Here is a 115,343-nt window from a genome sequence, read left to right on the forward strand (position 1 = left end):
GCGCCCTCGGCATCGCCTTCCACAAGCAGGCGGTCTGGAGCGCTGGCGGCGCACCTGTTCACTACGTGCGCGGCGACGACTGGGATGACTGGCAGGCCGCCGGGCTGCCTGATCGGGTGCTCGGACTCGGCGTGCGGTACTGGCCCGGATGGGACGGCCAGGCGCCCCCGGAGGCCGGCTTCTTCGACGACTACTGGCGGCGCTCTCGCTCGGAGTGGATGCATGAGCGGGAGTGGCGCATCGTGCGTCCCCGCGACGACGCCGGGCCAGGCTGGGTCTACCCCAGGGACGCGGTGTCGCACCTCCTACTCGGCCTGCCCCAGGAGCGTGAAGAGATCGCCGCCTGCATCTCGTACTGGGACCGGACAGCTGGAGACCAACTAGCGACCGCTTGGTTCGCAACCCTGCCGGTCTCGTACTACCAGCCCGGCCTCGAGCCGCCGTTCACCCCACCAACGCTGCAGGCTCCTCCGTCGAGCTGAGCGCCCCGCCCTCACGGTCACCGGGTGTCACTTGCGGCGACCGCGCCGCCGCCACGGAAGGTTCTTCAGCGCAGCGACGTACCGCGCCGACTCGTCATCGGACCGCATGGACCGAGCGGTCTAGGCATAGAACGCGACGATGAAGGCGACGGCCACGACCACGACCGCGCCGACGACAACGAGCACCAGGACGACCTCGGCTCCCGGCACCGCAGCGCCCGGTGCTCCGGGCCCGCGAGCGACCTCTGGGCCGGCGGCAGGGGCCGCGGCGCCGACGGGCTGCAGACGGGCTTGCACGTCGGCCGCGGCCGCGCCGACGTGCGCGCGCGACTCGGTCGCACGGCGCAGCTCCCCGGCCGCGCGGTGCGCATCGAAGATCGCACCCGAGAGGGCCGCGAGCTGACGCAGCATGAGCAGCTGAGCGCCGCTCCCCCGGCCGCCGCTCGACGCCTGGGCCAGCAGCAGGGCCGCACCGGTGAACGCCGCAGCAGCGGCGTCCTGGTGCTCACGTCGCGGCGTCGGGCGCCGACGGCTGTGCGCAGACCGGGCGAGAGAGTCCGCGGCCGCGGCCAGCGGTCCGGGGGTCGGCTCGGTGCGCAGCGACCAGGCCGCGAACGTGCCGGCGGCCTGGCGTGCGACGTGCTCCCACGTGTCCCTGTCGTCGACGGGGACGGCCGCCAGCTGCTGGCGCACCGCGGCGAGCTGAGCGCTGTACTGCTCCCACATCGCGGGGTCAGGCTCCATGACCTCCGGGCCGGCCAGGACGGGACGCTGCCCGCGTCGTGCCGCGTTCCACTCGGCCGCGGCGAGGCGCGCGTCCTCGGGCGTGTCCGGCCACGTGCTGCGCAGCTTCGGCAGCGTCAGGTCGTGCGCAAGGTTCCCCCGCCGTACCAGACCGGCGACTCCCCGGCCGTCGGTCGCGCTGCGACCGAGTACCCGGTGACGACGTCGTCGCGACCCGCCGCGTACCGCGGTCGCACGATCAGCCCGGCGCGCCGGGCACGGCGCACGAACTCGTCCTCGGACTGCGCCGCGGTCGCGCACGCACGGACCTTGCGGGCCAGCGCCTGGCGCGGCTCGTCGACGCGCAGCTGCGCGTCGGTCAGTCCGCGGCGCGCGCCCGCGTCCAGCGCGCTCCACGCTGGCGACGACTCGTCGCGGGTCTGCTCGTGCAGCGCGCGTGCACGGCGCCGCGCATCGGCCTCCCGCTCCCCCGGCTTCGCGCCGATCATCGGGCGCGAGGTGTCCAGCTCTTGCAGCCCGTGCGCACGCTCGAGCTCGCGCGCGATCGACTGCGCGCGCGCGAAGTCGCGGTGCACCACGGCCTTCGTCCCGTCCTCTCGGACGAGGTTCACGACCAGGTGCACGTGGTCGTTGCCGGCCTTCGACACCCCGTGTCGAACCGCGGCCCACCGGCACGCGGCCTTCGTGCCCTCCTCGTCGCCGAAGCCCATCCGGTCGATGAAGTCACGAGCGATCGCGGCCCACTGGTCGTCGGTCTTGAGGCCTTCTTCGGCGCGCAGCGACAGCGAGCAGTGCCACACATGAGCGTCCCCGTACCCGACCTTCACGCGCTTGCCGGCGGCCTCGTCCCACTTCCACAGGCCGGCCTCGACCTTCGTGCCGAACACGGTCGACGGCGCGTCCAGGTGCCGCGCGATCGCGAGCGAACAACGCCGGGGGCTTCGCCGGCACGCCCCCGCCGGCCGGCTCGCTGACCGGAGTCGCGGAGCACTGGCGGAGGACGTTCGCCGTCAACGTCGTGGGTGCGGCCCTCGTCGTCGCTGCGCTCGAGGACCGGATCGCCGCCGGAGGCACCGTCGTCAACCTCGGGTCGATCGGAGCGGAGTACGCGGGCAACCCCTACTCCGCCGCGAAGGCCGCGCTCCAGGCGTGGAGCGCCGGTCTCGCGCAACGCCTGGGCCCCCGGGACATCACGGTGAACAGCGTCGCGCCCGGGTTTGTCGAGGGCACCGACCTGTTCGGCGGGCCGTTGTCGGCGGCCCGACGCGACGCGCTGGTCGCGCGCACGGCCGTCGGTCGCGCCGGGCGCCCGCAGGACGTGGCGGGCCTCGTGCAGTTCCTGGCCTCCCCCGACGCCCGGCACGTCACGGGGCAGACGCTGCACGTGAACGGCGGGGCGCACCTCACGCGGTGAGGTCGCCCCGCCGTGCGGCTGCGCCGTCGCGACGACGAGCGTCGCTCAGGACCGCGGGTGGGCCGCGATGCAGCCGTACTGCGCCAGGATCGCGGCGGTGTCGTCCGCGTCGGTGCTGATCCGCAACGTGCCCGTGCCGTCCGGGTTCTCCCCCACCACGGCGACGGCACCGAGGCCCGAGTACGTGGGCTCAGGCGCGATGCCGTTGGCGTCGCGGACGTCCTCGACCACCTGGAAGCCCTCGGCCTCGAGGCAGCCGAGCATCGCGGCGGTCCACGCCGCGCCGGACGCCGGCACGCCGAGCTGTACGTCCGGGAACGTGACGTCCGGGTGCAGCGCACGGAAGCTCGCGAGCGCCTGCTCGGGGTCCGCCTCGTCGACGACCGGCCCGGCCGGTGTCAGGGGACGTGGCTCGTCCGCGCCGGCCTGCGTCCCGACGACGACACCGGCCGCGGCCACCGCCGCGAACCCGCCCAGTGCGACCGCCGACCGCCGACGACGCCGCAGGCGACCCGCCACGACGATCCGCTCGATCTCGCCCTCGTCCAGGGGCATGACGCGCGTCCCGTCGGCGTGCCCCGCCCATGCCGCGAACCACTGCTCGTCCGTGCTGCTCCTGCTCGTCATCGTCCGTTCCTCTCGTCGTCCGTGCTCGGTACGTCCGTGTCGTGCTGTCCCAGGACCGCCCTCAGGCGCGCGAGCCCGCGCGACGCCTGCGTCTTCACCGTGCCGACCGCCACCCCGAGGTCGTCGGCGACCTCGCGCTCGGTCAGTCCCACCAGGTAGCGCAGGACGACCACGCGGCGCTGCCGACCGGGCAGCGTGGCGAGCGCCCGCACCAGCGCGTCGCGCATCACCACGTCGTGAGCGGCGTCGGCGCACGCGGCGTCGGGCAGACGGCCGGGTTCCACCAGCCGCTCGCGCCGCCGACGACGCCAGTGGTCGATGCGCGCGTTCGCCACGACCCGCCGCGCGTATGCCGTGGGGTCGTGGCGAGACGCACGAGGCCATGCCACGTACGTGCGGACCAGGGCGTCCTGCACCAGCTCGGCCGCGAGGTGCTCGTCACCGGTGAGGTACCACGCGGTCCTGAGCAGCGTCGCGGAGGACTCCCGCGCGAACGCGCTGAACTGCGCGTCCCGGCCCGGTGGCGCCCCGACCGGCAGCACGGGCGCCGAGTCGAGCACGGGGCCCGCGGGCTCCGGGGCGGGTTGCGCCGGTGCGGCCTCGCCCGCGCCGTCCGCACGGCCCGGTGGCTGCAGCGTCGTCGTCATGCCCTTCACACGCACGACGCGTCCGGAGGGTTGACACGGCACCCGCACCGCGCGGCACCGGGCCGCCCGCCGCCCCGCGCATCGGTGCGCGCGCGGGGCCGCGGAGCGTGCCCGCGGGCCGTCCAGGTCGCCACCGTCGACATCCTGCCGCGGTGACGACCGGGACGGGCCGGGTGTCACTCGGACGGTGCCACGTCCAGGACCCAGGTGACGCCGAACCGGTCGGTCAGCATGCCGAAGCCCGGGCTCCAGGCCGACGCGGCCAGCGGTTCGATGACCTGCGCGCCGTCCGCAAGGCCGTCCCAGCAGCGCCGCACCTCCGCGAGGTCTGCCCCGCGCACCGACTGGAAGAAGCTCTGGTCGGTCGTCGTCATCCCGTTCTCGCGGCTCGTCCGCCCCGCGGTCACGGTGCCGTCCGCGTCGTCCGCGCCCGGGACGTCGTACGCCATGAGGCGCAGGCCGTCGCCGGCGTCCAGCAGGCCGAACACGACCTTGTCCGCGCCGGGCACGTCCCGCGGCATGCCGACGTCGCCGTACGTGGTCAGCGTGAGCTCGCCGCCGAAGACGCTCCGGTACAGCTCGAGCGCCTGGCGGGCGGTCCCGCGGAAGTTGAGGTGCGTGGTGGAGGTCAGGGTCACGGCGGTCGTCCTCTGCTCGGTGGATCGAATGTGCGGCGGTCTGCCGCACACGACGACCCTGGACCCCGTTGCGGACAGACCGTGTCCGCAACGGACGGCACAATCGGCCACATGACCGGGGCCCCGTCACGCATGCTCGCGCTGCTCTCCCTGCTGCAGGCGCGCCGGGACTGGCCGGGCGCGGTGCTCGCCGAGCGGCTCGGGGTCACGGCCCGCACGGTGCGCAGGGACGTCGACCGGCTCCGCGAGCTCGGCTACCGCGTGGACGCGACCCGCGGACCCGACGGCGGGTACCGGCTCGCCGCCGGGAGCACGCTCCCGCCGCTGCTGTTCGACGACGAGCAGGCGGTCGCGATCGCGGTCGCGCTGCGGGCCGCCGCAGCGGCCGGGGTGGACGTGGACGATGCGGCGGCGCGCGCGCTGACCACCGTCCGGCAGGTCATGCCCGCACGGCTGCGCCACCGGCTCGACGCGATCGAGTTCGAGCAGTCCCCGCCCGGGGCGCGAGTCGAACCAGCCGTGCTCGAGGCCGTGAGCGCCGCCGTCCGGGACCGGCGCACGCTCCGCCTCGACCACGGCGGCGGGCCGCCCCGCCGCGTCGAGCCGCATGCGCTCGTCGCCCGGCGTGGCCGGTGGTACCTGCTCGCCTGGGACCTGGACCGCGCGGACTGGCGGACGTTCCGGCTCGACCGCGCGACGCCGCGCTCCCCCGCCGGTGCGCGGTTCGCGCCCCGTCCGCTGCCGCAGGGCGACCCCGTCGCCTACCTGGACGCGCGCTCCCGGGGCGCGGCCGAGGGCGGCGGATGGCCCTGCACCGGCGAGGCCGTGCTCGCATTGCCGCTCGCCCAGGTGGCCCCGTGGATCGGCGACGGGCACGCCGAGGAGGTCACCGCGACGTCGTCACGCGTGGTGCTCGGGTCCTGGTCGTGGACGGGACTGCTCGCGCATCTGCTGCGCTTCGACGCACCCTTCACGGTCGTCGGCCCGCCCGAGCTGCGCGCCGCGGTGGACGCCCTGTCCGCACGCCTGGCCGCCTCCGCGCAGCCGGGATGAGGGCCGGGCGACGCGGTCAGGGGCGCGGCTCCCACGCGAGGACCTCGTCGCGCAGCTCGTCCGCGGGCCGCGCGCTGTCCAGCCGCAGCACCGGCACGGCCAGCATGGCGAGCCACTCCTCGTGCCGTCGACGGCTGCGCCCGGTGAAGTCGGGATCGTCGTAGCTGCGGGCCCACGCCACGAACGCCGGGTCCGCCGGGCGCCCGTACCGCTCGCGTTCGCGCTGCTCGAGGCGGCGCAGCCGTTCCGCGGGATCGAGCGTGAGGAAGACGACGGCATCGCACCGCGCGACCAGCGCATCGCCCCAGCCGAGCATCGAGCCTGACAGGACCCACGCCTCGCGCGGCGCGAACACCTGCTCCATGAGCGCGACGCGTTCGGCGACGGGACGCACGCGGGCGTACGGCGGGTCGGTGGGCTGCCAGTAATAGTCGTCGGCGTCGGCGTGCGGAACCGACCAGGCGTCCGCGAGGGCGCGTGCGAGCGTCGTCGTCCCCGAGGCGCTCGCCCCCGTCACGTGCAGGCGGGCTCGCCTCATGCCCGGCGCTCCGGCGCGCCGGTCCGGGCCCGGGCACGCCAGACGAGGTCGAGCTCCGCCTGGCCCGCCGGGCTGGGCTCGACGCGCTCCACGACGAAGCCCTCCCGCTCGTAGAACGCACCGGCGCGCCGGTTCGCGGCGACGTGCTCGACGCACAGCCGCGGGGCGGTCGGCGGGAGCCGCTCCTCGATCGCGGCGATCAGCTCCCGCCCGATGCCCGAACCCCGATGCGCGGGGTCCACGTACAGCTTGTAGATGACGTGGTCGTCGCCTGCGAGTCCGTGCTGCGCGACGCCGACCAGCGCATCGCCGACGGTCGCGACGAGCAGGCGCCCGGCCGCGACGGCCCGGGCCAGGTACTCCTCGTCCCACCACCGCGTCACCTGGCCGCGCGCGTGCTCGGCACCGATCAGCGGTGCGTAGTGCGCGTACACGTGCGTCGCGCCGAACCTGCGGACGGCCGGCAGGTCGCCAGGACGGGCGGACCGGACCGTGACGGGGACCGCGGGCATCAGAACGGGAGCGGGCCGTGGTCGGTCGGCACCAGCAGCAGCCCGACCACCTGGCCGTCGTCGGCCACCGCCACGCGGCCGTGGACCTGGCCGGCCTCGCACTCGAGCGTCGTGGCGCCGACGACGGTCCCCACCAGCTCGTCGTCCGACGAGACCGCGCCGCCCCCGGGCAGCTCGACGTGCGTCCCGGCCGCGCCCTGCAGCGTGCCGACCTCGGCCAGCACGCGCCGCCAGGTCTCGGCGATCACGTCGGGCGTGAGCTCGCGGGCGGCCTGCGGGTGCAGCAGCGGCATGAGCGTCTCGTAGTCACCGGCCGCGATGAGCGTGAAGACGCGCTCCGTGAGCCCGACCACGTCGGCGACCGACCGCGGTTCGATCCTGGTCCCGGTGCGCGGGTCCACCGGCCTGCCGAACCTCTTGAACGCCGCCTGCCTGCTCATCCCGAGCTCCTCCCCGATCTGCGCCCAGGTGCTCCCCTGGGCGCGCGCCGCCTGGACCGCCGCGTCGAGCGTGCGGCGTGCCTCCTCGAGCGCCTGCTGCGCCGAGCGGATGTCCTCCATGCGCAGCAGTCAACCAACGGTTGACACAACTGTCAACCGTTGGTTGACGCCCGACGCGCCGGCGACCGGTCAGGCGGGGCGGCCCTGGATGCGGATCATGTTCCCGGACGGGTCCCGCACGGCGCAGTCGCGCACGCCGTAGGGCTGGTCCGTCGGCTCCTGGACCACCTCGACGTCGTGCTGCTGCAGCCGCTCGAACGTGCCGTCCACGTCGGCCGTCGCGAGCACGACGCTCGCGAACGTGCCCTTGGCCATCATCTGCGCGACGACCTCCTGCTCGTCGGCCGTCACACCCGGGGACGCCGCGGGCGGGTAGAGCACGATCGCGGTGTCCTTCTGGTTCGGCGGACCGACCGTGATCCACCGCATGCCGGCGTAGCCGACGTCGTTGCGCACCTCGAACCCGAGGACGTCGCGGTAGAACGCGAGCGCGACGTCCGGCTCGGACTGGGGAAGGAAGCTGGTGTGAATCGTCATGTCCATGCGCGCCACGCTAGGCGCGGCCGGCACGCGCTGCTTCTCGATTCCTGACCGGTCGGGTGACCTGCCGCGCGACGCACGCCGGCATCCCGGCGGTCGCCTCGGCGTGCTCCCGCCGGTACACGCTCGGGGGCACCCCCACCAGCTCCGTGAAGCGCGTGCTGAACGTCCCCAACGACGAGCAGCCGACCGCGAAGCACACGTCGGTGACGCTCAGGTCGCCGCGCCGCAGCAGCGTCATCGCGCGCTCGACCCGTCGGGTCATCAGGTACGAGTAGGGCGGCTCGCCGTAGGCGAGACGGAACTGCCGGCTGAGGTGCCCCGCGGACATGTGCACACCCCGCGCCAACGCCTCGACGTCCAGCGGCTGGGCGTACTCCCGGTCGATCCGGTCCCGCACCTGCCTCAGGAGCGCCAGGTCGCGCAGGTGCTGCTCGCGCTGCGTCTCCCCCACGAGCGTGATGCTGCCACGCCCCACCGGCCCGCGTCTCGTCCCCCGGCGCCGCCCCGACGCCCGATCCGCGGACGGCCCTCGTCGTGCCCCGCGGCCGGTCGCTAGGTTCGGCCGCACACACCACCACGAAGGGGGCGCAATGGACAGGTGGGAGACCGCCGAGCAGGTGCTCGGCGCGCGCAGGGAGCTCGAGACCGCCATCCCCGGGTGGCGCCCGCCCGCAGCGCACGGCGTCGGGCTGGTCCCGTCCGCCGCGCCGGGCCCCGCGCCCGAGCACTTCGCGCTGCTCAACACGTGGGAGCACCGCCTGCCCGGCGTGGTCGTCGCGACGGTCGTGGGCCACGTGGGCGGCACCGCGTCCTACCTGCTCTCGCGCGCCGAGCTCGAGCGCGCGGTCGCGCTGCTCGCCCCCGCCGAGGCCTGCGACAGGTGGGAGCACCCCAACCTGCGCACGTGGCGCGACACGTACCTGCCGACGCTCGACCACGACCCGGATGCGCACGTCGTGGCCGTCTTCGTCGACGACCAGCCCGTGGCGGGCGACGACGCCGCGGTGGACGCGTTCGTCGCCGCGCTGGGCGCGCGCACGGACGCGTAGCCGCAAAGCCCTCGACGTGCGGGAGGCGGGCTTGCTGTCCTGACCCCATGACGCACCGGATGCACGACGACGAGCTCGACCTCGACCCACAGCTCGTGCGTGGGCTCCTGGCGGACCAGGTGCCCCACCTGGCGCACCTGCCGGTCGAGCGTGCGGCCTCGACCGGCACCGATCACGCGATCTTCCGGCTGGGCGACGCGTTCGCGGTGCGGATGCCCAGGATCGCGTGGGCCGCAGGTGTGCCGGAGCAGGAGGCCACGTGGCTGCCGCGCCTGCACGGCCGCCTGCGGGTGACCACTCCCGCGCTCGTGGCGGCGGGCCGGCACGGTCGCGGGTACCCCGTGGTCGTGGACGGTGGTGAAACTACCGGGACCGCAACCCCGCGCTCGCGGCCAACGCCCGGCATGTGATCCGGGAGGTCCTCGCCGAGTTCGCTGCCACCTGACGGAACACCGGCGCATGCGGCACGGTTGGCACGACGAGGACCGACGGAAGGGACGGCGACATGCCGGACTACGGCCACGAGCTCGCCTTCGGGAGCTTCCTGACACCCGCCGCGAGCGACCCCGCACGCGTCGTCGCGCTGGCCCGGGCGTCCGAGGACGCGGGGCTGGACCTGGTGACGTTCCAGGACCACCCGTACCAGCCCGGCTTCCTGGACACGTGGACGCTGCTCACGTGGGTCGCGGCCGCCACGCAGCGCGTGCAGGTGGCCGGGAACGTGCTCAACCTGCCGCTCCGCCCGCCTGCCGTGCTGGCCAAGGCGGTCGCGACGCTCGACCTGCTCTCGGGCGGGCGGGCCGCGCTGGGCATCGGCGCCGGAGCGTTCTGGGACGCGATCGCGGCGATGGGGGCGCCGCGCCTGACGCCGGGCGACGCGGTGACGGCCCTCGGCGAGGCCATCGACGTGATCCGCGGGCTGTGGGACGCCGACGAGCGCGGCGTCCTGCGGGCGGGCGGGGCGTTCCACGCGGTCTCCGGGGCCAAGCGCGGCCCAGCGCCCGCGCACGACGTCCCGATCTGGGTCGGTGCGTACAAGCCGCGGATGCTGGCACTGGTCGGCCGGCAGGCCGACGGCTGGCTGCCGAGCCTCGGGTACCTCGACCTCGCGGACGCCCGGGCCGCGAACGCGCGCATCGACGACGCGGCGCACGAGGCCGGCCGCGACCCCCGGGAGATCCGGCGGCTGCTGAACCTCGGCAGCGGCCGGGTCCAGCCGACCTCCGCGGGATTCCTGCAGGGACCCGTGGAGCAGTGGGTCGACGAGCTGCTCCCCCTGGTGCTCGAGCACGGGTTCGCGACGTTCATCCTCGGCGGCGACGACGAGCGCGCGCTGGCGGCGCTGGGCCGGGAGGTCGCGCCGGCCCTCCGGGAGGCCGTGGCCGCGGAGCGCGGCGCGGCCGGCACGGGCACCGGGCCCGTCCGGACCGCGGCCGCGCTCGCGGCACGGGTCCCGGGCGTCGACTACGACGCCGTGCCCGCCGGGCTGCGTGCCGTGGAGCCCGGCGACCGCGCGTACGCGACGGTACGGTCGACGTACGTCTGGCCCGGCGCGCCCGCTCTCGTGCTCCAGCCCCAGACCAGCGAGCAGGTCGCGCAGGCCGTCCGGTACGCCCGCACGCAGGGCGTGCCCGTCGCGGTGCGGTCCGGCGGTCACGGCATCGCCGGTCGGGCGACCAACGACGGCGGGATCGTCGTCGACGTGGGCCGGCTCGACGCCGTGGAGGTGCTGGACCGCGCCGCACGTCTGGTCCGGGTCGGGGCGGGTGCGCACTGGGGCGACGTCGCGGCCGCACTCGCACCGCACGGCCTGGCCATCAGCTCCGGGGACATGGGCGACGTCGGCGTCGGAGGGCTCGCGACCGCGGGCGGCCAGGGCCTGCTGGGCCGGTGGGCCGGGCTGACCCTGGACCGCGTGCGCGCGGCCGAGGTGGTCCTGGCGGACGGGTCGGTGGTCCGCACGGACGCCGACCACGACCCGGACCTGCTGTGGGCCGTGCGCGGAGCGGGTTCGCACGTCGGCGTCGTCACGTCGCTGGACATCGAGGCGAGCGAGCTCGGCGACGTGGTCCTCGTGGTGCTGACGTACGACGCGAGCGACCCGGCGCGCCTCATCCACGGATGGGCCGAGCTCGTGGACGCCGCACCCCGTGAGCTGACGAGCTTCCTCTCGCTGTGGCCCGGACGCGGCGCGACACCGCCTGCGGGCTACGCGATGACGGTGTGGGCGGGCGACGACAGCGACGCCGCGGTCGCGGCGATCGAGCCCATGCTGGGACTGGCACCCGTGCTGCAGCAGCAGGCGCAGCAGCTGCCGTACGCGGCGGTCCTGCCCGCTCCGCACGCGCGGCACTCGGGCGCGGCCGAGGTCGGCGTGCGGGGTGGGCTGGTGGACCGTGTCACGCCCGACGTCGCCGGGGTGCTCGCGGACGTGCTGCGCGGCTCGCTCGCCGACATGGTGCAGCTGCGGGCGGTCGGCGGTGCGGTCAACGACGTGCCTGCGCAGGCCACCGCGTACGCGCACCGCACGCAGACGTTCTCGCTGCTCGCGACCACCACGGCGGACCGCAGGCCCGCGCTCGACGCGCAGTGGTCGCGGCTCGACGCCGACATCACGGGCGTGTACCGCAGCTTCGACACGCATCCGGACCGGCTCCCGCTCGTGTACCCGCCGGCCACGCTCGAGCGGCTGCGCGCGGTCGTCGCGCGCGTCGACCCGGCCGGCGTGTTCGGGTCCGACCTGCCGCTGGGCTGACCGGCCGACCCCAGCCCGCTCCCGTACCTGCCTGCGCACGGGGCGGGGCGCGGACGGCCGGTCCGCACCCCGCGGACGGGCACCGTGCCCGGATGACGAACGCGCGCGACCTGCCCGGCGACGGCTTGGACGACCACGGTCCCGACGACGACCTCGCCGACGTCGCGCCGCTCCTGCGCGCACCCGTGCGCCGGCCGGCGGACGTGCTGCTCGCTCTCGTCCCGGTCGTGGGCCCCGAGGCCGGCGGGCCGCTGACCGTCTGGTGCCTGGTCCTCGACGCGGACGACGTGCCCCTGCCCTTCGTCGTCGTGATCGACGATCCGCCGGTCGCTGCCGACACCGCGTTCGCCGCGGACCTCGCGACCACGCTGGCCCGGGTGCTCGACGAGAGAGCGCTCGGCGGATCGGTCGTCGTCGCGTTGGTCGGGCGCCTCGGGCAGCGCCCGGACGCGTGCGCGCAGGCGTGGACGGACGTACTGGGGGCCGCCGCGCGCGCCACCGGGGTCCCGCTGCGCGCCGTCGCGGCGATCGGGCCGCGCGGCTCACGCGTGCTCCGCTGGTGGTGACGCGACGCACGCACCCGCGTCGAACCGGGACGAACCCGGGCACCGGCACGCGGGCGTGGCGGACGTCACGTCCCGGAAGGTGAGCCTGCCCTGCGTTCTCCGCGTGCGTTCACGATCCCTTCACGCCACCCTGGAACACTGGAGCGTTCCCCACCGTTGACCCCGGTGGAACTCATTCTCGAAGGCCGCAACCCGGCACGGAGGTCAATCCCATGGCGAACAGGTCCCTGCGCGGCATGCGCATCGGGAGCCAGAGCATGGAGTCCGAGGACGGCGTCGACTTCGCCCCCCGGCTCCAGGCCCACTACGACTGCCCCAACGGGCACACGATCATCCTGCCGTTCTCGGTCGAGGCCGACGTCCCGGTGGTCTGGGAGTGCCGGTGCGGCGCCGAGGCGCTGCTGCGCGACGCGTCGCGCCCCGAGGTGAAGCCCGGCAAGCCGCCGCGCACGCACTGGGACATGCTGCTCGAGCGCCGCACGATCGGTGAGCTCGAGGAGCTGCTCGACGAGCGCCTCGACCTGCTCCGCTCGGGCAAGCTGCGCCGGTCCGCCTGACGCCACGCGGCACCTGAGCCGCGGCCGCGGTCAGACGCCGGTGCGCTCGCGCGCCCGCCCCTTCCGGAACGCTCCCGCCACACGGCGGGAGCGTTCTGCTATGCCCCACTGCGTGACCTTGACGAGCGCCTCGACCACGATGTCGCGGCTCATCTTGGACGCGCCGAGCTCACGCTCGACGAACGTGATCGGTACCTCGACCACGCGCGCGCCCGCGCGCACCGCGCGCCACGCCATGTCCACCTGGAAGCAGTACCCGCGCGAGGCCACGTCGCCCAACGTCATCTGACGCAGCAGGTCGGCGCGGTACGCACGGAAGCCGCCCGTCGCGTCGTGCACCGGGATGCCGAGCATCAGCCGGGTGTACGTGTTCGCGCCGCGGGACAGCCACTCGCGGTTCTTGGGCCAGTTGACGACCTCACCACCCGGCACCCACCGCGAGCCCAGGACCAGATCGGCGTCGGGCACGCGCGCGAGCAGGCGCGGAAGGTCCTGCGCACGGTGCGAACCGTCGGCGTCCATCTCCACGACGACGTCGTACTCGCGCTCGAGCGCCCAGCCGAACCCCGCGACGTACGCGGTGCCGAGCCCGAGCTTGCCGGTGCGGTGCAGCACCGAGACCGTGCGCCCGACGCCCGCGGCCTTCTCGTCGGAGGCGATCTGCTCGACCAGCGCTCCCGTCCCGTCCGGGGACGCGTCGTCGACCACCAGCACGTCCGCGTGCGGGACGTGCTCGAGAAGGCGGCCCAGGGCCACCGGGATGCTCTCGCGCTCGTCGTACGTCGGAACGACCACCAGGACCCGCGTGCTCACGCGGCCTCCCCCCTGTTCGTGCCGCGCAGGCGCGCGGCTCCCACGGCTCCGGCGACGACGGAGCTCAGGGCGAGCGCGTCGACGATCCAGGCCGGCCAGCTGCCGAGGCGCGTCGCCCATGTCTGCGAGGTCCGCAGCGGGAGCGAGGCGACCATCTGGTCCGCGGTGAACAGCTCGGTCCGCTCGGTGACGGCGCCGTTCGGCCGGATCACGGCGCTCACGCCGACCGTCGAGATCTGGACCGTGGCGCGCCCGTGCTCGACCGCACGCACCCGCGACATCGCGAGCTGCTGCAGCGACTCGTCGGACCAGCCGAACGAGGCGTTGTTGGTCTGCACCACGAGCACCTCTCCCCCGGCGCGCACCGCGGAGCGCACCAGGCCGTCGTATGCGACCTCGAAGCAGATCACCGTGCCGAGGCCGACGGTCCGCCCGAGGCGGGGCGACTCCAGGGGCACGTACCCCGGTTCGTCCCCGGGAAGCATGTCACGTGTGACCAGGTCCACGGCTGAGGAGAAGTGCCTGGCGATGCCGCGCATGGGGATGTACTCCGCGAAGGGCGCCGGTCGCTGCTTGGTGTACGTCGCGACCACGCCTTGTCCGGGCTCCCACAAGACTGACGTGTTGTAGCGCCCACCCGACTCGGGATACTGCACGGTGCCCACGAGCATGGGCGCCTGGAGCGCCCGCGCGGCTCCGTCGATCGCCGCCGCAGCCGCCTCGTCCACCTGCGGGTCGATGTCGGTGCCGTTCTCGGGCCACAGCACCACGTCGAGCTCGCCCGGCTCGACCCGGTCCAGCAGCGCGCGCGTGCCCTGCACGTGGTTGGCGAGCACCTGCGCGCGCTCGCCGAACGCGTCGAGACCCTCGCCGGGGACGTCGCCCTGCACGGCACCGACGACCAGCTCGCCGTCCTGCGCGCCCGAGTCGAGCGGCACCAGGAAGCCCGCGAGCACCACGAGGCACGCCGCCAGTCCGGACGCGGCCGCACCCAGCAGGTTCGCGCGGCGCACCGTCACCCCGGCCTGCCCCAGCAGCACCCCGACGACGCAGACCAGCGCGCTCAGCAGCGGGACGCCGCCCCACGAGACGAACGGCAGCAGCGGCGAGTCCGCCTGCGAGAACGCCAGGCGCCCCCACGGGAAGCCGCCGAACGGCCACACCGCCAGCAGCTCCTCGGTGGCGACCCACACCAGCGGGAACACCACGAGCTGCCACCCACGGCTGCGCCGCACGGCCTCGCCGCGCCGCGCCCAGGTCCACGCGGCACCGAACGCCGCGACGAACCCGGCGCAGACCAGCGCCAGCGCGATCCACGGCACGGGGCCCACCGCGACGTCCGCCCACGTGATGAGCCACGGGAAGAACCCGAGCCCCCAGACCAGCCCGACGAGCGCGTTCCACCGTGCGCTGTCCCTGCGCAGCGCGAGGAACAGCAGCGCCATGCCGACGAACGCCAGGGGCCACCAGTCGGTGCCCGGGAAAGCCAGCCTGGTCAGCGCGCCGCCGACCGCCGCGAGCAGGAGGGTCCAGAGTCGGGACGGACCGGCGGGAGGCACCGGCACAGCATAGGTGAGGAACCCGTGCGACCCGGCCGGGACACGTGCGGCTCCGGGCCCCGACCGACCGGCCCGCGTGTCCTTCGTACCGGTGCGCGCACTGCTGTGCACGACCGTTGTCTACTGAACACGCGGGCCCGGCCGGAGTGCGGGGAGATGTCGCGCGAGCGACGTCTCGGGTGACCTCCTGGTGCTGCCCATCCGGCGCGGTGACCTCGTCGTCGATCCCGCGCCGGCTGGGGGTCCTTGGGAAAACTACCGCCTCCGCGAGGGGTGTCAAGGCCGCGTCCTCGCAGGTGACAGGCCTCGGTGCAGGTCAGCCGGACGCGATCGTGACGAGAGTCGCGGCTTCACCCGGCGTGTCGCTCAGCGTGTCGCCCCGAGGTCGCGTGGGAGGCCGTGGGAGGACCGCTCGGACGGCCGTGTGCCGGGCCCGGGTCCGCGTGGCGGTGTGCCGAACTTCACCCGGTCGGCCGCAGGTTCAGGCCAGCGTGTCGAACAGCGACACGCCGGCGCGCACCGTCCGGAGGCACACCGGCGGCGGCTCGTCGGCGCCGAGCAGCGGCAGCAGCGGCGTCCCGGCCTGCGCGTCCGGGCTCCACGCCGAGAGCCTGCCGTCGGGCGCCTGCACCGCGAGGTGCTCGGCACGCCACACCGCGAGATGCGCCGGTGCCCCGACGCGCAGGTCGCCGACGTCGGGCCGGCCCGCCAGGCGCCAGCCGCCCCGGGTCGCGGCGCGGAACGCCGCGCGCGCGGAGATGCGCTGCTCGGCGGCGTGGTGCTCCACCGCGGCGCGCACGCCCGCCCACGGGTCCACGGGCGTCACGGGCGAGTCGGAGCCGAACGCGAGCGGCACGCCCACGCCCGCCAGGTCGGCGAGGGGGTTGAGCGCTGCCGCGCGTGCGCCGCCCAGCCGGCGCGCGTACAGGCCGTCGGCACCGCCCCACGTGGCGTCGAACGCGGGCTGGACGCTCAGCTGCACGCCCAGCAGTGCGAGGGCCGCCAGCGTCGGCGCGTCGATCATCTCGGCGTGCTCGAGCCGGACGCCGGTGCGCGCGAGCGCGGCAGCGCCCTCGACGTCCACGGCCGCGCGCAGCCCGATGAGCAGCTCGTCCATGGCACGGTCGCCGATGACGTGGAACCCCGACTGCACTCCCGCACGCGAGACGGCCGTGAGGTGGTTGCAGATCCGCTCGGCGGTCATCTGCAGCGTCCCGTCGCCGGGCGCGTCCGCGTACGGAGCCCGCAGCGCGGCGGTGTGCGAGCCGATCGAGCCGTCGACGTTGAGGTCGCCGCCGATGCCCGTCAGCCCGGGGATCGCCTCGAGCAGCTCACGTGCGTCGTCGACCGTGACGCACGGCTCGCCGCGGTAGGCCACCAGGTGCGGCAGGCCGTCGTGCGCGTGCGCGGTGAGCCCCAGGAGCTCGACGAGCCCCTCGCGCGTGTCGATGAACGGTGCCGAGTGCTCGTGCACCGAGACCACGCCGCGGCGTGCGGCCTCGCCCAGCGCGCGGCGGTACAGCGCGGTGCGGCGCGGCCCGTCCATCGCCCGCGCCGCCTCGCGCGCCGCGTGGTGCGCGGCGAGCTCGACCCTGCCGTCCGCGCTCCAGCCGTCGAGGCGCTCGAGGCCCGCCTCGGCCGCCAGCGCGCTCGAGACGACCGCCGAGTGGAGGTCCGCACGCGCGAGGTAGACGCGCGCCCCGCCTGCCGCGGCGTCGAGCTCGGCGCTGGTCGGCGGGCGGCGCTCGGGCCAGCGCTGCTCCTCCCAGCCGAAGCCCAGCAGCGGCCCGTCGCCTGCACCGTGCGCCGCCGCCGCGGCCCGCACGGCCGCGAGGGCGTCGCCGAGCGACGTCGCCGCGGACAGGTCCACCGACTCGAGGGCCAGGCCGGTCTCGAGCACGTGCACGTGCGCGTCGACGAACCCGGGCGTCACGAGCGCGCCGTCGAGGTCGACCACCTCGTCGGCCCGTGAGGCGAAGCCGTCGGCCGTGTCGTCGGCCCCGAGCCAGGCGACGGTGCCGTCCTCGACGAGGATCGCCTCGGCGAACGGGTCGGCGGGCGAGTGCACGACGCCGCCGCGGTACAGGGTGGAGGTCACACGCGCACGATAGGGCAGGTCAGACCGACGAGTAGGCGACGACCCCGCGGCGCAGCCCGTCGACCGCACGCGCCGCGGTCGCGCGCAGGCGTTCGTGCGGCGCCGCCTGTGCCAGCTGGTCGAGCACGTCGATCACCTGCTTGCACCACCGGACGAAGTCGCCCGCGGTCAGGTCGCCGCCGCGCAGCACGGCCTCGAGGTTGCGGCCCGCGGCCCAGCGGTGCACCGCCTCGACCAGACCCAGGTCGAGCGGCGCGATGGTCTCCAGGCGGTGCGCGGTCTCGAGGTCCTCGAGCTCCGACCACGCGCGCACGGTGCCCTCGAGCGCCACGCCGAGCCGGCCGTGCGGCCCGCCGGGCACGCGCGGCTGCGCGTCCTCCTCGCGGCGCGAGCGGAACACGACGGTCGACACGGCGGCGGCCAGGCCGGGGGCGTCGAGCTCGTCCCACACACCGCGGCGCAGGCACTCCGCGAGCAGCAGGTCGTTCTCGGCGTACAGCCGGCGCAGCCAGCGACCGTCGGCCGTCACCCGCAGCGCCCCCGCGGGGTCGTCGGGCACGGGCTCGAGGTAGCCGAGCCGCTGCAGCACGTCGCACGTCCGGTCGAAGACCACCGAGATCGAGCCGGTGCGGCCCGCGATGCGTCCCACGAGCGCGTCGTGCTCGGTCTTCAGCCGGGACCAGCGCTCGGCCCACCGCGCGTGCTCCTCCCGGTCCGGGCACCGGTGGCACGGGTGCGCCGCGAGCTCACGCCGCAGCTCGGCGACGCGTGCGTCGTCGTCCGCGCGGACCGGCCGGCGGGGCCGCTCGTGCGTGCTGGGCGCCACGTCGCTCAGCGACGCGCGCAGGCGCGCGGCCAGGTCCCGGCGTGCGGCCGGGACACGCGCGTTGAAGTCGCGTGGCACGCGCACGTGCCCCACCACCCGCACCCCGCGCCCGACGTCCGCCACGGTGAGGCGCTGCACCTGCCGGTCCGTCGTCAGGACGGTGGGGCGCGGCCCGTCGAAGCCCGCCTTGGGTCCGGGGTCGACGACGACCACGTACCCGGCCCGTCGGCCGTGCGGCACCTCCACGACGTCACCTGCCGCCAGGCCCTCGAGCGAGGCCGCGGCCTGTGCGCGGCGTGCCCCCGAGGCCGCCCGCGTCGCGTCCTTCTCCGCCTGGCTGATCCGCCGGCGCAGGTCCGCGTACTGCGCGAAGTCGCCCAGGTGGCACTGCATCGCCTGCGCGTACCCCTCGAGCGCCTCGGTGTGCGCCTGCGCCTGCCGGGCGAGCCCGACGACACCGCGATCGGCCTGGAACTGCGCGAACGACGTCTCCAGCACCTCACGCGCGCGTTCGCGGCCGACCTGGGCCACGAGGTTGACGGCCATGTTGTACGTCGGCCGGAAGCTCGAGCGCAGCGGGTAGAGCCGCTTGGACGCGAGCCCCGCGAGCTGCACCGGGTCCAGGCCCTGGTGCGCGAGCACCACCGCATGCCCCTCGACGTCGATGCCGCGTCGCCCCGCGCGTCCCGTGAGCTGCGTGTACTCCCCCGGTGTCACGTCGACGTGGCGCGAGCCGTCCCACTTGACGAGCTTCTCCAGCACCACCGAACGCGCGGGCATGTTGATGCCGAGCGCGAGCGTCTCGGTCGCGAACACGACCTTGACCAGCCCGCGGGAGAACAGGTCCTCGACCGTCTCCTTGAACAGCGGGAGCATGCCCGCGTGGTGCGACGCGACGCCGCGCGTGAGCGCGTCCGCGAGCTCCCAGTAGCCGAGCACGTCGAGGTCCTCGGGCGGCACCGCCGCGCACCGCTCCTCGACGATCATCCGGATCTCGGCCTGCTCGGCGGGGCTCGTCAGACGGACGCCCGCGGCCAGGCACTGCTGCACCGCGGCCTCGCACCCGGCGCGCGAGAAGATGAACACGATCGCCGGGAGCAGCCCCTCGCGGTCCAGCAGGTCCACGACCGCGAACCGTGGCGTGGTCCGCACGCCCCCACCCGGCGCGCCGCGCGCACCCGCGCCGGGCCGTCGCCCGCCCCCGCCGCGGTAGCCGCGGTCTCCCGGACCGCGCCGCTCGTCCTCGCCGCGCCGCGCGAGCAGGCGGCGCAGGTCCGGGTTGATCGGCGGGTCGACCCCGGGATCGGTGGGGTCCACGTGCCCCGCGTACAGGTCCAGGAGGTCGCCGTTCACCAGGACGTGCTGGCCGAGCGGCACGGGCCGGTGCTCGCTGACCACCACGGTCGTGTCGCCCCGGACCGTGGCCAGCCAGTCGCCGAACTCCTCGGCGTTGGAGACCGTCGCGGACAGCGAGACGAGCTGCACGTCGTCGGGCAGGTGGATGATCACCTCCTCCCACACGGGTCCGCGGAACCGGTCGGCGAGGTAGTGCACCTCGTCCATCACGACGAAGCCGAGCCCCGCGAGCGTGGCCGAGCCGGCGTACAGCATGTTGCGCAGCACCTCGGTGGTCATCACGACCACGGGTGCCTCGGAGTTGACCGTGGTGTCACCCGTCAGCAGGCCGACCTGCGACGAGCCGTACCGCCGCACCAGGTCCGTGTACTTCTGGTTGGACAGCGCCTTGATGGGCGTCGTGTAGAACGCCTTGCGGCCGGCCTGCAGCGCGAGGTGGACCGCGAACTCGCCGACCACCGTCTTGCCCGCACCGGTCGGGGCGGCGACCAGCACGCCGCTGCCGCGCTCGAGCGCGACGCACGCCTCGATCTGGAACGCGTCCAGCCGGAACCCCAGCTGCTCGCGGAACCGCCCGAGCTCGCCCGAGTCCTCCTGCGCGCGGCGCCGGCTCGCGGCGTACCGCTCGGCGGGGCTCGGCTCGTCCGACGCCGCGGGACGCGTCACCGGCGCGCTGTGCTCGGCTCCGGAGGAGTGCGACGACGGGCTGCGGTGGCGGCGGCGGGACGGCACGCCCCCACCCTAGGCACGTCCCGCGGCGAGGACCCGCAGCGCGCCCGGCACCACCTCGACCTGCAGCGGCAGCGGGCCGATCCGCTCGCCGTCGGCGAACGCGGCCGGAGCGGCTGCGCCGAGTGCGGCCATCGGCTCGATGAGGACGTGCCGCGCACGCTCGATGCGCACCTGCGGGTGGTGCACGTGGCGTCCGCGGTAGATGCCCGGGAACACGCGGACGACCTCGGCCCTGCCGAGCGGCCCCGCGACGACCACGTCGAGCAACCCGTCGTCGGGCCGGGCGTCCGGGGCGATCTGCAGCCCGCCGCCGAACCACGGCACGTTCGCCACCGCGACGAGGCTGCCCGCCGACTCCCAGACCACGCCGTCGGACGTCACGCGGTACCCGTAGGGGCGGAAGCGACCCAGCTCGGCGAGCAGCGCACGCACGTAGCGCGCGTTGCCACGCGGCCGGCGCAGCGTGTTGGCGCGTGCGTTGACCGCCGCGTCGAGCCCGCAGGACAGCACGCCGACGAACCACTCCTGCGCCGGACGCCCGGGCGGGCCGACGCGCGCGGCGTCGATGCTGCGCGCCCCGTGCGCGAGGCCGCGCTCGATCCGCGCGACCGCGGCCGCGACGTCGCCGCGCGGCAGGCCCAGGGTCCGGGCGATGTCGTTGCCCGTCCCGGCGGCCACGACGCCGAGCGGCAGGCCCGTGCCCGCGACCACGTTGACGCCGAGGTGCACCATGCCGTCGCCGCCGACCACGACGAGCGCGTCGAGCCCGTCGAGCACCCCTGCGCGGGCCCGGTCGGTCGCGTGCGCGAGCGACGGGCCGGACAGGTCCACCACGTCGTGCCCGCCAGCACGCAGGAGGCCGTGCGCCGCAGCCCCGGCGCGGCCGCCCCGTCCCCGACCGGCCGTCGGGTTGACGACCAGGCCGATCCGCGTCACGCGCGCGCCTGCGGGGGCGGCCCGGGCACGGTCCCGTCGAGCTGCGGCAGCCCCGCGGCGAGCCGGCGCTTGTCGACCCGACGGTCGTGCAGCGTGCACACGCCGAGCGCGACGAAGTAGAGCCCGCAGATGGGCAGCGCCACGATGATCATGGTGAGCGCGTCGGGTGTCGGAGTCATCACCGCCGAGAACGTGAACGCGACCACCACGGCCCAGCGCCAGCCGCGACGCCACGTGTCCGCGCGCCCGATGCCCGCGAAGTTCAGCGCGACCATGAGCACGGGGAGCAGGAACGCGAGCCCGAACGCGAGCAGCAGGCGCATGACGAACGAGAGGTACGTCTGCGCGTCGATGATCCCGGTGGCCCCCTCGGGGATGAACTCCGTGAGCAGCCGGACCGCGTTCGGCAGGGCCCAGAACGCCAGCGCGGCGCCCGCGGCGAACAGCGGGACCGCCGTGGCCAGGAACCCCACCGCGTACCGGCGCTCCTTGCGCGTGAGGCCCGGCGTGACGAACGCCCAGAGCTGGTAGAGCCACCAGGGGCTGGAGACGAACACGCCCAGGAACAGCGACACCTTGATCTTGACGTCGAACGACGTCGCGACGCCCGCGAAGTTCAGCGAGATCACCGCGGCGCGGTCCTCGGCGACGTCGAGCAGCGGCTGCTGGAGCAGCTCGAACACCGGCTCGTACAAGAACCACCCGAGCACCGCGCCCAGCACCAGGCCGACGGCGGCCAGGAACAGGCGCTTGCGCAGCTCGAGCAGGTGTGCCCGCAGCGGCATCCTGCCCCCGGGGTCAGCGCCTCGGCGGCTCTTGACTGCCATGCGCGGTCAGGCGGACGTGCCGGTGCCGCCGTCCGGGCGGTCCTGCGGGGTCTGGTCCGCCGCGCGTGCGGCGGGCTTGTCGTCGTCGCGCAGGTCCTTGACCTCGTTCTTGAAGATCTTCATCGACTGTCCCACGCTGCGAGCGAGATCGGGCAGCCGGTTCGCGCCGAACAGCAGCACGACCACGACGACCAGCACGACGATGTGCCAGAACTGAACTCTCATGTCGGCCTCTTCTCGAAGACGGGTCGCCCGATCCTAGACCGACGCACGCGGCGTCCCGTCATCGGCGCCCCGGCACCCGGGTCACGTCCAGTACCGCCGCCACCCGCGCGCGGTCGACGCGTGCTGCTCGGCCCGCGCGGCGCGCCGCGCGGCAGCCTCCTCCTGCAGGCGTCGCCGCTCGCCGCGCAGGACGTCGCGGTCCGCGAACACGGTGGGACCGACGTCGGGACGCTGCTGCGCGAGCTGGTCCTGCAGCGCGTCGACGCGCTCGCCCAGCTCGGCGAGCACGCCACCGGCGCGCGCGAGCTCACGCCCGAGCGCGAGGCTCGACCGCCAGAGCCGGCGGCCCAGGAAGAACGCCCCGACGAGCGTCCCGACGACGAGCACGGACCAGATCGCGAACCACATCAGGAGTCCTCGGCCGTGCGGGCCGCGAGCGGGCCGTACGCCGCCAGCGCGGCCCGTGCGGTGCGGGCCACGTCCGCCGCGACCGCCGCGGGTCGCACCTCGAGCACGTCGTGCGCCGCCTGGAGCACCAGGTGCCGCAGCCACGCGGGGCTCACGACGCGCAGGTCGACCTCGAACGAGCCGTCGTCGTGGTTGCGCACGGCCTGCACGGGCGTGGACTCCGCGATCCAGCGCGCGCGGCTCGTCAGGTGCAGCGTGACGAGCTCGCCGTCGTCGCCGGGCGCGAACTCCCCCGCCCCCGTGGCGCCGTGCTGCTCGGCGGGCTCGTCGAGCACGTGCGCCGCCAGGATGCGGTCCACGCGGAAGAGGCGCTCGCCACCCACGGCATGGCACCACCCGAGCAGGTACGAGCGATCCGTGTCCGTGACCAGCCGGATCGGGTCCACGTCACGCTCCGAGGCGACGTCGGCCGCGTTGACGTACCTCAGGTGCAGGCGCCGCCCGTCCCGCAGCGCCGCCGCCAGCGCGGCCGCGACCGCCGGCGCCGCGGCCAGCGTGAGCGTCACGTCGACCGTGCCCGCGGCGTCGCCGACGGCCGCCGTGAGCTTGCCGAGCGCCGAGCGGACCACGGCCGCGCGCTCGTCGTCCAGCGCACCCGCGAGCCCGGCGTCCAGCGCGCGCAGCGCCGCGACGAGCGCGACCCCCTCACGTGCGCTCAGCCGCAGGGGTCGCGTCATGTTGCGTGACTCGGTCAGGCGCACCACGCCGCGCTCGTAGGACGAGAAGTCGAAGTCGATGAGGTCGTACGGCAGGTAGCCGGGCGTACCGCTCACCCACAGCGTGTCGATGTCGGCCATGACCTGGTCGCTGGTCACGCCGAACTGCCGCGCGAGCTCCTCGACGGACGCGTCCTCGTGCCGGTCCAGGAACGCGACCATGCCCAGCAGCCGCACCACCCGGTCGCTCGCCCGCTCAGCCACGGCGCTCCCCCCGCTCGTCGTCGGGTGCGAGCGCGACCGCCTGCGTGAGCAGCGCGAGCACGTGGTCGCGCACCTCGGGCGGGTCGAGCACCAGCACCGCGTCGCCGTAGCCCACGAGCTCCTCGGCCAGCTCCCACTCGCTGCGGTAGACGACGTGCACCACGTCGCGGCCCGCGACGAGCGGCCCCGCGACCGGGTCCGACGCCCAGTCCCGGGCGTCCGGTGGCGCCTCGACCGCACGCACGCGCGTCGCCTCCGCGCGTTCGGGCAGGAGCGCGAGCGTCGCGATGCGGGACGGTCCGTCGCGCCACGCGGCCATGGCGCGCTCGACCTGCTCGGGTGCGGGCGGGGGGAACGCGCCCGGCTCGCCGAGCGTGCGCACGCTCCCCTCGATCCGGCTCAGGCGGAACGACCGCGGCGCCGCGCGGTCCTGGTCCCAGCCGATGAGCACCCAGCCGCCGCGCCGCGCGATCAGCTGCCACGGCTCGACCCGGCGCTGGCGGACCTCGCCGGTGTTCGCCGCGCGGTACGTGATCCGCACCACCTGACGCGCCTGCGCGGCGTCGAGCAGCGGCGCGAACACCGTCCCGCCCGACCGCACGCGCGGCGCGAGGCCGGTCACGAGCTCGCTGGCGCCCGGGGCCTGACCCACGGCGCGCAGCTTCGTCAGCGCGCGCGCGGTGTCGCCGCGCATCGTGCGGTCCTGCCAGGTCTGGGCCGCGAGCGTCAGCACGCCCAGCTCGGCCGACGTGAGGTCGATCGCGGGCAGCGCGTAGGCGTCCAGGTCCACGCGGTAGCCGAAGTCGTCGCCGTGGCCCGCGTTCGTGACGGTCACCAGCGGGATGCCGAGCTCGCGCAACGTGTCCTTGTCCCGCTCGAACATCCGCTCGAACGCCTCGTCCGACGGCGCGTCGGCGTAGCCGGCGACGGACGTGCGCACCTGCTCCTTGGTCATGCGCCCGTGCGTGTTGACGAGCGCGATGAGCAGGTTGAGCAGGCGCTCCGCGGGGTCGATCTGCGTGGCCATCGGGACCACCGTAGTGGGCCGGTAGCGTGGAGCGGTGATCACGTGGCGTGCGGGTGTCGTGGAGCAGGTCGGGACGTCGTGGCCGGGGGCGGTCGAGCTCACGGTGGCCCTCGACAACCCGTGGTCGGACCCGTCCCTGCCCGCGCGCGTCAAGGCCCTGGCCTACCCGCGGCTGGTCGGCGACCTGGCCGTCGGCCGGCGCGTGCTGCTCAACGTCTCGGCGCTGTCCCGCGGCCTCGGCACGGGCGGGTACGCACTCGTCGTCGCGCCCGGCGACGGCGTCCCGGCGGACCCGCCGCCCACCGTCGGGCACCTGGTCAAGGCGCGCTACACGCCGCTGCAGGCCATGGTCCTGGGGGTCGACGACCAGGAGTCGGAGCACCACGACGTGATGCGCGACGCCGACGACCTCGACGGCATGCCCGTGGTCGTCGCCGACCTGCACTCCGCGCTGCCCGCGATCCTCGTCGGGGCCCGCCTCGAGGCGGCCCGGTCCGGCCGGCCCGTGCCCCGCGTCGTCTACGTCATGACCGACGGCGGCGCGCTGCCCGCGTGGTTCTCCCGTGCGGCTGCGGGCCTGCGTGCGGCGGGCTGGCTCGACGCCGTGGTGACCGCCGGCCAGGCGTTCGGCGGTGACCTCGAGGCCGTCTCGGTGCACACCGCCCTGCTGGCGGCACGGCACGTGCTCGACGCCGACCTCGCGGTCGTCGTGCAGGGGCCCGGCAACCTGGGCACCGGGACGCGGTGGGGCTTCTCCGGCGTCGCGGCGGGCGAGGCCGTCAACGCCGCCGCGGTGCTCGGCGGGCGGCCCGTCGCGTCCCTGCGCGTCTCGGGCGCCGACCCGCGCGAGCGGCACCTCGGCATCTCGCACCACTCGCTGACCACGTACGGCCGGGTCGCGCTGCTGCCCGCGGACGTCGTCGTCCCGCTGTTCGACCCCGACGACGCCGAGCTCACCGCCCTGGGCACGCGCGTGCGCACCCAGGCGGCCGCGCTGGTCGAGCCGCACGGTCGGCACCGCCTCGTCGAGACCCCGGTCGGGGCCGACGTGCGCACGGCACTCGGGGCGAGCCCCGTGCGGCTGTCGACCATGGGCCGCGGGCTGGACCAGGACGCGGCCGCGTTCCTCACGGCGGCGGCCTCCGGCATCCACGGCGCGGCGCTGCTCCACGCGCGCTGACGCGGCGCGGCGGGTCAGTCGGGCGGGTCAGTCGGGCGGATCGGTCGGGCGGGTCAGTCGTCGGTCGGCGTCCGCGTCCGCTCGGCGTGCAGGGTCGCGAGCCGGCGCGCCTGGACCTGCGCACGCTCGCCGTCCGCGCGCTGCACACCCATGACGGCGAGCGTGTCGCCGTCGGCCAGGTCCAGCTGCACCCACGGCCGGTCGCCGAACCGGACCGAGACGATCTGCGCCCAGCTGACGCGCGTCGTGACCAGCAGGTTCCGGACCGTGAGCCCGTCCTCGTCGGGCAGCGCGGCCACCGACGCCTGGCGCCAGCAGAACCACACGACGAGCGCGCCGAGCAGCACGAACCCCGTGCGGTCCAGGGCCGTGAGGTCCGGCATGAGCACCACCAGCGCCGCGGTCGCGAGCGTGACGAGCGCGATCAGCGCGAACGCCGAGACGCGTGCCAGGTGCGGCCGGAACGGCTCCACGGCAGGACCTACAGCCGGCACGCGTGGATCGAGGTGACGAGGATCGCGCGGGCGCCCAGGTCGTAGAGCTGGTCCATCACGCGGTTGGTCTCGTCACGGCGCACCATGGCCCGCACGGCGGCCCAGTCGCGGTTGTGCAGGGGCGACACGGTGGGCGACTCCAGACCAGGCGTCACGGCCACCGCGGCGTCGACCAGCGACAGCGGCACGTCGTAGTCCATCAGCACGTACTGCCGGGCCGTGAGCACGCCCTGCAGGCGGCGGGTCAGCACCTCGAGGCCGGCGGGTGCCGCGACGTCCGCGCGCCGCGCGAGCACCGCCTCCGAGCGCAGCAGCGGCTCGCCGAAGATCTCGAGGCCCGCGGCCCGCAGCGTCGAACCGGTCTCGACGACGTCCGCGATCACGTCGGCGACGCCCAGCCGGATCGCGGTCTCGACCGCGCCGTCGAGGCGCACCACCGCGCTCGGCGTCACGCCGCGCTCGGCCAGCGACCGACGCACCAGCACGGGGTACGACGTCGCGACGCGCTGCCCCTCGATCTGGGCGATGTCCGTCATGGCGCCTGCGGTCGTCGCGAACCGGAACGTGGACCGCGCGAAGCCCAGCGGCAGGTGCTCGACCGCCGCCGACTCCGAGTCCAGCAGCAGGTCGCGGCCCGTGATTCCGACGTCCACGGTGCCCGCGCCGACGTACACCGCGATGTCCCGCGGCCGCAGGAAGAAGAACTCGACGTCGTTGTCCGGGTCCGGCAGGACCAGCTCACGGGAGTCGCGGCGCTGGCGGTAGCCCGCCTCGCGCAGCATCTCGGCGGCGGGCTCGGACAGTGAGCCCTTGTTGGGGACGGCGATGCGCAGCACGGGGGATCCTTCGACCGGCGTTCGTGGGGCAGGGCGGGGCAGGGCTCAGAGGTGGGCGTACACGTCGTCGAGCGTGAGCCCGCGCGCGAGCATGAGCACCTGCAGGTGGTAGAGCAGCTGCGAGATCTCCTCGGCGGTGCGCTCGTCCGACTCGTGCTCGGCCGCCATCCAGACCTCGGCGGCCTCCTCGACGACCTTCTTGCCGATGGCGTGCACGCCCGCGTCCAGCTCGGCGACGGTGCCGGACCCCGCGGGGCGCGTCACCGCCTTGGCGGACAGCTCGGCGAACAGCGCATCAAACGTCTTCACGTCGGCCAAGACTAGACGGTGCCCCCACCGGTGACGGCCGCGGCCCGGTCGCTGGGACGGCCGCGGCCCCGGCGGCGGCGAGCTCCGCGACCCGCAGCCGCCACCACGTGACGAAGCCGTAGGCCACGAACGCCGCGTAGACCAGGTAGAGCACGGCCGACGGGTAGTACCCGGCCGACAGCAGCAGCGGCACGCCGACCACGTCGACCGCGATCCAGATCAGCCAGAACTCGATCCAGCCGCGCGCCATGCCGTACGTCGCGAGCAACGACCCCGTGAAGATCCACGCGTCGGCCCACGGACCCCAGGACCCGAGCCGGTCGAAGACCCACGCGAAGCCCACGGTGCCGACGACCGCCGTCGTCGCGATGAGGACCCAGCCCGAGCGGCCCGCCCAGCGCGGCTGCACCGCGGGCGCGTCCGCGATCCCGGCCTCGCGCCCGGCGCGCCGCGTCTGCCGCCAGCGCATCCAGCCGTACACCGACACCACCACGAAGAACACCTGCCGGCCCGCCTGCCCGTACAGGTCGCGGTGCTGAGGCGTGTCGAACACCGCGCCCAGGAAGACGGTGAACAGCAGCACGTTCCCGACGATCCCCACGGGCCACGCCCACACGCGCCGGCGCAGCCCACCGACCGCGGACGCCAGGCCGAACACGTTGCCGACGATCTCGCGCCACAGGATCTCGTGGCCGCCGATCGTCAGGCTCGCGTCGAACAGCCATGCCAGCGGACCGGTCACGCGCCCACCAGCGGCCGCAGCGCGACGACGGTGGCGACCGCGGCCTGCGCGGCCTCGTAGCCCTTGTCCTCGACCGAGTCGGGCAGGCCTGCGCGGTCGAGCGCCTGCTGCTCGCCGTCGCACGTGAGCACGCCGAAGCCCACCGGGACGCCCGTGCTCACCGCCACGTCGGTGAGCCCCAGCGTCGCGCCCGAGCACACGTACTCGAAGTGCGGCGTCGCCCCACGGATCACGACGCCGAGCGCGACGACCGCGTCCACGCCCGTGCGCGCCGCGACGGCCGCCGCGACCGGCAGCTCGAACGCCCCCGGCACGCGGATCTCCGTGACGTCCTCGACACCCGCGTCGGCCAGCGCGCGGCGCGCGCCGTCGAGCAGGCCGTCCATGACGACCTGGTGCCACGAGGACGCGATGACGACGACCCGCAGGCCGGTCCCGTCGACGGTCAGGTCAGGTGCTCCGGCGCCGCTCATGCGCTCTCCTCCACGGTGGTGGTCGTGATCGTGACTGTCAGGTCGTGGCCCATGGACCGGGCCTTCGTCGTCAGGTAGGCCTCGTTGTGCGGCGTGCGCCCCACCTCGATGCGGCGGACCTCGGCCACGTCGATGCCGTGCGCCCGCAGGCCCGCGGCCTTCGCCGGGTTGTTGGTGAGCAGGCGCACGCGCCGGGCACCCAGGTCGGCGAGCATCGCGGCAGCGGCGCCGTACTCACGGCGGTCGGCGGGCCACCCCAGGTCGAGGTTCGCCTCGACGGTGTCACGGCCCGCGTCCTGCAGCGCGTACGCGGCGACCTTCGCGAGCAGCCCGATGCCCCGGCCCTCGTGCCCGCGCAGGTACACCACCGCGCCGCCCTCGAGCGCGGCCAGCCGCAGCGCCTCGTCCAGCTGCGGGCCGCAGTCGCAGCGTGCCGAGCCGAACGCGTCGCCCGTGAGGCACTCCGAGTGCACGCGGACCAGCGGTTCGGGTGCGAGCCCGCCCGCCGCGACCAGCGCCACGTGCTCGTCGCCCGTGCGCAGGTCGCGGTAGCCGTGCAGGCGGAAGTCGCCGTGCCGCGTGGGCAGCCACGCGGTGTCGGTCGCGTGCACGCGACGCGCGACGGGCGCCGCGGCCGGGTCGGCCACCACGTCGTCACCGTGCGCGCGCCGCCAGGCGATCAGGTCCTCGATCGTCAGGAGCACCAGACCCTCGGCGCGGGCGAGCGCCGCCGCCTGCGGCAGCCGCGTCATCGTGCCCGCGTCGTCCACCAGCTCGGCGATCGCGCCCACGGGCTCGAGCCCGGCCAGCCGGCACAGGTCCACCGCGGCCTCGGTGTGCCCCGCGCGGTGCAGCACGCCGCCCGGCACCGCGCGCAGCGGCAGCACGTGACCGGGGCGGATGAGGTCGCCCCGACCGCTCGCCGGGTCGGCGAGCACCCGCAACGTGCGCGCCCGGTCGGCCGCGGAGATGCCGGTGGTCACGCCCGTCGCGGCGTCCACCGTCACCGTGTACGCGGTGCGCCGCGGGTCCTGGCTGTGCGGCACCATGAGCGGCAGGTCGAGCGCGTCGGCCCGCGCGGCGGGCATGGGCGCGCACAGGTAGCCCGACGAGTGCCGGATGGTCCAGGCGACCCACTCCGGCGTCGCGGACTGCGCCGCGAGGATGACGTCGGCCTCGTTCTCCCGGTCCGGCGAGTCGGCGACCAGCACGGGCCGGCCCGCGCGCAGCGCCTCGAGCGCCTCCTCGACCGTCCCGGTCACGACGTCCGTCACCGCGCCACCGCCCCGAGCAGCCGCTCCGCGTACTTGGCCAGCACGTCCACCTCCAGGTTCACCGCGTCGCCGACGACGAGGCCGCCGAGCGTCGTGTGCGCGAGCGTCGTCGGGATGAGCGAGACGCCGAACGCGTCGTCGCTCACGTGCGTCACCGTGAGCGACACGCCCGAGACGGCGATCGCGCCCTTCTCGGCGACGTACCGCGCGAGCGTGGCCGGCAGGCCGATCTCGACCTCGTCCCAGCGCTCCCCCGGCGTGCGCCGCAGGATCGTCCCCACGCCGTCGACGTGCCCCTGCACAACGTGCCCGCCGTACCGGCCACCCACGGCCAGCGCACGTTCGAGGTTGACCGGGACCCCGGCCCGCAACGCGCCCAGGGCCGTCCGGCGCAGCGACTCGGGCATCACGTCGGCCGCGAACGTCCCGTCGCCCGGCAGCTCGGCCACCGTGAGGCACACGCCGTCCACCGCGATCGAGTCGCCCAGGTGCGCGTCGGAGGTGACGAGCGGACCGCGCACGCGCACACGCGCGTCCAGGCCGCGGTCCTCGACGGCCACGACCGACCCCAGCTCCTCGACGATCCCGGTGAACATCAGGCCTCCCGCACGGGTGTGGCGACGACGAGGACGTCGGGCCCGAGCGGCAGCACGCTCACGGGCTCGAGCCGCACGGCGTCGGCGATGGTGGTGACGCCCAGGTCGGCCACCGCGGCCGGACCCGAGCCGAGCAGCACGGGTGCGACGTACGCGTGCACCTCGTCGACCAGTCCCGCCCGCAGGAACGCCGCCGCGAGCGTCGCGCCGCCCTCGACCAGCGCATGCCGCACGCCGCGGGCCTCGAGCGCGGCGAGGACCTGCGCCGGGTCGTGCGTCCGGACGGTCACCAGCTCACCGCCCGGCCCGCGCAGGCGCGCGTCCGGGGGCACGTCACGGTGCCCGACGACCACCCGCAGCGGCTGGTGACCGGCGAGGTCACCGGCCGCGGTGCGGGCCGTCAGCGACGGGTCGTCACGCAGCGCGGTGCCCGTGCCGACCACGATCGCGTCGACCTCGGCGCGCAGCTCGTGCGCGTGCCGGCGCGCGACCGGGGACGTGATCCACCGGCTGCTGCCGTCCGCCGCCGCGACGCGGCCGTCGAGCGTCGTGGCGGTCTTGAGCGTGACGAACGGCCGGCCGCGGCGGACCGCGGGCAGCCATGCGCCCAGCACCGCGCGGCCCTCGTCCGCCAGCACGTCCGTGACGACCGGCACACCCGCGGCGCGCAGCACGTCCGCACCGCCCGCCGCGCCCGGGTTCGGGTCCGCCACCGCGATCACGACGCGGGCCACGCCGGCGTCGAGCAGCGCACGGGCGCACGGCCCGGTCCGGCCGGTGTGCGCGCACGGCTCGAGCGTCACCACCGCGGTCGCGCCGCGCACCTCGTGCCCGCGCGCGCGTGCGTCCGCCAGCGCGACGACCTCGGCGTGCGCGGTGCCCGCCCCGGCGTGCCAACCCTCGCCGATCGTCGTGCCGTCGCGCAGCAGCACGCACCCGACGCGCGGGTTGGGGTCGACAGCCGGTCCGCGCGCCGCCAGGTGGAGCGCACGACGCATCGCGTCGAGCTCGTCGTCACGCACGTGCGGCGCGACGGCGCCGTTCGTCGTGCTGGTCACGTCCACCTCCCGGCCCACGACGGGCTCCGGGGGTGCGCGGGACGACACCACGCGTCAACGGCCCGCACCCACCGGGTGCGCGCCGCCACGTACTTCCTCCCATCCGGACTTTCACCGTCGGTCCTGGAGTTCCACCAGGTCAACCGCGTGGCCGACGATCTCTCGTCGGCCGCACGGGTCGCGGACTGTCACCGCCGGCTCGGACTTTCACCGACCCCGGAGCACGTGTACTCGGACCTCGACGAACGCCGCGATCCGCTTCCGATGATGCCACACCCGCGCGCACGATCGGCCGGCAGGTCCGGCCGCGGCGTCACGCCCAGGTGGTGGACGCCGCCGCCCGCAGCGCCTCGATCTGCGCGGCCGGGTCGTCCGCGCCGTACACCGCGGACCCGGCGACGAACACGTCGGCGCCCGCCTGCGCGACGCGCGCGATCGTGGACTGCGAGATCCCGCCGTCCACCTGCAGCCATGTACCCGTGCCGGCCGCGGTGATCGCGTCGCGCGTGCGGCGGATCTTGGCGAGCATGCCCTCGATGAAGGCCTGACCGCCGAAGCCGGGCTCGACCGTCATGACCAGCACCATGTCCAGCTCGGGCAGCAGGTCGAGGAACGGCTCGACGGGTGACGCGGGCCGCAGCGCCACGCCCGCCCGCACCCCCAGCTCCCGCAGCTCGCGCGCGAGCCGCACGGGCGCCTGCGTCGCCTCGGCGTGGAACGTCACGGAGGCGGCCCCTGCGCGCGCGAACGCCGGCGCCCACCGGTCGGCGTCGTCGATCATGAGGTGCACGTCGAGCGGCACGGGCGAGACCTGTGCGATCCGCTCGACCACGGGGAGCCCGAGCGTGAGGTTCGGCACGAAGTGGTTGTCCATGACGTCCACGTGCACCAGGTCGGCGTTCGCGATGCGGCCGAGCTCACGCTCGAGGTTGACGAAGTCGGCGGACAGGATGCTGGGGGCGATCTTCACGGCCACGCGGTCAGCCTAGCCATGCGCACCACGGGCCGCGGCTCAGCGTCGGCGCAGCAGCGACAGGTGCATCGCGTCGGTGCCGTGCACGTGCGGCCACAGCTGGATGTCGAGTCGGTCACCGGCCAGGTCGAGCGGTCCGGCCGCGACGTGACGCACCACGGCACGCGCGTCGACCTGCTCGGCCGTGACACCCGCCTTCGCGGCCGCACGCAGCGCGTCCGTCACGACGAGACGGGTCTCGGCCAGGTGGGGCGAGCACGTCACGTACGCGACCACGCCACCCGGACGGACCGCGTGCAGCGCCGAGACGAGCAGCTCGCGCTGCAGCGCGGCCAGGCCCATGAGGTCCGCGGGCGTCCGGCGCCAGCGCGACTCGGGGCGTCGGCGCAACGCGCCCAGACCCGTGCACGGCGCGTCGACCATGACGCGGTCGTAGGACGCCGGCTCAAGCTCCCCGACCGCGCGGCCGTCACCCGTGCGCACCTCCTCGACCGCGGCGGCCGGCACGGCGCGCAGCGACTGCTGAACGAGCCGCGCGCGGTGCGGCTGCACCTCGTTGGCCACCAGGCGCGCGCCGCGCCCGGCGGCCACGGCCGCGAGGAGCGCCGCCTTGCCGCCCGGTCCCGCGCACAGGTCGAGCCAGCGCTCGTCGGGCCCGTCGAGCGGCGCCGCCGTGAGCGCGAGCGCCACCAGCTGGCTGCCCTCGTCCTGGACACCCGCCCGTCCGGTGCGCACCGCCTCCACGGCCGCCGGGTCACCCCCGCCCGGGAGGACCGCGTACGGCGAGACCGCGCCCCGGCGCGCGTCCGGTCCGGACTGGACCAGCAGGTCGTCCACCTCCAGGACACCGGGCCGGGCGACGAGCGCCACCCGGGGCGCCTCGTTGTCGGCCGCCAGGAGCGCGGCGACGTCGTCGGACTCGCGCGCGTCGCCCACGAGCGCCTCCCGCATCGCCCGGACCACCCACGCGGGGTGGCTGTGCACGGCCGCGAGCCGCGCGACCGCGTCGTCGCCCGCGGGATCGACCGCGTCACCGATCAGCGCGAGCCACGCGTCGAGGTCCTCGCGTGCGACCGCGCGGAGCACCGCGTTCACGAACTGGGACGCGCCGGCGCCGGCACGGTCACGCGCGAGCCCAACCGTCTGCGAGACGGCGGCGTGCGCGGGCACGCGCATGCCGAGCAGCTGGTGCGCGCCGAGGCGCAGCAGGTCCAGCACGGGCGGGTCGATCGCCGTGACGGGGCGACCCGCGGCCTGCTCGACCACCGCGTCGTAGCGGCCGCGCAGCCGCAGCGTGCCGTAGGTCAGCTCGGTCGCGAACCCCGCGTCGCGGCCGTGGATCCCGCGCTCGCGCAGCAGCGGGGGCAGCACCAGGTTGGCGTAGGAGTCGCTCGCGTCCACGGCCCGCAGCACGTCGAACGCGACGGCCCGCGCGGGGTCGGCCGCGCGGGCGCGCTGCGACGGCGCCTGCGCCGAGCGCTGCGTCCGGCCCTGCGCGCGCGCCGCACCGCGCTGCCGTCCCTGTGCGTCGCGTCGCTCACCGCCGCCGCCCTGACGCGGTCCGCCGCCCTGCCGTGCTCCGCGCGCGCGGTCGCCGCCGGCCGGCGTGCGCTGCTCGCCGCTCACGCCCCGGCCCCGAGCAGCACGTCGTCGCCCAGGCGCGCACCCCGGGCCCAGTCGGCCGCCGCCATCGCCCGCTTGCCCGCGGGTGTCACGTCTCCCAGCCGCACCGCCTGACCGCCTGTCCCGACGAGAACGTCTCGCCTGCCCACGCGCACCTGCCCGGGCGCGAGGTCGTCCGCCTCGGCCACCGGCACCACGGGGCCCACACCCAGCCGTGCGCCGTCGGGCAGCGTCGTCCACGCGCCGGGCGCGGGCGTGCAGGCGCGAATGCGGCGGTCGACGACGTGCGCGGGATGGGCCCAGCGCACGCGCGCGTCGTCGGACTCGATCTTGGGGGCGTGGCTCACGCCGTCCGTCGGCTGCGCGACGGGCTGCAGCACGCCGTCCTCGAGCGCGTCGAGCGTGCGGACCAGGAGCGTGGCACCCGCGACCGCGAGCCGGTCCAGCAAGTCGCCCGCGGTGTCCCTCGGCCGGATCGTCTCGGTCAGCATCCCGAGCACGGGACCCGTGTCCAGACCGCGTTCGAGCCTGAACGTCGTCGCGCCCGTGACCTCGTCGCCCGCCATGATCGCGTGCTGCACGGGCGCGGCACCACGCCAGGCCGGCAGCACCGAGAAGTGCAGGTTCACCCAGCCGTGCGGGGGTGCGTCCAGCAGCGCGGGCGGCACCAGGTTGCCGTACGCGACCACGGGCGCGGCGTCGACGCCCAGCGCGCGGATCTGGTCCACCACGGCGTCGTCGCGCAGCGTCGCGGGGGTCAGCACCGGGATGCCGGCCTCCTCGGCACGCGCGCGCACCGGGCTCGGGACCAGCGTGCGGCCGCGGCCGGCGCGCGCGTCCGGGCGGGTGAGGACCGCGACCACCTCGTGCCGCGAGGCGATCAGGGCGTCGAGGCTCGCCAGCGCGGGCAGGGGCGTTCCGGCGAACAACAGGCGCATGGGCCCGATCCTACGAGCGCCGGGAGGGGCCGGGCGCCGCGGCGTCCGGTCAGGCGGTGACGTCGCGGACGGGCAGGCCGCGCGCGCACAGCTGCCGGCGCAGCTCGTCGGCCCCGGTGAACGGCACCGCGTCGAGACCGACCGCGGCGGCGCCCGCGACGTTCTCGGGGCTGTCGTCGACGAACACCGTGCGCGCCGGCTCGAGCCCGAACCGCTCGATCGCCAGGCGGAAGAACGCCGGATCGGGCTTGAGCATCCCCACCTCTCCCGAGACGAGCACGCCCCGCAGCAGGCCGATCGCCGGCGCCGCGGGCTGCGCGCACGCGAAGTGCTCGGCGGACCAGTTGGTCAGGCCGTACAGCGCGACGCCCGCCGCGTGCAGCTCGGCGACGAGCTCGGCCGACCCGGGCACCGGACCCGTGAGCGAGTCGGCGAAGTGGCGCGGGTACAGCTCCAGCGCCCGGGCGTGCTGCGGAGCCGCGACGGCGACCTCGGCGACCAGGTCCGCCCACGGCGTGCCGCCGTCCGCCCGGCGGTTGAGCGTGGCGAAGCCGACCTGCGCGAACATCGCCTCGACGTCCGCACGCGCCATGCGACCGGCGTACGGACCGAAGGGGTCCCAGCCCACCAGCACGTCGCCCAGGTCGAGCAGGACCGCGCGCGGCGCGTCATCACGCGCGGCACGCACGCTCATGCGAGGTCCGCGGGGTCCAGCTGCACGCGCGCCGTGCCGCCCTCGCGCTTGGCGGAACGCACCGCGACCGACGCCCCGAGCGACGTGGCCAGCGCACCGCCCGCCGCGCGCGGCACCCGGAGCAGCGCGCGGACGTCGGGCTCGAACGCGCCGCGCTCGGCACCGGGGACGGGCACGGGGCCGAGCACGTCGAGCCCGGGCGCGCTCACCCGGCGCACGACGGCCTCCACCGCGTCGCGCGTACCCGTGACCGAGGCCATCCGCACCGCGGGAGGCAGACCCAGGTCGGCACGCTCGTCGAGCTCCCGCTGCGCGAGCGCGACCGGGTCCCAGCGCACGAGCGCCTGGGTGACGCGCGGTTCGGCGTCGCCGACCAGGAGCACCACTCCTCCGTCCCGGGACGGCCGCACGAGAGCGGCGGCCGCGAGCCAGCGGCGCAGCGCCTCCGGGAGCAGACCCATCGCGGACCCGGCGGTCGCCACCGCCGCGTCCAGCAGCACCGCGGCCGCGTAGCCCGACGGCGCGACCGGCTCGGCCCCCGGCGTCGCGACGACCAGCGCGGGACGGTCCTTGATCTCGGCGACCACGCCCGCCGCGGCACGTGCGCCCGAGACCACCACCGGGACGCTCGGGAACGCCCGACCCAGCTCCTCCGCGGTCCGCTCGGAGCCCACCCGGACCGAGCGCAGCGTGGCCGCACCGCACTCGTCGCACCGCCAGTCGGTCGCCATGCGGCCGCACCACCCGCACGTGGGTGACCCGTCGGCCCGCGCGAGGCCGAGCGGGCCGTGGCACGCGGGGCAGCGTGCCGCCGCGCGACACCGCCCGCACGCGACCGCGGGCACGTACCCCGCACGGGGTGTCTGCACCAGCACGGGGCCATCGGCCAACCGGTCGCGGATCGTGCGCCACGCGGGTGTGGGCAGGCGTGCTGCCGCGGCCGGGCCCTCGCGCGCGAGCTCGCTCGACGTGAGGGCCTGCACGCGTGGCGTGCGCGCCCGCAGCCGCGGGCGGTCGGCACTGACGTCGTGCGCCCACCCGGTCGCGACCCAGGCCTGCGCCTCGACCGTGCGGCCGTGCCCACCCACCAGCAGCGCCGCCGACTCGAGGTCCGAGCGCAGCGCGAGCACGTCGCGCACGTGCGGGTACGGCGCGCGGGGCTCGGCGTGCAGCGCGTCGCCGTCGTCCCAGCAGACCACCAGGCCGAGGTCGCGCACGGGCGCGAACGCCGCCGCGCGCGTCCCCACCACCACGTCGGCCAGGCCCCGGGAGACGGCCAGGAATGCGCGGTACCGCGGTGCCGGACCGTCGTCGGCCGTCAGGCGCACCACCCCACCGCGCTGTCCGGGGACCCAGCGCGGGACACCGGCCGACTCGAGCGCCGCGAGCACGCGCTCGACGTCGCGCGCGTCCGGCGCCACGACGAGCGCGCCGCGCCCGCCCAGCACGCACGCCGCGACCGCCTGCGCGACCGCGTCAGGCCACCGCTGCCCCGGTCCGCCGGGCAGCGCGGTCCACACCGCGCGCGGCGCCCCGCCCGCGGTCACGTGCTGCAGGAACGCCGGACCGCCTCGGTGGTCGGCCCATGCCGTCGCCGCCGGGTCGGGCGGTGGAACCGGGGCCGGCTCGCCCACGGGCTCGGCCTCGACGCGCGCGTGGCGCGGCGGCACCGCGAGGCGCAGGACGTCCGCGAGCGTGCCCGCCCACCGGTCGGCGACCGCGCGGGCCAGGCGGGCCACGGCGGGCGTGAGCACCTGCTCGCCGGACACGACACGCCGCAGCGGGACCAGCGGACCGTCGTGGTCCGCCTCCTCGACGCGCTCGAGCACCCAGCCGTCGACGTCCTGTCCCCCGAACCGCACCTTGACGCGCGTGCCCGGCCGGGCGTCGTCCGCCATGGCCGCGGGCACCAGGTACTCGAACGCGCGGTCCAGGTGGGCCGGTGACAGGTCGATGCACACGCGCGCGACCGGGAGCTCCTCGGCGACCGTGACCCCGACCGCCCTGGGGCGGCGGCGTACGCGCGGCGCGGGCACGCCGTCGAGCGTCAGCTGCTCGGGCGTCGGGTCCACGGCACTCATCTCACCATCGAGCGGCCACACCGCGGCACGGCGCCGGTGCGGCTCACCCGCGGGGATCGCTCAGCGGACCGCCGCGCGGAGCTCGTCGACCCGGTCGGTGCGCTCCCACGTGAAGTCCGGCAGCTCCCGGCCGAAGTGCCCGTAGGCGGCGGTCTGCCGGTAGATCGGCCGCTGCAGCTCGAGGCGGCGGATGATCGCCGCGGGCCGCAGGTCGAAGACCTGCCGGATCGCGTCCGTGAGGACGTCGTACGTGACGACACCGGTGCCGAACGTCTCGACGTACAGGCCCACCGGGTGCGCCTTGCCGATGGCGTAGGCCACCTGCACCTCGCAGCGGCGCGCGAGCCCCGCGGCGACGACGTTCTTGGCGACCCAGCGCGTCGCGTAGGCCGCCGACCGGTCCACCTTCGACGGGTCCTTGCCCGAGAACGCGCCACCGCCGTGCCGCGCGTAGCCGCCGTACGTGTCGACGATGATCTTGCGCCCGGTCAGGCCGGCGTCACCCTGCGGGCCCCCGACGACGAACTGGCCGGTCGGGTTGACGTACAGGTCGTACGACGAGACGTCGAGGTCGACCTGCGCGAGCACGGGCTCGATCACGTGCTCGACGATCGCGGGCCGCAGCACGGTCTCGAGCGCGAGGTCGGGCTCGTGCTGCGTCGAGAGCACGAGCGCGTCCAGCCCCACCGGGCGGTCACCCTCGTAGCGGATGGTGACCTGCGTCTTGCCGTCGGGGCGCAGGCCGGGCACCTCGCCCGAGCGCCGGACCGCCGCGAGGCGCTCGGCCAGCCGGTGCGCGAGCCAGATCGGCAGCGGCATGAGCGACGGCGTCTCGTCCGACGCGTAGCCGAACATCAGGCCCTGGTCACCCGCGCCCTGCGCGTCCAGCTCGTCGTGGTCCTCCGCGTCCTGCCGCAGCTCGAGCGACTTGTCGACGCCCATCGCGATGTCGGGCGACTGCTGGCCGATCGACACCGACACGCCGCAGGACTCGCCGTCGAAGCCGATGTGCGAGGACGTGTAGCCGATCTCGCGCACCACCTGGCGGATGATCGCCGGGATCTCCACGTACGCCTCGGTCGACACCTCGCCCGCGACGTGCACCAGGCCCGTGGTGACCATGGTCTCCACCGCGACGCGCGCGCCGGGGTCCTGGTCGAGGATCGCGTCGAGGATCGCGTCGGAGATCTGGTCGCAGATCTTGTCCGGATGGCCTTCCGTCACCGACTCGGACGTGAACAGGCGCATCGGGGAGCTCATGGGCCCAGGGTAGTCGTGCGCACCGACCGCGCGGGACGTCAGCCCAGCGCCCGGACCGCGTCCCAGACCGCATGCGCGACGTCGGCCTTGCTGCCGCGGGCCGCAGCGACGGTCCGGCCGCTCGCGTCGAGGATCGTCACGTCGTTGTCGGCCGTCCCGAACCCGAGACCGTCGCCCACCGCGTTCACGACGAGGAGGTCGGCGCCCTTGCGCCGGGCCTTGGCGCGGCCGTGCTCCAGCACGCTGCCCTCGTCGTCACCGGTCTCGGCCGCGAACCCGACGACGACCTGACCTGCGCGCAGGCGCTCGTGCGCGATCTCGGCCAGCACGTCCACGGTCTCCACGAGCGTGATCGTGGGCACCGGACCACCGGGCTGCTTCTTGATCTTCGCGTCCGCCGGGCTCACGGGCCGGTAGTCCGCCACGGCCGCGGCCATGACGACCACGTCCGCGTCCTTGCCCGCGGCGCGCACGGCGTCACGCAGCTCGGCCGCCGTGCCGACCGCGACGAGGTCGGCACCCGGAGGGGCCGCCACGGACAGGTTCGCGCCCACGAGCGTCACGCGCGCGCCGCGCTCGAGCGCGGCGGCGGCCAGCGCCACGCCCTGCCTGCCCGACGACCGGTTGCCCAGGTAGCGCACGGGGTCGAGGGGTTCACGCGTGCCCCCGGCGGACACGACGACGTGCCGGCCGGCCAGGTCCTGCTCGCGCACGGGCTGCACGAGCGCGAGCGCGGCGCGCGCGATCTCGTCCGGCTCGGGCAGCCGACCGGGGCCCGTGTCCGCACCCGTCAGGCGGCCCGACGCGGGGTCGAGCACGTGCACGCCGCGCGCCCGCAGCGTCGCGACGTTGGCGACCGTCGCCGGGTGCTCCCACATCTCGGTGTGCATCGCGGGCGCGAGCAGCACGGGAGCGCGGGTGACCAGGAGGGTGGCGGTGAGCAGGTCGTCCGCCCGGCCCGCGGCGGCGCGCGCGAGCAGGTCGGCGGTCGCGGGTGCGACGACGACGAGGTCTGCCCGCCGGCCGATCGCGACGTGCGCGACCTGGTCCACGTCCTCGAACACGTCCGTCGTGACGGGCTGCCCGGACAGCGCCTCCCAGGTCGGGCGGCCGACGAACTCGAGCGCCGCGCGGGTGGGTACGACGCGCACGTCGTGCCCCGCCTCACGCAGCAGGCGCAGCAGCAGCACCGCCTTGTACGCGGCGATCCCGCCGCTCACGCCCAGGACGATGTGCACGCCGGTCGCCCTCGTCTGGTCGGTGCCGCGTCGGTTCAGCAGAGCCGGGAGGCTCAGGCCTCCGCGACGGCCTCGGAGGTCAGCAGGCCGCGGTCGATCTCGCGCATCGCGATCGAGAGCGGCTTCTCCTGCGGACGCGTCTCGACGAGCGGGCCGACGTACTCGAGCAGGCCCTCGTTGAGCTGCGAGTAGTACGCGTTGATCTGACGCGCGCGCTTGGCCGAGTACAGCACCAGGGCGTACTTGGAGTCCGCACGCTCGAGCAGCTGGTCGATGGGCGGGTCGGTGATGCCCGTGGGGGCGGCGACGGTTCCGGACACGGAAGGACCTCCGGTCGAAGGGTGGGGTGCGAACGGGCGTTCGTCTGACTGACGGGCAGTCTACCTGTGCGGCGCGCGCGATCCGGCGCCGGACGCGCGACCGGGATCGGCGCCGCGTGCGACGTGGGTCACCCGGCGACGACGCCCATCGCCGCGACGAGCTCGTCGGTGGCGCGCTGCACGTCGTCGTTCACGATGACCTGGTCGAACTCGGACGCGGCCGCGAGCTCGACGCGCGCGGTCGCCAGCCGCCGCTCGCGCTCCTCCGCGTCCTCGGTGCCGCGCCCGACGAGGCGGCGGACCAGCTCGTCGAACGACGGCGGCGCGAGGAACACGAAGTGCGCGTCCGGCATGGTCTCCCGCACCTGACGGGCACCCTGCAGGTCGATCTCGAGCAGCGCGTGCTGACCGGCAGCGAGGCGCTGCTCGACCGGCCCGCGCGGCGTCCCGTAGCGGTTGCGACCGTGCACCACCGCCCACTCCAGCAGCTCACCGTCCGCGGCCATGCGGTCGAACTCCGCGGTGGAGACGAAGTGGTAGTGCACGCCGTCGACCTCGCCGGGCCGGGGCGACCTCGTCGTCGCCGACACCGATAGCCACACCTGCGGGTAGCGCGCCCGCACGTCCGCGGACACGGTGCCCTTGCCGACGGCGGTCGGTCCGGCGAGAACGGTCAGCCGGGCGGGCGTCGTCATGCGGGGCAGCGCTCCTCGTGCAGTGGGGTGCGATCGGGCCACCGCACCGCGCACGGCCGGATCGTCCCGGCCGCGGCGCAGCGCGACCCTATCTCAGCCGAACCGCTTGACGAGCTCGGCCACCTGGTGCGGGCCGAGGCCGCGCACGCGCCGGGTCTCGGAGATGCCGATGTCGGACATGATCGCGCGCGCCTTGACCTTGCCCACGCCGGGCAGGGACTCGAGCAGCGAGACGACCTTGAGCTTGCCGATCGTCTCGTCCTGCTGACCCTGCGTGATCACCTCGGAGAGGCTGCCCTGCGAGTACTTGAGGCGGTTCTTGACCTCAGCACGGGCCTGCCGGGCGGCGGCGGCCTTCTGCAGCGCTGCAGCGCGCTGTTCGGGAGTCAGCGGAGGGAGTGCCACGCGCGTCACCTTCTCATCCAGAGCTCGAAGCCGAACCGTCGGCCGCAGGCTTGCGGGCCGTAGTTGTGAACCTAGCGACCCCCTGGGGGTCCGGCAATGTGTACACACGCGTGCACGACTCCCGGGCGTGACGCCGCGACCTGCACGGATGGGCGGCGCCCCGGAGGACCGGCGCGCGCGGCGCGTGTCAGCCGAGCGCTGCGGCCGCCTCGTCGCCCGCCCGGCGGGCGGCGTCACGCAGTCGGGCCACGTCGGGTCCGGCCTGCAGGACGCCACGCGACGACGACGCGAGGACCTGCCCGCGCGCCGAGCCGAACACCGCCGCGAGCTCGGCCGCCCCCGCGCCCTGGGCGCCCACGCCCGGCGCCAGCAGCGGGCCGTTGACCGCCGCGAGATCCGTGCCCGTCGCGTGCGCGGCCGCGCCGACCGTGGCCCCGACCACGAGGCCGACCGACCCCAGCGGCGTCGCGCCGGCGTTGAGCCGGGCCGCGTGCGCCGCCATCGTCGCGGCCACGGTGGCACCGTCGTCCCCGACCGTCCGTGCGTGCTGGACCTCGCCGCCCTCCGGGTTCGACGTGAGGCACAGCACGAACAGGCCACGCCCCGTGGCGGCAGCGAGCTCGACCGCGGGCTGCAGCGAGCCGAACCCGAGGTACGGCGAGACCGTGAGCGCGTCTCCTGCGAGCGGCGAGCCGTCGCGCAGGAACGCGTCGGCGTACGCACCCATGGTCGAGCCGATGTCGCCGCGCTTGGCGTCGACGATCACGAGCGTGCCCGACTCGCGGCCCGCGGCGACGACCTCCTCGAGCACCGCGACCCCGCGCGAGCCGTGCCGCTCGAAGAACGCCGCCTGCGGCTTGACCGCGGCGACCCGTCCGGCCACGGCCTCGAGCACCGTGAGCGAGAACCGGCGCAGCCCGTCGACGTCGTCGGCCAGCCCCCACGACGTCAGGAGCGAGGCGTGCGGGTCGATGCCGACGCACAGCGGGCCGTGCTCCGCCATGGCCCCCGCGAGCCGCGCACCGAACGGTGCGCGGCTGGTCGGGGCGCTCACGCCGGCACGCCCGCGCGGCGGGCGGCCGTGGCCGACTCGTGCTCCTGCAGGCTCGTGACGGCGTACGGGCCCGCCTGGGCCGCCTCGATCGCCTGGACCGCGGCACCCAGCTGCTGGACCGTGGTGACCAGCGCCTTGTCCGCCGCGACCGTGGCCGCGCGGATCTCGTAGCCGTCGGCGCGCGCACCCTGGCCGGACGGGGTGTTGACCACCATGTCGACCTCGCCCGCGACGATCAGGTCCACGATCGTCGGCTCCCCCGCCGGGCCCCGGCCCGCCGAGTTCTTGCGCACGACCGTCGAGCGGATGCCGTTGCGGCGCAGCACGGCCGACGTGCCCTCGGTCGCCAGGATCTCGAAGCCCAGCTCCGTGAGGCGCTTGACCGGGAACACGATCGAGCGCTTGTCGCGGTCCGCGACCGAGATGAACGCCTTCCCACCCGAGGGCAGGCCGCCGAAGGCCGCGTCCTGCGACTTGGCGAAGGCCGTCGGGAAGTCGGCGTCGAAGCCCATGACCTCACCCGTGGAGCGCATCTCCGGGCCGAGCACGGTGTCGACCACGTGGCCCTCGCCGGTCCGGAACCGCTTGAACGGCAGCACGGCCTCCTTGACCGCGACGGGTGCCTCCAGGTCGAGCACCGACGCGTCGTCGTGCGGCAGCAGTCCCGCGGCCTTGAGCTGCGCGATCGACTTGCCGGTCATGACGTGGGCCGCGGCCTTCGCGAGCGAGACCCCGGTGGCCTTGGACACGAACGGCACGGTGCGCGAGGCCCGCGGGTTCGCCTCCAGGACGTAGAGCACGTCCGAGACCAGCGCGAACTGGATGTTGAGCAGACCCCGCACGCCCACGCCGCGAGCGATCGCCTCGGTGGACAGCCGGATGCGCTCGAGCTCGGCGAGCGAGAGCGTGACGGGCGGCAGCACGCACGCGGAGTCGCCCGAGTGGATGCCGGCCTCCTCGATGTGCTCCATGACGCCGCCCAGGAACAGCTCCTCGCCGTCGAACAGCGCGTCCACGTCGATCTCGATCGCGTCGTCCAGGAACCGGTCGATCAGCAGCGGCGAGAGCGTGCCCGCACGTCCGCCGTCGGCCGCGTTCTCGAGCGCACGCTCGACGTACTCGGTGAGCTGCACCTCGTCGTAGACGATCTCCATGCCGCGCCCGCCCAGCACGTACGACGGCCGGACCAGCACCGGGAACCCGATGCGGCGCGCGGTCTCGCGGGCACCGGCCAGCGTCGTCGCGGTGCCGAACGCGGGGGCCGGCAGGCCCGCCGCCTCGAGCACCTTGCCGAACTCGCCGCGGTCCTCCGCGGCGTCGATGGCCGCGGGCGACGTGCCGAGGATCGGCAGACCCGCGTCCTGCAGGCGCTGCGCGAGCGACAGCGGCGTCTGGCCGCCGAGCGTCACGATCACGCCCGCCACCGGTCCGGCCGCGAGCTCGGCCGAGTACACCTCGAGCACGTCCTCGAACGTGAGGGGCTCGAAGTACAGGCGGTCGGACGTGTCGTAGTCGGTCGAGACCGTCTCGGGGTTGCAGTTGACCATCACGGTCTCGTACTCACCCTTGAGCGTGAGGGCCGCGTGCACGCACGAGTAGTCGAACTCGATGCCCTGGCCGATGCGGTTCGGGCCCGAGCCCAGGATGAGGATCGCCGGACGCTCGCGCGGGCGCACCTCGGTCTCCTCGTCGTACGACGAGTAGTGGTACGGCGTGAGCGCGGCGAACTCGGCCGCGCACGTGTCGACCGTCTTGTAGACCGGGCGCAGGCCGATCGCGTGCCGCGCCGCGCGCACCGCGTCCTCCGTGGTGCCACGCAGCTGCGCGACCTGCGCGTCGGACAGGCCGTGCCGCTTGGCGCGCAGCAGCACGTCACGCGTGAGCGCGTCGGCGGCGGCCGTCGCGGCCGCGACCTCGTTGATCAGCACGACCTGGTCCAGGAACCACGGGTCGATGCCCGTGCGCTCGTGCACCGTCTCGACGCTCGCACCCGCGCGCAGCGCCTGCTGGACGTCGATCAGTCGGCCCTCGGTGGGGCGGGCGATCGACTCGACGAGCGCGTCGAGCGCCTCGCCCGTCGCGGGCTCACCGGCCCAGTGGAACACCGAGCCCTTCTTGTCGATGGACCGCATCGCCTTGCCGAGCGCCTCGGTGAAGTTGCGCCCGAGCGCCATCGCCTCGCCGACCGACTTCATCGTGGTCGTCAGCGTCGGGTCCGCCGCCGGGAACTTCTCGAACGCGAAGCGCGGGACCTTGACCACGACGTAGTCGAGCGTGGGCTCGAAGCTCGCGGGCGTCGAGCCGGTGATGTCGTTCGGGATCTCGTCGAGCGTGTACCCGACCGCGAGCTTCGCGGCGATCTTGGCGATCGGGAAGCCCGTCGCCTTGGACGCGAGCGCCGACGAGCGCGACACGCGCGGGTTCATCTCGATCACGACGACGCGCCCGGTGGACGGCTCGACCGCGAACTGGATGTTGCACCCGCCGGTGTCCACGCCGACCTCGCGGATGACCGCGATGCCGATGTCCCGCAGGTTCTGGTACTCACGGTCCGTGAGCGTGAGCGCGGGAGCGACCGTGATCGAGTCGCCCGTGTGCACGCCCACCGCGTCCACGTTCTCGATCGAGCAGACGACCACGACGTTGTCGTGCTTGTCGCGCATGAGCTCGAGCTCGTACTCCTTCCAGCCGAGGATGGACTCCTCGAGGAGCACCTCGGTGGTCGGCGAGTAGTGCAGGCCCTGCCCGACGATGCGGCGCAGGTCGGCCTCGTCGTACGCGATGCCCGAGCCCAGGCCGCCCATCGTGAACGACGGACGCACGACGACCGGGTAGCCGAGGTCCTCGACCGCGCCGAGCGCGTCCTCGATCGTGTGCACGATCGCCGAGCGCGCGGACTCGCCGCCGCACACCTCGACGACCTCCTTGAACTGCTCGCGGTCCTCACCCTTGCGGATGGCCGGGATGTTGGCGCCGATGAGCTCGACGCCGTACTCCTCGAGCACACCCGCCTCGTGCAGCGCGATCGCGGCGTTGAGCGCCGTCTGACCGCCGAGCGTCGGCAGGATCGCGTCCGGGCGCTCCTTGGCGATGATCGAGGTGAGCACCTCGGTCGTGATCGGCTCGACGTACGTGGCGTCGGCGAACTCCGGGTCGGTCATGATCGTGGCCGGGTTGGAGTTGACCAGGACGACGCGCAGTCCCTCCTCCTTGAGCACGCGGCACGCCTGCGTGCCCGAGTAGTCGAACTCGCAGGCCTGCCCGATCACGATCGGGCCGGACCCGATGACCAGGACGCTGGAGATGTCGGTGCGGCGAGGCATCAGGCGGCGCCCTTCGTGGAGTGCATGAGGTCGAGGAAGCGGTCGAACAGGTACGCGGCGTCGTGCGGGCCCGCCGCGGCCTCGGGGTGGTACTGCACGCTGAACGCGGGCAGGTCGAGCGCCTGCAGGCCCTCGACGACGTCGTCGTTGAGGTCCACGTGCGAGACGACGACGCGGCCGTAGCGGCCGTCGTCGTGCGGCGCGACGGACTCGCCGTCCAGCGGCGCGTCCACCGCGAAGCCGTGGTTGTGCGCCGTGATCTCGACCTTGCCCGTGGCCCGGTCGATCACCGGCTGGTTGACCCCGCGGTGGCCGTAGCCGAGCTTGTACGTGCCGTACCCCAGCGCACGGCCCAGCAGCTGGTTGCCGTAGCAGATCCCGAAGAACGGGATCCGGCGGTCCAGCACCTCGCGCAGCAGCTCGATCTCGTGCCGCGCGGCTCCCGGGTCGCCGGGACCGTTGGAGAAGAACACGCCGTCGGGCCGGGTCGCGAGCACGTCCTCGATGGTCGACGTGCTCGGCAGCACGTGGACCCGGATGCCGCGCTCGGCCATGCGCTGCGGCGTCATCGCCTTGATGCCCAGGTCCACCGCGGCCACCACGGCGCGCGGCTCGGCGAGCGGCGCACCGTCGGCGTCCAGCGCCTCGACCACGTAGGGCTCGCTCGTCGTGACCTCGCCCGCGAGGTCCGCACCGGCCATCGCGGGCGCGGCGAGGACGTGCTCGAGCAGCTCGGAGTCGGTCTGGTCGCCCAGCGCGTCGCCCGAGAAGATGCCCGCGCGCATCACGCCGCGCTCGCGCAGGTGACGCGTCAGCGCACGCGTGTCGACCTCGCTGATGCCGACCACGCCCTGCGCGGCCAGCTCGTCGTCGAGCGACCGGCGCGAGCGCCAGTTCGACGGCACCCGCGCGGGGTCGCGGACCACGTACCCCGCGACCCAGATGCGCTGCGACTCGTCGTCCTCGTCGTTGACGCCCGTGTTGCCGATGTGCGGCGCGGTCATGACGACGATCTGGCGGTGGTACGAGGGGTCGGTGAGGGTCTCCTGGTAGCCGGTCATGCCGGTGTTGAAGACGATCTCGCCGAGCGTGGCGCCGGTCGCGCCGTAGGACTGGCCGGTGAACGTCCGGCCGTCCTCCAGGACGAGCACGGCGCGCGTGGTGTCGGTCATGGCTTCTCCTCCGTGCCGCTCACCGCGGCGGGGACGTCAGGGATCAGGGTGAGGGCCGCCGCGACGATCGCGTCGCGGTCGGCCGCGTGGCGCGGCAGCAGGCCGGTGTCGAGGCCGCGCGCACCGTCGGGCTCGTCGCCCGGCTGCGCGGCGGGCTCCCAGGTCAGGACCACCAGGTGGTCGCGCCCGACGACCTTGCCCGCGATGCCGGGGGCGAGGGCCGCGGCCCTCAGCGCATGCGCGGGCACGAACACGTCGGGCGCGCCCGTGCGGGCGACGTGCACACCCGTCGCGTGCACGCTCACCCGAGCGGGGCTGCGCACCCCGAGACCGTGCGCGGCGACGCGGTCCAGCCAGTCCCCCTCGCGCGTCGTCGAGACGTACACCGCCTCGAACGGCCCCGCGAGCAGCGCCCCGGCGTCCGTGGGCACCGCGGGCAGCGTCGGCACGGCATCGAGCGTGCGTCGTCGGCGGTGCACCCACCCGACCCGCATGCCGACGAGCGCGAGGACGAGCAGGCCCGCGAGCACCAGGATCGTGACCGTCTGCCGCGTCACCGTGCCACCACCACGTCCTCATCGCACGACGAGCCGTCGAGCACCGTGGCGCGGCCGCGCAGGAACGTCGCGACCACGCAGCCGGACAGCTCGCGGCCGCGGAACGGGGAGTTCACGGACTTGGTGGCCTGCTGCTCGGGGTTGATCACACGTCGCACGTCCGGGTCGACGAGCGTGAGGTTGGCGGGCTCGCCCACCGCGATCGGCCGCCCGTGGCCCTCGACCCGGCCGATCCGCGCGGGGGTCGTCGAGAGCACGCGCGCGACGTCGGTCCACGTCATGCGGCCCGTGTCGACCATCGTCTCCTGCACCACCGAGAGCGCGGTCTCGAGCCCGGTCATGCCGAACGCGGCCGCGGCCCACTCGCAGTCCTTGTCCTCACGGGGGTGCGGCGCGTGGTCGGTCGCGACGATGTCGATCGTGCCGTCCGCCAGGCCCTCACGGACCGCCTCCACGTCACGCTGCGTGCGCAGCGGCGGGTTGACCTTGAACAGCGGGTCGTACCCGCGCGCGAGCTCGTCGGTCAGCACCAGGTGGTGCGGCGTGACCTCGGCCGTCACGTCGATCCCCCGCGACTTGGCCCAGCGGATGATCTCGACCGAGCCGGCCGTGGACAGGTGGCACACGTGCAGGCGCGAACCGACGTGCTCGGCGAGCAGCACGTCGCGCGCGATGATCGCCTCCTCGGCGACCGCAGGCCAGCCCGCGAGCCCGAGCTCCGCCGAGACGACGCCCTCGTGCATCTGCGCACCGGCCGTGAGGCGAGGCTCCTGCGCGTGCTGCGCGATCACGCCGTCGAACGCCTTGACGTACTCGAGCGCACGCCGCATGACCACGGGGTCGTGCACGCACTTCCCGTCGTCGGAGAACACCCGCACGCGGGCCGCGGACTCGGCCATCGCGCCCAGCTCCGCGAGCCGCTCGCCCTCCAGGCCCACCGTCACGGCGCCCACCGGGAACACGTCGGTCCAGCCCGCCTGCCGTCCGAGCCGCCACACCTGCTCGACCACGCCCGCGGTGTCCTGCGTGGGCGTGGTGTTGGCCATCGCGTGCACCGCGGTGAACCCGCCCAGCGCGGCCGCACGCGTGCCCGTGACGATGGTCTCGGCGTCCTCGCGGCCCGGCTCGCGCAGGTGCGTGTGCAGGTCCACCAGGCCGGGCAGCAGCACCAGGCTGCGCCCGTCGATCACGACCGCGTCGTCCGGCGCCGTCAGGTGCTCGCCCATCGCCGCGATCACGCCGTTGGCGAGCAGCACGTCGGTGCGGCCCTCGCCCAGGGGCGAGACGTCGCGCAGCAGGTAGGTGGTCACTGGGTGCTCCTCGTGGTCGTCGTCTCCCCCGCCAGCAGCAGGTACAGCACCGCCATGCGGACCGCGACCCCGTTCGCGACCTGCTCGACGATGACCGCGCGGTCGCTGTCCGCCGCGTCGGCCGAGATCTCCAGGCCCCGGTTCATGGGCCCGGGGTGCAGCACGATCGCGTGCTCCGGCAGCGCGGCCAGACGCGCCGCGTCGAGCCCGTACCCGCGCGTGTACTCCAGCGGGCTCGGGAAGAACCCGCCGCCCGCGCTCGACATCCGCTCGCGCTGCACGCGCAGCATCATCACCGCGTCCGGAGCACCGTCCGCGATCACCTCGTCCAGGTGGTACCCGACCTCGGCGGGCCAGGCCTCGACGCCCACCGGCACCAGCGTGGGCGGGGCGACGAGCGTCACGCGTGCGCCCAGCGTGTGCAGCAGGTCCACGTTCGAGCGGGCGACGCGGCTGTGCAGCACGTCCCCGACGATCGCGACGTGCAGCCCGGCCAGGTCGCGGCCCGTCGCGTCGGACCGCCCGCGGTCGCCGACCAGGTGGCGGCGCAGCGTGTACGCGTCGAGCAGCGCCTGCGTGGGGTGCTGGTGGGTGCCGTCGCCCGCGTTGACCACCGCACCGTCGGTCCAGCCCGACGACGCGAGCGTGTGCGGTGCGCCGCTCGCCTGGTGGCGGATCACCACGGCGTCCGCACCCATCGCCTGCAGCGTGAGCGCGGTGTCCTTGAGCGACTCGCCCTTGGAGACGCTCGAGCCCTTCGCGGAGAAGTTGATGACGTCCGCCGAGAGCCGCTTGGCGGCGGTCTCGAAGCTGATCCGCGTGCGGGTCGAGTCCTCGAAGAACAGGTTGACCACGGTGCGGCCGCGCAGCGTCGGCAGCTTCTTGATCTCGCGCGCCTGCGTCGCGGCCATCTGGCCGGCGGTGTCGAGGATGCGGACCGCGTCCGCGTGCGTCAGGTCGGCGGCCGAGAGCAGGTGCCTCATGCGGGCTCCCCCTCGATCACCACGGCGTCGCGCCCGTCGCGCTCGGCCAGCAGGACCCGCACGCGCTCGGTCTGCGACGTCGGCAGGTTCTTGCCGACGAAGTCCGCGCGGATCGGCAGCTCACGGTGCCCACGGTCGACGAGCGCCGCGAGCTGCACGCCGCGCGGCCGGCCCAGGTCGGAGATCGCGTCGAGCGCGGCACGGATGGTGCGGCCCGAGAACAGCACGTCGTCCACCAGCACCACGACCTTGCCGTCGATCGTGCCCGGGACGTCCGTGGTCCCGATCGTGCGCGTCGGGTGGTGGTGCAGGTCGTCGCGGTACATCGTGATGTCCAGGCTGCCCACGATGGCGCGCGCATCGACGCCGTCCTCGACCTCGGCGATGCGGGCCGCGAGGCGGTGCGCGAGCGGCACACCCCGCGTCGGGATGCCGAGCAGCACGACGTCCTGGGCGCCCTTGTTGCGCTCGAGCACCTCGTGCGCGATGCGGGTCAGCGCGCGGGCGATCTCGGCCTCACCGAGCACCACGCGCGCCCCGGTCTCCTCGTGGTGGGGCGGTGACGCCACCGACCCGGCCGGCTCCCCGGCCGGCACGGGCTGCGCGTGCGGCGGGCTCTCGGGCGACGGGTCGTGCGGGGGTACGGGCATGCTCATGCGACGACTCCTTCCCCGCCTCACGGGACGGGAGTTAAAGGAAGGTCTGCGGTCTCCTGACCTTACCCCGGCGCGCAGGGCCGCCGTCGTGGTGTCCACGGCCGCACGCGAGCGGCGTCCGTCACACCGTCGCGCGCCGCTCCGGCTCGGTGGGCACGTGCGCGACGACGACGGTGCCGTCGACGTCCTCGTCGTGGACCACGCGGGTGGCCAGGCCCACGGCGTGGAGCAGCGCGGCGGTCGCCGGCGCCTGGCGCACGCTCGTCTCGATGAGCACCACGCCGCCGGCCGCGAGCCACGGACGCACGGTCTGCGCGATGCGTCGGTGCACGGCCAGCCCGTCGTCGCCGCCGTCGAGCGCCACGTGGTGCTCGTGCTCACGCGCCTCGGGCGGCATGGTGCCGATCGCGTCGGTCGGGACGTACGGCGCGTTCGCGACGACCACGTCGACCCGCCCCCGCAGGGCCGTCGGCAGCGCCTCCAGGAGGTCACCCTGGTGCACGCGGTCGGCCGGGAGGTTCCGGCGCGCGCACGCCACCGCGTCGGGGTCCAGGTCCGCGGCGTGCAGGTCCAGGCCGGGCAGGCGGGCCAGAAGCGCCGCGCCGACCGCACCCGTGCCGCAGCACAGGTCGACCACCACGGGCGCGGCACCACGCGGCTCGTCGCGCAGCACCCCCTCGGCCAGGCCGACCAGGAGCGTGGTCCGCTGCCGCGGCACGAACACGCCCGGCGCGACTGTCACGCGCACACCGCCGAACGACGCCCAGCCGACCACGAGCTCGAGCGGCTCACCCGCGCACCTGCGCGCCACGAGCGTCTCGAGCTCGTCCGGCGAGCAGGGCGCCGCGGCGGCGTGCTGCAGCAGCAGCGTCGCCTCGTCCTCCGCGAACACGCTGCCCGTCGCCCGCAGCCGGGCGGCCAGTGCCTCGTGGCTCCCGCACGCGTCCACCATGCCGCCCTCCCCTTGCTCACGCCGTTCCCCGACCGGTCGTCGTCCCGCGGGCGGACACCAGCCGACAGCGGCACGGGCACGCCGCGGGCCACCACACGCCGACGGGGCGGGCCCGATGGACCCGCCCCGACGGGCGACGTGCGGTGCTGCTCACCGCGTGCCAAGAGCCGCGGTGGTGGCCAGGACGGTCAGCTGACCTTCGCGGTGCGCAGCGACGTGGACGGCTGGGCGTAGTACGAGCCGGCGCTGCGGGGGGTGATGCGCGCCGAGATCTGCTTGCCGCGGTCCGCCGACGTGAGCTTGTAGCTCTGGCCGGTGGCACCGCTGATCGGCGAGCCGTTGCGGAACCACTGGAACTTCTTGCCGGTCACCTTGCCGGTGAAGCCCTTCGCAGCGACGACCTTGAGCGTCTGGCCGACGGCCGGCGTCCCGGTGATCTTCGCGCGCTTGATCGCCACCAGGACCTTGGACAGGTCGAGGTAGCCCCTGCCGCACTGGGTCGTGGAGCAGTTGGCCGGCGAACCCGCGTAGCGCGGGAAGTTCGAGCGCGCACGCAGGAGCGCGCTCTCGAGCGCGGCCCCCTTGAGGCCGAGCGAGGCCAGGAGGGCAGCGCCGCCGGCCACCGCGGGAGCGGCCTGGCTGGTGCCCGCCATGCCGCCGTACGCGGCCGCACCCGGCGCCTTGGTGCCGGTGTTGATGGTCGACCAGACGTAGCCGCTGTTCGTCGAGCCACCGCCACCGCCGGGAGCGGCGATGTCCACCACGGAGCCGCGGTTCGAGTAGCTCGCGCGCTTGCCGTTGCGGTCGAGCGCCGCGACCGTGATGACGCCCTGGCAGTTGCCGGGGACCGAGAGCGACGCGGACTTGTTGTAGTTGCCCGCCGCCGCGATGACGACCGCACCACGCGCACGCGCGCCCTTGATCGCGTCCTGCAGCGCGCTCGGGCACCGCATGTCGTCCTTGGTCTGGATCGACAGGTTGAGCACGCGGGCCGGCTTCGAGTTCTTCGGGACGCCCGAGACGCTGCCGCCCGAGGCCCAGGTGACACCCGCCGCGATGTCCGCGAACGTGCCACCCTTCGACCCCAGCACGCGCACGTGCTGGATCCGCGAGTTCGGGGCGACGCCCGCACCCCAGGAGGTGTTCGTCATCGCGCCGACGATCCCCGCGACGTGCGTGCCGTGCCAGGACGAGTGCACGCCGTCGCTGCCCAGGTCACCCTTGTCCGTCGCGTCGCTGTCGCGGCCGTTTCCGTCCCGCGCGCTCGTCGCGCTGCTGATCATGTCGTAGCCGTTGACGGTGTGACCGTCCAGGTCCGAGTGACGGGTGCGGCCCGTGTCGATGACGGCGACGACCACGCCGGAGCCCTTGGTCCGCGGCCACAGGCTCAGGGCGTGCGACGACCAGCCGCCGTTGGGGATGGTGACGCCGCTGGTCGAGCCGTTGCGGCTGTCCCACACGTTCCACTGGTACTGCGCGAAGTACGGGTCCTTCGGCTTGACCGGACCGGCGCCGGCCGTGGTCGCGACGTAGTTGGGCTCGGCCCACGCGACGGCCGGGTTCGCGGCGACGGCGGCGGCGGCCTGCTCGGCCGTCGAGGCGTCGACCAGGTCGACGAAGTCGACCGCGGACGTGAGGGCGCCGACGGGCACGACCGTCGTCCGGACATCACGGCCCGCGGCACGCGCGACCGCCGCGCTGACCGACGAGGAGGCCGCGGCGGACGCGGCGTAGCCGGGCTTCATCTTGTAGATCACACCCGCGGCGAGCTGACCGGTGCCCGCGGGCTCCGCCCGCTCGACGACGGGCAGCACGTGCTCGGCACCCTGCGCGGGCGCCACCATCGCCGTGGCCACCAGCGCCGTCGTCATCCCCGCACACAGTGCGAAGGCCGCACCCCGTCGCGCGGCCTGTCCTGAGACTCTCGTCACGATCTCTCCGTCTGTCGTCCGTCTGTCGTCCGCAGCAACCGAACACTGCGCCGGAGGGACCATAACGGACATCTGCCCCAGCCGCCCGGCCCGGTCGGGCGGCTCCCCCGATCGGATGAGCGCACAGCACGACGCCGGACCCGCGTCGTGCGGGCCCGGCGTCGTGTCAGGGCGTGGCCGTCGTGTGGACGGACCGGTCTCCGGTCAGGCCTTCGACAGGTCGAGGATCCCGTTGCCGCACAGTGCCTGCGTGCAGTTCGAGTCCGTGTAGAACGAGTAGGACGGGAAGCCCCGCACGCTCTTCAGCAGCTTGTTCTCGAGCGCGGCGCCCTTGAGCCCCGTCGAGGCCAGCAGCGCGGCCGCGCCCGCGACACCGGGGGCCGCCTGGCTCGTGCCCATCATGAAGCCGAACGCCGGGGACTCGGGCTTCTTCTTCCCGGAGTTCACCGTCGACTTGATGAGCAGGTACGGGCCGTAGTACGGGTCCTCGCCGCCGGGCGTCGCGATGTCGACGACGCTGCCGTGGTTCGAGTAGGACGTGAGCTGGCCCAGCTGGTCCAGCGCGGCGACCGTGATGACGCCCTTGCAGTTGGCGGGCACGTAGCCGCCCGCGTCACGACCGTCGTTGCCCGCGGCGACGACGACGACCGAGCCCCGGCTGCGGGCGCCGTCGATGGCCTTCTGGAGCGCCGGGTAGTCGCTGCACCTGCCCGCACCGCCCAGCGACATGTTGAGCACGGCCGCCTTCGTCTTGTTCTTCGGCAGCCCGGAGACCGTCCCGCCCGACGCCCAGGTGACCCCTGCCGCGATGTCCGAGATGGTGCCGCCCTTGGCCCCGAGCACGCGGACGTGCTGGATGCGGACGCCGGGTGCGTTGCCGACCACGGACTTGCCGTCCTGGATCGCCCCGATGATCCCGGCCACGTGCGTGCCGTGCCACGAGCTGGGGATCAGGCTGCCGGACGGGTCGAAGCCCCAGTCGCCCTGGTCCTGCGGGTTCGCGTCGCGTCCGTTGCCGTCACGCGCGCTGCTCTTGTCCTTGATCATGTCGAACCCGGCGACCGTGTGGGCGTCGAGCTGCGGGTGCTTGGTGCGCCCGGTGTCGAGGACGGCGACGACCACCGACGCCTTGCCCTTGGTCTTCTTCCAGAACACGGGCGCCTTGGTGCCGTAGCCACCGGCGGGCAGCGCGACAGCCGTGCCGTCCTCGGGGCTGGGGCGCGAGCTCTTGAAGTCCCAGATGTTGAACTGCAGACCCTTGCGGAAGTCCGGGTCGCTCGGGTTCACCGGAGGCGTGGCGTCCGCGGTCAGGAGCAGGTCGGGCGCCGCCCAGGCCACACCCGGCAGCTTCGCCACGGCGTCCGCTGCCGCACGGGCCCGCTCCACGGGCACCGCGGAGTCGAACTGGACCACACCGGGCTGGCCCGCGGCCTCGGCGACGACCGACGCGACGCGCACGGGTCCGGTGCCCGCGGCGGACGCCACGGTCGACGCGGCGACCTTGACGTCACCGTCGAGCCCGAACACCACGCCCGCCGCACGCTGCGGGGCCGGCGCCGACGTGGCGGCGGGCGTCTTCTGCGTGGGCGCGGCGGGCTCGCCCGCGACGGCCGGAGTCAGGGCGATGCTCAGCAGCGAGCCCACCAGGCCCGCACACGTGGCGGCGGCGACGACGCGACGCCCGCTTGTCAGCTTCACGAAAGGGTCCCCCTCTGGTTACCAGTCGCGCCTCGCGGACCGCGGGCGCGCACCCCGTCCTCGCGGGGCGGGACCGAGCCTAGCGAGGCAAAACGGACGAATCGTCCCCGAGGTCGCGCGGGCCCCCGATTCACCCGCCCGATCCCCCGTCCGGCGACTCGGTCACCCGAATGCCACGTCACGGGCACCCGCGGGAGTGCCGATCTGAACGGCGTGCTTGGCTCCGTCCCCACCTGGGTCTGTGCCGTCCAGCTGGTCGCAGCCGGGGTGGTCGCAGGCCTCCTCGTGCTGCAGTGGCTGTGGTGGCGCACGGATCAGCGCCCGGTCGGCGCGGTGTGGGCGCTGGCCTGGTCGGGGTCCATCGGGGCGATGATGCTCGTCGGTGGTGTCGCCGGTCTCCTGCCCCACGGCACCGTGCGCACGGTGCTCGGCTTCGTCCACGCGCAGCTCATCGCGGCGTTCCTGCTGCTCGCGATCCCCGCGACGCGCGCGTTCGGCAAGGGCCCGCGGACCGCCTGGTGGCTGGTGGGCACGGCGCTGCCGCTCGCGGTGGGTGCGGCCACGTGGTTGACCCCCGAGGTCCGCGAAGGGGCCGAGCGCGCGGACCTCCTGGTCGGCGGGACGCTGCTGATCGCGACGGCCGTCGTCGTCGCCTACGTCGTGGTGACCGTCGGGCGCATGTCCGTCACCGTGTGGGGCGTCATCCTGGTGCTCGCCGGCTTCGAGTCGGTGACCATGCTCGTGGTCAGCGGGTTCATGCCCGACCGTGACATCAGCGCGCTCCTCGCGGCGCTGTGGGCCGTGCCGATCGCGTTCGGTCTCGCGGGTCTCGCGATGGTCCGGATCCGCCAGGAGCAGGAGCGCGCCCGCCGCTTCCACCGGATGCGTGACGCGACCGCACGCCTCGCGAACGCGGCCTGGTTCTCGCGCGACGCCGACGCCCTGCTGCTCAAGGCACGTGACGAGGCACGCACCGTGCTGCACGACCCGACCGTCGAGGCGTCGTTGCGGCCCATCGCGCACGGGCGGTTCGTGTGCGAGCTGTTCGGCACGGGCGCGCACGACGCACAGGCCCGTGCGCTCCTCGTCGATCTCGCCCAGATCGTCTCGACGGCCGCGGAGCGGTACGCGCTCACCCGGCGCCTCGAGCGCACGGCCTTCGCCGACGCGCTCACGGGGCTGCCCAACCGTCGCGCGGTCGAGAAGCACCTGCACGACGTGCTCGAGCGGGCCAACGTCGAGCGCACGCGCGTCTCGCTCGTCTACTGCGACCTGGACGGCTTCAAGCGGTTCAACGACATCCACGGGCACGCGGGCGGCGACGACGTCCTGGTGCGCGTCGCGCAGTACCTGCGCACGGTGTGCCCGGGCGACGACACGTACGTCGGCCGGCTCGGGGGCGACGAGTTCGTCGTCGTGCTGTCGCGCGCCCCGATGGAGCCCGACCTGATCCACCTGGCGCGGCAGGTCCGGGAGGGCTTCGTCGACCGCACCGTGGGCACGCGCCCCTCGCGCCTGTCGGTCGGCATCGCGACGTGGCAGCCCGGAGACGTCGTCGACGTCGAGGCGCTCGTCCGGCACGCCGACACCGCGATGCTCGAGGCCAAGAAGTCGCGGACCGGCTTCCGCGTGTTCGACCGTGCCCTGCGGCGCGCGGTCGAGGCCGAGCGGCTGCAGCGGTCCGCGCTCGAGGCCGCCGTCGCGGACGGCCTGTTCACCGCGCACTACCAGCCGATCGTCGACTCGCGGACGCTCGAGGTGCTGCAGGTCGAGGCGCTCGCCCGGTGGGACCACCACGGCCAGCTGATCCTGCCGGTCGACTGGCTCGACCTGGCCGAGGAGACGGGCCTGATCGTGCCGATCGGCCTGTCGATCCTGGGTCAGGCCCGACGCGCGCTCGACCGGTTCCAGATGCCGGTCTCGGTCAACCTCGCGGCGCGCCACCTGGCCGACCCGGACGCGCTGGACCAGATCGAGACCGCGTGGGGCGACACGTACTGGGAGCACCTGACGCTCGAGATCACCGAGAGCGCGCTCGTGCAGACGGCGTCGGCCATCCCCGTGCTGTCGCAGCTGCGGGCGCGTGGCGTACGGATCGCGGTCGACGACTTCGGCACCGGCTACTCCTCGCTCGCGCGGCTGTCCCGGCTGCCCGTCGACGTGCTCAAGATCGACCGCTCGTTCGTGCGCGAGGTCGGCACCGAACGCGGCGCGTCCGTGATCCGCTCGATCGTCGAGCTCGCGTCGGCGCACGGGCTGGACGTCGTCGCCGAGGGCGTCGAGCGCGCGGCGGACCTCGCGGCCCTCGTCGACCTCGGTGTGCGCCGCGTGCAGGGCAACCTGCTGGGCCGTGCGATGGCGACCATCCCCGTGCGCGGCCCCCGCCCCGGCTCGCCGGGTGAGGAGACCCGGCCGCTGCGCGTGGTGCCGAACCCGCGTCCCACGGACGACGACGAGCCGCACCGGTTCCCGCAGCACGCCTGAGCCCGGGCCGGACCGACCCGAGGCCCGCACCCCGGTGGGGACGCGGGCCTCGTCGTGACGTCGACGCGGGCGTCAGGCCAGCAGCATCGGCTTGAGCTCGACCACACGGCCCAGCAGGCCGTTGACGAACGTGGGCGACTCGTCGGTCGAGAGCGCCTTGGCCAGCTCGACCGCCTCCGAGACGGCCACCGCGTCGGGCACGTCGTCGTTGAACAGGATCTCCCACGTGCCGATGCGCAGCAGCGCACGGTCCACCGCGGGCATCCGCTCGATCGTCCACCCGTGCGAGTGCGACGCGAGCACCTCGTCGATGCGTGCGCGCTGCGCGACCACGCCCTCGACGATGTCGACCGCGTACTGCGGCAGCGCCGACTCCGTGCCGGGCTCCGCGATCCGCTGCGCGAGCAGGGTCACGGGCGCGAGGTCGCGCTGGTCGGCCTCGAAGAGCACGTCGAGCGCCCGCTTGCGGGCCTTGGACCGGGCACCCACGTCAGTCGTTCACGCGGCCCAGGTAGGAGCCGTCGCGCGTGTCGACCTTGACCTTGGTGTTGGCCTCGAGGAACAGCGGGACCTGGATCTCGTAGCCCGTCTCGAGCGTGGCGGGCTTGGTGCCGGCCGACGAGCGGTCGCCCTGCAGACCCGGCTCGGTGTACGTCACCTCGAGCACGACCGACGGCGGCAGCTCGATGTACAGCGGCGCGCCGTCGTTCGTCGCGACGAGCGCGTTCTGGCTCTCGAGCATGAAGTTGGCCGCATCGCCGACCGTGGCCGCGGGCACCGTGATCTGGTCGTACGTGTCCGTGTCCATGAACACGAAGTCGTCGCCGTCCTTGTACAGGTACTGCATCTCGCGCTTGTCGACGTTCGCCGTCTCGACCTTGATGCCGGCGTTGAACGTCTTGTCGACGACCTTGCCGCTCAGCACGTTCTTGAGCTTGGTGCGCACGAACGCGCCGCCCTTGCCCGGCTTGACGTGCTGGAACTCGACGACGGTCCAGAGCTGGCCGTCGATGCGCAGCACGGTGCCGTTCTTGAGGTCGTTGGTGGTCGCCACGATTCGTCGCTTCCTGTCGAGGATGAGGTCAGGTGGCGGCGGGACGGTGCGCCGCCAGGTCCTCCGACGACGAGCACGACGACGGCTTCCCGGCTCGCGCGTCTGTCCGGCCGCAGGCCGTCGGACATCCTACCGCGAGCCGGTCATCGTCCGATCAGGACAGCAGCGCCCGTGCCGCGGCGGCGACCGCGACCGACCACACGAGCGACGCGAGCGTCCCGATCACGAAGCGCTCGGACGCCCCCGGGTTCTCGCGGAGCTCCGGGTACCGGCCGAGGCCCTTGACCGCCACGACGACGGCGACTCCCTCCGGCACGCCGAGCAGCACGCTGCCCGCGACCGCGAGCCGCTCCAGGATCCCGATCCAGGTACCCCCGCGCAGCACGGCCATGGCCCGCGGCCCCTCGGGCCCGTCGGACGACGCCTCTGCGCGCGGCTGTGCCGCGGCCGGCGCCACGTCCGGCGCGGCCGTACCGGCCGCCGGGTCAGCCGTGTGCTCGCCGACCGCGGAGGTGCCCGGCGCCGGTTCGGCCGAGCCGGCGTCGCCCGAACGGGACGCGAGGCGCAGCACGCCGGCCACCACGGGCCAGCCCGCACCCGCCGCCACGACGAGTGCGAGCGCCACCACGAGTGCATCGACGCCGTCCACCCGGCCCCCTCCCGCCCCGGCGGACCTCCCGCCGCAGGTGAGACAAGCACATCGGCGCGCCGCACGCACGCGTCCCGGCGGTGCGGCGGCGGTTCGTCAGCCCTGGGCCAGGTCCAGCAGGCGCGCTGCGGCCCGGCGCGCCGCGAGCTCCTCCTGCCACAGGGCGGTGCGCAGGCGCTGGCTGACGGCCTGCTGCGACACACCCATGCGTGCGGCCACGTCCTCCTGGCGCGCGTCGGGCCCGGCCTGCTCGACCGCGTCGATCGCCTCCCACCCCGCCGTGGAGCGCCGCGCGGCGGTCGCAGCCGCCAGCATGAGGACCGCCTCGGCGTCGAGGCCCGCGTCATGATGTGCACCCCGCACCGCGAGCGGCACCACACGCTGCCGGCTCTTCGCGGCCTCGACCGCGTCGCGCGCGAGCACGAAGCCCGCCCCGGAGCCCGCGCGCGTGCTCGGCGGCAGCGGCTCGTCGACGGGTCCGCACCCGACGCCGACGCTCCACCCGCCCCACCGCAGGACGGTCAGCACCACCTCGACGACCAGCCGCGGGTCGTCGAGCACCCCCTGCACCTCGTCCCCCACGGTCCGCTCGACCCCGAGGACCACCCCCCGTCGCCCCTCGCCCTCCCCCTCGCCCCCGAGCCGAGTTTTCGAGGATCCGGCGACGATCCCCGGCCACTTCCTCTCACTCCTGGCCAGGAGGTCGGGGACCAGGTCCGTCGAGGTGCGGCTGTTGCGCTGGTCGATCGTCAGGACGTACACGGGGACATGGTTGCAGGCTTGTTAGTGGATCGACAAGCCCCGAGACTTGTTGTCGATCAGGGCGATGGTGTCGCGGATCTGGCGGACGACCCTCTCCGGGCACTGCGTCAGGTCGTGCCACGTGAAGCGCAGCACCGTGCAGCCGGCGGCGACGAGGAGGTTCTGCCGCTCGCGGTCGGCCTGGAACCGGCCCGGGCCGTGCGCCGAGCGCCCGTCCACCTCGACGACGAGGCGCACCGCCGGGAAGTACACGTCCGCGCGCGCCGCGACCCCGACCTCGGCGAGCAGCGGGACGTTGCCGCGCCAGCCGGTGATCCCGGCGGCTCGCAGCAACGCGTGCAGACGCTCCTCGGCCACCGTGACCGCCCCGGAGCGCAGCCGCTCGGCCGCGAGCCGACGCCGGACGTTGCCCCAGGCGCCGGGGCGTCCGACGAGCCACCGGTCGATCACCTCGGGGCTCAGCAGGTCCCGCGACGCGACCCAGGCGAGCAGCGCGTCGGACTCCGTGCGCGGCAGTCGGCCCAGGCAGTCCAGGATCGTGCGCTCCCTCGTCGTGATGCGTCCCGGCCCGAGCGGCGCGGCCTCGTCCGCGGCCACGGACACCAGGTGCGGCTGGAGCGCGCCACGGGCGGCCCGACGGGTGGGCACCAGGACGTGCACGCGCCCGTCGTCGTCCACCGGCAGCCGGTGCACCCGCGCAGCGGTTCCCCACGCGACCACCGAGTCGGGCCAGGTCAGCGCCGCGGCGAGCGCGACGTGCCGCGGTGCGACGACGAGTGACGATGCCACCAGCCCGTCCCCGACGAGCCGGCGCCACGACCCGTTGCCCAGCCTCGTCCTGACCTGCGACCGCGTCAACCCCGCCGCGTACGCCATCCGCGCGGTGAACACGCCGCCGACGCTCCCCGGCGGCACCTCCTGCTCCCCCACCCGCACCGGCGCAGCATCCCGCGACCGCCCACCGAACCTCCGCGGCCGTCCACAACCCTCCCCACCCCGGCCACGAGTGAGAGAGATCGGCGACCCAGAGCCGCCATTTCCTCTCAGACCTCGGTGGGGCGGGCTCTGACGGGCGGGGTCAGGGGTGGGTGAGGGCCTGGAGCGCCAGGTGGTAGGAGGTCAGGCCGAAACCCGCGATGGTGCCCGTGGCGACCGGTCCGACCACTGAGCGGTGGCGGAACGCCTCACGCGCGTACGGGTTGGTGATGTGGACCTCGATCAGCCGCAGCTGCGCGCCGGTCACCTGTGCGGCCGCGTCGCGCAGCCCGTAGGAGTAGTGCGTGAACGCGGCGGGGTTGAGGACCACGTCGCTACGGGTGTCCACCGCCTCGTGCAGCCAGCCGATCATGGTGGCCTCGTCGTCGGTCTGCCGGACGTCGACGTCCAGCCCCAGCTCCGCGCCCCACCCCTGCACCGCGGCGACCAGGTCCGGGAAGGTCTGCGAGCCGTACACCTCGGGCTCGCGCGTGCCGAGCCGCGCCAGGTTCGGGCCGTTCAGGACCAGCACGCGCGTCATGCCGCTCACCCTAGGGTGGCCGCACGGGCCGCCCGGCACGACACGGCGGACCGGGTCACAGAGGGATGGCCGACGAGGTGGTCGCGCCCTCGGCGACCTCGGCGTAGGCGGCAGCCAGGAGCGCGGGGTCCGGGCCCTCGAGCCGCGACGGCCGGCCGATGTCCTCGAGCACGACGAACCGCAGCACGTCGCCGCGCGTCTTCTTGTCCCGGCGCATCGCGGTCAGCAGCCGCTCCCAGCGGTCGCCGCGGTACGTCGTCGGCAGGCCCAGGGACGTGAGGATCGAGCGGTGCCGGTCCACGACCTCGTCGGAGAGCGTGCCCGCCAGGCGGGCCAGCTCGGCGACGAACACCATGCCCACGGACACCGCGGCGCCGTGCCGCCACTGGTACCGCTCGACGTGCTCCACGGCGTGGCCGAACGTGTGCCCGTAGTTGAGGATCTCCCGCAGCCCGGCCTCGCGCAGGTCCTCCCCCACCACGCGTGCCTTGACGGCGATCGCGCGCTCGACCAGCTCGAGCAGCACGTCCGACGACGACGCCGCGACCGGGTCCTTGAGGAGGTCCACGTTCGCCTCGACCAGCTCGAGGATCCGCGGGTCGGCGATGAAGCCGGCCTTGACGATCTCGGCCAGCCCGGCGACGAAGTCGAACGGCGCCATGGACGCGAGCGAGGCCAGGTCGCACAGCACGCCCGCGGGCGGGTGGAACGCGCCGACGAGGTTCTTGCCCTCGGCCGTGTTGATGCCCGTCTTGCCGCCGACCGCGGCGTCGACCATCGCGAGCACCGTCGTCGGGACGTGCACCACCTGGATGCCGCGCAGCCACGTCGCCGCGACGAACCCGCCCAGGTCGGTGGTCGCGCCGCCGCCGACCGCGACGATCGCGTCCGAGCGCGTGAAGTCGGCCTGGCCGAGCACACCCCAGCAGAACGCCGCGACCTGCGCGGTCTTGGCCTCCTCCGCGTCGGGCACCTGCGCGCCGAACGTCTCGTAGCCCGCGGCGCGCAGGTCCTCGATGATCGTATCCGCCGTGGTCGCCAGGGCGGCGGGGTGCACGACGAGCACGCGCCGCACGTTGGTGCCCAGCACGCCGGGCAGCTCGCCCAGCAGGTGGTGGCCGATCACCACGTCGTAGGGCCGGTCGCCCCGGACCGTCACCGTGCGCCGCTCGCTCATGCGTCCCCCTCGTCCGTGCCGCCTGCGCGCGCGACGCGGATCGTCGCGAGCTCCGCCTCGATCGCCTCGGCCACGTCCGTCGGGCGCAGCCCGTCCGTGAGCACCCGCACCGTCGCCACCTGCTGGTACACGGGCCTGCGGGCCTCCATGAGCGCCTGCCAGCGCGCTCGGGGGTTGCCCAGCAGCAGCGGCCTGGCCTGGTTGAGCCCGACCCGCGGCACCGCGTGCGCGAGCGTCACGTCGAGGAACACCACCACGCCGCCGGCCTGCCGGTAGGCGGCGAGCACGTCCTGCGTGCCCGGGTCGAGGACCGCACCGCCGCCGAGCGCGAGCACGCCGTCGTGCTCGGCGACCGCGGCGGCGACCGCCTCGTGCTCGAGCGCCCGGAACGCGGGTTCGCCGTCGTCGACGAAGATGTCGCTGATCGCCTTGCCCGCCGTGGCCTCGACGTCCGCATCGGTGTCCCGCAGCGCCAGGTGCCACCGCTCCGCGAGGGCCGCCCCCACCGTCGACTTGCCCGATCCGGGCGGGCCGACGAGCACGATGCGGGGGCCTGGGCGGTCGGAGAACGGCACGTGCCGGAGCGTAGTCCAGCCCCGTAGGGCGCCCGGGACCTGTCCGGCAGACGGGTGAATCGTCCCGCTCCGCGCGCTTGCGGCTCACCTCGTCACCACGGGCTGCCGATGCCGTGACGAACCCTGTGACGAGTCATGCCTGGAGGCATCGTGATCTTGCGCCGAACGGCCGCCGGCCTGGTGGCCGTGGCACTCGCTCTGGTCGGGGGTGCCGCGACGATCGCGGTGCCCGCGACGGCGGCGACCACCGTCCTGCTCCCCGCACCCGGGGGCCTGGCGACGGCCACCGTGGACGGTGACGACCGCTTCACGTGGGACGGCGTCGACGGCGCGACGGGCTACACCATCGAGGTCGCCACCGACGACCAGTTCGCGACGTCCAACATCGTCGCGACGAGGGCGACCACGGCGCGCACCTGGATCCCGGAGCGGACGCTCGGCTCGGTCGAGGCGCGCGGGCTGTACTGGCGCGTCGCCGCCCACTCGTCGGGCACCACGGCGTCCTCCCGTGGTGAGTTCTCCGCGCCGGCGTTCTACGACGCGGCGGCTGCGGGGGTCCCGCAGCTGGTCTCCCCGAGCGCGGGCGAGGTGATCGACTACCCCGAGCCCGTCGCGTTCCGCTGGACGCCCGTCGTCGGCGCGATCTCCTACACCCTGACGTACTCGACGAGCCCGGAGTGGGCGGCGGGGGTCACCACGACGGTGACGAACCTGACGGGCACGGCCCACACGCCGACCGCACCGCTCGCCCGCACGTCGCCGGGCGTGCCCGTCCAGTGGTACTGGAGGGTCCAGGCGGTCTTCGCCAACCCGACCAGCACGACGACGACGTCGAACCCGGTCACCGGGCCCGCGCAGACCGAGGCCGGCACGTTCACGGTGCGCTGGACCGAGCAGGCGTCGGCCCCCACGCTCCTGGCGCCGATCGGCACCGCCGCCGTCCAGTCCGACCTCAAGTTCAGCTGGACGCCCGTCGCCGGAGCCGCCACCTACGGCATCGCGATCGGGCAGTCGGTCGACTCCGCCACCGGCATCGTCACCACGATCAAGGACAGCGGGACGACGACGAGCACGTCGTACGTCCCGCTGCAGCAGCTCGTCGACGGCAACTACTTCTGGCAGGTCACGGCGTACGACCCCGCGGGCAAGCCCGGGCAGCGCTCCACGGCGGTCGAGTTCCGCAAGGCCTGGGGTGCCCAGAGCGCCCCGACCGTGTCGGCGAGCGGTTTCGTCAAGACCTACCCGTTCCCGACGTTCGGCAGCACCGACATCAACAACGCGACCGTGGTGCCGCTCGACCAGGTGCGGCTCACCTGGCAGCCGGTCGCGCGCGCGACTCTCTACGAGGTCGTGGCGACCCCGATCACCGAGGCGACCGAACCCGGCGCTCCCGAGGACGACCGCGAGCCGCTGACGTGCCGCACGGCGTCGACCTCCGCGACGGTCATCGCCCGCGTCGAGGACGGGCGCAACAACGCCGCGGCCCTCGAGGGCGATCGGGACTGCCTGTGGAAGTCGTCGAGCGGCCAGCGGATGGACGCGCTCGGACTGTACGAGTGGAAGGTCCGCGCGATCGACTACAGCGGCAGTGCGACGACGACGATCCAGACGAGCACCCCGAGCGGTTCGCAGGAGTCGCAGTGGTCGGACGTCGACGACGGCGACCTCAGCCGCAAGCGGTACTTCCGTGTCGCCCCGACCACGGCCGCGAGCTCGTCGACCGCGATCGTCGACGAGGGCGCGTGGACGACCACGAGCACGACCGACATCGGGAAGCCTGCTCCGGTCATGACCTGGTCGCCCGTCGTGGGCGCCAACGCCTACCAGGTCGACATCTACGGCGACTCGGACTGCACGGTGCACGTCGGCACGCTGCACACGATGCAGACGAGCCTCGTGGTGAACGGCGTGTTCGACGACGAGACGTCGGGCGCCTACTGCTGGCGCGTGCGCGGGTACATCGCCGACGACGCGTTCAGCCAGAACGGTGTGACGGCGATCGTCGGCTCGGTGTTCAGCGAGAAGCACTTCTGGCAGAAGAGCAGCACGCCCGTCGACTTCGTCGGCGTGAACCCCGTGACGGTCACCGCCGACGGCTCCGTGGTGCTCGCATGGCGCCCGCAGTCGCTGTCGGCGCCGAACGACGGCGGCAGCCGCGGCTACTCCGTGATGATCTCGAACTCCTCGAACACGGTGTCCTCGAGCATCAAGGTCGAGTACCCGTGGTACGTCGCGAAGACCACCACCTTGCCCCAGGCGCCGCTCGCGCCCGGTGACTACTTCTTCAAGGTGGCCGCGCTCGACGCCCTGGGGAACCCCGGCAACTACACCCCGAGCGTCGCGTTCACGATCGCCGCCCCTCGGCCCACGGGGCTCACGGCTGCCGTCGACGGCACGTCGGCGACGCTGTCCTGGACCGGGACCACCGCGGCCGCCAAGTACGGCGTCAAGGTGCGTCCGGTCGGCGCAGCATGGCCCGCCACCCCGACGCAGGTCACGCAGACCGCCGCGACGGTCCGCGACCTCGACGACGGGTCGTACGAGTGGCTCGTGTTCTCCTACGACGCGAGCGGTTACCAGTCGCTCGAGGCGACGCCCGGGACCTTCACGATCGCGGCACCCGTCCCGGCACTGGCGACGACCAACGGCACGGTGCTGAGGAGCGACGAGCGCGTGCTCGACTGGCAGCCCGTCGCCGGCGCGTCGCGCTACCTCGTGCAGTACGCGACGTCGGCCGGTTCGCTCGACGCGGCAGCTGCCGCCGAGACGAGCGCGACGTCGTACGCGCTGCCGGCGACGCTGGCCTACGGGACGACCTACTTCTGGCAGGTGACCGCAGTACCCGAGAAGGCCAACACGTCCTCGACTCGGATCAAGCTCGGCAGGTCGACCGTCGGATCGTTCTCGGTCGTCAACCCTCCGGCGGGCATCGTGATCGCCAAGCTCACCGCCGTCGGGACCACAGCGACCGTCCAGTGGGCGACGCCCACGGGCGCCAACCGCGGCTCCGCGCAGGCGCCGGCGTACCGGCTCGCCTACCGCGCGTCCAACGGCACCGGCGCGACCACCGAGTGGACCGTCCTGGAGATCCCGGCCGGCGTGGAGTCGCACGCCGTCGCGGGCCTGGACGTGAGCACCACGTACGAGTTCCAGCTGCAGGCGTACAACGCGGAGGGCGCGAGCGCCTGGTCCGCCGTACGGACCGTCGCGACCCCTGGGGCACCGGCCACCGTCACCGGGATCGTCGTGAAGCCGACGGCGACGTCCCTGCAGGTGTCCTGGACCGCTCCCTCGAACACGGGTGGATCGCCCATCACCGGGTACGACGTCCGCTACCGCAAGGGCACGGCGGACTGGACCGAGATCACGTCCGCCCGGACGTCGACCAGCAGGTCGGTCACGATCAGCGGGCTGAGCGCGCGGGCCTCGTACACGATCAGCGTCGCCGCCATCAACGCGGTGGGCCAGGGCCCGTCTGCCGAGCACAGCACGGCGACGCTCGGTGTCCCCAGCGCGCCCCAGTCCGTCAAGGTCGTCCGTGGCGACCGCACCGGCAAGGTCACGTGGGTCGCACCCGCGAACAACGGCGGATCGGCCATCACGGGGTATCTGGTGCAGTACCGCACCCAGAGCACCACGGGCGTGTGGAGCGCGTGGACCGCACCGCGGTCCACCGCAGCGTCGACGCTCGCCCTGACGCTGTCCTCGCTCTCGAACGGCGTCAAGCACCAGGTGCGCGTCGCCGCGAAGACGAACCTCGGCACGGGTGCCTACTCGTCCGGCGTGATCTTCACCCCGGCGACCAAGCCATCGGCACCGACCGGCGTCAAGGCGGTCGCCACGACGGGCAAGATCACCGTGAGCTGGACCAAGGCGGCCACGAACGGATCCACGCTCAGCGGTTACCAGGTGAAGTACTCGACGAACGGGACGACCTGGTACGCGCTGCCCAAGACCGCGGCGACCGCCACCTCCCTCGTCTGGAAGGGCGGCAAGAAGGGCAAGGTCTACCAGTTCCGGGTCGCGGCGGTCAGCAACCTCGGCACCAGCTCGCCGAGCGCGGCCGTCAAGGTCACCGCGAAGTAGCACCGCGTACGACGAGAGGGCCCGTCCCCCGGGGGTGGGCCCTCTCGTCGTACGGGACGCTCCGAGCTCCTCCGTCAGCGGAGCAGCTCGGGAACCGCAGCGAGGTACGCCTCGAGGTTCCGTCGGACCTCGGCCACGCTGTCACCGCCGGTCTTCTCGAGGAGCGTGTCAGCCAGCACGAGCGCGACCATCGCCTCGGCGACGACGGCGGCGGGCGGGACGGCGCACACGTCCGAACGCTGGTGCTGGGCCTTCGTCGCCTCCCCCGTGCGCGTGTCGATCGTGGCCAGCGCCCGGGGCACGGTGGAGATCGGCTTCATCGCCGCGCGCACCCGCAGCACCTCGCCGTTGGTCATGCCGCCCTCGAGGCCTCCCGCGCGGTTCGAGCGACGCAGCACGCGCCCGTCCACACGCTCGATCTCGTCGTGGGCCTGCGACCCGCGGCGCGTCGCGGTGAGGAACCCATCGCCCACCTCGACCCCCTTGATGGCCTGGATGCCCATGAGCGCCGCCGCCAGCCGCGCGTCCAGGCGCCGGTCCGCGTGCACGTAGGACCCGAGCCCCGACGGCACGCCGTACGCGAGCACCTCGACCACGCCGCCGAGCGTGTCCCCGTCGCGGTGGCACTCGTCGATCTCGGCGACCATCGCCGCGGACGTGGCGGCATCGAAACAGCGCACCGGGTCGGCGTCGAGCGCCGCGACGTCCTGCGGCCCCGGCAGCGCCGAACCGTACGGCACGGCCACGGGGCCGATGCCGACCACGTGCGAGACCAGGCGCACACCTGCGGCCTGCTCGAGGAACCGCGCCGCGACCGTGCCGAGCGCGACGCGCGCCGCCGTCTCCCGCGCGGACGCGCGCTCGAGCACGGGACGCGCGTCGTCGAAGCCGTACTTGCGCATGCCCACCAGATCGGCGTGGCCGGGCCGGGGTCGCGTCAGCGGCGCGTTCCGGGCGCGCTCGAGCACGCTCGGGTCGGCGACCGGGTCGGCCGACATCACGTCGACCCACTTCGGCCACTCGGTGTTGCCGATCTCGATCGTGAGCGGTCCGCCCTGCGTCAGCCCGTGGCGCAGACCGGCCAGCACGCGGACCTCGTCCTGCTCGAACTTCATACGCGCGCCCCGGCCGTACCCCAGCCTGCGCCGTGCGAGCGCGTCCCTGATGTCCTGGCTCTGCACCTCGACCCCGGCAGGCAGCCCTTCCAGGACGCCGACAAGCGCCGGACCGTGCGACTCACCCGAGGTCAACCACCGCAGCATGTGCGTGATCCTCCCATGCGCCGGTGGGCGCCCACGGTGTGAGTCCACACCGCGGGCGCCCACCGTCAGGACGCTGGTACTGCTGCCGTCACTCGCCCGTCACGGGCAGGAGCGGGTTCTTGCCGTCGTTCCTCGGGAGGTCCGTCGGCTCGTCGACGGGCTCCTCACCCGTGAGGTCGATCGCGTTGGGCAGCACGTAGATGTAGCCCGTGATGATGAGCTCCTGGTCACCCGCCTCGGTGGCGGGCTTGCCCTGGCTGCCCTCGGACTTCTTCTGCGACGTCCCTGTGAGGGCCGAGACCAGGAAGACCCGGGGGTTCTTCTGGTGCACGTCGTCGAGGAACTTCATGGTGTCCACGTAGGTCCCGAGCACCGTCACCGAGACGGGGATCGCCGTCAGGCCCTTGGGAATCTCGGGGCCCTTGGGCTTCTCCGGCTTCTCGGCCGAGTCGGACTCGTCGGCGGCCTCGGTCGGCTCCGCCGTGGGTGTCGATCCCGGCGCCGGCTCGGGATCCGGGATGACGAACTCCTCCGGCGTTCCGGCCGTCATCGCCGTGATCGTCACCGAGCGGCGCTCGGCGATCGCGTCGAGCCCGTCGAGGTACGTCTCGAGCTGCGCCGCCGCCGGGATCTGCTCCTGCGCCTCGGCGAGCTCGGCCTTGTAGTCGCCGAGCTTGTCGAAGTCGGCGCGCAGCTTCGTGAGCTTGAGCTGCAGGACGTCGTTGAACACCCGTGCCTGCTCGGCGTCCGCACGGGTCTCCGACGCCTTCGCGAGGTTCGGCGACACCATGAGGAACCAGGTCGCCGCGAGGAGCAGCGCCGCGGCGAAGGCCGTCCCACCGATCCATGCCTGCTTCTTGCTGCCACGCATGATCAGTCCTCCGTGCTCTCGTCGTCGCTCGCGGACGTGTCCGCGGGCGCGTCGGACTTCGTGCCGTCGAAGCGATGCGTCAGCTTCGTGTCCGAGACCTGCACGGTCGAGGAGAAGGTGTAGTACTCCTCGCCGTCACCCGCGCCGTCACCCGAGTCCTCGCTCGTCACGGCAGCCGAGGCCAACCAGGCGTCCTGGAAGCCCGGGATGGAGTTGAGCGCCTTGAGCCATGCCGCGGTCTCGGGGACCGTGACAGAACGTCCGGTGAACGCGATCTGGCCCAGGCTCGGCGCCTGGAGCGGGTCACCCGGCAGCGGAGCACCGGACATCGGCGTCGCGTAGGTCACCGTGAAGGTGTCGATGCTGGCGCCCTCGGGGAGCACAGCCGCGATCGCGTCGATGTAGTCCGACCAGATCACGTCGGTCGCCATCGCGAGCGGCAGCGCGGCCCGGTTGGCGTCGAGCGCCGACAGGACCAGCGGCACCTCGGCGTACTTCGGGTCGGCGAGCTGCTCCATGAGCGCGTCCTTGTCGGCGTTCGCCCCGTCGAGGTCGGACTGCGCGGAGGACGCCTCGAACAGCGAGAAGACCCACGCGAGCACGCACAGGGCGACCGCACCCACCAGCACGAACAGGAGCATCCGCTTGGTGCGCCGCAGCCCTCGCGCCGCACGGACCTCGGGCGGGAGCAGGTTGACCTGCGGCAGCGTCGTGCCGACGATCGAGGCACCACCCTTCGCCTTGGACTTGGTGCCTGGACGTTCCAGCAGCGCGGTCATGCGGCCACTCCGTACGCGAGTCCGACGGGGAGAGCCACGCACGACTCACGCCCGGTGATCTGGTCCCGTCGCGCCTGCTTGCCGCTGCGCAGCCCGGCGAGCGGGTCGCCGAGCGTGACGGGCAGGCGGCTGGCGCTCGACAGGTACTGCCCGAGGCCGGGCAGGTGCGAGCCGCCGCCGGTCAGGACGACGACGTCGATGCCGGCGCCGGGGTTGTTGCCGGCGTAGTACACGAACGTGTTACGCACGGACTCGACCAGGCCACGCGTCACGTGAGCCACCGCCTCCGCGGCGTCCTGGCGGTCGGGCGAGACCGCGTAGCCGATCCCGATCTCGCGCTTGAGCACCTCGGCCTCGGGGGCCGAGATGCTGCGCGCGGTCGCGAGCGCGTTGGTCACGTGCTGACCGCCGGACGGGAGCGACCGGACGAGCCGCGGCACGCCGTGTGCCGCGATGACCACGGTCGTGATGGTCGCGCCGATGTCGACGAACGCGGCGGTCGCGTTGGCGAGGTCGCCGCGGGCGAGCGCACGCAGCAGCGCGAAGGCGTTGAGGTCCACCATCTGGGGGTGCAGCCCCGCGGCCTCGGCCGCCAGCACGTTGGCGGTGACGGTGTCACGCTGCGCCGCGACCAGCAGGCCACGCGCCAGCCGGCCCTGCGGGCCGTCGATCTCAGCGGTCGGGTAGAAGTCGAGCAGCGCGTCGTCCGTGGCCATGGGGAGCATCTCGCTCACCTGGTACGGGAGCGACTCCTTGATCTGCGACAGCGGCATCCAGGGCACCTCGAGCTCACGCACCAGCACCCGCTGGTTGCCGACGCCGAGGATCACGTCCTTGGACTCGAACTTCGCCTGCGACCAGAGCTGGCGCAGGGCCGTCGCCACGGACTCGGGCTGGATGACCTCGCCGTCACGCACGGCGCCGAGCGGGACCGGCACCTCGCCGTAGCGCACCAGGGTCGGGGGGTTCTTGCCCTTCGGCCCCCCGGCGCCGAACTCGAGCTCGGCCGCGCGGACGGCGGACGTCCCGATGTCGAGGCCGATGACACGTGTGTTGGCCACGAGTGTCCCTTCATGCGGTGTCGTCGTGCGGATTCCCCTGTCGTATCGGGCGTGAACAGTCCCGACTTGAGCGGAATCGCCGATCGCTTCGCACCGCAGGGTGCCGGCCCGCGTCGGGGCCGGGACGCAGGTCAGAGCCCGCCGAGGTACCACTCCCACACGGCCTGCCCGCACACGACGCCGAACACGGCGCCGAGCAGCATCCACGGTCCGAACGGGATGCGGGACTTGCGTCCGGCGCGCTGCGCGATCACCAGGGCGATCGAGAAGACGCCCCCGAACAGGTACGCGCCGAACCACCCGAGCACGAGCGCGCCCCAGCCGAACCACCCCAGGTACAGGCCCAGCACGCCCGACAGCTTGACGTCGCCGAACCCCGTCCCCGCGGGGTAGACGAGCAGCACGACGAAGTACACCGCGAACATCACGGCTCCGCCGATCAGCGCCCGGACGAGCGCCGTCCAGTCGGCCGTGCCGCCCGGGTTCCAGCTCGCCAGCGCGAGCAGCGCCACGGCCACGGGGTAGGAGGGCAGCACGATCGCGTCCGGGAGCCGGTGGACGTCCAGGTCGATCAGGGTCAGCGCGACGCCGATCGCCACGAGGAACAGCAACGCGGGCAGCACCCACGACACGCCGGTCCACCACGCCGTGAGGCCGAAGAGCAGCGCGGTCGAGGCCTCGACGAGCGGGTACCGCGCCGCGATCGGCTCACCGCAGTCGCGGCACCGGCCGCGCAGCACCAGCCACGAGACGACGGGCACGTTGTCGCGTCCCCGGATGGCATGCCCGCAGCGCGGGCATGCCGACGGCGGGTGCACGACCGACTCTCCGCGGGGCACCCGCCAGACGACGACGTTGAGGAAGGAGCCGATCGCGAGGCCGACGACGGCGGCCAGGGCGACGAGTGCAGCGGTCATGCGCTCAGGGCGTTCCGATCTCGCGCTTGTAGACGACGTCCACGCGATAGCCCGCGTTGCCGACCGGGTCGGTCGACGGGAGGTCCACGCCGGGGATGCCGATCGGGACGTAGTTGATCGTCACGGGGTTGCGAAGGTTGACGGTCCCACCGTAGAGCTGTCCGTGGATCTGGGTGTCGTTGTTCGTGTCGATCGTGCACGGCGTGTACATGAAGACCGTGATCGGGGCGACGGCGAGGCTGCCCGAGTCACCCTTGATGTCGCCGATGCCGCCCGAGCACTCCGCCACGCCGTTCGGGTTCTTGTCCGGCACGATGATCCAGAAGTTGTGCTTGGCGCCGTCCGCCGAGGTCACGCGGAAGTTGCCGGTCGAGTAGAACGAGTTGGCGAAGATCACCAGGTCCGAGCGCAGCTGGATGTTCAGACCGTTCTCGAACTGGGTCGTCGCGCAGTTGCGTGTGTCGAACACCGTCGGCACGGACGGTCCGACGAGCGGGCCGTTGAGGTCGTAGCTCGCGCCGGCGACCCGGCACTGCGTGCCCGCGGTGTCGCGCGACGACGCCCACGAGGGCGCACCGTTCGTCGCGGCGTTCGCCCGCACCCAGGTGCGGTAGGCCGCCTGCCGGTCCCCCGAGTTGGCGAAGCCCACCCAGTCGGACGGCCGGTACACGACCTCGGGCAGACCCTTGGGGATGTACTGCGGGATCTGCGAGGAACCGACGCCCGTGCGGATCGAGCCGCCGACCTGGATCGGGCCCCACTGCGTGAGGGTCCCGGTCAGCATGATGTCCTTGCCGATCTTCACACCCGAGTTCATGCGCGCGTTCGCGGTGGCGTACAGCGAACCGCCGACGCTCTGCAGGCCCCCCGTGTGCGCCTGCGAGATCTCGACGTCCTTCTTGCTCCACAGGTTGCCCGTGATGCGGCACGCGTTGGAGATCCGGACCCCGCCGTTCGCCACGATCATGTTGCCCTTGACGGTGACGTTCGAGTTGCAGTCGACATTCCCCGAGTCCACCCACACGTCGACCGCGGTGTCGGGCAGGGCGGTCGTGACCGTGAACGAGTTGGTGGTCATGATGCTGTTCGCCGCGAAGATCGCCGCTCCACGGCCGGTGATCACCTTCGGCGTCAGCGCGACCTTGGACTGCATGGTGCGCGTCGAGCCCGGGTCCTCCTGTGCGGTGGCGGTGACCACCGCGGTCGCGGCGGTCCCGCCCGTGACCGTGCCCGCGGCGCACGTCAGCGCCTTGCCGGTCGAGTCGAAGTACGCCACCGTCGCGTAGCCGGTGACGTCCGACGGCGCCGTGCCGCCGTCCAGGACACCCGTCGCGGGCCAGCGGCACGGCGTGGACGTCTCGAGCTCGGAGTACACCGCGTCGACGATGCCCTCCGCGGTGTGCACCTCGGTGGTGCGTGCCCGGTCGTCGCCCGAGGCGCGCGTGGCGACGATGACGTTCGCGACCACGACGACCGCGAGCATCGCGCCGATGAGCGCGACCGCGACGGCTGCGACGAGGACGCTGCCGCGGTCGTCGTGGGCCTCGGCGAGACGGCGTCGGATGGCATCGCGCATGGTTGTCGTCCTCCGGGGCGTCACGGTGCGGGGACCGGGCTGCAGGTGTCGGCCGGGTAGCCGAAGATCGTGTTGCGTCCCGTGAGCGTCGACGTGACGACCGCGGGCCGGGACTGCTCGCTCTGGTCCTCGTCCTTGACGCGCAGGGTCACGCGGATGGTCTGGGCGTTGGACGCGTTCTCCGCGTCCGACGACTCGACGAAGAAGGGCGGCCACGTGGTCGGGTCGTCCTCGTCGACCACGTCGCTCGCGGGCCGCACGATGTCGCGCGCCACGGTGCGCCACGACTCGACGCCGCCCGTGGACTGCCACGACGGCTTCCACGACCGGTACTCGAGCCGACCGAAGGGCGACGCCGCCTCGTAGACCACGCGCCACTGCACGCACTGGAACACACCGTCGGTCTGGGTGTAGACGCGCAGCGAGTAGTACGTGTCGGCGCCGGACATCGTGACGGTCTCTGCGGCCGGGTCGGAGATCACGTTGCCGGAGCGGACCTGGCGGTCGATCTGCATGAGCCCGATGCGGACCTGCTCGGTGGCCTCCGTCCGCGCCAGGTTGTCCTTGGTCTGCCGCGACATCGTGATCATGATCCCGAACACGATGATCAGCAGACCCATGAAGATCGACATCACGACCAGGAGCTCCACCAGGGTGAAGCCGGACTGGTCGTCGCTCGCGCGCCGCTCCCGGAACCTGCGCATCAGCTCACGCACCGGGCGCCGCCTTGAAGCCGGCCGACGCGCGGGCCGCACCCAGGCTCGTCGTGACGACGAACGCGGAGACGCCGGACGCCGTCTCGATCCGGTAGTGCACCGCGAGGGAGACGGCCCCCGTCTCAGCCGAGATGGAGCACCCCTCGCCCGTGCACCCGGCGGGGTCCGCCGCGGTCGCGAGCGACGACGAGGGCGTGACCGACACCGTGCCGGTGGCGGTGATCGTGCGACCGCCCCCGGTCCAGGTGACGCTGCCCGTGGAGACCGTCGTGTTCGTCGTGCCGCTCAGCGACAGCGTCGTGTAGGACGAGCCGTTCCAGTACCGGACCGTGCCCGACCGGGACGTCACCGCCGGGTTGGTGCGCTGGGACAGCCCTCGCTCGACGCGGGTCGCGTCGGTGTACGACGTCACCTGCACGAGCCCGGAGCTCGCCGCGCCGCCGGACCACGGACCCGACCCGACCTGGACGGTGCCGAGCGAGCGCGTCACCCCCGCCGCCGCGCAGCCGGGGCCGGTCAGCGTGGTGCAGCCGATCGCGGCGGCACCGGGGGCCGAGCTGAACCTGCCGCCGAACGACGAGCTGGTCGACGGCGAGATGCTGCTGAGCACGAACGTGCTGGTCCCCACCGTCAGCGACGCCGACGTCGGCGCCGCGGCGACCAGGGCCGACGACGCACAGGGCTGACCGGCCGCGATGCCCGTGGCGCACGCACGCACGGTGGTCGCGTCCACGGTCGCCCGACCGTTGGACCCGGGAGTGAGCGACATCGTCATCGCGCCGGATCCGAGCGCGAGAGAGCCCGCGGTCCCGAACGAGGTGACGGCGGCGGGGTCGACCGGTGCGGCGCCCGCCGAGCCGACGTCGTTCGACGCCTGGGTGTCGCTCTTCTGGCCGCCGGTGGTCACGCTGGGCGCGGGGTCCCCACCCGTGGTGAGCGCGCCGCCCGCGTGCAGCGCGGAGGACTCGACCGAGGTCGACTGCTGCGCGGACAGACCCACACCCGCGGTCCCCGCGCGGAGCGAGGCGACGGTCGTGGCGCTGCCCGGCAGGATCGGTGTGCTCGCATCGACGGCCGGGTCGGACGCGTGACCGCCGAACGCCGCGGTCACGGTGATCTCCGCTCCCGAGGCGCCCGCGTTCGCCGCGAACAGCGCCTGGCACGCCCCCAGGTAGGGCTGGTTGGCCGCATCACCGCAGCCACCGTCGGGCGCGTACGCGCGTGACCGCACCACGACGTGTCGCTCGTCGGCCCGATGACTGGGTCGCCACGTCGTGATCACGGTCAGCGTCAGGACGTCCGTGCCCGTGGCCGAACGCGTGACATAGGCGCGCGAGGTGAACACCACGCCGGGCGCCTCGGGGTTCCTGGTGCGCGTGAGGTTGCTCCCACCGCCCCCGGACAGCGGAGCCTTGGTGGTCTCCTGGTCCGTGCTCTGGACCAGCGGCTCGTCGATGCTCGCGTCGGCAACCGGTCGCAGGCGCGAGCCCGCGACGTTCGGGTCACCGCCGGCGGCGGTCGCGAAGCCGGAGCGCAACCCCTTGTTCAGGGTGTTCCACGGCAGGGCGCGCAGCTGCTCCATCACCTGGTTGGTGACCGCTGTCCCGAGCGTGCGCTGGCGGGTCTGCTGCGTGGACACCAGGGCCGAGGTCTGGATCGCCGCCAGCCCGAGCAGCACGCCGCCGATGATCATCATGGCGACGATCAGCTCCATCAGCGTGAAGCCGGAGTCCTCCCGGACGCCCTGGCTCTCGTCGTGCCGCACGGGACCTCCCGATCGGTGAAAGCGCTCCCACGGCACCGCGCCTGTGAGTTCCGACCTTGCATCGGCGCGGGACGCGTCCAGGTTGAGCGCCCTGTGACCAGCACTTTTGCCCGTCTCGGCGGGTGAGACGGGCAAAAGCGGCGGTACTCCAGGAAACGGGCGTCAGGACCGGATCGCCGTCGGGGTGTTCACCTCTCCGGAGTAACGGAGCGTGTACTTCGCGTTCGCCCACTTGGGGAAGTAGGGCGGCGTCGCGAACTGCAGCCGGTTGTCGTACTGGTACAGCTTGGTATAGCCGTTCTGGGTCCCACTCACCGTCTGTCCGACGATGCCGCGCCAGCGCTGGGCGATCGACCCGCGCACCATGAGCGTGCCCTTGTCGCCACCCACGTTGTACTTCTGCACGTAGAACGAGTGCTGCAGGGTCTGGATCGCGCCGGCGATCTGGATGCCCGATGCAGGGACGTTGGCGCTGAGCGACGGCTCGCGGTACCGCCGCGGCCAGCCCGAGACCTCGCCCACGCTCTCCAGCGTGCCGAGCCACTCGAACTGCGTCGTGCTGCGTGTCCGGCACGTGCCGTCGCTGTTGTACCGCGTGCACTTGCCCTGCGCCTTCATGGTGCCCTGGCGCGGGTGGAACACCTCGACCGAGTTGGTGGCGACCAGACCCAGCAGGTCGGTGCCCGTCACCGTGCCACCCGCCAGGACCAGGTCCCCGGTCGTGACGATCGACTGCGCGGCAGCGAGCGTCACCCGGCCGTTGACCACGCCCTCCGCGTAGAGGTTGCCCTCGCCGCAGTACTTCGTGGTCTCGAGCATGTTCTCGTCGGCGGTGTACGTCGACGACGCCGACGTCGGGCCCCCGGCGTGCGTCGCGCTGAACGTGCCGACCGGCAGCGTCTGGCCCGTCGGGCCACCCAGCTCGCCCCCATAGCACTGCCGTGTGGCCGAACCGGACCGGTCCACGTAGATGACCATGTCCGACGGCACTGCGACGGTCGCGCCTGCCGTCGAGTTGAGGTCGGCCAGGCTCCCGCAGGACGGCGCGGCCCCGCCCGGGATCGCCTGCGAGGTCGGAGCCTTGTTCCCGTTCACGGAGATCTTGTTCCAGACCGTCATCGTCCCGTTCGCGCGGAACAGGATGCGCGTCGAGCCGTAGTAGTGGCACCCCGGGGTGTCCGCGAAGGCCGCCGAGTTGTCCGGCAGGTAGAGCGGGTCGTGGTACTTCGGCTGGATGCCGCTGAAGTCGGCGACGCTGCCCGAGCGGAGGCACTTCGACTCCCACGTGCTGGACGACGCCGTGGCGCCCTGGCACTTGGGATCCGCGGTCCACACCTGCTTGAGGAACTTCGGCTTCTTCCCGGCGTACGACGTACCCAGGATCGTGTCGTTGGTGAACACCTCGCCGTCGAGCTCGTCACCGCCGATGAACGTGATCTCCGTACAGCCCTTGCCGGACCGCGACGGCACCGAGTGCCAGTACGACGCGGTGGGGCTGCCGTTCGCCCCGCACGCCACGATGCTCGTGCCGCCCGGACCGTAGGCCTGCTGGTTGTCCGGGTCGGCCGACTCGAAGTCCGTGTAGTACACGTAGTCCGTCGAGCCACCCTTGCCGACCGTGGTGTCGATCGTGCGGTACGTGCCGTTGACACGACCGGTCACGAAGATCTGGTACGTGCCCTGCGCGCGCTGGGACGAGTCGATCGCGTAGTGGAAGTGCGGCGCATCGGCGTTGGTCTGTCCGGGCTCCACCGGGAGCCAGCCCGCGGAGGTCGAGGGGTTCCAGCCGCACGCGTTGCTTCCCGACGCCATCGGCCCGCGCCAGGCCAGGTTCGTGCAGTCCGGGGTGTACCCGTACGCGTCGTTGCGGTTGATCCGGCTGATGAAGTCCTCGACGCCCGACTGCGCCGCTGCCATGGCCGCCGCGTAGTCCTGGTCGTGCCGCGCGAATCGCTGGCTGCTGACCGTGTAGGCGAGGCCCGTCATCGCGAGCATGCCGAGGATCATCATCGTGCCCACCACGACGACGAGGATCGAGCCGTCCTCGTCCGGGCGGCGTCGCAGGCCCCGAGCGCGTCGGCGGAAGGCCGCAGGCGACGGGTTGCGGTGACGTGCGGGGGTCATTCGTCCTCCCCAGGGCGAAGCACTGCCTGCGAGTTCGGCAGGAGGATGCGCTGGATGTACGTGGTGGGTCCGGTCGAGTTCTGGTCGTCGGAGCGCACCCTCAAGGTGAACTCGATCGAGAGCACCTGGTCGATCTGGGCGGACGTGAGCGCCCCGCCCGTCCCGGGGGTCATCGCGGCGCCGGCGTTGTCGAAGTACGTGAACAGCGGGACGGGGCCGTCGGTGCGGACGCCCTCGGCCAGGACCTTCGACGTCATGCGCGACCGGCACGCCGCGGAGGCGCCGGCCGACGTCGCGTCGCAGTAGCTGTAGCCGTTGCTGCCCGGGGTCGAGGAGTCGGGACGCTGCACGCGCTCGACGAGTCGACCGACCCCCGTGCCCGTGGCCTCGAACGCGTAGGTCACCTGCCGGGGACCGACCGTGTTCCCCGCGTTGTCGAGGTTCGCGTAGAACTTCATCGAGGTCGTCGACGCGCTGACGAACGCATCGATGTCCGAGCACACGGAGGTCGCGCAGCTGATCAGCTGGCTCGGCTTGACCGCGGTGCGGATCACCTTCGTGAGCCGCTCGGACGCGGTCCGCGTCGCGTCGATCTGGTCCTGCCGCGCGACGCTCTGCGCGTTGACCCGGTGGTAGCCGATCGCCATCGTCGTGACGGCCGCCATCAGGACCGTGAAGATCGTCATGCCGATGAGCAGCTCGGCGAGCGTGGTGCCGCTGTCGTCGCGGCGCAGACGGTTCGTCACGGCGTCGGCACCTCCACCTCGATCGTGGGCACACCGGGCCCGCCGGGCGCAACGGTGTCGTACCCGCCAGGGGGAGGGAGCGTCCCGAAGTACGCGCCGTACTGCGTGGGCCACAGCCCGGTGAGCGTCACCACGGCGCCGTCGGCGACGAGCATCCGTCCACCCGACGCACCCGCGTACTCCGACGCCACCACCGTGTAGGGCTGACCGTCCATCACCGAGTCCGCGACCAGGTCACCCGCGGTGTCGACGAAGTGGATCCGCAGCGACATCGCCCTGTCGTACGCGAAGGACGCGTTGTTGTTCAGCTTGCCGCGCTCGACCAGGCCGACGACCTTCTCCGGCTCGGGATCGCCCGTGATGTCGACGAGCCCGGCGTCGGACATCCGCGCGCTGTACATGGTCCCGGACGCACCGGGGTTGACCTGCACCACCGCGCAGCCCGACGAGTCCGTCAGGCCCGAACGCGACTCGGTGGCCGAGAACACGACCACACGCCGGCCCGGGTTCGGCTGACCGAGAGCATCGGTCACCTTCACCGCGACGTAGCCGGTCGTGCCCGCGACCTTGTCGTCCTTCTTGGGCGCGAGCGCCGCGACCGTGGTCACGGGGGCGACCGCACCCATGTCCTTCCACGTCACCTCGACCTGCACCCGCAGCGTCGGGTACTTCACCATCGCGCCGCCCTCGCACGCGGAGACGCCGTTGCCGGTGATGTTCCAGGCGCTCGTGCGCCGCACCGTGTAGGCGGTGCCGTCCACACGCAGGGGCTGGCCTGCCGTCTGACCGGTCAGCTGATGGGGGTTCACGACCACGCCCTGGTCGGCGACCGCGATCGGCGCGCCCGAGTTGCGTGTGAACTCCTCGCGGACGATGTCGAGCTCACGCGCCGCGAGGTTCGCGGCGGCGATGCGCGAGCGGTTGCTCTCGCTCATCGACTGCGTCTGCAGGACCAGACCGATGATCGCCATCGACAGGACGCCGAGCACCAGCATCGCCACCGTGAGCTCGACCATCGAGAAGCCCTCGTCGGCGTGCGCGCGGCGTCGCGACGCGCCTTCGATCATGTCCTGCGCCTTTCTTCGAAGCGGCCGTCTGACCGCCTGCGCCATATCCAACCTCATGTGGGAATGGTGTGGGAACAGGCAGGAAGGGTGACGTGCCGGTGATTTTCACGACGAACGCGGCGGATCCCCAGAATTAGGACGTCGGTCTGTCGAAGAAAGGGCGGGAGCCGCAGCTCCCGCCCTTTCTCAGGTGATCGCTAGATCAGCACTGGCCCTCTTCGAGGCCACCGGCGGCGGAGTACTTGTAGCCCTCCGGCGAAGCCGACTTGTCGCCCTTGTCGTTGAAGACCGAGACGCACCACGCGGCGTCGTCGCCGAGGTTGCTCGTGGAGCCGAGCTCGACGTTGGTCGAGGCGTTGCCGACGGGCTCGCCGTTGACCTCCCACTTGCCGGCAGCGGTGTCCAGCGCGACCGTCACGGCGGTGGAGCCGTCCCAGTCGACGAAGTAGGTGGCGACCTCCTTGCCGATGGTCGACACGTCAGCCTTGGCCGCGGAGTCCTCGGCCTTCTTGCGCTGGCTGAGGAAGACCGGGATGGCGATCGCGGCGAGGATGCCGATGATGATCATGACGACGAGGAGCTCGATCAGGGTGAAGCCCTGGTCCTTCTCCTCCATGGACTTGCGAACGCGAGCGATCATGCTGAGCTCCTGAAGTCGAAAGCGGGTGTGTCGTTGTCCAACGCAGTCCGGCCGTGAGGCCGGTTCAGTGGTGCATCCCCCACATCGACCCGCGCAGGGTCGGACTTGAGCCGAAGTTCCGTCCGGCGCCAGATTCACCCGAACGGCGCAGGGTCGTGCGAAACCGCACCAACGCGCACGAACGGCGCCGCCCCGGACATTTCCGGGGGGCGCCGTCCGCAGACGTGAGCCAGGTCACTCGATGAGCGCGAAGATGCCGAAGATCGGCATGTACATGGCGATGACCATCGACCCGATGATCGCGCCGATGACGACGATCATGATCGGCTCGATCAGGCTGGTGAGCTGTTCGGTGGTCGACTCGACCTCGTCGTCGTAGAAGTCGGCGACCTTGCCCAGCATGGTGTCGAGCGCACCCGTGTCCTCACCGACCGCCATCATCTGCACCACCATGGGCGGGAAGACCGGGTGGTGGGACAGCGGGCCCGCAAGCGACTCGCCGCGCCGCACCGACTCCTGGACGTCCTTGCTCGCGCGTTCGATGACGATGTTGCCGCTGGTCTCCCCCACGACGTCCAGCGCCTGCAGCAGCGGGACGCCCGAGTGCAGCATGGTGCCGAAGTTGCGGGTGAACCGTGCGACCGCGATCTTGCGGAACAGGTTGCCGAACACCGGCATCTTGAGCTTGATCGGGTCGAGGCGCTCGCGCACCCCGCGATCGTTCTTGTGCCGCGCCCACCAGACCGAGAAGATCACCAGCCCGACGACCAACGGGAGGATCAGGATCTTCATCGCCTGGGACATCTGCATGAGGATCTTGGTCGGCAGCGGCAGCTCGCCGCCCAGCGTCGTGAACATCCCCGCGAAGACCGGGACGATGAACAGCAGCATGCCGATCGTCGCCAGGATCGCCACGACGAAGACCACGACCGGGTAGGTCATCGCGGACTTGATCTTGTTCCGCAGCTTGACCTCGGCCTCGAAGTTGTCCGCGACGGACACCAGCGCCTTGTCCAGGAAGCCGCCGACCTCGCCGGCCTTGACCATGTTGATCATCAGCGGCGGGAAGATGTGCTCGTGCTTCTGCAGCGCGACGGACAGGGCCGTGCCGACCTCGACGTCGTTGCGCACCTGGCCGATGATCTTGGCGAGCACCTTGCTCTCGGTCTGCTCTGCCAGGATCGACAGGGCACGCAGCAGCGACAGGCCCGAGTCGATCATCGTGGCCATCTGGCGGGACATGACCGCGAGGTCCTTGAGCGAGACGCGGTCACCGCCGATGTTGATCTCGCGGTTCAGGCCGGTGGCGCTGACCTCGCTGATCGACACCGCGGCGAGGCCCATGTCCCGCAGCCGGTTCGCGACGGCCGCCTGGTTGGGAGCCTCGACGCGGCCCTTGACGAGCTTTCCGGACTTGTCCCGGACCGCGTACTCGAACGTCTTCGCCTCGGCGGACATCACTTCACCTGCCCGGTGGTCATCGGCGCGCCCGTCATGATCGGGTCGGCCAGGTTGGTCGCGCCCTGCGTGGCGCCCGAGAACCGGCCGGTGAGCCGGTTGTAGTCCTCGGCGTGGTGGCACTTCTCGAGCCCGACCTCGTAGGAGATCTTGCCCTGCTTGACCAGCTCCGCCAGGTGCTGGTCCATCGTGTGCATGCCCTGCTTGGCGCCGGCCTGCATCGCGGAGTAGATCTGGTGCGTCTTGCCCTCACGGATGAGGTTACGGATCGCGGGCGTGGCCACCAGCACCTCGGTCGCGACGGCACGTCCCGGTGAGTCGGCCCGCTTGCACAGCGTCTGGCACACGACGCCCTGGATCGCGCCCGCGAGCTGCGTGCGCACCTGGTCCTGCTGGTGGGACGGGAAGACATCGATCACGCGGTCGATCGTCTGGGCCGCGTCCTGGGTGTGCAGCGTCGCGAACACGAGGTGGCCGGTCTCGGCGGCCGTGAGGGCCACCGAGATGGTCTCGAGGTCGCGCATCTCGCCGACCAGGATGATGTCCGGGTCCTGACGCAGCACGTGCTTGAGCGCGTTCGCGAAGGACAGCGTGTCGGCGCCCACCTCACGCTGGTTCACCAGCGACTTCTTGTGGCGGTGGAGGAACTCGATCGGGTCCTCGACCGTCATGATGTGGTCCTCGCGGGTCCGGTTCGCCAGGTCGACGATCGCCGCGAGCGTCGTCGACTTGCCCGAGCCCGTGGGCCCCGTGACCAGGACCAGACCACGCGGCAGGCCGGAGAAGTTCGCGACGACGGCGGGGACGCCGAGGTCCTCCAGCGGCTTGATCTCGTACGGGATCACCCGGAAGGCCGCGCCGATCGACTCGCGCTGCTGGTACAGGTTCACGCGGAAGCGTGCGAGGCCCCGGACCGCGTGCGAGAAGTCGAGCTCGAGGTTCGCCTCGTAGGTCTCGCGCTGCTTCTGGGTGAGGATCGAGTAGAGCGTCCTGCGCAGCGGCTCGGGGCTCATGGTGCCGAAGCCCTCGAGCGGCTTGAGCGCACCGGAGATCCGCACCATCGGCGGAGCGCCGGTGGTCAGGTGGACGTCCGACGCCCCCATCTCGACCATGCGGGCGAGCACCTCGTCGATCGCGACGTCGCCGTCGTGCGACTCCTGGGCGAGCCCGATACGGCCGCCACCACGCTCGCGACGCGGCTGCTGCTGAGCGGGTGCCGCGGGCGTCGTGGGTGCGGCGGGCGCGGGCTGCTGCGGTGCCGGCAGGAACGTCCCCGCCGGACCGCCGGGGACCGGAGCTGCGGGCACATGAGCCGTGGACTGCGAGGGCACCGGCGTGAAGACGGTCGTCGCCGTCGCGGTCGCCGGCGTGAAGGTCGCGCCCGGCGGGGCGGGCGCCACGGGCGTGCCCCCGGGCGAGAACGTCGCGCCCGCCGCCGGGGTGAAGGTCGGGTGCGCCGCGCTCCCGGCGCTCGGCACCTGGCCGGGGAACTGCTCGCGGGCCGCCGCGACCGAGACCGCGGGTGCGGGCGCGTACCCGCCGGGCGGTGTCACGGGGGCGTGCTGCGGTGCAGGCGGATACGTCGATGCCGGGGCGACGGCCGGTGCGGTGTGCTGCTCGGGCGTCGGCGCCCCCACCGACTGGGACGGGATGGGCGAGAACATCGGCTGCCCGGGCGCGCCGGCCTGCGGGCCCGCGGGCCGGTAGGGCGGCAACGGGCGCGTGGGCTCGCCCGACGGCTGGTAGTGCTCGCTCACGTCGTTCCCCTTCCGGGTGTCGCGCAGCGCGCGACGGTATGTCGGCCACGTGGCCCTGGTCGTGTCATCGGCGGTCGGGATGCCCGACTTGAGTGGACCGCACCGCGGAGTTCACGGCCGCCGGGATCCCCTCGCGCTCGCCCTCACGCGACGACGCGCAGGATCTCCTCGATCGACGTCTGGCCCAGCGCGACCTTGTACCAGCCGTCGTTGCGGAGCGTCGTCATGCCCTGCTTGACCGCGGTGGCCGCGATGTCGGCGGCGGACGAGTGCGCCACCGCGTGCCGCTCGATCTCCTCGGTGACACGCATGACCTCGTGCAGCGCGAGACGGCCCTTGTAGCCCGTCTTCGAGCACGAGGTGCACCCGCCGGGACGGAACAGCTCGGGCAGCGGTTCGCCCGGGACCCACGGGAATCGGGCGGCCTCCATCTCCTCCGGGGAGGGCTGGTAGGCGACCTTGCACTTCGGGCACAGGCGGCGCGCGAGTCGCTGCGCGACCACGCAGTCGAGCGCGGACCCGACGAGGAAGGGCTCGATGCCCATCTCCGTCAGGCGCGTGACCGCCGAGGGTGCGTCGTTGGTGTGCAGCGTCGAGAGCACCAGGTGGCCGGTGAGCGCCGCCTCGATCGCGATCTGCGCGGTCTCGTGGTCACGGATCTCACCGAGGAGCACGACGTCCGGGTCGGACCGCAGGATCGAGCGCAGCGCGGCCGCGAACGTGAGCCCCGCCTTCGGGTTGACCTGCACCTGGTTGATGCCCGCGAGCCGGTACTCGACGGGGTCCTCGACCGTGATGACGTTGATGTCGGGCTTGGAGACCGCGTTGAGCGTCGCGTACAGCGTGGTCGACTTGCCCGAACCGGTCGGGCCGGTGACCAGGATCATGCCGTACGGCTTGGTGTACGACTCCTGGTACGACTCGAAGTTGTGGTCGAGGAAGGACAGGTCCCGCAGGTCGAGGCTGGCCGTGGAGTTGTCGAGGATTCGCATGACGATCTTCTCGCCCCAGACCGTGGGCAGCGTCGCGACGCGGAGGTCGATCTTGCGGCCGTTGTGCACCACGGACATGCGGCCGTCCTGCGGCTTGCGCTTCTCCGCGATGTCGATGTCGCTCATGATCTTCACGCGCGAGATCACGCCGCCCGTGATGTTCTTGGGTGAGCGCTGCGTCTCGTGGAGCACGCCGTCGATGCGGTAACGGACCCGCAGGTCGTGCTCGGTCGGCTCGATGTGGATGTCCGAGGCGCGGTCGGTGATCGCCTGCGTGACGAGCAGGTTGACGTACCGGACGATGGGCGCGTCGTCGTCGACGAAGTCGCCCATCTTCGACAGGTCGGCCTCAGGCTCGGCCTGCGCCTCCTCGAACGCGGACGAGAGGTTCTCCATCTCGCCGTCGGCGCGAACGAACCGGTCGATCGCTCGCACCACGTTGTCGTACGTGGAGATCACCGGGGTCACCGGCATGCCGGAGACGGTGCGCACGTCGTCGACCGCCATGACGTTGCCGGGATCGGCGGTCGCGAGGATGAGGACGCCGTTCTGGACCGCGATCGGCAGGACGGTGTACCGGCGGCAGAGCGCACCCGGCACCATCGCGACGGCTGCGCGGTCCACCGGGTGCTCGTCGAGGTCGATGAACTGCATGCCGACCTGCGAGGCGAGCGCGGCGACGAGCTGGTTCTCGGTCAGCATGCCGAGCTCGACGAGCGTGCGACCGAGCGACGTGCCCGAGGCCAGCTGCTCGTCGAGCGCGGCCAGGAGCTGCCCCTCGGTGACCAGACCTTCCTCGAGCAGGATCTCGCCCAGCTGCTTCACGGCACCTCCCAGTGGTACGGGTGTCGACACCCGCGCGGGAGTCGTCTTCGGACGTATCGGCAGCGCCGGGCCCCGCCCTGAGGCGGAACGGCTCACGACCTGGGGTGAGGAGCGGCACGTCCCGCGGAGGTCGTGTGCGTGCGCGGGATTCACCCGTGGCAGCGCGCCGCGCGCGACGTACGCTCCCGGCAGCCCTCTCCCTCTGTCCCCTTTGTGGAGCCCGTCATCGACACGTCCCCCGCGCCGGCCGCGCCCCGGCCCGTCGTGCTCGTGCACGGCACGCGCACGTCGCACGCGATCTGGCGCGACCAGGTCGCGGAGCTCGCCCGACGCGGCCACCCGACGCACGCGGTCGACCTGCCGGGGCACGGCGCACGGTCCGACGAGCGCTTCACGCTGGACGGCGCGCTGGCCACGATCGACGCCGCGGTCGCGGCGTGCGCCGGCCCCCCGCTGCTGGTGGGGCTGTCGCTCGGCGGGTACGCGAGCCTGGCCTACGCGGGGCGCCACGAGGGCCGGGTCGCGGGTCTGCTGCTGGCGGGCTGCTCGACGCAGACCCGTGGCCCGCTGCTACGTGCCTACCGCCGCGCCTCGGTGTGGGTGACGTCGGTGCTGCCTCTCGGCCGGGGCACGTGGCACGTGGTGGCCGACATGCTCGACGCGGTGGCCGCCTGCTCACCGGTCGCGGACCTGCGGCGCGTCCGCGTCCCCGTGTGGCTCGTCAACGGGCGGCGCGACCCGCTGCGGCTCGAGGAACGGCGCTTCCTGCGCGCGCACCGGGGCGCGCGGCTCACCGTGGTGCCGCGTGCCGGTCACGACGTCAACGCGCACGCACCGGCCGCGTTCAACGCCGTCATGCTCGCGGCGCTGGCCGAGCTCTCCCCCGCCCCGGTCCGCGCCCCTGCACCCGCCTGACCGAGCCGGGCATGACGAAGGCCCGTGGGCCGGTCCCTGCTCGGACCGGCCCACGGGCCTTCGGGTGCGTGACGTCAGGCGATGCGCTCGGACTCGTCGCCGATCTTGTGCACGACGATCGAGTTCGTCGAACCGACGACGCCGACGGGCGCACCCGAGACGACGACGACGTAGTCGCCCTGCTCCGCGAGGCCGTTCGCCTGGAGCGTCTTGTCGACCTGGTCCACCATCTCGTCGGTGCTGCCGACCTGCGGGACCTGGTAGGTCTGCACGCCCCAGCTGAGCGACATGACGTTGCGGACCGACTCGACGGGCGTGAACGCCAGCAGCGGGATCGGGGACCGCAGGCGCGACATGCGGCGGGCCGAGTCGCCCGACTGCGTGAACGTGACGAGGTACTTCACGCCGATGCGCTCACCGATCTCGGCCGCGGCACGCGTGATGGCACCACCGCGCGTGTGCGGGGTCGAGCCGAGCGGGGCGATCCGCTCGCGGCCCAGCTGCTCGGTCGCCTCGATGATGCGCGCCATGGTGCGCACCGTCTCGATCGGGAAGTCACCCACGCTGGTCTCGCCCGAGAGCATGACCGCGTCGGCGCCGTCGAGCACCGCGTTGGCGCAGTCGGACGTCTCGGCGCGCGTCGGGCGCGGGTTCGTCGTCATGGACTCGAGGACCTGCGTCGCCACGATGACCGGCTTGGCGTTGCGACGGGCCAGCTCGACCGCGCGCTTCTGGACCAGCGGGACCTGCTCGAGCGGCAGCTCGACGCCCAGGTCGCCGCGCGCGACCATGATGCCGTCGAACGCGTTGACGATCTCGGCGAGGTTGTCGACCGCCTGCGGCTTCTCGACCTTGGCGATGACCGGGACGATCCGGCCCTCCTCCTCCATGATCTGGCGCACACGGTCGTAGTCCGCGGCCGACCGCACGAAGGACAGCGCGATGAAGTCCGCGCCCTGGGCCAGGCCCCAGCGCAGGTCCGTCTCGTCCTTGTCGCTCATCGCGGGCACGGAGACCGCGACGCCGGGCAGGTTGAGGCCCTTGTTGTTCGAGACGGTGCCGGGCACCTCGACGCGCGTGTGGACGTCGTTGCCGACGACCTCGATCACGCGGACGAGGACCTTGCCGTCGTCGATGAGGATCGGGTCGCCGGGGCTCACGTCACCGGTGAGGCCCTTGAACGTCGTCGAGACGCGCTCCTTGGTGCCCTCGACGTCGTCGACCGTGATGGTGAAGGCGTCGCCGACCGCGAGGTCGTGCTTGCCCTCGATGAACCGGCCCAGGCGGATCTTCGGGCCCTGCAGGTCGACCAGGACGGCGACCGAGCGGCCCGACGCCTGGGCGGCGGCGCGGACGTTCTTGATGACCTTGGCGTGCTCCTCGGGCTCGCCGTGGCTCCGGTTGATGCGCGCGACGTCCATGCCGGCGTCGACCAACGCCTGGATCATGTCGAGCGACTCCGTGGCCGGGCCGAGGGTGCAGACGATCTTTGCTCTACGCATGAAGGCGAGCCTATGCCTTTCGGGGGAAGGTGGTTCGGTCCGAACGTCCCGTCGGACCGCCTGGGCCCGCCGGTAGGGGGGAATCAGGGGCGCAGCGCCGTGGTGCTGGCGGTCACGGGGCGGGGCAGCTCGGTCGCGCCCGACAGGTACGTGTCGACCGCCGCGGCGGCCGCTCGGCCCTCGGCGATCGCCCAGACCACGAGCGACTGCCCGCGGCCGGCGTCACCCGCGACGAACACGCCCGGGACGGTCGTCGCGAAGTCCTCGGTGCGGGCGACCGCGCCACGTGCCGTGAGCTCGACACCCAGCTGCGCGGTGAGTGCCTCGGTCTCGGGTCCCGTGAAGCCCATGGCGACCAGGACGAGGTCCGCGGGGATCTCGCGCTCGGTCCCGGGGGTGGGGACGCGGCGCCCGTCCGGCAGGTACTCCGTGGTCGCGAGCCGCAGACCCGCGACCCGCTCGCCCGCGGCGTCCGGCACGAACGCGACCGTCGAGGCCAGGTACGCGCGCTCGCCGCCCTCCTCGTGCGAGGACGAGACCTCGAACACGATCGGGTCGGTGGGCCAGGGCTGCGTGGCCGGGCGCTCGGTCGGCGGCTTCTTGCCGATCGCGAGCGTCGTGACCGACGCGGCACCCTGGCGCAGCGCGGTGCCCAGGCAGTCCGACCCGGTGTCACCGCCGCCGATGATGACGACGTGCTTGCCGTGCGCGCTGATCGGGGTCAGGCCCAGCGCGACCGGGTCCTTGCCCGCCGCGACCGCGTTGGCCGGGTGCAGGTAGTCCATGGCCGGGTGCACGCCCGCGAGCTCGTGGCCCGGGACACGCAGCTCACGCGGCACGGTCGCACCCGTGGCCACGACGATCGCGTCGTACCGCGACTGCAGCTGCTGCCACGTGAGCTCGCGCCCGATCTCGACACCCGCCCGGAACCGCGTGCCCTCGGCCGTCATCTGCGCGATGCGTCGGTCGATGTGGTGCTTCTCGAGCTTGAAGTCCGGCACGCCGTACCGCAGCAGGCCGCCGATCTCGTCGTCCCGCTCGTACACGGCCACCGTGTGGCCCGCACGCGTCAGCTGCTGGGCCGCGGCCAGACCCGCGGGGCCCGAACCGACGACGGCCACGGTGTGCCCCGTGAGCCGCTGCGGCACCTGCGGCGTGACCAGGCCGCGGTCGAAGGCCTCGTCGATGATCGAGACCTCGATGTTCTTGATCGTCACGGGCGGCTGGTTGATGCCGAGCACGCACGACGACTCGCACGGCGCGGGACAGATCCGCCCGGTGAACTCGGGGAAGTTGTTGGTCGCGTGCAGGCGCTCGATCGCGTCGGCCCACTGACCACGCCACACCAGGTCGTTCCACTCGGGGATGAGGTTCCCCAGCGGGCAGCCGTTGTGGCAGAACGGGACGCCGCAGTCCATGCAGCGGCCCGCCTGCTCCGTGAGGAACGGCTGGCCCTCCTGCAGGTGCGCGTGCACGTCCTTCCAGTCGCGGATGCGCACCTCGACCGGGCGGTTCGGCGGGAGCTCGCGCTCCCGCACCTTCAGGAAGCCACGGTGGTCAGCCACGGGCCACCTCCAGGATGCGGTCCCACATGCCGGGCGCGGTCGGGTCGACCCCGTCCGCCTCGGCCTGGGCGAGCGCCCGGCGGACCCGGGCGAACTCGGTGGGCAGGAGTCGGGTGAAGCGCGGACGCCAGTCGCCCGCGAGCAGCTCGGCCGCGACGGGAGAGCCGGTCTCCTCGAGGTGGCGCCGCAGGAGCGACTCGACCAGCGTGGCGTCCTCGTCGTCCAGCGCGTCGAGCGACAGCTCGCCGGTGCGCACCGCGTCCGTGTTGACGAGCGCCGGGACCAGGTCGAGCACGTAGGACGTGCCACCGGACATGCCCGCACCGAAGTTGCGACCCGTCCGGCCCAGGACCACCACGGTGCCACCGGTCATGTACTCGCAGCCGTGGTCCCCCACGCCCTCGACCACGAGCGTGGCACCGGAGTTGCGCACGCCGAACCGCTCGCCGACGAGCCCGCGCAGGAAGATCTCGCCCGACGTCGCGCCGTATCCGATCACGTTGCCCGCGATCACGTTGTGCTCGGAGGACAGCACCGCGTTGCGGTCCGGCCGGACCACGATGCGACCGCCCGACAGACCCTTGCCGACGTAGTCGTTCGCGTCGCCGAACAGGCGCAGCGTGATGCCGCGCGGCAGGAACGCCCCGAAGGACTGCCCCGCCGAACCGGTGAGCGACACGTCGATCGTGCCGTCCGGCAGGCCGGCACCCGCATACCGCTTGGTCACCTCGTGGCCGAGCATGGTGCCGACCGTGCGGTTGACGTTGCGCACGGGCAGCTCGATGCGCACGGGCTGCGCGTTCTCGAGCGCGTCGGACGCGAGCGAGATCAGCCGGTTGTCGAGCGCGCGGTCCAGGCCGTGGTCCTGCAGCTTGGTCTGGTGCAGCGCCGACCCGGGCAGCGGCTGGGGCTGGGCCAGCACAGGCGTCAGGTCGAGGCCCTCGGCCTTCCAGTGGTCGATCGCGGCGCGCGTGTCGAGCAGCTCGACGTGCCCGACCGCCTCCAGCAGCGTGCGGAAGCCGAGCGCGGCCAGGTGCTCACGCACCTCGGTCGCGATGAACTCGAAGAACGCCTCGACGAACTCGGGCTTGCCGGTGAACCGCGCGCGCAGCTCGGGGTTCTGCGTCGCGACGCCCACCGGGCACGTGTCCAGGTGGCAGACGCGCATCATGATGCAGCCGCTGACCACGAGCGGGGCGGTCGCGAAGCCGAACTCCTCCGCGCCCAGCAGCGCGCCGATGACGACGTCGCGCCCGGTCTTGAGCTGGCCGTCGACCTGCACCACGACGCGGTCCCGCAGGTCGTTGAGGACGAGGGTCTGCTGCGTCTCGGCCAGGCCGATCTCCCACGGCGTGCCCGCGTGCTTGAGCGACGTCAGCGGGCTCGCACCCGTACCGCCGTCGTGGCCCGAGATCAGCACCACGTCCGAGTGCGCCTTGGCCACGCCCGCCGCGATCGTGCCGACGCCGAACTCCGAGACGAGCTTGGTGTGGATGCGCGCGCGGGGGTTGGCGTTCTTCGCGTCGTGGATCAGCTGCGCGAGGTCCTCGATCGAGTAGATGTCGTGGTGCGGCGGCGGCGAGATGAGTCCCACACCGGGCGTGGAGTGCCGCGTCTTGGCGACCCACGGGTACACCTTGTGGCCCGGCAGCTGACCGCCCTCGCCCGGCTTGGCGCCCTGCGCGAGCTTGATCTGGATGTCGTCGGCGTTCGTCAGGTACTCCGACGTCACGCCGAACCGGCCCGAGGCGATCTGCTTGATCGCGGACCGGCGCACCGGGTCGTGCAGCCGCTCGGGGTCCTCGCCGCCCTCGCCCGTGTTGGACTTCGCGCCCAGGCGGTTCATCGCGACCGCGAGCGTCTCGTGCGCCTCGGCGGAGATCGAGCCGTAGGACATCGCACCCGTGCTGAACCGCTTGACGATCTCGCTCACGGGCTCGACCTCGTCGAGCGGCACGGGCTCGCGCACGCCGTCCTTGAACGTCAGCAGGCCGCGCAGCGTCATGAGCCGCGACGACTGCTCGTCGACGCGGTGCGTGTACTCGCGGAACACGTCCATCTGACGCGTGCGCGTCGAGTGCTGCAGCCGGAACACCGTCTCGGGGTCGAACAGGTGGTCCTCGCCGTCCCGGCGCCACTGGTACTCGCCACCCACCGCGAGCCGCTGGTGCGGCTGGCGGTTGCCGGACGCGGGGTACGCGTCGGCGTGCCGCGCCGCGACCTCGGCCGCGATCACGTCGAGCCCGATGCCGCCCAGGCGGCTCGTCGTCCCGGTGAAGTACCGGTCGACGAGCGGCTGCGACAGCCCGATGGCCTCGAACACCTGCGCGCCCCGGTAGGACGCGATCGTCGAGATGCCCATCTTCGACATGACCTTGAGGACGCCCTTGCCGAGCGCCTTGATGAGGTTCTTGACGGCCTTCTCCGGCCCGACCTCGCCCAGGTACCCGTGCCGTGCCAGGTCCTCGACCGTCTCCATGGCCAGGTACGGGTTGACCGCGGCGGCGCCGTACCCGATGAGCAGCGCGACGTGGTGCACCTCGCGCACGTCGCCGGCCTCGACGACGAGCGAGATCTGCGTGCGCGTGTGGCGGCGCAGCGTGTGGTGGTGCACCGCGCTCAGCAGCAGGAGCGACGGGATGGGGGCGAGCTCGGCGTCTCCGTTGCGGTCCGACAGGACCAGGAAGCTCACGCCGTCCGCGACCGCCTGGTCCACCTCGGCGAAGATCTCCTCGAGGCGCGCCTCGAGCGCCTGGCCGCCGCCGGAGGCCCGGTACAGGCCACGGATCGTCGTGGTGCGGAAGCCGTGCCGCGGCTCCTTGGCGACGTGCACGATCTTGGCGAGCTGGTCGTTGTCCAGCACCGGGAACGGCAGCACGAGCTTGCGCGCGTGCTCGGGACCGTCGACGAGCAGGTTCGGCTCGGGGCCGATGGCGCCGCCGATCGCGGTCACGAGCTCCTCGCGGATCGCGTCCAGCGGCGGGTTGGTCACCTGCGCGAACATCTGCGTGAAGTAGTCGAACAGCAGGCGCGGACGCTGCGAGAGGACCGCGACGGGCGTGTCCGAACCCATGGCGCCGAGCGGCTCGGCACCGTTGGCCGCCATGGGGGTCAGGAGGATCTTGAGCTCCTCCTCGGTGTAGCCGAACGCGCGCTGCCGGCGCCGCACGGACGCGGCCGAGTGCGCGACGTGGTCGCGCTCGGGCAGCTGCTCGAGGAAGACCGAGTTCTCCTGCACCCACTGCGCGTACGGCCGCTGGGCCGCGAGCTGGGCCTTGATCTCGTCGTCCTCGATGATCCGGCCCTGGCCCGTGTCCACCAGGAACATCCGGCCGGGCTCGAGGCGCCCCTTCGCGACGACGGTCGCGGGGTCCAGGTCGAGCACGCCCGCCTCGGACGCACACACGACCAGACCGTCCTCGGTCACCCAGTACCGGCCGGGGCGCAGGCCGTTGCGGTCCTGCACCGAGCCGATCAGCGTGCCGTCGGTGAACGTCATCGCCGCGGGGCCGTCCCACGGCTCCATGAGCGTCGAGTGGTACTCGTAGAAGGCCCGGCGCGCGGGATCCATCTGGGCGTGGTTCTCCCAGGCCTCCGGGATCATCATCATGATCGCGTGCGGGAGCGACCGGCCGCCCAGGTGCAGCAGCTCGAGCACCTCGTCGAAGCTGCCCGAGTCCGAACCACCGGGCGTGCACACCGGCAGGAGCGGCGCCAGGTCGCCGAGCGCGTCCGAGGCGAGCATGCCCTCACGCGCCGCGACCCAGTTGCGGTTGCCGCGCACCGTGTTGATCTCACCGTTGTGCGCGACCAGCCGGAACGGCTGCGCGAGCGGCCAGGACGGGAACGTGTTCGTCGAGAACCGCGAGTGGACCAGCGCGATCTCGGTCGCGTACCGCGGGTCGGACAGGTCGGCGAAGAACGGCTCGAGCTGGCCGGTGGTCAGCATGCCCTTGTACGCGATGGTGCGCGAGGACAGCGACGCGAAGTAGATGCCGTGCTCGCGCTCGGCACGCTTGCGCAGCCGGAACGCGCGGCGGTCCAGGTCGATGCCGGACAGCTCGCGCGACGGGTCCGCCACCACGAGCTGGCGGAAGAACGGCATCGACGCGCGTGCCGTCGGGCCCACCAGGTCGGCCGTGACGACGACGTCGCGCCACGCGAGCACGTCGAGCTTCTCCTCCGCCGCGACGGCCTCGAGCGCCGCGACCACGGCCGCGCGCTCGGCCTCGTCGGCGGGCAGGAACGCCATGCCGATCGCGTAGAAACCGGCGGCCGGCAGGTCCGCGTCGACCACGTCGCGCAGGAACGCGTCGGGGATCTGGGTGAGGATGCCGGCGCCGTCGCCCGAGTCCTCCTCCGCACCCACCGCGCCGCGGTGGTCGAGGTTGAGCAGCGCCGTGAGGCCCGCGTCGACGATGTCGCGCCCGGGCGTCCCGCGCAGCGTCGCGACGAACGCGAAGCCACAGGCGTCGTGCTCGGCCGACGCGTCGTACAGGGGGTACGACGCGAGGTCGAGCGACGTGCTCGGCAGACCGCTGGGCGACGTCATCTCAAACCGTCCTCACAGTGCCCCGGGCGGGCCGGGGTATCGCACGAACTCGGGGGGATCGGGACGTCGTCGGCCCTGGGTGCTGGGCGACGATACAACCCGACCGATCGGGTGGCGGCATCGCCCTTCGTGACCTGGGTCACAGCCGAGGCCGACCGGCGCCGCCTGATCAGCGGGTCAGTCGATCGTCCTCATCCGACGACCCGGCGCGTTCGTCGGCCGCCGTCTCGTCGTCCAGGACGTGGTCCGGGTCCCGGGCGTGGTCGCCGGGCCGGTCCGCGTCCTGCTGGTGCTTCTCGAGCCGACCGTCGCCGACCTGCTCGTCAGCCTGCTCGTCGTCCTGCTGGGAGGGGGGTGTCAGCAGGAGGGTGGTCTCGCGTCCGGGATGGCGGCGCCCGACCACGACGAACGCTACCAGCGCGCCGAGACCCACCAGGATCGACGTCCAGACGTTGATCCGCAGCCCCAGGAAGCCGTGCGCGGGGTCGATCCGGAGCATCTCGATCCACAGCCGGCCGGTGGTGTAGACCACCACGTAGAGCCAGAACACGCGGCCGCGGCCCAGCCGGAACCGGCGGTCCGCCCACACCAGCAACGCCGCGCCCGCGAGGTTCCACACCATCTCGTACAGGAACGTCGGGTGGAACAGCGTCCCGGCGGGGTGGCCGGCCGCGATCGCGACCGCGTCGTCCACCTGCAGACCCCAGGGCAGCGTGGTCGGTCCGCCGAACAGCTCCTGGTTGAACCAGTTGCCGAGGCGACCGATCGCCTGCGCGACGAGCAGGCCGGGAGCCAGCGCGTCGGCGAACGAGTCGAGCCGGACGCCCTGCTTGCGGCAGCCGATCCACGCACCGACCGCGCCGAGCGCGACGGCACCCCAGATGCCGAGGCCGCCCTCCCAGATGGCGAACGCACGCAGCGGCTCGCCGCCCTCGCCGAAGTACGCGTCGGGGGACGTGATGACGTGGTAGATCCGGCCGCCGACGATGCCGAACGGCACGGCCCAGAACGTGATCTCGAGGACCTGGTCGGGGTCTCCCCCGCGCTCCTTCCAGCGCCGCTGCGTCATCACGAGCGCGACGACGATGCCGACGAGGATCGCGAGCGCGTACGCGCGCACCGGCAGCGGGCCGAGGTGCCACACGCCCTGCGACGGGCTCGGGATGGCCGCGGGCAGCAGTGCCGCGGCGCTCATGCGGCACCGCCGCGCGACGCGGACCGCACGCCCTGCGCGAGCGCGGCGGTCACGTCCGCGAGCCGGTCCAGCCCGGCGTTCTCGTCGGGGGCCTCGACGAGCGCGCGCACGAGCGCCGACCCGACGATGACCCCGTCCGCGTAGGACGCGACCTGCGCCGCCTGCTCGGGCCGCGAGACGCCCACGCCGACGCAGACGCGGGGCGCCCCGGCCGCGCGCGCATCGGCGACGAGCTGCTCGGCACGCGCACCCACCGTGGTCCGCTCGCCCGTCACGCCCATCGTGGAGGCCGCGTACACGAAGCCGCGCGAGGCCGCCACGGTGCTCGCGAGGCGCTCGGGCGTCGAGCTCGGGGCCACCAGGAACACCCGGTCCAGCCCGTGCGCGTCGGACGCCGCGATCCACTCCGCGGCCTCGTCGGGGATGAGGTCCGGCGTGATCATGCCCGCACCGCCCGCGGCCGCGAGGTCACGCGCGTACGCCTCGACCCCGTAGCGCAGCACCAGGTTCCAGTAGGTCATGACCACCACGGGCGCACCGCGGCCCGCCACCTGCTCGACCGCATGCAGCGTGTCGCGCACGCGCGTGCCCTGCTGCAGCGCGACGTCGACGGCCCGCTGGATGACCGGCCCGTCCATCACGGGGTCGGTGTACGGCATGCCGAGCTCGACCACGTCCGCACCCGCGTCGATCATGGTGCGCACGGCCTGCACCGAGCCGGGCACCGTGGGGTAGCCGACGGGCAGGTAGCCGATCAGCGCCGCACGGCCCTGGGCAGCGAGCCCGTCGAGCAGCGGACCCGTGGTCCCGGTCGCGAGGCCGTCCGTGGCCACGTCCGTCCCGCTCACTGGTCACCCTCCGCATGCTCGTCGTCCAGCAGCCCGAACCAGCGCGCGGCCGTCGCGACGTCCTTGTCGCCGCGACCGGACAGGTTGACCAGGATGACCGGCTCGTCCGACCACTGCGTGGCCTGCGGGCCGATCTGGATCGCACCCGCGAGGGCGTGCGCCGACTCGATCGCCGGGATGATGCCCTCCGTCCGGCACAGCAGGCGGAAGGCCGTCATCGCCTCGTCGTCCGAGACCGGCTGGTACGTGGCGCGGCCGATGTCGTGCAGCCACGCGTGCTCGGGGCCGACGCTCGGGTAGTCCAGGCCCGCCGAGACCGAGTGGCTCGGGACCGTCTGCCCGTCCTCGTCCTGCAGCAGGTAGGAGCGGGCGCCGTGCAGGACCCCGGGGAACCCGCCCGAGAAGCGCGCGGCGTGGTCCCCCGCGGACAGCCCGCGCCCGCCGGCCTCGAAGCCGAACAGCCGGACGTCCGCGTCGTCCAGGAACGCGTTGAAGATGCCCATCGCGTTCGAGCCGCCTCCGACGCACGCGGCGACCGCGTCCGGCAGCCGCCCGATCTCGCCGAGCAGCTGCGCGCGTGCCTCCTCACCGATGACCTTGTGGAAGTCGCGCACCATCTCCGGGAACGGGTGCGGACCCGTGACGGTTCCCAGCAGGTAGTGCGTCGTCTCGACGTTGGCGACCCAGTCGCGCAGCGCCTCGTTGATCGCGTCCTTGAGCGTGCGCGTCCCGATGGTCACCGGGATCACCTCGGCGCCGAGCAGCCGCATGCGCGCGACGTTGAGCGCCTGGCGCTGCGTGTCCTCCTCGCCCATGTACACGGTGCACTCGAGGCCGAGCAGCGCGGCCGCGGTCGCGGTCGCGACGCCGTGCTGACCCGCTCCCGTCTCCGCGATCACGCGCGTCTTGCCCAGTCGCTTGACCAGCAGCGCCTGGCCCAGCACGTTGTTGATCTTGTGCGAGCCGGTGTGGTTCAGGTCCTCGCGCTTGAGGAACACGCGCACGCCCGCACCGACGTGCGCCGCGAAGCGCGGCACCTCCGTCAGCGGGCTCGGCCGACCGGTGTACGTGCGGTGCAGGCGCGCGAGCTCGGCACCGAACGCCGGGTCCGTCAACGCCTTGTGGTACGCGGTGTCGATCTCGTCCAGCGCCGCGATGAGCGCCTCCGGGACGAAGCGTCCGCCGAACTCGCCCCAGTACGGCCCGACGTGCGTGGCGAGCAGGCCCGCGCGCACCTCCTGCCCGGGCACCTCCGGCCGGCCTGACCCGCTCACTGGCGCACCGCGCGCAGCGAGGGGTGGGCACCCGCGGCGACGAGGTCCGCGACCGACCGACGCGGCGCGTCGTCCGTCACGAGCGCCTCGCCCACCAGCACGGCGTCCGCGCCCGCGCGTGCGTACTCCATGACGTCGTGCGGTCCGCGCACGCCGGACTCGGCGATCTTGACCACGTCGGACGGGATCGAGGGCGCGACCCGGTTGAACGTGGTCCGGTCGACCTCGAGCGAGCGCAGGTCACGTGCGTTCACGCCGATCACCCGGGCGCCCGCGTCGACAGCGCGCGCGACCTCGTCGGCGTCGTGGACCTCCACGAGCGCGGTCATCCCGAGCGAGTGGACCCGCTCGACGAGCGACTCGAGCACCGTCTGCTCGAGCGCCGCGACGATCAGCAGGCACAGGTCCGCGCCGTGCGCGCGTGCCTCCCACACCTGGTACGGCGTCACGACGAAGTCCTTGCGCAGCACGGGGATGTCCACGCGCGCCCGCACCGCGTCGAGGTCGGCGAGCGAGCCGTTGAACCGGCGCTGCTCGGTGAGCACCGAGATCGCGGTCGCGCCGCCCTTCTCGTACTCGGCGGCCAGCGCGGCCGGGTCGGAGATCGCGGCCAGCGCACCCTTGCTGGGGCTGGACCGCTTCACCTCGGCAATCACGGTCACCGCGTCCTCGACGCGCAGACGCCCGACGCAGTCGATGGCCGACGGCCGGCGCGCGGCGAGCTCCTTGACCTGGTCCAGGGGCGTCGCCGCCTCGCGTGCCGCCAGGTCCTCGCGGACCCCGGCGACGATGTCGTCGAGCACGCTCATCGCTGCCTCACCTCTCGGTTCCCTGTGGCTCCCCCAGTGGGAACTGCTCCCCCGGGCACCCGTCCGCGATGACGCAGGCGGGCGCTCCCTCGTCATCGTACGGGCGCGCACAGGTGACCCCGACCACAGCCCGGACCGTGGGATGGGCGTCAGGGTGCGAGCCACGGCGCGAGCGCCGGGACGTTGCGCGCGACCCAGTAGGCGAGCACCAGGGCGAGGATCGTCCAGATGGTCCACGCGGGCAGCACGCGGCGCCGCGCTGCGCCCGTGGCGGCTCTCCGGAGCCAGGCCACCCACGCCGCCAGCAGCGCCGGCAGCACCAGCACCAGGAACGGGTTCATCGACCACGCACCCGCGAGGTCGAGGTGCACGAGGTCATGCACCGCGCGCAGCGACCCGCACCCCGGGCAGTACAGGCCGGTGAGCCACAGGAACGGGCAGGTCGGGTAGTGGCCCGGCTGGTGCGGGTTCACAGCACCCAGCAGGGCCGCACCGGTCACCGCCACGAGCGCGACGCCCACCGGCGCCGCGACGCGCGCCGCGCCGGACCGGACCCGCGCGGCCGGGCTCGGGCACGCCGACGGCGCCCCCGAGCCCGGCTGCACGGTCGCGGTCACATCGAGCTGGAGTCGCTCGCGATGACGCCGGCGATCATGAGAGCGGCGTAGCCGAGGCCGAGGACGAGGGTGACCGCCGCGCTCCAGATCGCGAACGTCTTGGCCTTGCGCGCCGACTCCTGCGCACCCTGCACGTCGCCCGCGGCCCACTTGCCGTTCACCTGCGCGGCGAACACGATCGACGCGACGCCGAGCGGCAGGCAGCACAGGACGGTCGACAGGATCGCCCACACCAGGTAGTTCTGCGGCGGCGGCGAACCGTAGCCGTAGCCGGGTCCGGGCGGCGGGGCCGTCGGGTAGCCGGGCGCGGCCGGGTAGCCGGGGACGCCGCCCGGCGTCGCGGGGTCGGCTCCGTACGGTGCCGAGCCGTAGGCCGGGGCCGACGGGTAGGTGGGATCGGGTGTGCTGCCGTACGGGGCGGGGTCCGACGGGGGCGTCGCGCCGTACGGCTGCGCCGGCTCGGCGGGTCCCGACTTGTCGAGGGAGAACGGCTCTTGCGGGTCGTTCGGCTGGGACACGGCGTGGCCTCCACTGTCTCGGTCCGCCCATGTCGGCGGTTCTCTGTGCGGCAGAGGCTAGCCGGTCAGGAGCGCCCACGCGCCCGTTGACCACCTCGACTCGCTGGTCAGGGCCCCAGCGCAGGCGCGAGAGCCGGGATGTTGCGCAGCACGCCGAACAGGACGACGGCGGTCAGCAGCGTCCAGGCGACCCACGCGGGCGGTGCCGAGGTCGACCGACCGCGCGCGGTGCGGGCCGCCCACCACCCCCAGCCGGCCACCAGGAGCGGGACGAGCACCACCCACAGCGGGTTCAGCGCCCATGCGCCTGCGAGGTCACCGTGCGCCAGGTCGTGCGTCGCGCGCAGCGCACCGCACGCCGGGCAGAGCAGGCCCGTCAGGCTGAGCAGTGGGCACACGCCGTAGCTGCCCTCGACGTGCGGGTCCCGGACCGCCAGGACGAGCGTGCTCACGGCGACACCGGCACCGAGCAGCCACGGGGCGCGCGACCCGTGCAGCCCTGGTCGCCCAAGCGCATCGTCGTGACCCGGCACCGGGTCGACGGACTGCTCGGCACTCATCCGTCGCCGCCGCTCAGGAAGCCCCCCGAGACCATCCACAGCAGCGTGAGGCCCGCGCCGACCAGACCCAGCGCCGCGCCGGCACGGGCCACGCCCACGTCCGACCGCGCCGTCCGCTGCGCCGCCCGGCCCAGGACGTACGCCGTGATGCCCAGCCCGATGCCGACCGGCCCGCACCAGCACACCAGCAGCGACAGCAGGCCCAGGACCAGCGCCCACGTGGCGGACTGGCCCTGCGTGGTGGGGGCGGGCGGCGTGGACGGACGCCCGGCCGGGGATGGCGGGCCGTACGCCGCAGGCGGACCGTAGGCCTGCGGTGGGCCGTAGGCCTGCGGTGGGCCGTAGGCGGGCGGTGGGCCGTAGGCCTGGGGCCCGGACGCCGGGGGCGGCGTCCCGTAGGCGGGGATGCCAGCCGTCGCGCCCGGGGACGCACCGTCCTCGGGACCGGACGTGGCGGGCTCGCTGGGAGCGTCAGGCGCCGTGGTGCCGGGGCGCGGCCGCGCGACGCGGTCCGAGGGTTGCCGAGAGTCGCCTGTCGGGAGTGGCGGGACGGGCGCCGGCGGTGGCGTCCCGTACAGCGGCATGTCGCCGCCGGTGGCGGGTGCGCGCGGGACGTCCGGCTCACGCGACGACGGTGCTCGCGGCGCGGCGAACGGCTGCGACGGCGCAAGCGGCGCGGACGGCTCGAGCGGCGCGTCCGGGGCCGGTGGTTCGGGCGTGCTCATCGGTCCTCGTCGGGGGCCACGGGCGCGTCACCGCCCTCTGTGGGTCAGTGGCCGCCGCGTGCGCGCTGGCGGGCGAGCGTGGCGGCGCCACCCTGACCGTGGCCGAGCACCTGCAGGACCTTGCCCAGGACCACACCGGCGACGGCGAGCCCCAGGCCCGCCCAGAACAGCCACATGAGCGAGAGCACCAGACCCAGCGCGGCCACGACGCTGCCCACGACGACCACCCAGGTGGTCGTCCACGCCGCGAGCGTCCGGCCGTGGTTCGTCGGCGGGGAGCTCGGCGGCAGGTGCACCGCCTCGGTGACGGTGGGGTTCTGTGCGCGGTGCGCGAGCGTGCTGTCGGCCATCGGTCGACCTTTCCGTGGGCGGTTCGCGGCTCACCCTAGCGTGCACGCGGCGGCGCGGACCTGCACGTCCGGTGCGACACCGGCCACAGGTGAGCCGTCGGTCGACCGCGCGGGCTGGGGTCGGATGGCGATCAGGTCGGGTCGTCGCCGCGGGACAGCGCGTCCCACTGGTCACGCTCGTCGTCGCGGTCGGGCCCGGCACCGTCCGCGGCCGTGCCACGCGCGGCCTCGTGCCGCCGGCTCGTCGCCCACGAACCCGACGACCGCGCGAGCCACACCGCGGCGAGCAGGTCGAGCACGCCGACGGCGACCGTGACCCAGGGCCACACCGAGACCTCGACCGTCCCGACGACGCGCTCGACGCCCGTCCGCTCCGTCACCACCGGGAGCAGCGCGGCGACCGGGTCCCGCAGCACGGCCACCGCGGCACCCACCACGAGGGCCCCGGCCAGCGCGACCGTGGCGGCCACGACCCACCGCCCGAACCGCCCGACGAGCGCGACCGCGCCCGTGGCGGCCAGCAGCACGAGCGCCGCCGCGACCAGCGAGGGGGCCGCGGTCCCGCCCGAGGCGCGGACCGCCTCCTCGGCGCCCAGCACGGTGCCGGCCCGCGTGCTGAGCCACGTGGGCAGCGCGCAGGCCCCCGTGGCGGCCGCGGCCAGGACGAGCAGGCCCGCCGCACGGCCGCGCCCCGAGCGCGCGCGTCCGGCCGCCGCGACCTCGGCGGGCTGCGGCGAGCCGGGCGACGGGACGTCGCTCACGAAGATTCCCTCACGCGTCCGCGCGACGCAGACGCGCCGCGACCTGCACCGCCCGGACCGCGGCCTGCGCCTTGTTGCGCGACTCGAGGTACTCGAGCTCGGGCACGGAGTCGGCGACGATCCCGCCGCCGGCCTGCACGGATGCGCGGCCGTCCCGGATGAGCGCGGTGCGGATCGCGATGGCCATGTCCATGTTGCCCGCGAAGTCGAAGTACCCGACCGTGCCGCCGTAGATGCCGCGGCGTGCGGGCTCGACCTCGTCGATCAGGGCGATCGCGCGTGGCTTCGGGGCCCCGGACAGCGTCCCCGCCGGGAACGTCGCGACGAGCGTCTGCAGCGCCGAGGCGCCCGCGCGCAGCCGCCCGACCACCGTGGACGTGATGTGCATGATGTGCGAGAACCGTCGCACCGCCATGAACTCGACCACCTCGACGCTCGCCGGGTCGCACACCTTGACCAGGTCGTTGCGGGACAGGTCGACGAGCATGATGTGCTCGGCGCGCTCCTTGGGGTCGGCGAGCACCTCGTCGGCCAGCGCGCGGTCCTCCTCGGGCGTCGCGCCGCGCGGCCGGGAGCCCGCGATGGGGTACGTCGTCACGTGACCGTGGTCCACCTTGACGAGCGTCTCCGGGCTGGAGCCGACGACCGCGAAGTCACGCCCGTCCGCGTCCTGCAGCTGCAGGTAGTACATGTACGGGCTCGGGTTGATCGTGCGCAGCACGCGGTAGACGTCGAGCGGTTCCGCGGGGCAGTCGAGGTCGAGCCGCTGCGACAGCACGACCTGGAAGACCTCGCCGTCACGGATCGCGTCCTTGCCGAACCGGACCGCCTGGTCGAACTCCTCGCGGGTCGAGCGGAACCGCAGCTCGGGCTCGGGCACGTCGGCGAGCACCGCGGCGCCCGACGGCGCGGGGTGCAGCAGCGCGGCCTGCATCGCGTCGAGCCGCGCGATCGCGTCCGCGTGCGCGTCGTCCACGCGCTCGTCGGTGTCGTCGAAGTTGATCGCGTTGGCCACGAGCCACACGGACCCGTCCTGGTGGTCCACGACCGCGAGGTCGGTCGCCAGCAGCAGCGTCAGCTCGGGCACGTCGAGCTCGTCGGGCGCCTTGCGGGGCAGCGTCGGCTCCCAGTGGTGCACCACGTCCCAGCCCAACGCGCCCACGAGCCCGCCGGTGAGCGGCGGCAGCCCGGGCAGGGCCGGGGTGCGCAGCACGTCGAGCGAGCCGCCCAGGACGTCGATCACGTCACCGCTGGTCGGGACGCCCACCGGCACGTCACCCGTCCAGCACGCCTGGCCGTCCCGCACCGTCAGCGTCGCGCGCGAGCGGACGCCGACGAACGACCAGCGCGCCCACGTCCCGTCGGCCTCCGCTGACTCGAGCACGAACGTGCCGGGGCGCCCGGCCGCGAGCGTGCGGTAGAGCCCGACGGGGGTCACGTCGTCGGCCAGCAGCCGGCGCACCACGGGGATCACGCGGCGGTCGCGGGCCAGCGTGCGGAAGTCGGCCACCGAGGGCCACGTGCCGCCCCACGGCACCTGCACGTCCTCGGCCGGGCTCATCGGTCGCCCCCGGGCGCGGCGTCGACGCGCACGACGGGGAGCGGGCCGCCCGCCTCGAAGCAGGTCCGGGTGCCGGTGTGGCACGCCGCGCCCACCTGGTCCACCTCGAGCAGCAGCGCGTCGCCGTCGCAGTCCAGGCTCACCGCGACCACGTGCTGCACATGGCCCGACGTGTCGCCCTTGCGCCAGTACTCCTGGCGCGAGCGGGACCAGAACGTCACGCGGCCGGACGTGAGCGTGCGCCGCAGCGCCTCGTCGTCCATCCAGCCGAGCATGAGCACCTCCCGCGTGTCGTGCTGCTGCACGATCGCGGCGACGAGGCCGTGGTCGTCGCGCTTGAGGCGCGACGCGACTGCGGGGTCCAGGGTGGGCACCCCCGAATCCTGCCACGGTGCCGCGGGCCGTCCCCGCCGCTCCGCAGTGTGGGCGCGGGTCAGCGCGTCTGGGAGATCCACGCGGCATGCATGGCCGCGTAGTGACCCCCCGCGGCGACGAGCTCGGCGTGCGGGCCGTGCTCGACCACGCGCCCGGCGTCCACCACGACGACGGCGTCGGCGGCCTCGGCCGTGGACAGCCGGTGCGCGATCGTGAGCGTGGTGCGGCCCTCGGTCAGCCGGGCCAGCGCGCGGGCGATGCGGACCTCGGTCGCCGGGTCCACCGCGGACGTCGCCTCGTCGAGCAGCAGCAGGTCCGCGTCCGCGAGGTAGGCCCGTGCGAGCGCGACGAGCTGGCGCTCGCCCGCGGACAGCGACTCGCCGCGCTGCCCGACGGGCGTGTCCAGCCCGGCGACGAGCTCGTCGACCCACGGCCCCAGCCCGAGCGCGTCGACCGCGTCCCGCACGCGCGGGTCGTCGGCCGCGGGGGCCCAGGTGGGGTCCTTCTCGTCGCGCAGGCCGTACGCGATGTTCTCGGCGATGGTCCCCTCGAACAGGAAGCCCTCCTGCGGGACGAGCACGACGCGACGCCGCAGGTGCGCGTACCGGATGCGGCGCACGTCCACGCCGTCCAGCAGCACCGCGCCGTGCGTGGGGTCCACGAGGCGCGCGACGAGGCGCGCGATCGTCGTCTTCCCCGAGCCCGTGGCGCCGACCACGGCGACCGAGCCGCCCGCGGGCACCACCACGTCCACGTCCCGCAGCACGGGCGGGCCGTCGGGGTACGCGAAGCCGACGCCGCGCAGCTCGACACGTGCGGGCCCGCGCGGGCTCGGGGTGCCGCCCTCCCCCGGGTCCGGGAGCGTCACGGGCGTCTCGAGCACGCCCAGCACGCGCCGCCACCCGGCCACCGCGTTCTGCAGCTCGTTGAGGATCTCGGTGGCCATCTGCACGGGGCCCGTGAACAGCTGCACCAGGAACAGGAACGCCAGCAGCCGCCCCACCGACAGGTCGCCCGCGACGCCGAGCAGCGTGCCGACCACGATCACGACCGCGAGCACCAGGTTCGCGGTCAGCACGCCCGAGGCGAACACGCTCGCGACGAGGTTCTGCGCGTGCACCATCGCACGCCGCGTGCCCGCGACCGAGGAGTCGATGCGGCGCTGCGTGCGGTCCGCGACGCCGTACGCGCGGATGGTCTCCGCGCCGACCACCGACTCCGAGACCGCGCCGAGCATCGCGCCGTACCGCTCGCGCACGGCCGCGTACCGCCCGTTCACCCGCTTCTGCAGCGGCTGCATCACGACGAGGAGCGGCACGAACCCGATCCACACCACCAGCGTCAGCTGCCACGAGTACAACGCCATCAGGACGGTCGCGACGAGGATCTGCAGCAGCGAGACGAGCAGCATGATGCCGCCCCACTGCACGAACATCGAGATCGTGTCGACGTCCGACGTCACGCGCGAGACCAGGCTCCCGCGACGCTCGGTGCCCCGCGTCAGCACGGACAGGTCGTGCACGTGCCGGAACGCGCGCGTGCGCAGCTCCAGCAGCCCCGCCTCGCTCGAGCGGAACAGCCGCACGTTGACGAGCGCCGAGCACAGCGCGCCCAGGAGCAGGCCGGCCGTGGCGACCACGCCGAGCAGCGCGACGCGGCGCGTGTCCGGCCCGCCCTCGGCGAGGATGCCGGTGTCGATGGTCTGCTGCACCGCGACCGGGACGAGCACGCGGCCCAGGGCCGCGAGCACGGCCAGCAGCACCGTGACGCCCGCACCCTGCACGAGCTGCGGCGAGACCTGCACGCCGCGACGCAGCGTCGCCATGACGCCGAGCGAGCTCGCGGGTGCCATGCGCTGCGCCGGCTCCTCGTGCGCGGTCACCGGGCCACCTCCTCGTCGAGCAGGTCCTCGACCTCGACGTCGGAGTCCTCGCCGTCCGCGGTGCGCCGCGCGCGCCGGGCGCTCTCGCGCTCGTAGGCCGTCGCGAGCTCGCGGTATCCCGCGTCCCGCGCGAGCAGCTCGTCGTGCGTGCCGCGGTCGACCACGCGCGCGCCGTCCAGGTGCACCACCTCGTCCGCGAGCAGCACCGAGGACATGCGGTACGCGACCAGCAGCACCGTGGGCCCGGTACCGCCCGCGCCACCGCGCAGCCCGGTCAGGATCTGCTGCTCCACGCGCGGGTCCACGGCCGAGGTCGCGTCGTCCAGGACCAGCACACGCGGGCGGCGGACCAGCGCCCGCGCGAGCGCGAGGCGCTGCCGCTGACCGCCCGAGAGGTTCGCGCCGCGCTCGCCCAGCGGCGCGTCCAGCCCACCCGGCAGCGCGCGGACGACGTCGTCGACCCGCGCCAGGTGCAGCGCCTGCCAGACCTCGTCGTCGGACGGGGCGCCGGGCTCGTCGGGGTCGGCCAGTGCGACGTTGCCCCGCACGGTGTCCTCGAACACGAACGCGTGCTGCGCGACGAGCGCGACGTGCCGCGTGAGGTCCCGGGGGTCGAGGTCGCGCAGGTCGGTCCCGTCCACGCGCACCGCGCCGGAGTCCGGGTCGGACAGGCGCGCGACCAACGAGACCAGGCTCGTCTTGCCCGCACCCGTCGGCCCGACCACCGCGACGACCCGACCCGGTGCGACGTCCAGGTCGACGTCGTCGACCAGCACGAGCGGACCCTGGGGCGTGTCGACGGACCACGTGACGTGGTCGAACCGGACCGCGGCGCCACCGGACGCGGGCGTCCAGCGCGTCGCACCGGTGGGCAGCGCGCCGCGCGAGTCGACGACCCGCGCCACGCGGTCGTAGCCGACCAGCGCGCGCGGGATCTCCCCCAGCACCCAGCCGAACGCGCGCACCGGGACCGCGAGCAGCGTGAGCAGGTACGCGGCGCCGACCACGTCGCCGGTCTCGATGCGGCCCGCGGACACCTGGAGGGTGCCCACCACGAGCACGAGCAGCGTGCCGAGGTTGGGCAGCAGGTCGATCACGGGGTCGAACACCGCGCGGACCACGCCGACCTTGACGTTCGCATCCGCCAGCTGCGCGGCGCGGGCCGTGAACCGGGACTCCTCACGCGCCTGCGTGCCGAGCGACGTCACCAGCAGCGCGGCCTCGAAGCTCTCGTGCGCGACGTCGGCGACCTGGGCGCGCAGCTCTTGCGCATGCGTGATCGCGGGCGACATGCGTCGCTGGAACCACACGTTCGCGACGACCGCGAGCGGCAGGACCACGAGCGCCGCGACCGCGAGCCACACGTCGGTGCGCAGCAGCGCGACGGTCGCGACCCCGATCATCACCACCACGCCGAGCGCGAACGGCAGCGGGTTGAACACGGACGTCGCGGCCTCGACGTCCGCGCCCGCGTTCGACAGCAGCTGACCGGTGGGGTGCCGGCGGTGCCAGGACATGGGCAGGCGCAGGTACTGCCGCGTGACGCGCAGCCGGTGGTCCTCCTGCAGCTGCGCGTAGCCGAGGCCCGCGAAGATGCGCCGGCCCGCGACGCTCACCGCGAGCGTCAGCGCGACCAGGAGCATCACGCCGCCCGCGGCCCAGACCCGGTCCCTGGCCACCTCGTCACCCGCCAGCGCCGGGACGACGACCTCGTCGGTCGCCCAGCCGAGCACACGGCTGACCGCGACGGTCGCGGCACCGAACACGGCGGACGTCGTGACCGCGAGCGTGTACGTCCAGGGGTGGGCGCGCATGCCTCGCCAGATGAGCGTCACCGCACGTCGGGGCGTCGAGCCGACCAGTCCCATGGGAGTGGGCGCGGACCCGGGCGCGGGCATGCGGACGACCTTCCGACGAGAGGCGGGGGGATGCCCCATGCTCTCACGTTGCTCCGGGCGACCGAGGAGGGCGCCCCCGGCCGCGGCCCGCACCGCAGGTCGCCCGCTGTGCGAGCATGGCGCGCATGACGTGGCACGAGACCTTGCGCAGCGACCTGGTGGACGCCCTGCGGGAGGTCCCGCCCGACGCTCCCACGCTGTGCGAGGGCTGGCAGGCCCGTCACCTGGCGGCGCACGTGGTGCTACGGGAGCGCTCCGTCACGGTGGGCGCGGGCCTCGCGCTACCGCCCCTCGCGGGCGCAGCCGAGCGGGCGATCGAGCGGACCGCCGACGACGCGGCGACGCCCGAGGGCTACGCGGCGCTGGTCGAGCGCGTCGCGCACGCGCCGGGGCGGTGGCACCCGATGACGTGGGCGGGCGACCTCGCCAACCTGGTCGAGCTGTACGTGCACGGGGAGGACGTGCGCCGCGGCGCCGGCCCCGCGCCCGCACGCGAGCTGGCCCCCGGGCTCGTCGACGCGCTGTGGCGCCAGGTGCGGCAGGTGGGCGCGCTGCGGCTGCGCAAGGCGCCCGTGGGGATCGTGCTGGTCCGGCCCGACGGCCCGCGCACGGCTCTCAAGCGCGCGCGTGGCGGCCACGGGACGGTCGTCGTCCGCGGCGCCGTCGGCGAGCTCGTGCTGTGGCTCACGGGCCGCGGCGCCGCGGCCGACGTCCTGGTGCAGGGCGCGCCCGATGACGTCGCCGCGCTCGACGCGGTGGTGCCGCGCGCCTGACGCGTCAGCGGACGGTGACGCCCGCCGCGCGCAGCGTGTCCTTGACCTGACCCACGGTGAGCACGCCGAAGTGGAACACGCTCGCCGCGAGCACCGCGTCCGCACCGGCCCGCGCGGCCTCGACGAAGTGCTCGGGCGTCCCCGCGCCGCCGCTCGCGATGAGCGGCACGGCGACCGCCGCCCGGACGTCGCGCAGCATCTCGAGGTCGAAGCCCGCAGTCGTGCCGTCCGCGTCCATCGAGTTGAGCAGGATCTCCCCCGCGCCCAGCTCGGCCGCCCGAGCCGCCCACGCGACCGCGTCGATGCCCGTCCCGCGTCGTCCGCCGTGCGTGGTGACCTCGTAGCCCGAGTCCGTGCGGACGTCGCCCGTGGTGCGCCGCGCGTCGACGGACAGCACCAGCACCTGGCTGCCGAACCGGTCGGCGATGCGCGCGATGAGCTCCGGGTCGGCGATGGCGGCGGTGTTGACCCCCACCTTGTCCGCGCCCGCGCGCAGCAGGCGATCGACGTCGTCGGGCGAGCGCACACCGCCGCCGACCGTCAGCGGCACGAACACCTCCTCGGCCGTGCGGCGCACCACGTCGTACGTGGTCTCGCGGTTGCCCGAGGATGCGGACACGTCGAGGAACGTGAGCTCGTCGGCACCCTCCGCGTCGTACCGGTGCGCGAGCTCGACGGGGTCGCCGGCGTCGCGCAGGTTCTCGAAGTTGACGCCCTTGACCACGCGGCCTGCGTCGACGTCGAGGCACGGGATGACCCGCAGGGCCAGGCTCATGAGGCTCCTTGAGGGGCTCGGGAGTCGAGGACGTCCACGACGAACACCACGGTCTCGCCCTCGAGCGCGGCGCTCTGCGTCACCCCGAGCGCATACGTCGGGGGTACCACCAGCAGCACGCGGCTGCCGACGGTCTGGTCCGTGAGGCCCTCGGACCACGCGGGCACGTCCTGCAGCGAGAACGACAGCGGCAGGCCCTTCGCCCACGTGGAGTCGAACTCCTCACCCGTTGTCCAGGCCCAGCCGGTGTACTGCACGGTCACCGTGTCGTCCGGGCCGACCTGCCGTCCGGTCCCCCGCAGCACGGGCTGCGCGACGAGGTCCACCGGCGCGTCGCCCTTGGGCGTGCTGATCTTCGGCGCGCCCGCACCGGACTGCGTGACCTTGGGCAGGTCCTCACGCGGCTCGACCGCGTCGCCGTCGGCCACGGTCGGCAGCACGTCGATCACCGTGACCGTCGGGTAGGAGCCCGCGCCCTCGCCCGGCGCGACCTGGAGGAGCCGCGCACCGACCCGCTGGCCGACGATGGTCGTGTACAGCTCGGGACCGAGGTCCTCGCGCGTGAGGATCTGCGACGTCGGGCTCGTGGTGAAGCTCTCCTGCACCAGCGAGGCGTCGTCCGCGTCCTCGAGCCAGTAGTCGATGAGCACGGGCTCGCCGTCGCTCACCTCGGGCCCCGTGCCCGGCCAGATCGTCTCGCGGTACGTCTCGTCGACCACGAGCGGGGTCACGTACGTGAGCGTGGGCGCCTGGCCCGCGTCTCCCGAGACGGTCACCTCGGGATCGACGGCCTCGGGCTCGGAGCACCCGGCGAGCAGCGCGAGCGCTCCGACCACCAGCGCGGCGCACGCTCGCGCGCCCCACCGTCGTCGTCGGTCCTGCACCTCGTGGATCCTCACGTCGTACGTCAGCCCGCTGCGGGCTCCTCCTGGCGGCGCTGCGCGCCCGGGCATGCGGCACCCGGGGCGAGCGCACACTCTACGGCCGTCGGCCGTGCCCTACATCGACTCGATCAACCGCTCGACGCGCTCGTCGACGTTGCGGAACGGGTCCTTGCACAGCACCGTGCGCTGCGCCTGGTCGTTGAGCTTGAGGTGCACCCAGTCGACCGTGTAGTCGCGGCGCGCCTCCTGAGCAGCGCGCACGAAGTCGCCCCGGAGCTTGGCGCGCGTCGTCTGGGGCGGCACCGCGGTCGCCTCGAACACCTCGACGTCGCTGGTCAGCCGCTCGACGAGCCCCTTGGCCGCGAGCAGGTTGTACAGCCCCTCGGTCCGCGAGATGTCGTGGTACGCCAGGTCGAGCCGCTGCACGCGGACGTCGGACAGCGGCAGGTCGTGCTTGGCGCGGTACCGCTCGATCAGCCGGTGCTTGATCACCCAGTCGAGCTCACGGTCGACCAGCGACAGGTCGTCGGTGCGCAGCGCGCGCAGCCCGCGCTCCCACAGGTCCACGACCTGCTTGTCCTGCGGCGTCCCGCCGCCGTGCTGCTCGAGGAACTCCAGCACGCGGGCCAGGTACTCCTCCTGCAGCTCGAGCGCCGTGGCCGTGCGCCCGTTCGCGAGCACGACCTGGTGCCGTCCGGTCATGTCGTGGCTGATCTCGCGGATCGCCCGGATGGGGTTCTCGAGCGCGGTGTCCCGCATGGGCACACCCGCCTCGATCATGCGCAGCAGCAGGTCGGTCGCACCGACCTTGAGCATCGTCGTCGTCTCGGACATCGAGGAGTCGCCGACGATCACGTGCAGCCGGCGGAAGTGCTCGGCGTCGGCGTGCGGCTCGTCGCGCGTGTTGATGATCGGGCGGGAACGCGTCGTCGCGCTCGAGACCGCCTCCCAGATGTGGTCGGCCCGCTGCGACAGGCAGTACACCGCTCCGCGCGGCGTGGTGAGCACCTTGCCGGCTCCCGTGAGGATCTGCCGCGTGATGAGGAACGGCACCAGCACGTCGGACAGCCGTGCGAAGTCACCCTGCCGGCGCACCAGGTAGTTCTCGTGGCAGCCGTAGGAGTTGCCGGCCGAGTCCGTGTTGTTCTTGAACAGGTGGATCCGCCCGGGCAGGCCCTCGTGCTCGAGCCGCTGCTGCGCGTCCTCGACCAGTCCCTCGAGGATCCGCTCACCCGCACGGTCGTGCGTGACGAGCTGTCGCACGTCGTCGCACTCGGCGGTCGCGTACTCGGGGTGCGAGCCGACGTCGAGATACAGCCGCGACCCGTTGCGCAGGAACACGTTCGACGAGCGGCCCCACGCGACGACCTTGCGGAACAGGTACCGCGCGACCTCGTCCGCGGACAGCCCGCGGCCGTCCGTCGCGGCGCACGTGACGCCGTACTCGGTCTCCAGGCCGAAGATCCGCCGGTCCATCAGCCCTCCAGCAGGTCCTCGAGCAGCGGTCCGGCCAGCCGCCGGAACGCGCGGCGCGGCCGCGTGCGGTCCAGCACCGCGACCTCGAGCTGGGCCGCCGCGAGCGTGCGCTGCTCCCCGCCGTCCTCGGCCGGCGAGCCCAGCACGCGGACCGCCAGCGCGAGGACCTCGGGCAGCGTCATCCCCGGCCGCCACGCGTCCGCGACCAGCCCGCCGAGCCGCTCGGCCTGTCCGCCCATGACGACCCAGCCGTGCTCGTCGGCCACCGAGCCGTCGTACGTGAGGCGGTAGATCTGGTCGCCCTCGGGCGACCGCCCCACCTCCGCCACGACCAGCTCGACCTCGAGCGGCTTGGACTCCGTGGTGAACACGGTGCCGAGCGTCTGCGCGTACGCGTTCGCGAGCGCGCGCGCGGCGACGTCCTCGCGGTCGTAGGAGTAGCCGCGCAGGTCCGCGTAGCGCACGCCCGCGACGCGCAGGTTCTCGAACTCGTTGTACTTGCCCACCGCGGCGAACGCGATGCGGTCGTAGATCTCCGACACCTTGTGCAGCGCACGCGACGCGTTCTCGGTCGCGAACGCGATGCCGTCGTCGTACTGCAGCACGACGACGCTGCGGCCCCGCGCGATGCCCTTACGGGCGTAGTCGGCGCGGTCCTTCATGAGCTGCTCGGGCGAGACGTAGAACGGCATGCTCATGAGCGGCCTCCCGCGTGCGCCGCGCGCCGCTGCGCGACGACGGTCTCGACGACGTCCTCGAGCGTGTCGTCGGGCACGCGCAGGTAGCCCGACTCGGTGACGCTCGCGACCACCGGCCAGATCCGGCGCGTGGTGTCCGGGCCACCCGTCGCCGAGTCGTCGTCGGCCGCGTCGACGAGCGCCTCGACCGCGACCCGGACCGCGTCCTGCGGGGACAGCCCGGCGCGCCACAGCTTCTTGAGCGAACCGCGCGCGAACACCGACCCCGAGCCGACCGCGTGGTGCTCGTGCTCCTCGTACCGGCCGCCCGTGACGTCGTAGGAGAAGATCCGGCCCGTGCGGCGGTCCAGGTCGAAACCGGCGAACAGCGGCACGACCGCGAGCCCCTGCATGGCCAGGCCCAGGTTGCCGCGGATCATCGTGGACAGGCGGTTCGCCTTGCCGTCGAGCGACAGCAGGCTGCCCTCGATCTTCTCGTAGTGCTCGAGCTCGAGCTGGAACAGGCGGACCAGCTCGACCGCGAGCCCCGCGGTGCCCGCGATGCCCACCGCCGAGTACTCGTCCGCGGGGAAGACCTTCTCGATCTCGCGGCTCGCGATCATCGAGCCCATCGTCGCGCGGCGGTCACCCGCCATGACGACGCCGCCCGCGCACACGACCGCGACGATCGTGGTGCCGTGCGGTGCGTGCACCTGCTCGGCACCGACGAGCGGCCGGTTGCCCGGCAGCAGCGCGGGCGCGTGGGACGCGAGGAAGTCGACGAACGACGACGAGCCCGGGGTCATGAACGCGGCCGGGAGCCGGCCCGACGCGAGCGGGTCAGGATGCGACATGGGCGCTCACTGACCGCCCTTCTGGACGAAGCCCCGCACGAACTGCTCGGCGTTCTGCTCCAGCACGTCGTCGATCTCGTCGAGCAGCGCGTCGACCTCGGCGTCCCGGCTCTGCGCGGCGGGCGCGACCGGCGCGGGCGCGTCGTCGACCGGCTCGTCGTCGTCCCGGCGCGGGTTGATCCGCTCCTGACCTGCCATGAGGACCTCCTCGGCGTCGCTGGGTGCTCCTGCGCCCACCCTAGGCCCAAGCCGACGACGACCGCCGCGGGTGGCGCGTGCGCGAGACGCTCCCGACGTCGCCTGCCATGCTGCCCGCCATGACCCACCCGCTCGTCCCACGCCCGCGCGCCCTCGTGCTCGTGCAGGCACGACACCTCCTGCTCGACCCCTCGCGCTGCCCCTGGTGCGGGGCCGGCCTCGCGGGCTCCTGGTGCTCGCTGTGCGGCCTCGACCTGACGGGTCCGGCGGGCGCGGCCGTGTGGGAGGCGTCGCGCGCCGCCGCAGCGGCGCTCGAGCGCCAGGGCGCCGTGGTCGACGATGTGCGACGCACCGCGGCCGCACGCCTCGCGCCGCAGCCGCCGAGCCACGCCCCGACGCAGCCGACGACGCACGCTCGGACGCAGCCGGCCGCGCCCACTCCGGTGCGGCCGGCGCCCCCGGCAGCGGCGCAGGTCGGTGCGGGCCTCGGCGATCTCGTCGGGCCCTGGAGCATGCCGTACCGCCTTCCCGCGGGAGGCTCGCCGGTCTCCTCGCCGGTCCCCCCGCCGCCACCCACGGCCGGACCCGCGTGGCCGCCCGGCCCCGCGCCGCGGTCGCCCCGCGGGGCATGGCCCGTGCAGACCGTGCTCGTCACGCTCGGTGCGGCCCTGCTCGCGCTCGCGAGCCTCGTGTTCCTGGTCTTCACCTGGGAGCTGCTGACGCTCGCCGTGCGGGCGGGTGTGGTCGCGCTCGGCACCGCGGGCGTCCTGACGCTCGCGGTCGTGCTGCGGCGGCGCGGGCTGCGGGCCTCGGCCGAGGCGGTCGCCGCGCTGGGCTCGGCGCTGCTCACGCTCGACGTGTGGGCGCTGTGGGCCACGGGACTGCTCGGTGGTGCCCCCGGGTGGCTCGTCGGCGGCCTCGGCCTGCTCGCGTGCGGCGCGGTGCTCGCGGCCTACGGCGTGCGGACGGGTCTGCGCAGCGCGACGGTCGCCGCGGCGCTCCTCGTGCCGGCCGCTCCCCTGCCGCTCGCGGCCGCCTCGCGGACCGCGGCCGGCGTGCTGGGCGCCCTGCTGCTGGCGTTCGTGCTGACGTCCGCGCGGCACCTGCCGACGGCCCGGGCGCGGGTCGCCGAGCGCCGGGTGCTGACGTGCGCCGCCGTCGCGCTCGCGTCGCTGCTGGCCGTGGTCCAGCTGGTCGCCGTCCGGACCGGCACGCACGGCGGCCGCACCACGGGTGCCGTGCTGGTCGTCGCCCTGGCGCTCGCGTGCCTCGCCGGACTCGCCGCACAGGCGGCGGCCACCCGGGGGGCCGAGGCGCGCGCGTGGGCCGCGGGGTCCGGCGCCCTCGCGGCGCTGACGGCCGCCGTCGCGGTCCCCGCCGTCACCGGCTCGGCGGTCGCGTGGTCCGCGCCCGCCGCGGCGGCCGTCGGTGCTCTGGCCGCGCTGGGCGTGGCCGCACGCGCGGCGAACGGGGTGTCCCAGGCGCCCCGCGCGGGTGTCGCGGCCGGCTCAGCCGACGCGGACGCCACCGCCGGCCGGGACACACCCCCGACGACCGTGGCGGCGGTCGCCGCCGCCGTCACCGCGGGCGCGCTGGCCGTGCCGGAGCTCGGCCTGCTCGCGGTCGTGGCCCTCGCGGCGGTGCTGGAGCCGACACGCGCAACCGACGGCGTCGTCGTGTCCGCCGCGGTGACGATGCTGACC

108 protein-coding genes and 1 riboswitch (2 of these 109 only partly in view) are annotated in these 115,343 nt (G+C 73.8%); of the genes, 14 read left to right on the forward strand and 94 right to left on the reverse strand.

The features are described from left to right. A protein-coding gene (locus tag CELGI_RS08735; RefSeq protein WP_150104701.1) for a hypothetical protein crosses the window boundary here: on the forward strand, positions 1-482 show its 3' portion. 211 nt of this gene lie to the left of the window's left edge; the window shows 482 of its 693 coding nt (coding positions 212-693); its start codon lies beyond the left edge, outside the window; it ends in the stop codon at positions 480-482. Positions 483-602: 120 nt separating this feature from the next. Here the strand turns inward: CELGI_RS08735 and CELGI_RS16485 are convergent, their stop codons facing one another. Together CELGI_RS16485 and CELGI_RS16490 are read right to left on the reverse strand one after the other, a co-directional pair. Beyond that, positions 603-1,226, reverse strand: a complete 624-nt coding sequence (locus CELGI_RS16485; protein ID WP_049785545.1) for a hypothetical protein — start codon at positions 1,224-1,226, stop codon at positions 603-605. 116 nt (positions 1,227-1,342) lie between these two features. Then, positions 1,343-2,113 (reverse strand): relaxase/mobilization nuclease domain-containing protein, encoded by a 771-nt coding sequence (locus tag CELGI_RS16490; protein ID WP_049785546.1) that lies wholly within the window; start codon positions 2,111-2,113, stop codon positions 1,343-1,345. Positions 2,114-2,196: 83 nt separating this feature from the next. On the opposite strand from CELGI_RS16490, the gene CELGI_RS08745 reads away from it, so the two are divergent. Then, on the forward strand, positions 2,197-2,640 hold the full coding sequence (locus CELGI_RS08745; protein WP_081465352.1) for an SDR family oxidoreductase: 444 nt from the start codon (positions 2,197-2,199) through the stop codon (positions 2,638-2,640). Between the two features lie 45 nt (positions 2,641-2,685). Here the strand turns inward: CELGI_RS08745 and CELGI_RS08750 are convergent, their stop codons facing one another. From CELGI_RS08750 to CELGI_RS08760, 3 genes are all read right to left on the reverse strand, one after another. Then, positions 2,686-3,267 carry a hypothetical protein gene (locus tag CELGI_RS08750; RefSeq protein ID WP_013883762.1) on the reverse strand — a complete coding sequence of 194 codons (582 nt, stop codon included), beginning with the start codon at positions 3,265-3,267 and terminating at the stop codon, positions 2,686-2,688. Further along, a complete protein-coding gene (locus CELGI_RS08755; protein ID WP_013883763.1) occupies positions 3,264-3,914 on the reverse strand; it encodes a SigE family RNA polymerase sigma factor in 651 nt (216 codons plus the stop codon). Before CELGI_RS08755 ends, CELGI_RS08750 begins: the two co-directional genes overlap by 4 nt. Before the next feature lie 176 nt (positions 3,915-4,090). Then, complete coding sequence (locus CELGI_RS08760; RefSeq protein ID WP_013883764.1) at positions 4,091-4,552, reverse strand: VOC family protein; 462 nt, start codon at positions 4,550-4,552, stop codon at positions 4,091-4,093. A gap of 111 nt (positions 4,553-4,663) precedes the next feature. On the opposite strand from CELGI_RS08760, the gene CELGI_RS08765 reads away from it, so the two are divergent. Further along, positions 4,664-5,605 carry a helix-turn-helix transcriptional regulator gene (locus tag CELGI_RS08765; protein WP_041574162.1) on the forward strand — a complete coding sequence of 314 codons (942 nt, stop codon included), beginning with the start codon at positions 4,664-4,666 and terminating at the stop codon, positions 5,603-5,605. A gap of 16 nt (positions 5,606-5,621) precedes the next feature. Here CELGI_RS08765 and CELGI_RS08770 read toward each other — a convergent pair whose 3' ends face one another. From CELGI_RS08770 to CELGI_RS08790, 5 genes are all read right to left on the reverse strand, one after another. Next, entirely contained in the window at positions 5,622-6,143 is a 522-nt protein-coding gene (locus CELGI_RS08770; protein ID WP_013883766.1) for a P-loop NTPase family protein, read from the reverse strand. Then, entirely contained in the window at positions 6,140-6,655 is a 516-nt protein-coding gene (locus CELGI_RS08775; protein WP_013883767.1) for a GNAT family N-acetyltransferase, read from the reverse strand. The genes CELGI_RS08770 and CELGI_RS08775 overlap by 4 nt, the downstream gene beginning before the upstream one ends. Continuing rightward, positions 6,655-7,215: a hypothetical protein gene (locus CELGI_RS08780; RefSeq protein ID WP_013883768.1), complete on the reverse strand. Its 561-nt coding sequence runs from the start codon at positions 7,213-7,215 to the stop codon at positions 6,655-6,657. Before CELGI_RS08780 ends, CELGI_RS08775 begins: the two co-directional genes overlap by 1 nt. Positions 7,216-7,284: 69 nt before the next feature. Next, a complete protein-coding gene (locus tag CELGI_RS08785; RefSeq protein WP_041574585.1) occupies positions 7,285-7,698 on the reverse strand; it encodes a VOC family protein in 414 nt (137 codons plus the stop codon). 10 nt (positions 7,699-7,708) lie between these two features. Then, positions 7,709-8,149: a helix-turn-helix transcriptional regulator gene (locus CELGI_RS08790; protein ID WP_041574586.1), complete on the reverse strand. Its 441-nt coding sequence runs from the start codon at positions 8,147-8,149 to the stop codon at positions 7,709-7,711. A 139-nt stretch (positions 8,150-8,288) separates the two neighbouring features. Here CELGI_RS08790 and CELGI_RS08795 point away from each other — a divergent pair, with 139 nt between their 5' ends. From CELGI_RS08795 to CELGI_RS08815, 5 genes are all read left to right on the forward strand, one after another. Beyond that, complete coding sequence (locus tag CELGI_RS08795) at positions 8,289-8,747, forward strand: hypothetical protein (RefSeq protein WP_013883771.1); 459 nt, start codon at positions 8,289-8,291, stop codon at positions 8,745-8,747. Positions 8,748-8,794: 47 nt separating this feature from the next. Beyond that, positions 8,795-9,157 carry a protein kinase family protein gene (locus tag CELGI_RS08800; RefSeq protein ID WP_013883772.1) on the forward strand — a complete coding sequence of 121 codons (363 nt, stop codon included), beginning with the start codon at positions 8,795-8,797 and terminating at the stop codon, positions 9,155-9,157. Between the two features lie 95 nt (positions 9,158-9,252). Beyond that, positions 9,253-11,502: an LLM class flavin-dependent oxidoreductase gene (locus CELGI_RS08805; RefSeq protein ID WP_013883773.1), complete on the forward strand. Its 2,250-nt coding sequence runs from the start codon at positions 9,253-9,255 to the stop codon at positions 11,500-11,502. Between the two features lie 92 nt (positions 11,503-11,594). Then, the gene (locus CELGI_RS08810) at positions 11,595-12,068 is read left to right on the forward strand and encodes a hypothetical protein (protein WP_013883774.1); all 474 of its coding nucleotides are present in this window, start codon (positions 11,595-11,597) and stop codon (positions 12,066-12,068) included. A gap of 212 nt (positions 12,069-12,280) precedes the next feature. Next, a complete protein-coding gene (locus CELGI_RS08815; RefSeq protein ID WP_013883775.1) occupies positions 12,281-12,625 on the forward strand; it encodes an RNA polymerase-binding protein RbpA in 345 nt (114 codons plus the stop codon). 30 nt (positions 12,626-12,655) lie between these two features. Here the strand turns inward: CELGI_RS08815 and CELGI_RS08820 are convergent, their stop codons facing one another. From CELGI_RS08820 to CELGI_RS08865, 10 genes are all read right to left on the reverse strand, one after another. Beyond that, positions 12,656-13,438: a polyprenol monophosphomannose synthase gene (locus tag CELGI_RS08820; RefSeq protein ID WP_013883776.1), complete on the reverse strand. Its 783-nt coding sequence runs from the start codon at positions 13,436-13,438 to the stop codon at positions 12,656-12,658. Then, complete coding sequence (gene lnt / locus CELGI_RS08825) at positions 13,435-14,997, reverse strand: apolipoprotein N-acyltransferase (RefSeq protein ID WP_041574588.1); 1,563 nt, start codon at positions 14,995-14,997, stop codon at positions 13,435-13,437. The genes CELGI_RS08820 and lnt overlap by 4 nt, the downstream gene beginning before the upstream one ends. A 481-nt stretch (positions 14,998-15,478) precedes the next feature. Next, on the reverse strand, positions 15,479-17,095 hold the full coding sequence (locus CELGI_RS08830) for an amidohydrolase (protein WP_013883778.1): 1,617 nt from the start codon (positions 17,093-17,095) through the stop codon (positions 15,479-15,481). Between the two features lie 19 nt (positions 17,096-17,114). Beyond that, positions 17,115-20,009: a DEAD/DEAH box helicase gene (locus CELGI_RS08835; RefSeq protein ID WP_013883779.1), complete on the reverse strand. Its 2,895-nt coding sequence runs from the start codon at positions 20,007-20,009 to the stop codon at positions 17,115-17,117. Between the two features lie 9 nt (positions 20,010-20,018). Next, a complete protein-coding gene (locus tag CELGI_RS08840; RefSeq protein ID WP_013883780.1) occupies positions 20,019-20,945 on the reverse strand; it encodes a diacylglycerol/lipid kinase family protein in 927 nt (308 codons plus the stop codon). Continuing rightward, positions 20,942-21,730 carry a twin-arginine translocase subunit TatC gene (gene tatC, locus CELGI_RS08845; RefSeq protein WP_013883781.1) on the reverse strand — a complete coding sequence of 263 codons (789 nt, stop codon included), beginning with the start codon at positions 21,728-21,730 and terminating at the stop codon, positions 20,942-20,944. Before tatC ends, CELGI_RS08840 begins: the two co-directional genes overlap by 4 nt. Before the next feature lie 48 nt (positions 21,731-21,778). After that, positions 21,779-21,997 carry a Sec-independent protein translocase subunit TatA gene (gene tatA / locus CELGI_RS08850; RefSeq protein WP_013883782.1) on the reverse strand — a complete coding sequence of 73 codons (219 nt, stop codon included), beginning with the start codon at positions 21,995-21,997 and terminating at the stop codon, positions 21,779-21,781. An 81-nt stretch (positions 21,998-22,078) separates the two neighbouring features. After that, positions 22,079-22,405, reverse strand: a complete 327-nt coding sequence (locus CELGI_RS08855) for a hypothetical protein (RefSeq protein ID WP_013883783.1) — start codon at positions 22,403-22,405, stop codon at positions 22,079-22,081. Then, complete coding sequence (locus CELGI_RS08860) at positions 22,405-23,385, reverse strand: helix-turn-helix transcriptional regulator (protein WP_013883784.1); 981 nt, start codon at positions 23,383-23,385, stop codon at positions 22,405-22,407. The genes CELGI_RS08855 and CELGI_RS08860 overlap by 1 nt, the downstream gene beginning before the upstream one ends. Continuing rightward, positions 23,378-24,412 (reverse strand): helix-turn-helix transcriptional regulator, encoded by a 1,035-nt coding sequence (locus tag CELGI_RS08865; RefSeq protein ID WP_013883785.1) that lies wholly within the window; start codon positions 24,410-24,412, stop codon positions 23,378-23,380. Before CELGI_RS08865 ends, CELGI_RS08860 begins: the two co-directional genes overlap by 8 nt. Positions 24,413-24,446: 34 nt before the next feature. Between CELGI_RS08865 and CELGI_RS08870 the strand changes: the two genes are divergently transcribed. After that, complete coding sequence (locus CELGI_RS08870; RefSeq protein WP_013883786.1) at positions 24,447-25,592, forward strand: DUF3866 family protein; 1,146 nt, start codon at positions 24,447-24,449, stop codon at positions 25,590-25,592. A gap of 53 nt (positions 25,593-25,645) precedes the next feature. On the opposite strand, the gene CELGI_RS08875 is transcribed toward CELGI_RS08870, so the two are convergent. The 28 genes from CELGI_RS08875 to CELGI_RS09010 form a co-directional block, all read right to left on the reverse strand. Then, complete coding sequence (locus tag CELGI_RS08875; RefSeq protein ID WP_013883787.1) at positions 25,646-26,065, reverse strand: PH domain-containing protein; 420 nt, start codon at positions 26,063-26,065, stop codon at positions 25,646-25,648. Between the two features lie 8 nt (positions 26,066-26,073). Then, positions 26,074-26,922 (reverse strand): ATP phosphoribosyltransferase, encoded by an 849-nt coding sequence (hisG, locus tag CELGI_RS08880; RefSeq protein ID WP_013883788.1) that lies wholly within the window; start codon positions 26,920-26,922, stop codon positions 26,074-26,076. 45 nt (positions 26,923-26,967) lie between these two features. Beyond that, positions 26,968-27,231, reverse strand: coding sequence for a phosphoribosyl-ATP diphosphatase (locus CELGI_RS08885; RefSeq protein ID WP_013883789.1), 264 nt, complete (start codon positions 27,229-27,231; stop codon positions 26,968-26,970). Next, the gene (pnuC, locus tag CELGI_RS08890; RefSeq protein WP_013883790.1) at positions 27,218-27,973 is read right to left on the reverse strand and encodes a nicotinamide riboside transporter PnuC; all 756 of its coding nucleotides are present in this window, start codon (positions 27,971-27,973) and stop codon (positions 27,218-27,220) included. The genes CELGI_RS08885 and pnuC overlap by 14 nt, the downstream gene beginning before the upstream one ends. After that, positions 27,970-28,446 (reverse strand): 6,7-dimethyl-8-ribityllumazine synthase, encoded by a 477-nt coding sequence (gene ribH, locus CELGI_RS08895; protein WP_013883791.1) that lies wholly within the window; start codon positions 28,444-28,446, stop codon positions 27,970-27,972. The genes pnuC and ribH overlap by 4 nt, the downstream gene beginning before the upstream one ends. Further along, complete coding sequence (locus CELGI_RS08900; RefSeq protein ID WP_013883792.1) at positions 28,443-29,720, reverse strand: bifunctional 3,4-dihydroxy-2-butanone-4-phosphate synthase/GTP cyclohydrolase II; 1,278 nt, start codon at positions 29,718-29,720, stop codon at positions 28,443-28,445. Before CELGI_RS08900 ends, ribH begins: the two co-directional genes overlap by 4 nt. Then, entirely contained in the window at positions 29,717-30,316 is a 600-nt protein-coding gene (locus CELGI_RS08905; RefSeq protein WP_013883793.1) for a riboflavin synthase, read from the reverse strand. Before CELGI_RS08905 ends, CELGI_RS08900 begins: the two co-directional genes overlap by 4 nt. Continuing rightward, on the reverse strand, positions 30,316-31,374 hold the full coding sequence (gene ribD / locus CELGI_RS08910; protein ID WP_407636790.1) for a bifunctional diaminohydroxyphosphoribosylaminopyrimidine deaminase/5-amino-6-(5-phosphoribosylamino)uracil reductase RibD: 1,059 nt from the start codon (positions 31,372-31,374) through the stop codon (positions 30,316-30,318). Before ribD ends, CELGI_RS08905 begins: the two co-directional genes overlap by 1 nt. 85 nt (positions 31,375-31,459) lie before the next feature. Continuing rightward, positions 31,460-31,603: riboswitch (FMN riboswitch) on the reverse strand. Between the two features lie 84 nt (positions 31,604-31,687). Continuing rightward, positions 31,688-32,350 (reverse strand): ribulose-phosphate 3-epimerase, encoded by a 663-nt coding sequence (gene rpe, locus CELGI_RS08915; RefSeq protein WP_013883795.1) that lies wholly within the window; start codon positions 32,348-32,350, stop codon positions 31,688-31,690. Between the two features lie 36 nt (positions 32,351-32,386). Beyond that, positions 32,387-33,973: an RsmB/NOP family class I SAM-dependent RNA methyltransferase gene (locus CELGI_RS08920; RefSeq protein WP_013883796.1), complete on the reverse strand. Its 1,587-nt coding sequence runs from the start codon at positions 33,971-33,973 to the stop codon at positions 32,387-32,389. Further along, positions 33,970-34,908 carry a methionyl-tRNA formyltransferase gene (fmt, locus tag CELGI_RS08925; RefSeq protein ID WP_013883797.1) on the reverse strand — a complete coding sequence of 313 codons (939 nt, stop codon included), beginning with the start codon at positions 34,906-34,908 and terminating at the stop codon, positions 33,970-33,972. Before fmt ends, CELGI_RS08920 begins: the two co-directional genes overlap by 4 nt. A gap of 49 nt (positions 34,909-34,957) precedes the next feature. After that, positions 34,958-35,602, reverse strand: coding sequence for an HAD family hydrolase (locus CELGI_RS08930; protein ID WP_013883798.1), 645 nt, complete (start codon positions 35,600-35,602; stop codon positions 34,958-34,960). Next, positions 35,599-37,683 carry a primosomal protein N' family DNA-binding protein gene (locus CELGI_RS08935; RefSeq protein ID WP_013883799.1) on the reverse strand — a complete coding sequence of 695 codons (2,085 nt, stop codon included), beginning with the start codon at positions 37,681-37,683 and terminating at the stop codon, positions 35,599-35,601. The genes CELGI_RS08930 and CELGI_RS08935 overlap by 4 nt, the downstream gene beginning before the upstream one ends. Positions 37,684-37,743: 60 nt before the next feature. Beyond that, on the reverse strand, positions 37,744-38,943 hold the full coding sequence (metK, locus tag CELGI_RS08940; protein ID WP_041574164.1) for a methionine adenosyltransferase: 1,200 nt from the start codon (positions 38,941-38,943) through the stop codon (positions 37,744-37,746). A gap of 38 nt (positions 38,944-38,981) precedes the next feature. After that, entirely contained in the window at positions 38,982-40,181 is a 1,200-nt protein-coding gene (coaBC, locus tag CELGI_RS08945) for a bifunctional phosphopantothenoylcysteine decarboxylase/phosphopantothenate--cysteine ligase CoaBC (protein WP_013883801.1), read from the reverse strand. Between the two features lie 53 nt (positions 40,182-40,234). Further along, the gene (gene rpoZ, locus CELGI_RS08950) at positions 40,235-40,501 is read right to left on the reverse strand and encodes a DNA-directed RNA polymerase subunit omega (RefSeq protein ID WP_013883802.1); all 267 of its coding nucleotides are present in this window, start codon (positions 40,499-40,501) and stop codon (positions 40,235-40,237) included. A gap of 128 nt (positions 40,502-40,629) precedes the next feature. Further along, positions 40,630-41,196, reverse strand: a complete 567-nt coding sequence (gene gmk / locus CELGI_RS08955; RefSeq protein WP_013883803.1) for a guanylate kinase — start codon at positions 41,194-41,196, stop codon at positions 40,630-40,632. Positions 41,197-41,289: 93 nt separating this feature from the next. Beyond that, a complete protein-coding gene (gene mihF / locus CELGI_RS08960; protein ID WP_013883804.1) occupies positions 41,290-41,601 on the reverse strand; it encodes an integration host factor, actinobacterial type in 312 nt (103 codons plus the stop codon). A gap of 187 nt (positions 41,602-41,788) precedes the next feature. Then, positions 41,789-42,604 carry an orotidine-5'-phosphate decarboxylase gene (pyrF, locus tag CELGI_RS08965; RefSeq protein WP_150104856.1) on the reverse strand — a complete coding sequence of 272 codons (816 nt, stop codon included), beginning with the start codon at positions 42,602-42,604 and terminating at the stop codon, positions 41,789-41,791. Between the two features lie 47 nt (positions 42,605-42,651). Then, positions 42,652-45,978: a carbamoyl-phosphate synthase large subunit gene (carB, locus tag CELGI_RS08970; protein WP_013883806.1), complete on the reverse strand. Its 3,327-nt coding sequence runs from the start codon at positions 45,976-45,978 to the stop codon at positions 42,652-42,654. Then, complete coding sequence (gene carA, locus CELGI_RS08975; protein ID WP_013883807.1) at positions 45,978-47,150, reverse strand: glutamine-hydrolyzing carbamoyl-phosphate synthase small subunit; 1,173 nt, start codon at positions 47,148-47,150, stop codon at positions 45,978-45,980. The genes carB and carA overlap by 1 nt, the downstream gene beginning before the upstream one ends. Next, positions 47,147-47,707 carry a PH-like domain-containing protein gene (locus CELGI_RS08980; protein ID WP_013883808.1) on the reverse strand — a complete coding sequence of 187 codons (561 nt, stop codon included), beginning with the start codon at positions 47,705-47,707 and terminating at the stop codon, positions 47,147-47,149. Before CELGI_RS08980 ends, carA begins: the two co-directional genes overlap by 4 nt. Next, entirely contained in the window at positions 47,704-49,017 is a 1,314-nt protein-coding gene (locus tag CELGI_RS08985; RefSeq protein ID WP_013883809.1) for a dihydroorotase, read from the reverse strand. The genes CELGI_RS08980 and CELGI_RS08985 overlap by 4 nt, the downstream gene beginning before the upstream one ends. Continuing rightward, positions 49,014-50,000, reverse strand: coding sequence for an aspartate carbamoyltransferase catalytic subunit (locus tag CELGI_RS08990; protein WP_013883810.1), 987 nt, complete (start codon positions 49,998-50,000; stop codon positions 49,014-49,016). The genes CELGI_RS08985 and CELGI_RS08990 overlap by 4 nt, the downstream gene beginning before the upstream one ends. Next, on the reverse strand, positions 49,997-50,656 hold the full coding sequence (gene pyrR, locus CELGI_RS08995; protein WP_013883811.1) for a bifunctional pyr operon transcriptional regulator/uracil phosphoribosyltransferase PyrR: 660 nt from the start codon (positions 50,654-50,656) through the stop codon (positions 49,997-49,999). Before pyrR ends, CELGI_RS08990 begins: the two co-directional genes overlap by 4 nt. Positions 50,657-50,777: 121 nt before the next feature. After that, a complete protein-coding gene (locus tag CELGI_RS09000) occupies positions 50,778-51,608 on the reverse strand; it encodes a putative protein N(5)-glutamine methyltransferase (RefSeq protein WP_013883812.1) in 831 nt (276 codons plus the stop codon). 188 nt (positions 51,609-51,796) lie between these two features. Then, a complete protein-coding gene (locus CELGI_RS09005) occupies positions 51,797-53,479 on the reverse strand; it encodes a S8 family serine peptidase (RefSeq protein ID WP_049785547.1) in 1,683 nt (560 codons plus the stop codon). 264 nt (positions 53,480-53,743) lie between these two features. Continuing rightward, the gene (locus CELGI_RS09010; RefSeq protein ID WP_013883814.1) at positions 53,744-55,237 is read right to left on the reverse strand and encodes a S8 family serine peptidase; all 1,494 of its coding nucleotides are present in this window, start codon (positions 55,235-55,237) and stop codon (positions 53,744-53,746) included. A 267-nt stretch (positions 55,238-55,504) separates the two neighbouring features. Here CELGI_RS09010 and CELGI_RS09015 point away from each other — a divergent pair, with 267 nt between their 5' ends. Beyond that, complete coding sequence (locus tag CELGI_RS09015) at positions 55,505-57,721, forward strand: putative bifunctional diguanylate cyclase/phosphodiesterase (protein WP_245528078.1); 2,217 nt, start codon at positions 55,505-55,507, stop codon at positions 57,719-57,721. Positions 57,722-57,793: 72 nt separating this feature from the next. Here CELGI_RS09015 and nusB read toward each other — a convergent pair whose 3' ends face one another. From nusB to CELGI_RS09055, 8 genes are all read right to left on the reverse strand, one after another. Continuing rightward, a complete protein-coding gene (gene nusB / locus CELGI_RS09020) occupies positions 57,794-58,210 on the reverse strand; it encodes a transcription antitermination factor NusB (RefSeq protein ID WP_013883816.1) in 417 nt (138 codons plus the stop codon). A gap of 1 nt (position 58,211) precedes the next feature. Continuing rightward, positions 58,212-58,775, reverse strand: a complete 564-nt coding sequence (gene efp / locus CELGI_RS09025; protein ID WP_013883817.1) for an elongation factor P — start codon at positions 58,773-58,775, stop codon at positions 58,212-58,214. Between the two features lie 154 nt (positions 58,776-58,929). Further along, positions 58,930-59,424 carry a hypothetical protein gene (locus tag CELGI_RS09030; protein ID WP_013883818.1) on the reverse strand — a complete coding sequence of 165 codons (495 nt, stop codon included), beginning with the start codon at positions 59,422-59,424 and terminating at the stop codon, positions 58,930-58,932. Positions 59,425-59,520: 96 nt separating this feature from the next. Then, positions 59,521-60,186 carry a hypothetical protein gene (locus CELGI_RS09035; RefSeq protein WP_013883819.1) on the reverse strand — a complete coding sequence of 222 codons (666 nt, stop codon included), beginning with the start codon at positions 60,184-60,186 and terminating at the stop codon, positions 59,521-59,523. A 21-nt stretch (positions 60,187-60,207) separates the two neighbouring features. Continuing rightward, positions 60,208-61,122: a DUF559 domain-containing protein gene (locus CELGI_RS16495; RefSeq protein WP_013883820.1), complete on the reverse strand. Its 915-nt coding sequence runs from the start codon at positions 61,120-61,122 to the stop codon at positions 60,208-60,210. Between the two features lie 142 nt (positions 61,123-61,264). Further along, positions 61,265-61,702, reverse strand: coding sequence for a type II 3-dehydroquinate dehydratase (locus tag CELGI_RS09045; protein ID WP_013883821.1), 438 nt, complete (start codon positions 61,700-61,702; stop codon positions 61,265-61,267). Between the two features lie 55 nt (positions 61,703-61,757). Beyond that, positions 61,758-62,879, reverse strand: a complete 1,122-nt coding sequence (gene aroB / locus CELGI_RS09050; RefSeq protein ID WP_013883822.1) for a 3-dehydroquinate synthase — start codon at positions 62,877-62,879, stop codon at positions 61,758-61,760. Beyond that, entirely contained in the window at positions 62,876-63,454 is a 579-nt protein-coding gene (locus CELGI_RS09055) for a shikimate kinase (RefSeq protein ID WP_013883823.1), read from the reverse strand. Before CELGI_RS09055 ends, aroB begins: the two co-directional genes overlap by 4 nt. A gap of 150 nt (positions 63,455-63,604) precedes the next feature. On the opposite strand from CELGI_RS09055, the gene CELGI_RS09060 reads away from it, so the two are divergent. Continuing rightward, entirely contained in the window at positions 63,605-67,540 is a 3,936-nt protein-coding gene (locus CELGI_RS09060) for a fibronectin type III domain-containing protein (RefSeq protein ID WP_013883824.1), read from the forward strand. Between the two features lie 74 nt (positions 67,541-67,614). On the opposite strand, the gene aroC is transcribed toward CELGI_RS09060, so the two are convergent. The 15 genes from aroC to CELGI_RS09135 form a co-directional block, all read right to left on the reverse strand. Continuing rightward, positions 67,615-68,802, reverse strand: coding sequence for a chorismate synthase (gene aroC, locus CELGI_RS09065; RefSeq protein ID WP_013883825.1), 1,188 nt, complete (start codon positions 68,800-68,802; stop codon positions 67,615-67,617). A gap of 88 nt (positions 68,803-68,890) precedes the next feature. After that, on the reverse strand, positions 68,891-69,673 hold the full coding sequence (locus CELGI_RS09070) for a hypothetical protein (RefSeq protein WP_013883826.1): 783 nt from the start codon (positions 69,671-69,673) through the stop codon (positions 68,891-68,893). A 2-nt stretch (positions 69,674-69,675) separates the two neighbouring features. Then, complete coding sequence (locus CELGI_RS09075; protein WP_013883827.1) at positions 69,676-70,452, reverse strand: PilN domain-containing protein; 777 nt, start codon at positions 70,450-70,452, stop codon at positions 69,676-69,678. After that, the gene (pilM, locus tag CELGI_RS09080) at positions 70,449-71,513 is read right to left on the reverse strand and encodes a type IV pilus assembly protein PilM (RefSeq protein ID WP_013883828.1); all 1,065 of its coding nucleotides are present in this window, start codon (positions 71,511-71,513) and stop codon (positions 70,449-70,451) included. The genes CELGI_RS09075 and pilM overlap by 4 nt, the downstream gene beginning before the upstream one ends. 131 nt (positions 71,514-71,644) lie before the next feature. Beyond that, the gene (locus CELGI_RS09085) at positions 71,645-72,430 is read right to left on the reverse strand and encodes a prepilin peptidase (protein WP_013883829.1); all 786 of its coding nucleotides are present in this window, start codon (positions 72,428-72,430) and stop codon (positions 71,645-71,647) included. Positions 72,431-72,434: 4 nt separating this feature from the next. Then, a complete protein-coding gene (locus tag CELGI_RS09090; protein ID WP_013883830.1) occupies positions 72,435-74,006 on the reverse strand; it encodes a hypothetical protein in 1,572 nt (523 codons plus the stop codon). A gap of 20 nt (positions 74,007-74,026) precedes the next feature. Next, positions 74,027-74,722, reverse strand: a complete 696-nt coding sequence (locus CELGI_RS09095) for a PilW family protein (RefSeq protein ID WP_013883831.1) — start codon at positions 74,720-74,722, stop codon at positions 74,027-74,029. Continuing rightward, on the reverse strand, positions 74,715-76,487 hold the full coding sequence (locus CELGI_RS09100; protein WP_013883832.1) for a prepilin-type N-terminal cleavage/methylation domain-containing protein: 1,773 nt from the start codon (positions 76,485-76,487) through the stop codon (positions 74,715-74,717). The genes CELGI_RS09095 and CELGI_RS09100 overlap by 8 nt, the downstream gene beginning before the upstream one ends. Before the next feature lie 162 nt (positions 76,488-76,649). Beyond that, complete coding sequence (locus tag CELGI_RS09105) at positions 76,650-78,611, reverse strand: hypothetical protein (RefSeq protein ID WP_013883833.1); 1,962 nt, start codon at positions 78,609-78,611, stop codon at positions 76,650-76,652. Beyond that, positions 78,608-79,357, reverse strand: coding sequence for a PilW family protein (locus CELGI_RS09110; RefSeq protein WP_013883834.1), 750 nt, complete (start codon positions 79,355-79,357; stop codon positions 78,608-78,610). Before CELGI_RS09110 ends, CELGI_RS09105 begins: the two co-directional genes overlap by 4 nt. Continuing rightward, on the reverse strand, positions 79,354-80,424 hold the full coding sequence (locus CELGI_RS09115; RefSeq protein WP_150104705.1) for a prepilin-type N-terminal cleavage/methylation domain-containing protein: 1,071 nt from the start codon (positions 80,422-80,424) through the stop codon (positions 79,354-79,356). The genes CELGI_RS09110 and CELGI_RS09115 overlap by 4 nt, the downstream gene beginning before the upstream one ends. Before the next feature lie 202 nt (positions 80,425-80,626). After that, the gene (locus CELGI_RS09120; protein ID WP_013883836.1) at positions 80,627-81,064 is read right to left on the reverse strand and encodes a type II secretion system protein; all 438 of its coding nucleotides are present in this window, start codon (positions 81,062-81,064) and stop codon (positions 80,627-80,629) included. A gap of 234 nt (positions 81,065-81,298) precedes the next feature. Then, positions 81,299-82,522: a type II secretion system F family protein gene (locus CELGI_RS09125; protein WP_013883837.1), complete on the reverse strand. Its 1,224-nt coding sequence runs from the start codon at positions 82,520-82,522 to the stop codon at positions 81,299-81,301. Then, entirely contained in the window at positions 82,522-84,279 is a 1,758-nt protein-coding gene (locus CELGI_RS17585) for a type IV pilus twitching motility protein PilT (protein ID WP_013883838.1), read from the reverse strand. Before CELGI_RS17585 ends, CELGI_RS09125 begins: the two co-directional genes overlap by 1 nt. 143 nt (positions 84,280-84,422) lie before the next feature. After that, positions 84,423-86,096: a GspE/PulE family protein gene (locus tag CELGI_RS09135; protein WP_013883839.1), complete on the reverse strand. Its 1,674-nt coding sequence runs from the start codon at positions 86,094-86,096 to the stop codon at positions 84,423-84,425. A gap of 213 nt (positions 86,097-86,309) precedes the next feature. Between CELGI_RS09135 and CELGI_RS09140 the strand changes: the two genes are divergently transcribed. Then, a complete protein-coding gene (locus tag CELGI_RS09140) occupies positions 86,310-87,011 on the forward strand; it encodes an alpha/beta fold hydrolase (RefSeq protein WP_245528079.1) in 702 nt (233 codons plus the stop codon). A 74-nt stretch (positions 87,012-87,085) separates the two neighbouring features. Here CELGI_RS09140 and pyk read toward each other — a convergent pair whose 3' ends face one another. From pyk to CELGI_RS09225, 17 genes are all read right to left on the reverse strand, one after another. Continuing rightward, positions 87,086-88,513 carry a pyruvate kinase gene (gene pyk / locus CELGI_RS09145; protein WP_013883841.1) on the reverse strand — a complete coding sequence of 476 codons (1,428 nt, stop codon included), beginning with the start codon at positions 88,511-88,513 and terminating at the stop codon, positions 87,086-87,088. Between the two features lie 83 nt (positions 88,514-88,596). Continuing rightward, positions 88,597-90,078 carry a glutamate synthase subunit beta gene (locus CELGI_RS09150; protein ID WP_013883842.1) on the reverse strand — a complete coding sequence of 494 codons (1,482 nt, stop codon included), beginning with the start codon at positions 90,076-90,078 and terminating at the stop codon, positions 88,597-88,599. Continuing rightward, positions 90,071-94,630 (reverse strand): glutamate synthase large subunit, encoded by a 4,560-nt coding sequence (gltB, locus tag CELGI_RS09155; RefSeq protein WP_013883843.1) that lies wholly within the window; start codon positions 94,628-94,630, stop codon positions 90,071-90,073. Before gltB ends, CELGI_RS09150 begins: the two co-directional genes overlap by 8 nt. Before the next feature lie 169 nt (positions 94,631-94,799). Next, positions 94,800-95,825: a prolipoprotein diacylglyceryl transferase gene (gene lgt, locus CELGI_RS09160; RefSeq protein ID WP_013883844.1), complete on the reverse strand. Its 1,026-nt coding sequence runs from the start codon at positions 95,823-95,825 to the stop codon at positions 94,800-94,802. Then, on the reverse strand, positions 95,822-96,673 hold the full coding sequence (trpA, locus tag CELGI_RS09165) for a tryptophan synthase subunit alpha (RefSeq protein ID WP_013883845.1): 852 nt from the start codon (positions 96,671-96,673) through the stop codon (positions 95,822-95,824). The genes lgt and trpA overlap by 4 nt, the downstream gene beginning before the upstream one ends. Beyond that, positions 96,670-97,923, reverse strand: coding sequence for a tryptophan synthase subunit beta (gene trpB / locus CELGI_RS09170; RefSeq protein ID WP_049785549.1), 1,254 nt, complete (start codon positions 97,921-97,923; stop codon positions 96,670-96,672). Before trpB ends, trpA begins: the two co-directional genes overlap by 4 nt. 20 nt (positions 97,924-97,943) lie before the next feature. Next, positions 97,944-98,756 (reverse strand): indole-3-glycerol phosphate synthase TrpC, encoded by an 813-nt coding sequence (gene trpC, locus CELGI_RS09175; RefSeq protein ID WP_013883847.1) that lies wholly within the window; start codon positions 98,754-98,756, stop codon positions 97,944-97,946. A gap of 149 nt (positions 98,757-98,905) precedes the next feature. Then, complete coding sequence (locus CELGI_RS09180; protein ID WP_013883848.1) at positions 98,906-99,373, reverse strand: DUF2752 domain-containing protein; 468 nt, start codon at positions 99,371-99,373, stop codon at positions 98,906-98,908. Further along, complete coding sequence (locus CELGI_RS16500; RefSeq protein WP_013883849.1) at positions 99,370-99,891, reverse strand: CD225/dispanin family protein; 522 nt, start codon at positions 99,889-99,891, stop codon at positions 99,370-99,372. The genes CELGI_RS09180 and CELGI_RS16500 overlap by 4 nt, the downstream gene beginning before the upstream one ends. 107 nt (positions 99,892-99,998) lie before the next feature. Further along, positions 99,999-100,343 (reverse strand): DUF2752 domain-containing protein, encoded by a 345-nt coding sequence (locus CELGI_RS09190; RefSeq protein WP_245528080.1) that lies wholly within the window; start codon positions 100,341-100,343, stop codon positions 99,999-100,001. Between the two features lie 104 nt (positions 100,344-100,447). Beyond that, positions 100,448-101,176, reverse strand: coding sequence for a hypothetical protein (locus CELGI_RS09195; RefSeq protein WP_041574165.1), 729 nt, complete (start codon positions 101,174-101,176; stop codon positions 100,448-100,450). A gap of 44 nt (positions 101,177-101,220) precedes the next feature. Beyond that, on the reverse strand, positions 101,221-101,526 hold the full coding sequence (locus CELGI_RS09200) for an HGxxPAAW family protein (protein ID WP_013883851.1): 306 nt from the start codon (positions 101,524-101,526) through the stop codon (positions 101,221-101,223). Positions 101,527-101,657: 131 nt separating this feature from the next. Then, entirely contained in the window at positions 101,658-102,287 is a 630-nt protein-coding gene (locus tag CELGI_RS09205; RefSeq protein WP_013883852.1) for a Trp biosynthesis-associated membrane protein, read from the reverse strand. A gap of 10 nt (positions 102,288-102,297) precedes the next feature. After that, positions 102,298-103,848: an anthranilate synthase component I gene (locus CELGI_RS09210; RefSeq protein ID WP_013883853.1), complete on the reverse strand. Its 1,551-nt coding sequence runs from the start codon at positions 103,846-103,848 to the stop codon at positions 102,298-102,300. Then, entirely contained in the window at positions 103,845-104,222 is a 378-nt protein-coding gene (gene hisI / locus CELGI_RS09215) for a phosphoribosyl-AMP cyclohydrolase (protein WP_013883854.1), read from the reverse strand. Before hisI ends, CELGI_RS09210 begins: the two co-directional genes overlap by 4 nt. Before the next feature lie 59 nt (positions 104,223-104,281). Further along, positions 104,282-106,075, reverse strand: coding sequence for an ABC transporter ATP-binding protein (locus CELGI_RS09220; RefSeq protein ID WP_049785615.1), 1,794 nt, complete (start codon positions 106,073-106,075; stop codon positions 104,282-104,284). A gap of 26 nt (positions 106,076-106,101) precedes the next feature. Next, positions 106,102-108,003 carry an ABC transporter ATP-binding protein gene (locus tag CELGI_RS09225; protein WP_013883856.1) on the reverse strand — a complete coding sequence of 634 codons (1,902 nt, stop codon included), beginning with the start codon at positions 108,001-108,003 and terminating at the stop codon, positions 106,102-106,104. A gap of 125 nt (positions 108,004-108,128) precedes the next feature. On the opposite strand from CELGI_RS09225, the gene CELGI_RS09230 reads away from it, so the two are divergent. Continuing rightward, the gene (locus CELGI_RS09230; RefSeq protein ID WP_013883857.1) at positions 108,129-108,776 is read left to right on the forward strand and encodes a TIGR03085 family metal-binding protein; all 648 of its coding nucleotides are present in this window, start codon (positions 108,129-108,131) and stop codon (positions 108,774-108,776) included. Positions 108,777-108,780: 4 nt separating this feature from the next. On the opposite strand, the gene hisF is transcribed toward CELGI_RS09230, so the two are convergent. The 6 genes from hisF to CELGI_RS09260 all read right to left on the reverse strand — a co-directional run bounded on the left by hisF (position 108,781) and on the right by CELGI_RS09260 (position 113,640). Further along, the gene (gene hisF, locus CELGI_RS09235) at positions 108,781-109,551 is read right to left on the reverse strand and encodes an imidazole glycerol phosphate synthase subunit HisF (protein WP_013883858.1); all 771 of its coding nucleotides are present in this window, start codon (positions 109,549-109,551) and stop codon (positions 108,781-108,783) included. Beyond that, positions 109,548-110,450 carry an FKBP-type peptidyl-prolyl cis-trans isomerase gene (locus CELGI_RS09240; protein WP_245528081.1) on the reverse strand — a complete coding sequence of 301 codons (903 nt, stop codon included), beginning with the start codon at positions 110,448-110,450 and terminating at the stop codon, positions 109,548-109,550. Before CELGI_RS09240 ends, hisF begins: the two co-directional genes overlap by 4 nt. A gap of 99 nt (positions 110,451-110,549) precedes the next feature. Continuing rightward, positions 110,550-111,911 (reverse strand): Pup--protein ligase, encoded by a 1,362-nt coding sequence (gene pafA, locus CELGI_RS09245; protein ID WP_013883860.1) that lies wholly within the window; start codon positions 111,909-111,911, stop codon positions 110,550-110,552. Next, the gene (prcA, locus tag CELGI_RS09250; RefSeq protein WP_013883861.1) at positions 111,911-112,609 is read right to left on the reverse strand and encodes a proteasome subunit alpha; all 699 of its coding nucleotides are present in this window, start codon (positions 112,607-112,609) and stop codon (positions 111,911-111,913) included. Before prcA ends, pafA begins: the two co-directional genes overlap by 1 nt. After that, positions 112,606-113,442: a proteasome subunit beta gene (gene prcB / locus CELGI_RS09255; RefSeq protein WP_013883862.1), complete on the reverse strand. Its 837-nt coding sequence runs from the start codon at positions 113,440-113,442 to the stop codon at positions 112,606-112,608. The genes prcA and prcB overlap by 4 nt, the downstream gene beginning before the upstream one ends. Positions 113,443-113,448: 6 nt before the next feature. After that, positions 113,449-113,640 (reverse strand): ubiquitin-like protein Pup, encoded by a 192-nt coding sequence (locus CELGI_RS09260; protein WP_013883863.1) that lies wholly within the window; start codon positions 113,638-113,640, stop codon positions 113,449-113,451. Between the two features lie 119 nt (positions 113,641-113,759). Between CELGI_RS09260 and CELGI_RS09265 the strand changes: the two genes are divergently transcribed. Further along, positions 113,760-115,343, forward strand: partial view of an SCO7613 C-terminal domain-containing membrane protein gene (locus CELGI_RS09265; protein WP_150104707.1) — the start only. It continues 2,220 nt past the right edge of the window; 1,584 of the gene's 3,804 nt are visible here — the first part of the coding sequence; its start codon is at positions 113,760-113,762; the stop codon falls past the right edge of the window.

The organism is Cellulomonas gilvus ATCC 13127, from assembly GCF_000218545.1.
GTDB classification, from domain to species: domain Bacteria; phylum Actinomycetota; class Actinomycetes; order Actinomycetales; family Cellulomonadaceae; genus Cellulomonas; species Cellulomonas gilvus.

What these genes read in the sequence shown, in the direction of transcription:
- CELGI_RS16485 (WP_049785545.1), bottom strand. Translation starts at nt 1,226, where the DNA reads ATGGAGCCTGACCCCGCGATGTGGGAGCAGTACAGCGCTCAGCTCGCC.
- CELGI_RS08750 (WP_013883762.1), bottom strand. Translation starts at nt 3,267, where the DNA reads ATGACGAGCAGGAGCAGCACGGACGAGCAGTGGTTCGCGGCATGGGCG.
- CELGI_RS08755 (WP_013883763.1), bottom strand. Translation starts at nt 3,914, where the DNA reads ATGACGACGACGCTGCAGCCACCGGGCCGTGCGGACGGCGCGGGCGAG.
- CELGI_RS08765 (WP_041574162.1), top strand. Translation starts at nt 4,664, where the DNA reads ATGACCGGGGCCCCGTCACGCATGCTCGCGCTGCTCTCCCTGCTGCAG.
- CELGI_RS08770 (WP_013883766.1), bottom strand. Translation starts at nt 6,143, where the DNA reads ATGAGGCGAGCCCGCCTGCACGTGACGGGGGCGAGCGCCTCGGGGACG.
- CELGI_RS08775 (WP_013883767.1), bottom strand. Translation starts at nt 6,655, where the DNA reads ATGCCCGCGGTCCCCGTCACGGTCCGGTCCGCCCGTCCTGGCGACCTG.
- CELGI_RS08780 (WP_013883768.1), bottom strand. Translation starts at nt 7,215, where the DNA reads ATGGAGGACATCCGCTCGGCGCAGCAGGCGCTCGAGGAGGCACGCCGC.
- CELGI_RS08785 (WP_041574585.1), bottom strand. Translation starts at nt 7,698, where the DNA reads ATGGACATGACGATTCACACCAGCTTCCTTCCCCAGTCCGAGCCGGAC.
- CELGI_RS08795 (WP_013883771.1), top strand. Translation starts at nt 8,289, where the DNA reads ATGGACAGGTGGGAGACCGCCGAGCAGGTGCTCGGCGCGCGCAGGGAG.
- CELGI_RS08800 (WP_013883772.1), top strand. Translation starts at nt 8,795, where the DNA reads ATGACGCACCGGATGCACGACGACGAGCTCGACCTCGACCCACAGCTC.
- CELGI_RS08805 (WP_013883773.1), top strand. Translation starts at nt 9,253, where the DNA reads ATGCCGGACTACGGCCACGAGCTCGCCTTCGGGAGCTTCCTGACACCC.
- CELGI_RS08810 (WP_013883774.1), top strand. Translation starts at nt 11,595, where the DNA reads ATGACGAACGCGCGCGACCTGCCCGGCGACGGCTTGGACGACCACGGT.
- CELGI_RS08815 (WP_013883775.1), top strand. Translation starts at nt 12,281, where the DNA reads ATGGCGAACAGGTCCCTGCGCGGCATGCGCATCGGGAGCCAGAGCATG.
- tatC (WP_013883781.1), bottom strand. Translation starts at nt 21,730, where the DNA reads ATGCCGCTGCGGGCACACCTGCTCGAGCTGCGCAAGCGCCTGTTCCTG.
- tatA (WP_013883782.1), bottom strand. Translation starts at nt 21,997, where the DNA reads ATGAGAGTTCAGTTCTGGCACATCGTCGTGCTGGTCGTCGTGGTCGTG.
- CELGI_RS08855 (WP_013883783.1), bottom strand. Translation starts at nt 22,405, where the DNA reads ATGTGGTTCGCGATCTGGTCCGTGCTCGTCGTCGGGACGCTCGTCGGG.
- CELGI_RS08865 (WP_013883785.1), bottom strand. Translation starts at nt 24,412, where the DNA reads ATGGCCACGCAGATCGACCCCGCGGAGCGCCTGCTCAACCTGCTCATC.
- ribH (WP_013883791.1), bottom strand. Translation starts at nt 28,446, where the DNA reads ATGAGCGGCGCCGGAGCACCTGACCTGACCGTCGACGGGACCGGCCTG.
- CELGI_RS08905 (WP_013883793.1), bottom strand. Translation starts at nt 30,316, where the DNA reads ATGTTCACCGGGATCGTCGAGGAGCTGGGGTCGGTCGTGGCCGTCGAG.
- fmt (WP_013883797.1), bottom strand. Translation starts at nt 34,908, where the DNA reads ATGCGCCTGTTGTTCGCCGGAACGCCCCTGCCCGCGCTGGCGAGCCTC.
- CELGI_RS08930 (WP_013883798.1), bottom strand. Translation starts at nt 35,602, where the DNA reads ATGAGCGTGCGTGCCGCGCGTGATGACGCGCCGCGCGCGGTCCTGCTC.
- CELGI_RS08935 (WP_013883799.1), bottom strand. Translation starts at nt 37,683, where the DNA reads ATGAGTGCCGTGGACCCGACGCCCGAGCAGCTGACGCTCGACGGCGTG.
- metK (WP_041574164.1), bottom strand. Translation starts at nt 38,943, where the DNA reads ATGAGCTCCCCGATGCGCCTGTTCACGTCCGAGTCGGTGACGGAAGGC.
- gmk (WP_013883803.1), bottom strand. Translation starts at nt 41,196, where the DNA reads ATGACGACGCCCGCCCGGCTGACCGTTCTCGCCGGACCGACCGCCGTC.
- pyrF (WP_150104856.1), bottom strand. Translation starts at nt 42,604, where the DNA reads ATGGCGGAGCACGGCCCGCTGTGCGTCGGCATCGACCCGCACGCCTCG.
- carB (WP_013883806.1), bottom strand. Translation starts at nt 45,978, where the DNA reads ATGCCTCGCCGCACCGACATCTCCAGCGTCCTGGTCATCGGGTCCGGC.
- carA (WP_013883807.1), bottom strand. Translation starts at nt 47,150, where the DNA reads ATGACCGACACCACGCGCGCCGTGCTCGTCCTGGAGGACGGCCGGACG.
- CELGI_RS08990 (WP_013883810.1), bottom strand. Translation starts at nt 50,000, where the DNA reads ATGAGGCACCTGCTCTCGGCCGCCGACCTGACGCACGCGGACGCGGTC.
- pyrR (WP_013883811.1), bottom strand. Translation starts at nt 50,656, where the DNA reads ATGAGCATGCCCGTACCCCCGCACGACCCGTCGCCCGAGAGCCCGCCG.
- CELGI_RS09000 (WP_013883812.1), bottom strand. Translation starts at nt 51,608, where the DNA reads ATGGTGGACGCGTGCGGGAGCCACGAGGCACTGGCCGCCCGGCTGCGG.
- CELGI_RS09005 (WP_049785547.1), bottom strand. Translation starts at nt 53,479, where the DNA reads ATGACGACGGCGCTGGTGGCCACGGCGATGGTGGCGCCCGCGCAGGGT.
- CELGI_RS09045 (WP_013883821.1), bottom strand. Translation starts at nt 61,702, where the DNA reads ATGACGCGCGTGCTGGTCCTGAACGGCCCGAACCTGGCGCGGCTCGGC.
- aroB (WP_013883822.1), bottom strand. Translation starts at nt 62,879, where the DNA reads ATGAGCGAGCGGCGCACGGTGACGGTCCGGGGCGACCGGCCCTACGAC.
- aroC (WP_013883825.1), bottom strand. Translation starts at nt 68,802, where the DNA reads ATGCTGCGGTGGTTGACCTCGGGTGAGTCGCACGGTCCGGCGCTTGTC.
- CELGI_RS09070 (WP_013883826.1), bottom strand. Translation starts at nt 69,673, where the DNA reads ATGCGTGGCAGCAAGAAGCAGGCATGGATCGGTGGGACGGCCTTCGCC.
- CELGI_RS09075 (WP_013883827.1), bottom strand. Translation starts at nt 70,452, where the DNA reads ATGACCGCGCTGCTGGAACGTCCAGGCACCAAGTCCAAGGCGAAGGGT.
- CELGI_RS09085 (WP_013883829.1), bottom strand. Translation starts at nt 72,430, where the DNA reads ATGACCGCTGCACTCGTCGCCCTGGCCGCCGTCGTCGGCCTCGCGATC.
- CELGI_RS09090 (WP_013883830.1), bottom strand. Translation starts at nt 74,006, where the DNA reads ATGCGCGATGCCATCCGACGCCGTCTCGCCGAGGCCCACGACGACCGC.
- CELGI_RS09105 (WP_013883833.1), bottom strand. Translation starts at nt 78,611, where the DNA reads ATGACCCCCGCACGTCACCGCAACCCGTCGCCTGCGGCCTTCCGCCGA.
- CELGI_RS09115 (WP_150104705.1), bottom strand. Translation starts at nt 80,424, where the DNA reads ATGATCGAAGGCGCGTCGCGACGCCGCGCGCACGCCGACGAGGGCTTC.
- CELGI_RS09120 (WP_013883836.1), bottom strand. Translation starts at nt 81,064, where the DNA reads ATGATCGCTCGCGTTCGCAAGTCCATGGAGGAGAAGGACCAGGGCTTC.
- CELGI_RS09125 (WP_013883837.1), bottom strand. Translation starts at nt 82,522, where the DNA reads ATGTCCGCCGAGGCGAAGACGTTCGAGTACGCGGTCCGGGACAAGTCC.
- pyk (WP_013883841.1), bottom strand. Translation starts at nt 88,513, where the DNA reads ATGCGTAGAGCAAAGATCGTCTGCACCCTCGGCCCGGCCACGGAGTCG.
- gltB (WP_013883843.1), bottom strand. Translation starts at nt 94,630, where the DNA reads ATGACGTCGCCCAGCGGTCTGCCGAGCACGTCGCTCGACCTCGCGTCG.
- lgt (WP_013883844.1), bottom strand. Translation starts at nt 95,825, where the DNA reads ATGAGCGCCGCGGCACTGCTGCCCGCGGCCATCCCGAGCCCGTCGCAG.
- trpC (WP_013883847.1), bottom strand. Translation starts at nt 98,756, where the DNA reads ATGAGCGTGCTCGACGACATCGTCGCCGGGGTCCGCGAGGACCTGGCG.
- CELGI_RS09195 (WP_041574165.1), bottom strand. Translation starts at nt 101,176, where the DNA reads ATGAGCACGCCCGAACCACCGGCCCCGGACGCGCCGCTCGAGCCGTCC.
- CELGI_RS09200 (WP_013883851.1), bottom strand. Translation starts at nt 101,526, where the DNA reads ATGGCCGACAGCACGCTCGCGCACCGCGCACAGAACCCCACCGTCACC.
- CELGI_RS09210 (WP_013883853.1), bottom strand. Translation starts at nt 103,848, where the DNA reads ATGAGCCCGGCCGAGGACGTGCAGGTGCCGTGGGGCGGCACGTGGCCC.
- CELGI_RS09220 (WP_049785615.1), bottom strand. Translation starts at nt 106,075, where the DNA reads ATGGCACCCGCGAGCTCGCTCGGCGTCATGGCGACGCTGCGTCGCGGC.
- CELGI_RS09225 (WP_013883856.1), bottom strand. Translation starts at nt 108,003, where the DNA reads ATGCCCGCGCCCGGGTCCGCGCCCACTCCCATGGGACTGGTCGGCTCG.
- CELGI_RS09230 (WP_013883857.1), top strand. Translation starts at nt 108,129, where the DNA reads ATGACGTGGCACGAGACCTTGCGCAGCGACCTGGTGGACGCCCTGCGG.
- hisF (WP_013883858.1), bottom strand. Translation starts at nt 109,551, where the DNA reads ATGAGCCTGGCCCTGCGGGTCATCCCGTGCCTCGACGTCGACGCAGGC.
- pafA (WP_013883860.1), bottom strand. Translation starts at nt 111,911, where the DNA reads ATGGACCGGCGGATCTTCGGCCTGGAGACCGAGTACGGCGTCACGTGC.
- prcA (WP_013883861.1), bottom strand. Translation starts at nt 112,609, where the DNA reads ATGAGCATGCCGTTCTACGTCTCGCCCGAGCAGCTCATGAAGGACCGC.
- prcB (WP_013883862.1), bottom strand. Translation starts at nt 113,442, where the DNA reads ATGTCGCATCCTGACCCGCTCGCGTCGGGCCGGCTCCCGGCCGCGTTC.
- CELGI_RS09260 (WP_013883863.1), bottom strand. Translation starts at nt 113,640, where the DNA reads ATGGCAGGTCAGGAGCGGATCAACCCGCGCCGGGACGACGACGAGCCG.